Source organism: Hymenobacter tibetensis (assembly GCF_022827545.1).
GTDB classification, from domain to species: Bacteria; Bacteroidota; Bacteroidia; order Cytophagales; family Hymenobacteraceae; genus Hymenobacter; species Hymenobacter tibetensis.
In genome coordinates, this window is record NZ_CP094669.1 from 2,094,114 (window position 1) to 2,209,456 (window position 115,343).

A 115,343-nucleotide genomic window follows, 5' to 3' on the forward strand; every position below is an offset into this window, starting at 1 on the left:
GCGCGTAACCCGGTGGGTGAGTGTGCACGCGGCGGGCCGAATCCTGAACGCCAAAACGGCCCGCAGCCAAATTATCGGTGGCAGCATTTTCGGCATTGGGGCGGCGCTGATGGAAGAAACCTACCGCGACCAGAACTACGCCCGTTACACCAACGCCAGCCTCGGCGAGTACCACATTCCCGTCAACGCCGATATTCCGGAGATGACCGTGGAATTCATTGACGAGCACGACCCCTATATCAATGCGATGGGCGTGAAGGGCATCGGCGAAATATCGATGGTAGGTGTATCGGCAGCAGTAGCAAATGCCGTCTTCCACGCCACGGGTAAGCGAGTCCGCGAGTTGCCTATCACGCCGGATAAGGTGATGGGCGCGTTGGCGGTATAGGCTTGCCTTTTCGCGTATCTGCACCGTTGGCTGCGCTTACCCGCCTGTTTCCTATCGTGGTGTCTGATTCGTTTGGCCGGGGGAGAGGAGGTGCTAAGTATAGCATGACCACCTTTTTGCTTGCTGACCACAACAAGCTGTGCGGTTGCCAACTACCAGATTTTTCTGCGCAACGCAACCTCGAAAGCACCATGCGTTTCATTGCTTCGTATAATCGCTAGAATGCAAGTACGCATTCCTCTTGCCTAGTATGACTGAATTACAGCGTCTTCTTCTTGCGTACGACGAGCACCGTGCCGCCAACCACGCTTGCGCCTTGGCCTCCGTAGTTGATGTGGCCGGTTCGGCATATCGGCGGCCGGGTGCCCGCATGCTGGTCACCGAAGACGGCCAGCTGACCGGCGCCATCAGTGGTGGCTGCCTGGAAGGCGATGCCCGTCAACGTGCCCGGCGCACCATCCGGCAGGGCCGCCCTACTGTGGTTACGTATGATTCCACCGACCCCGACGACGACTTGCAGTTTGGCGCGGCGCTCGGCTGCCAAGGCATCGTGCAGATTCTGCTGGAACCCTTGGATTTCTCTGACCCTGATAATCCATTGGAGCTGCTGCGCCGGTGGGCCGATGGCGTAGAAGCGCCTGCCGTGGTAGCTACCGTGTTTAGTATGACGGGTACGCAAGCCTCGGTGCAGATGGGCGAGCGGCTGCTGTTACTCCACGACGGAACCGTCCAAGGCACGCTTTCAACTGGCTCGGAGTTGCACGCTACCATTCTAGCCGACGCCCGGGCTGCCTTGAACGCCGAGCAACCTGCTACCCGGCAGTATGCCGCTGGGGCTGGGGTAGTGCGGGTAAGCCTAGAGATTCTGCGCCCGCCGGTCAGGTTGTCTATCTACGGCGCTGGCAATGATGTGCAGCCACTGGTACGCTTGGCAGCTAGCCTTGGATGGCGGGTGCAAGTGCTAGATGGTCGGCCTGCGCAGGCGCAAGCCACCCGCTTTCCCGACGCCGAGCAGGTGCGTGTATTGCCACTGGCCGAAGTGGAAGCCGAGCCCCATGATGCGCGTTTTGCGTTGCTCATGACTCACAATTACTACTACGACTTGGCTGTGCTACGCCATTTGTTGCACGCACCCACCAAGTACATTGGGCTGCTAGGCCCGCGCAAGAAATACGAGCGCCTTCTCACCGACCTGCAACAGCAGCAGCCCGATGCAGCCGAGTTGCTGGCTGGGCGGCTGCACAGCCCTATCGGCCTCAATTTAGGCGCCGAGACGCCCGAAGAAATAGCGTTGTCCATCGTGGCCGAAATACAGGCGGTACTGGCTGGTCGTCCGGCCGGTTTCCTGCGCGACTCACCGCATCCTATTCACCCGCCTCTGCACGCCGATGGCCCCCTGATAGCCGAGGGCCGTGTGGATGCTGTCTGTGATTTGTAAGGCTTCAGCCCCAGGATTCTCGGTCAATGAAGCTGATGATGCCGAAATTAGCTGTCTGTCAATAGTATGCGTGTTCGTTTAACCCGCATGCACAGTTCTTGATTCTTCAATACAAGCAGGCACTTCCCAACCAGATACCTATGTCCACTGCTGTTATTGTGCTGGCGGCTGGTTCGTCTTCCCGCTTAGGCCAGCCCAAACAGCTGCTGCCCTATGAGGGACAGACACTGTTGCGCCGCGCCGTTGAAACCGCAGTAGCTGCGGCAGACGGAGGGCCGGTGATTGTCGTGACGGGGGCGTTGCACACTGAATTGCTGCCGGAGTTGGCTGGCTTGCCGGTGCATGCCATATGGTGCCCTACGTGGGCGCTGGGTATGGGGGCTTCCCTCAAAACTGGGCTGGCACTACTGGAAAGTATATGTAGCACCTGGGCCACGGTACTTGTAATGCTCTGCGACCAGCCTCACATAACGCCTGCGCTGCTCCAAGAACTGGTGACAACATATTCGCATACCGGCCAACCTATCGTGGCTACGCAGTACGGCACGATACGCGGTGTGCCCGTCCTGTTTGGAGCCGAAGTGCTGCCGTTGCTCCGGGATATTGCCGATGCGGCGGGTGCCGCCCAACTGCTCAAACACCACCCCCAGCTGGTGGCTTCGGTGCCATTTGCCAATGCGGCTATTGACGTGGACACCCCCCAGCAATACGCTGCTTTGCTACAGGGTAAGCCGATGCCGGAAATAGAGTAGCCCCGTCCGCACACGGAGGTTAAAGGCTTCGTAACAACCACAACCATAGAATCCCGTTATCTTGGCCGGTACCACACTCTCAACTCTGTCTCTATGACAACTGCCTCGGTAACTGCGCCGGATACCGGCTTCAGCGACATTCCCAAGGACGACAAGCGCATCACCCGTGGCTGGACGTTCTACGACTGGGCCAACTCGGTGTATCCATTGGTTATCACCTCCAGTATTTTCCCTATTTATTGGGGGGCTATGGTAAAGCAAATCACGGGTACCGACAGTGGCAAAAGCCCCGTCGAGTTCCTAGGATTTCAGGTGCCGGGGTCGTCTTTGCTTACGTATGCTATTTCGGCGGCTTTTCTGCTGATTGCGCTTATCAGCCCGTTCCTCACCTCCTTGGCCGACTTCTCAGGACGCAAGAAGCTGTTCATGCAGATTTTCTGCTACCTCGGGGCTGCCTCCTGCGCTGCCTTGTTCTTCTTCACCACCGACACACTAACGCTCAGCACGTTCGTGTTCATTTCCGCCACCATCGGTTTCTCGGGTTCCATTGTGTTCTACAACTCCTATCTGCCGCTGATTTCTTCGGAAGAGAAGTTTGATTCGCTGTCGGCGCGCGGTTTTTCGATGGGCTACATCGGGTCGGTGCTGCTGTTGGTTGTTTGCCTGGGGCTGATTATGGGGCACGGCGCACTAGGACTGGAAGAAGGATTTGCCACGCGCTTGGCTTTCCTGCTCACGGGTATATGGTGGGCTGGCTTCGCGCAAATTCCTTTTTTCGCTCTGCCCGCCGACCCTGGCCGGCCTACTACCACAACCCCCGCTGGCACCACCGACTCTGATTCTGGCTGGCTGCTGAACGGCTTCCGGGAACTGGGCAAGGTGTGGGCGCAGCTCGAACACCTACCCAACCTGAAACGGTTTCTGCTGGCGTACTTCACCTACAACATGGGCGTCCAAACCGTCATGTATGTAGCCACCATCTTCGGCGACGAAGAACTGAAGCTGGAAAGCTCCGCGCTGATTCTTACCATTCTGCTGTTGCAGTTGGTGGGCATCTTGGGCGCTTACCTATTTTCCAAGCTATCGGAGCGCATCGGCAACACGCGGGCGTTGAGCTGGTCGGTGGTGATTTGGATGCTTATTTGTGTGGCTGGCTATTTTGTACAGGCCGGCTGGAGCTTCTACGCGCTGGCCTCGGTCATCGGGCTTACCATGGGCGCCGTGCAAAGCTTGTCGCGCAGCACCTATTCCAAGATCATTCCGGAAAATACGCCTAACACCGCCGCGTTCTTCAGCTTTTTCGACGTAACCGAGAAGCTTAGCATTGTCATTGGCACTGCCGTGTTCGGGGTTATTGCGCAGATTACCGGCTCGATGCGCAACAGCATTCTGTCGCTCATCGTGTTCTTCGTACTGGGTTTGGTTTTCTTGCTGCGCCTACGGGGCCGCAAACTGCGCGACGAAGTTCCGAGCACCGAGGACACGCAAGTGGGGCCACCGCCTGCCACTCCCAACGTGGGTATGCCAGCCTCCGTCCGTTAGCCCATTCGGAACCAACCAACAAACGGCACCATTATCCAGCGTAATGGTGCCGTTTCATTGTAAGTAATGGCCCAACCGGACCATTGGAATCTGTACTTACTGCCCACAACAAGTAGCCACTAACCTTTTTTAACACCCATGACCGAAGCTCAACCCACCCTGCAAGCTGCTCTAAGCCAAGAGTTGAAACAAGAGCTGAAACTTACTCGCCGCTTGCTGGAGCGTGTGCCCACCGAGCAATTTGGGTGGCAGCCTCACCCCAAGTCGATGAAGTTGGGTACGTTGGCCTCGCACATGGCCAACTTAGTTGGCTTCCTGCAAATGTCGCTGGCTGGGCCTGAAACCGACCTTGCTACCACGAAAATGCCCGAGTCGCCTACTACTACCGATGAGGTACTGCGCCGGTTTGATGTCAATGGTGAGAACATTCATAAAGCCTTGGAGCAGGTTGATGATGCTACTTTCCACAGCAGCTGGTCGTTGCGCCGGGGCGAGCAAGTGTTTATGACGCTGCCCCGCGCCGCTGTAGCGCGGACCCTGGTACTCAATCACCTCATTCACCACCGCGGCCAGCTCAGCGTGTACCTGCGCCTGCTCGATATTCCGGTACCCGCCATCTACGGCGGCTCCGCCGACGAAGCACCCCAACGCTAATACCACCCATTGAATAGATATGCGGTTATCAGTCAGTATTTTCCTAGCGCTAGTAGGACTGGGGAGCATCCTACAAGCAAGTGCTTGTGAGTGTACTCCACTGTTGTCTCGCGCACAGGAATTCAAGCAAGTAACTGCCGTTTATACGGCAACTGTGGTAGCCATGCCTTCTCGGCGAAATACTCCTACTATTATTCAACTAAAAGTAGACAAAGTGTTTAAAGGCAACAGAAAGGCACTCAGCCGTATACTTGAGGCGGAGAACAACTGCCAATTCAACTTTCAGGTTGGTAAAACCTACCTGATTTATGCTGATAACGAGTATTCCCCAACGGCTCTTTTTGTTAATAAATGCTCCCGAACAAAAGAGCTGATTGCCGCCAAGAAAGAAGAGCTAGCAGAGTTGCAAAAGCTGGCTGCAAAAGCAGGTAGGCAGTAGACGGCCTCTATTTCCCGCCAAACACTTGCTCGCCTGCAATCCAAGTCTGTTGCACCTTGGCGCCGCGTAACTTCTCCTTGGGTCCTTCTATAAGGTCGGTGTCCAATAACACGAAGTCAGCGGCCATGCCCGCACGGATGCTGCCTTTCTGCTTGTCTTCGAAAGCGGCATGGGCGGCCCAGGTGGTCATGCCACGTAGGGCATCAGGACGGCTCAGGGCATTTTCCATCTGGAAGCCCTTGGCAGGATAGTTCTTGGCATCTTGTCGGGCTACGGCCGAGTGAAAGCCATAGAGCGGATTGATATCTTCTACCGGAAAATCGGAGCCGATGGCCACCTGGCCGTATTGCTTGCGCAGGTCGTTGAAGGCGTAGGCAGTCTTGAGGCGTGCGGCCCCGAGCCGCTCACCAGCCCAGTACATATCGGAAGTGGCGTGGGTGGGCTGCACCGAAGGCACGATGCCGAACTGTCCGAACTTCACAACATCGGCCTTGCTCACCACTTGGGCGTGCTCGATGCGCCAGCGTCGGTCGTTCTTGCCACCCAGCACTTCGCCATAAATATCGAGTAGCAGTCGGTTGCTGGAGTCGCCGATGGCGTGGGTGTTCATTTGAAACTTGCTGGCGGCCAGTTCTTTCGCCAAGGTGCGGTAGTCGGCTATCGAGGAGAGCAGGAAGCCGGTTTCTTTGGGCTTATCGGTATACGGATGCAGCAAGCAAGCGCCGCGCGAACCCAAAGCACCGTCGGCGTATACCTTGAAGCTGCACACCGTTAGCCGATCCTGGAATACGGGGCCGTTTTTCAGGTAGAACTCTTTGTTGGCTTTGGTTGGGGTGAGCATGGCGTATATGCGCAGCTTCAGCTTGCCGTCTTGTTGCAGAGCGGCTATTTGGTCGATGTTGGCTTTGTCGAGGCCAGCATCAGCGAGGCTGGTCAGGCCCACGGCCAGGCAGCGCTTCTGGGCTTCCAGAACAGCGGCGTTGGCTTCGGTTGCGGTTGGCTCCGGAATCTTCACACTCACCAAATCCACGGCGTTGTCAACAAGCAAGCCCGTTAGCTTGCCTGCGGCGTTTTTGCTGATGGTGCCGCCGCTGATGGGCGTACTGGCCATGACGCCTGCCAGATCCAAGGCCTTCTGGTTGACGAGAGCCGCGTGTCCATCCACCCGCACGATGAAGACCGGCGTGTTTGGAAACAGGAGGTCAAGCGTGTCTTTGGTAGGGAACTGCTTGGTGGGCCAGTCGTTTTGGTCCCAGCCGCGGCCGGTTAGCCAAGCAGCCTGTGGGTATTGCTGGCGCTGCTGTTGCAGCTTCTCTATCACCTGTGCCCACGAGGTAGTGCCTACCAGTTCGGCATCGCGCAAGCCAAGGGCATAGCGGTAGAAGTGACAATGGGCATCGTAGAAGCCGGGGTACACAAACTGGCCCCGGGCGTCTACGCTTTCCTTGCCCGTAAACCGGCCCCGAATGTCGGCCTCACTGCCCACCGCCACAAACTTACCGTCCTTCACGGCAAACGCCGTAGCCTTAGAAAAGGCGGAATCTACGGTGTACACGGTGGCATTGTATACCACCAAATCAACGGACTGAGTGGACGTACTCTGGCAGCAACTGAAAAAGCCAGCCAACATCAGCAAAACAAACGAGCGTATGGAGTTAGTCATAGCGCGAAAGTAAGAATTGCTGAGGCGAGATGATAGACGCCACGAAACAGAGAAAGGAGGCAGTACAATTCTCTTGGCGCCAAGTGCGCCGTAGAACTGTACTGCCTCCTTTCTCTATCGTAGGGCCTCGGGTTACCGCTCCACCGACCCTTGCTGGAGGCAACGTTCGAGCCAAGCCAGGGCCGGGGCTTCCTCCGTGAAGCGCTGAATCAGGTAGGGCTGGCCCTGTGGGGCGTTGTTGCTGGCAAGGCCGATATTGGAGAGGGCACCAGCAAGGTGGTGGGGCGCCATTAGGAGCGCCATGTAAGTGGTGCTGCCCAGCCGCGGGTGCAGGCGCGGAAAGAAGTCTTCCATCATCCAAAACACGTCCGAGGCGTCCACGCCCGTGCGGCGGCGGATGTCGAGCAGCCAGAAACGACAGTCCTTTTCGGCGGCTATATCCAGAATAGCCGCGTAGCCCTGCTGTAGCTCAAACGGCATAACGCCGCGCTTCCAGCGTCCAATCAGCACTTGTATTTCCTCGTCGTAAGTGACATCCAGATAAGCAGTAGAAAATGCATCCATAGCGTAACAATTCAGGCGCAATACAGCATAAAAGATACATCCTGCGCAGTGGATGTTGAAGCAAGCTCACAAAAAACCCCAGAGCCGGTTGGGCCACTGGGGTTTGCTTGAGGCACCGTTGTGCAAGCTAAGCGAAAGGCGCTGCTTTCACTACTCGAAGCGCATATGCTTCACCGATTCGCCGGAATTCTTCAGCTCCAGCAGCGAGTCGATGCCAATTTGCAGGTGAGCCGTCACGAAATCAGCCGTTACCTTCTTGTCGCTCTCCGACGTTTTCACGCCTTCGGGCGTCATTGGGTTGTCGCTGACCAGCAGCAGGGCACCGTGCGGAATCTCGTTGACAAAGCCCACCGTGAAGATGGTGGCCGTTTCCATGTCCACGGCCATGGCCCGGATCTGGCGCAGGTACTCTTTGAAGTTCTCGTCGTGCTCCCACACGCGGCGGTTGGTGGTGTACACCGTACCGGTCCAATAGTCCTTCTCGTGCTTCTTGATCATCGACGATACGGCCCGCTGCAAGCGGAAGGAGGGGAGAGCAGGAATTTCGGCGGGTAAGTAGTCGTCGGAAGTACCCTCGCCCCGGATGGCGGCAATGGGCAGAATCAGGTCGCCAAGCTTGGTTTTGCTTTTCAGGCCACCGCATTTACCTAGGAACAAGGCTGCCTTGGGCTTCACAGCGGATATCAGGTCCATAACGGTAGCAGCCATGGGGGAGCCCATACCGAAGTTGATGATGGTGATGCCACCAGCTGTAGCGGTCTGCATCGGCTTGTCGAGGCCGTTTACCTCTACGCCGAACTGCTCGGCAAACATATGGACGTAGTTGATAAAGTTGGTAAGCAGGATATACTGCCCAAACTCTTTCAGGGGAACCCCAGTGTAGCGCGGCAGCCAGTTTTCTACAATGTCGGATTTGGTCTTCATGTATGGTCTTGAATTAGTGGGATGTTCGGTCTATTTGCTGGATATACGGGATACTGTAGTGGAGCTTCCTCTACTGAAGAAGTAAAGCATCAGGCAAAAGCCTAGGCCTCCAGCAAGCCCAAACTTTATAAAAAAACCGTCGACCCAGCGAGTGGGCGACGGTACGGGATGAAAAGCGGGAACCAGAACCCAGGGCCGTACCTTTGGAGGTGATGCAAGAGTTGAACCTGCCGCCTTTCGAGTACAAACTTACGCAAAGCGGCGAGACTATATTAATCTGGGACGTGCTGCGTCGGAAGCATGTTGTGCTAACGCCCGAAGAATGGGTACGGCAGCATGTAATTCATTATTTGATAAACCACCGGGGCTACCCGCGTGGCCTGCTGAGTGCGGAGCGCGGCCACCGCTACAACCAGCGCCAAAAACGCACCGACCTCTGGGCCCTCGGGCCCGACGGCAGCCCGCTGCTACTGGTAGAGTGCAAGCGGCCAACCGTGCCCATCACGGCCGCTGTGGCCCAGCAGGCTGCTACCTATAACCAAACCATAGGGGCGCCGCTATTGCTGCTTACCAACGGTTTGCAGCACTTCTGCTGGCGCGTGAATTTCGAGCAGCGCACCAACGAACGGCTGACTGAAGTGCCACTGTACGGTGGATTGACGGGGTAGTACTCATTTATAACAGAACAAAATCTAATAATATTAGATTAGGCTAACTGCAAGAGCTATTGCTACTTTCGTAGCTCGGTTTAACATTATTATACGGAAGCTTATGTTTAGAACAATTACTCATGCTGTGCTGGCCATCCTTGCTAGCGTATTGATATTTCTGCTTGCATGTGGTAAGGTTCGGGCGCAGGCTCCTCTTTGGCAAACTGCAGTAGCGGTATCTGGAGACGAGTCCTCCATCAGCGCGACAGCCACTGATGCAGTAGGCAATGTATATGTAGCTGGCAATTTTCGAGGGGTAGTTCGATTTGGAAATACAGTCTTAACCAGTGCGGGCGACGCCGATATATTTGTGGCCAAATGGCTTCCGTCGACTGGCACTTTCGCGTGGGCACAACGAGCCGGAGGGCCGGGCTCGGACTATGCGCCTACGGTCGCTGTAAGTGGTACCAGCGTGTATGTGGCTGGTCAGTTTGCGGTAACAGCTACTTTCGGCAATCTTAGCCTGACAAGCACTGGTACTGCCGAAGGCTTTGTTGCCAAGCTAATTGATACTGAGAGTAGCGCAAGCTTTGTATGGGCGCAAAGGTTTGGAGGTAGCGGAAGTGATGATGCTACTGCGTTAGCCGTTAGTGGCTCCACCGTATACCTAGCAGGTAGATTTTACAGTACATCAGCTGGGTTTGGCACTTTGTCTCTGACAAATGCATCAACCAACGGATCCTCTGGGGATGGTTTTGTAGCGAAACTTATAGACGCTGGGTCCACAGCGAATTTTGTGTGGGTGCAGCCAGTGGCAAGTTCCGGTGACGACTATGTAAGTGCAATAGCTGCTACGGGTAGCACTGTGTATGTAACGGGCGGATTTTCCAATACGGTTACTTTTGGAAGTACAAGCCTAATGGGTGGGGCATTATCTGCTTTCGTGGCCAAAATCACTGACGGAGGAGCAAGTGCCGGATTTACGTGGGCTATCCAAAACAGCGGAGGAGTTGTCATTCCCAATGCCATAGCAGTCAATGGTACCAACGTGTATGTAGTAGGGCGCTTCCTATTCACCCTCGTTCTAGGGACTACTACCTTTACGAGTACAGGAATCTCTGGCGGTTATGATGTGTTTGTAACCAAGATTACAGATGCTGGCTTGAGCGGAAGCTTCACGTGGGCGTTGCAGGGAGCAGGCCCTAGAAGCGACTATGCTGCCGCAGTGGCAGTGAATGGTTCTGCAGTATATGTGGCAGGAGGATTCTCCGGCACCGTCGGGTTTGGTAGCGCCGACCTTACCAGCGTAGCTGGCAGCGACGATGTATTCATTACGCAGCTACTTGATGCAGGAAGCAGTGGCAGGTTTACATGGGCACAGTCTGCCGGAGGTACCGATTACGAACAGGCAAGATCTGTAGCCATAGGTCCCGGTAATAAGGTGTACGTGGGCGGCAATGTAGTGCCAGTCGCTACTTTTGGAAATCTTGCTATTACCAATTCAAGCACCAATCCTGTTGGCTTCTTGGCTTCCCTCACAGATGCTGTCCTGAGCACAAATGCTTCAACTGCACTGGTTGGTTTGCAAGTATATCCTAACCCTGCCACTACTGCCACCACCGTGTTGTTACCAACTGCGGTGGGTGCTACACATACCACGCTCACACTCACCGACGCTTTAGGGCGAGTCGTGCGCCATCTTTCACCAACTTTCTATCCAGCTAACGAGCGTGGTTTGCGCCAGAAAATAGATGTAGGTGGTCTGCCAGCAGGAATTTACACGTTGCGTGTACAGATAGGGTCTACTTGTACTGCGCGCCAACTTGTGATAACAGATTAACCATAGCATTAGTAGAAGCACTGTGCCGAAATAGTAATTGGCAAACGGCTGTTTGACGCGGAAAGCGAGCCCATTTCCACTCTAAGTTAAAATCGGTTCACTCGCTCAATCGATGGCTTATACACAAGCAAACAGCCGCTTCTGTAGCTACAGAAGCGGCTGTTTGCTTGCTCTGATGTGAGTTTGACGGCGTTACTTGTACAGCGTGTTATCGGCTAGGCCGTTGAGGTAGAACTGCACGCAGGCTTTTAGCTCGTTGCCGTACTGCTGTAGTTTCTGCGGGTCGGGGGCAGCGAGGGGCGTAGCGGGCAAGGCGTGGTTTTGGTAGGGGTACAAGCGCACCTGATTGTCGGCGGTGAGTTCGGTTACGTAGTCGGAGTGCACGAGGAAGTAGCTGCCACCACTCAGAAACAAGGCGCGTCCCGTCGTACCGGCATCGAACACAGAATAGCCAAATGGGAGCAATGGCTGGCCTGGTGCCAAGCCTAGATAGTCGAGCACAGTGGCAGGAATATCGGCTTGCTGGGTGATGCGCTGCACATTGGCCGGCGGCAGCGTGTGGCTGGGGTGGAAGAGTAGCAGAGGCGTCTTGTAGGAGCCAAGCGTATTCTGGTACTCGGGCCGCAACGTCTGGGAAGTGTGGTCGGCTAACACTACAAACAGTGTGTTCTTATACCACGGTTGCCGAGCGGCGGCTTTGAAGAACTGCCGCAATGCAAAATCGGTGTACTGCACGGAGGCATGAATGGGCAACTCGCCCGCCGTAAACTTCCCCTTATACTGCGCAGGCACTGGGAAAGGCTCGTGCGAAGTCAAGGTGAAGACGGTGGAAAAGAACGGCTGTTTCTGCTGCCCCAGCTTCTGCGCAAAATACTGTAGGTACGGCTCATCAAAAATCCCCCAGTGCCCATCAAAATCCGGGCTTTCAGTACCGCCAGGGTACTCGCTCAGGCCATAGTACTGCTGAATACCGGTAATGCCAGCGAAGGTATTGAAGCCCATGGTGCCGTTGGTGGCCCCGTGAAATACCGATGTAGCGTAGCCCTGCCGCCCTAGCAACTCGCCTAGCCCGTGCAACTCGTCGGTTTGGAAGTCGGAGGTGATAAACGAGTTTTCGGTGAGGGCTGGCAACCCCGCCAGCACAGCGGGCAGCGCCTCAATAGACCGGCGGCCGTTGGCGTAGTGCTGCCGGAAAAACAAGCCTTGGGTTGCCAGCGAATCAAAAAAAGGGGTGTATCCCTTGCCACCGTTTTCGATGCCGTTGTACTCGGAAGCAAAGCTTTCAATCAGCAGCACAACCACGTTGTCGCGCGGGGCGCCGGGGCGTGCACCAGGCTGCCGGGCAGCCAAGGCTGGCCGCAACGCCGCTACCGACGGAAAGAAGTTACGCCGTTCCACTGGGTCTGCCCGCAGGCTTTTCAGGAAAGTGAAGGTGCTGTTCAAGGCCACATGGCCCATAACGGGCGGCGTCTGCATGAAAGCGTGGCCGGTGCGCAATGGCTTCAGCTGGAAGCCACCCCGGATACCAAGTACCGCAAAGCCCGCAACCAACAGTACTTCCAACACAGGCCGCACTAGGCGTTTGCCGCGCCGCTGCCCCTGATAATACGCTGCATCGGCAGCAGTAGGCATCGGGTAGAAGTACCAAACCAGCCCAAACAGCACCACGAACGGAATCAGCAGAAACCAATAATGCCCCACCAACTGGCCAGCCTGCCGCTGAATATCATCGGTGATGGTAAACAACTCGTTGCTGGTGCGCCGGCCAATAAACTTGAAATACTGCGTGTCAATCAGGTTTAGGGCAATGCCGCAGGCATTGAGCGTGAGATAAACGCCCCGCACAAAGCCCTGCCAGCGGAAGCTGAAGGCCGGCACCAAGGAAAGCAGCAGAAACGGTAAGTTCAGCAGCAACAGCGCCGACACATCGTAGCGGAAGCCGTGCCAGAACGCCAGCAGCACCTGCCCGGTAGTAGCCTCCCGAAACACGCCGTGGTTGGCCCAGTAAAAGCCCAGCCGTAGCAGCACATACACGCCCATAAGCAGCAGCAACCGGCGCAGCAGCAGACGCAGAAGAGGAGAAATCATGAACAACGGAAAATACGTTACTCGCCAGTAAGACGGATGGTTTGTCCGTCGGGCAAGTCCTTGATTTTTTGGTAGAAACCAGCTAGCCACGCTAGCCGCTCCGAGACGGTAGCCGCCTTCAGCTCAGGCACTTTGCCGTTGTTGATGGCTATGCACAGCGGTGGAAACACGCTCAGTAACTGCCCAGGCTGCAATACGCCACCTTGTTGCTGGAAGCCCCGGAGCGGTTCCATACCCAAGGCATCGAGCGGGTACTTTTCCACGCCAAACAGAAAGTGCTTGAAGTCCACTTCCAAATCAGCCAGTTCGCCGGTTTCGGTGTCGAGCAAGAGCACGGCGTCGCCGCGTAATAGAAACTGGTTGCCTACGCAGTCTTGGGCGAATGGAATGTCGGATTCCAGCACCTCATCGTAGGTGCGCCAGAAAGCAGTAGGGCCTTGCCAGGCCACTTCCAGTGAGTGCCACGCCGGTGTTGTTACGCAACCGCGCAAATGTAACCCACCAAAGTAGGCAACCACGCCGTTTTGCTCCCGCAGAAACGTCTGTAAATAAACAGGGAGGCGGGCGAAGGTCACGACGTCCGTTAGCTCGCCGCCGGTATAAAGAATGCCTTTCATATTCGCTGTAACGCCAAGCTCCAGCTTGGCAGGTCGTTGAACAGTGCCGTTACCGAGGCAGAACTGCCAGTCGCGCAACGGTCCACCAAGCTGGAGCTTGGCGTTACAGAAAAAGCCTTTCCGGCCAGTGGGCCAGAAAGGCTTTTTCGTCGTTTAGCTTTTCACTTAAACGGCTGCTTCTTCCAGCACGTTGTGTACATCAACCAGCGGCAGGTTCCAGGCTTCCGCCACACCTTTGTACACCACTTCGCCATGCACCACGTTCAGGCCGAGGCGCAGGGCCTCGTCGCGGCGGCACGCTTCCTGCCAGCCCAGGTTCGCCAGTTTCACGGCGTAGGGGAGGGTGGCGTTGGTGAGGGCCAGCGTTGAGGTATAAGGCACGGCACCTGGCATGTTGGCCACGCAGTAGTGCACAATGTCGTCGATGATGAAGGTGGGATCTTCGTGCGTGGTGGGGCGGCAGGTTTCGATGCAGCCACCCTGGTCCACGGCCACGTCCACGAGCACGGTACCGGGCTTCATGGTCTTGAGCATATCACGGGTAATGAGGTGCGGAGCCTTCGCGCCCGGAATCAAGACGGCACCAATAATGAGGTCGGCCGTTTTGATGGCTGCGCGAATGTTGTACTCATTGGAATACTGCGTCACCACATTCTTCGGCATGAAGTCGTCCAGTTCCCGCAGACGGTTCAGGCTGATATCCATGATGGTTACTTGAGCGCCCAGGCCAGCTGCAATTTTGGCGGCCTGCGTGCCCACGATGCCCGCACCTAGTACCAGCACCTCGGCTGGCTTCACGCCGGGCACGCCGCCCAGCAGAATGCCGCGGCCTTTCAGGGGCTTCTCCAAGTATTTGGCACCTTCCTGAGGAGCCATCCGGCCTGCTACTTCACTCATCGGAATGAGCAGGGGTAGGGCCCGATTGGAAAGCTCCACGGTTTCGTAGGCTAGGCAAATAGCCTTGCGCTCGATCATGGCGTGGGTTAGCTCCTCGCCCGAGGCAAAGTGGAAGTACGTGAACAGCAGCTGATTCTCCTTGATGAGTGGATACTCCTGAGCAATCGGCTCCTTCACCTTCACAATCATTTCAGCCTTGCCGTACACCTCGTCTATGGAAGAGAGGATAGTGGCGCCAGCTTCCTCGTACTCAGCATCGAGGAAACCACTGCCGAGGCCAGCGGTACTTTGCACGTACAGCTCGTGGCCGTGCTTACGGAGTTCAGCAACGCCAGCAGGGGTCAGGCCTACGCGGTTTTCGTTGTTCTTAATTTCTTTCGGTACGCCGATGATCATGGCAGAGCGGGAAGGTGAAGAAGACAATAATTTGGGGGTGCGCAAAGATAGCGGAACCTGCCGTCATTGCGAGAAACCACAACAGCGCAATCCGGAAGCTAGTGCCCTAGCCAAGGAATTACCCATAAAAAAGCCCCCAACGACACCACGTGCATCAGGGGCTTCTAAGATTTTACTTTCTAGAACAGGGTACCGGAAACCCTATACTAGATGCTGCTAGCGAATAAGGCTATTTGAACGGTACGGTCGCGCTGCTTTCCTTCACCATGCTGCTGCCGGTCAGGTCGCGCACGATGTTGGCCTTCAGTGTCACTTTTACGTCGCCGCTCAAGTCGTTGGAGCTAAGCGTAGCCACATCCGACATCTGGCCAGTTTGGCGCTGGGCGTAGAGCAATTCCACCACGGCACTTTGGCCCGGTTTCACTACCGGTGGCACCGACTTGTAGCCGATGCAGTTGCAAGCCGAGGTTATCATACCCAGTTCTAGGGGTTGCTTGCCCGTGTTTTTCACGGTGAATTTCGCGCTGGGCTGCTGTCCCGACTCTATTTTTCCGAAGTCGTGGGCGGTGCGGTCCAGGGCCAGGCGAGGCGACTGCGCCAACTGGGCTGGCGTCATGGTAGCCTTGGCCTGCTCCTTGTTCACTACGTCGCCCTTAATGGTAAGCACCTTGCTGGGTACAGAGGCGTTGCTTGTTACCGTAACGGTTTTGTTGAACACGCCGGGCCGCCCGGCACTACTGTACATAGCTTTTATAATGCCCGATTTGCCCGGCAGCACCGGCGTTTTGGTCCAGTCAGGGGTAGTGCAACCGCACGAAGCCTGCACATTGGCAATAACGACGGGCTGATTGCCTGTGTTTTTGAACTTGAACTCGTGCGTAGCCATCGTGCCTTCGGGCACACTGCCGAAGTCATGCAGCTCTTTTTCAAAGGTTATGACGCCTTGAGCCTGCGCCCCAAAGGACAGCAGCACGGCGAAAAACAGAGAGGCAAAGTGTTTCATAGAAGTAGGTATGAACTAGAGGTACAGCGCAAGGGAAGCAACATGTGGTTGAATTTTGTTCCACTTGCCAAAGATAAACAAAAAGGCCCCCGGTTGCGTCTCCGTTAAAGCTGCCGGCCAAATCCGTACTTTTGGGCGCCAACTTCCTTGAGCGGGCTTGCTTCGCTTACCCTTGGCATCAACATCCGTCCCCATCCGTTCTATGCCCACGACCGAAACTGCCGACCTGCTGGCCCCTACGGCCACTTCACACAAAGAAGAATTTCTGCGCGACTACCGCCTTGGGTGGGAAAGCCGGCACGCCTCCTTGGCGGGCCGCAAAGAAGTGTTTATGGGCAAAGCCAAGTTCGGCATCTTCGGCGACGGCAAGGAACTGCCCCAGCTGGCCATGGCCCGCGCCTTCCGCGCCGGCGACTGGCGCGCCGGCTACTACCGCGACCAGACGTTTATGCTCGCCATCGGCGAGCTAACCCTGCAGCAGTATTTCGCCCAGCTGTACGCCCACACCGATGTGGAAGCGGAGCCTGCCACGGCCGGCCGCGCTATGAATGGCCACTTCGCCACCCGCATTCTGGACGAAGACGGCAACTTCAAGAATCTGGCGACCAGCAAGAACTCCTCGGCTGATATTTCGCCTACCGCCGGCCAGATGCCTCGCCTTGTAGGTTTGGCGTATGCCTCCAAGCTCTACCGGCAAAACCCAGGGCTGCAGCAGTACAACCAGTTTTCGGTGAACGGCAACGAGGTAGCGTTCGGCACGATTGGCAACGCCAGTACTTCCGAAGGCATGTTCTTCGAGGCCCTCAATGCAGCCGGAGTGCTGCAGATTCCGATGCTGATGAGCGTCTGGGACGACCACTACGGTATTTCGGTGCCCGCTGAGTACCAAACCACCAAACAAAGCATTTCCGCCATTCTGATGGGCTTGCAGCGCGAGGGCGAAGGTGAGCCGGGCTTCGAGATTTTCGTGGTAAAAGGCTGGGACTATGTAGCGCTCCTCGACACCTACCAGCGGGCGGCCGAGGTGTGCCGCACGCAGCATGTACCCGTGCTTATTCACGTTACGGAAGTAACGCAGCCGCAGGGCCACAGCACTAGCGGCTCGCACGAGCGGTACAAATCCAAGGACCGCTTGGTGTGGGAGCAGGAGCACGACTGCCTGGTGAAAATGAAGCAGTGGCTGATGACCGAAGGCCACGCCACTGAAGACGAACTCAACCAAATTGAGAGCGAAGCACGGGAAGCTGTAAAAGTGGCCCGTACCACGGCGTGGGCGGCCTTCTTCAACCCCATCAAAGAGGAGCGCGACGAGGTGGTAGTTCACTTGCGTAAGCTAGTAACTGATGCCAGCAACAATACCGACTTGTCGGAACTGGTGGAACAACTGGCGAACAACCAGACCCCCATCCGAGCTGATTTAGTGCGCACCGTGCGCCAAGCCTTGCGCCAAGTGCGCGGCCTGCGTAGCGGCGCCCGCCGCAACCTGCTCAACTGGCTAGACCAAGCGCTGGCCGATAACGCAGACCGGTACAATTCTTACCTCTTCAGCCAGAGCGAAGAAGCGGTTGGCAATATAGAAGTAGTACCCGCCGCCTATGCCCCCGACGCAACACAAGTTGATGCCCGCGAGGTGTTACAAGCCTGTTTCGACGCCAATTTTCAACGCGACCCGCGCATTTTTGCCATCGGCGAGGATGTCGGCCGCATCGGTGACGTCAATCAGGCCTTTGCGGGCTTGCAAGAGAAGTTCGGCGATTTGCGCGTGACGGACACTGGTATCCGTGAATGCACTATTGTAGGGCAGGGGATTGGTGCCGCCTTGCGCGGCCTACGCCCTATCACTGAAATTCAGTATCTGGACTACCTGCTGTACGCCATCCAGATTCTGTCGGATGATGTGGCCAACCTGCAGTACCGCACCAAAGGTGGGCAGAAGGCGCCGCTCATCGTGCGCACCCGTGGCCACCGTCTGGAAGGTATCTGGCATTCTGGTTCCCCCATCCAGATGATTCTGGGAGCTATTCGTGGTATCCACCTCTGCGTACCCCGTAACATGACCCAGGCCGCTGGTTTCTATAACACGCTGCTACGCTCGGATGAGCCAGCTATCGTGATTGAGCCTCTGAACGGCTACCGCCTCAAAGAGCGAATCCCGAGCAACATAGGCGAGTTCACGTTGCCGCTTGGTGTGCCAGAAGTGCTGCGCGAAGGCACCGACCTAACCATTGTGACCTACGGCTCGATGTGCCGGATTGTGCTGGAAGCCGCCAAGCAACTAGCAGAGGTTGACATTTCAGTGGAAGTGCTGGATGTACAAACGCTGTTGCCCTTTGACCTGGAGCACGTCATTGCTGACAGCATTCAGAAAACCAATCGGGTACTCTTCACTGATGAAGATGTGCCGGGTGGTGCCACCGCGTATATGCTCCAGCAAGTGCTCGACGACCAGGATGCCTACCGCTACCTCGATTCGGCTCCGCGTTGCCTGGCCGCTCAAGCACACCGCCCGCCTTACGGCTCCGATGGGGACTACTTCTCGAAGCCTAACTCCGAAGACGTGTTTGACACCGTGTACGAGATGATGCACGAAGTGGACCCTAAGCGGTTTCCGGCTATATACTAAGCCAGTGGCAACAAGCGCTTGCGCTGGCGTAAACAAACGTGAGGGCGCGCTCAGGTAGGCGCAAAAAAAGGAGGGCACTGTAGCTACATGCCATAGTGCCCTCCTTGCAATTTGTTAGGTGTTGTTACCGACCTTTCACAACGTAGCTGCTTGTCAATACTTCGTTGCTTAGGTTCAAAGCACGGTCTCTGATGCTGACCTTAAAGCGTATCTCATCGCCTGCTTTAAAAGGCGCATTCAGCGTCCATCGCTGTGCCAAACGCAAATCACCTTTGAGTGGGGCTTCCTTACCACTTTCTGGTCCGAGGCGGGGAAAGCGGGCATTATATTCCCCAGCAAAGCTGTTCGAGAAGTCAACAAACTCTCCGGTCACTGGGTCTTTGATCTGCGGCTGGATATAATAGTTGAAGTAGTTCGGATTTAATTGCGTACCGCCGGGACCAGGCACGGAATTGTAGGGCGGATCCAGGTCTTCCGGAGAAAGCCCTAAGTCACCGTCACCATCCTCAAAGGAAATCGTGATGGTATCCGAATCGGCGGGCGCATCGCCAGGAAAGGCCGGAGGCAAGCGTACAACCTCTAGCTCCTTGAACTTGATGGACGGAGTATCGGGAAAGTCAGGAGGGCTGATGCAGGAAGCAACGGCTGTGCAGATTAGCGCAAATAGCAAGCCTAGACGAAGCGTACGAGACATGGCCATAGAAGAGAAAGTACGAGTGAAAAACCTGGTAAACAGTAAGCAAAAGGTACAGTTTATCAACGAAGACTCCCTGCAATTGTTATGTGATTTGCAAACCCCATAGTGCAACAATGAGTTTCCGCGAAGAGCACCTACATCAGTTATCCAACCTGACTGCCACCAACGTGGCAGCAGTGGCCTTACAACTATTTCGGCACCAGGCAGTGCATTGCCCACCTTATAGAGCATATATAGCCGCACTTGGTTGCAACCCATCTGCAATAACCACACCGACGGACATTCCTTTTCTGCCCATCGAATTCTTTAAAACCCACGATGTACGTACTGAGCCGGCTCTTTGGGAACCCCAGGAGTTGTTTCTAAGCAGCGGGACCACCTTGCAGCAGCGCAGCCAGCACCACGTCCGCGACCCTCAGCTGTACCGCCATAACGCGGCTCGCATTTTCGAGCAGTACTACGGCCCGCTTACCACTTGGACATTTCTGGCGCTGTTGCCGTCCTACTTAGAGCAGGGGCATTCCTCGTTGGTGGCGATGGTTGATTATTTCGCCAAGCAATCTGGACAACGCCAGGCGGCGTTTTTTCTACACGACCACACGGCCTTGCTACAGGCTCTGCGTGAAGCAAAGCAAGATGGTAACCGCCGAGTCATGCTGTTTGGCGTGAGCTACGCACTGCTCGACCTCGCGGCCGAGGTAGGGGCGGCTCCAGAACTGCAAGATTTGACGGTGCTGGAAACGGGCGGTATGAAGGGACGCCGCCGCGAAATGATTCGCGAGGAACTGCACCACGAATTGCAGCAGGTATTTGGGCCTGCCGGAATTCACTCTGAATACGGCATGACCGAATTGCTAAGCCAAGCCTACAGCCTCGGTGACGGCCGCTTCCACGCGCCACCGCAACTACACGTGCTGCTCCGCGACCCTGCTGACCCGTTCTCCGTTTCCACCTCCCGTCCTGATGGGGCCATCAACGTCATTGATCTGGCCAATGTGGATAGCTGTGCCTTCATTGAAACCAAAGACCTGGCCCGCATGCACCATGATGGCTCGTTTGAAGTACTAGGCCGCCTAGATAACTCGGATGTGCGTGGGTGCAACCAAATGGTGTAACCTCTTCTTACTCCCCCTCTACATGAAGAGGGAGTAAGAAGAGATGCTATTTGCCCGCAAACGCCTTGGCGTCGGCTTCCGAAATGGTGTCGTCGCTCATGATGACCAAGCGTTCCACCACGTTGCGCAGTTCGCGGATATTGCCGCGCCAGTCGAGGCCTTGCAAGTACTTGAGGGCGGCCGGGTCTATCTTCTTGGGTTTGTTGCCGTAGTCGTTGGCAATATCTTGGAGGAACTTCTGAATCAAGTCCGGAATGTCTTCGCGCCGGTCGTTGAGGGAGGGTACCTGAATCAGGATAACGGAGAGCCGGTGGTACAAGTCCTCGCGGAAATTACGGTCGGCTATTTCCTGGAGCAGATTCTTGTTGGTGGCCGCCAGCACGCGTACGTTTACTGAAATTTCTTTTTCACCTCCCACGCGGGTGATTTTGCTTTCCTGCAATGCCCGCAGCACCTTGGCTTGGGCCGAGAGGCTCATGTCGCCAATTTCATCCAAAAACAAGGTACCGCCATCGGCCTGCTCGAACTTGCCGATACGTTGCTTCACGGCCGACGTGAACGAGCCTTTCTCGTGCCCGAATAGCTCACTCTCAATCAACTCGGAAGGAATGGCGGCGCAGTTCACTTCAATAAGTGGACCGCCAGAGCGGTTGCTTTGCTCGTGCAGTTGGCGGGCTACCATCTCTTTGCCGGCGCCGTTGGGGCCGGTGATGAGCACGCGTGCATCCGTAGGAGCTACTTTCTCAATGGCTTTGCGCACAGCCCCTAATGCGGCCGACGAGCCCACCATTTCCGAGCTTTTGGCCACCTTCTTCTTCAGGGTCTTGGTTTCGGCAACCAGCTTGGTGCGGTCCAGCGCATTGCGGACGGTCACAAGCAGGCGGTTCAGATCTGGTGGCTTTTGCAAGAAATCGTAGGCGCCTTTCTTGGTGGCATCCACCGCCATTTCCACGTTGCCGTGGGCCGAAACCATGATAAAGGCCGAGTCGGGAGCTACAATGCGGGCCCGCTCCAATACCTCGATGCCGTCCATCTTCGGCATTTTAATGTCACAGAGTACTACATCGTATTTGTCGCGAATTAGCATATCGAGGCCGGTGGGGCCGTCCTCGGCTTGGTCTACCTGGTAGCTTTCATATTCGAGAATCTCCTTCAGCGTATTGCGGATGGCTCTTTCGTCGTCGATGATGAGAATGCGGGGCATAGAATGTAAATGGCAAAGAGGAGTAAGGCGAAAGTAACGAAAAGCTATTGTAGCGGTGCTACGTGCCGAAGCCGATAGCGTCAACTTTCAACCACCAACGAGCACAACGCCCATGAGGCCGCCAACGATATACTGGCCGCCAACGAGCAGCACCAATCAGCACACACGCAAAACGGCCGTCGCACCCGAAGCTGCGACGGCCGTTTAAAGACGGGTGATGAGTCTGTAAGCCGGGTTCTGTCCGCTGCCCCGAAAGGCAACGTCTCCACCATTTATCTAGGCCAGTCCTCGCGGAAGGGCTCCATCAACCTACCCACGGACGCCGGACGAGCCGCCCGGTGCCGGCCCGAAGGCCTGCGTATCCGCTTATTTGGTCTTTCAACCCCTGAGGTTTACCCAGCCGGGACGGTTGCCCGCCCGCTGGTGCGCTCTTACCGCACCTTTTCACCCTTACCGGTCCCCCGAAGGCAACGTAGGCGGTAGTTTTCTGTGGCACTGGCTGTCCTGGTTCGCATTATACTTGCCAGTCCTTCCCGTTAGGAAGCAGGGTGCTCTGCGTTGCCCGGACTTTCCTCGTCACCCCGAAAGGCACCGCGGTGGAGCGACTCATCACGTGGGCAAAGGTAGGGCGTAATTCGTTGGCTTACCCTCGCCGTGCTTCAATTAGCTCGTAACCTTCATCAACAAGGAGGCGGCTGCCGGTGGCGCTGCGCACAGCCAATTGGTCGCACCGCTCGTTTTCGGGGTGGCCGTTGTGGCCGCGCACCCACTTAAACGACACCTTGCGCTGGGCGTACACCTTCAGGAAACGGCGCCACAAGTCCTCATTGGCTTTCTTGCCGAAGTCGGCCTTCTTCTCCCAGCCGAATACCCACTTTTTTTCCACCGAATCAACCACGTATTTCGAGTCCGTCACGACGGTGATGGGTAGCTCCGGCCGGTTGATGGCTTCCAAGCCCACAATAATGGCCAGCAGTTCCATGCGGTTGTTGGTGGTTAGGCGGAAGCCTTCGGTTAGCTCTTTCTCGTGCTGACCAAACCGCAGAATAGCCCCGTAGCCGCCCGGGCCCGGATTCCCTCGCGAGGAGCCGTCGGTGAATAAGTAGATCAAAATGTGAGATGTTGATTGCTGAGTTAGTTCTTGCTTGCTAGGGGCAGACCTTCAACCCCTAACAAGCAAGAACTAACTCAGCTAGAAATTCGACTTAAACAGCTTGATGGCAATAGCCAACAGAATCACGCCAAACACCCGGCGCAGAATATCTTCGCCGGCTTTGCCTAGCTTACGCTCTATCCAGGCGCTGCTCTTGAGTACCAAATACACAAATACGAGGTTCAAGCCAATGCCTACCAGTACGTTAGGCAGGGAGTAGGCTGCGCGAAGCGAAAGCAGCGTGGTCATGGTGCCAGCACCCACGATGATGGGAAATGCTAGCGGCACAATGGAGCCGGTAGTAGCTAACGGGTCGTGGCGAAACAGTTGGATGCCGAGTATCATCTCCATGCCGATTAGGAAGATGATGATGGCGCCCGCTAGTGCAAACGATTGGTAGTCAACCCCAAACAAGGATAGAATGCTCTGGCCCAAGAACAAGAATACCACCATAAGCACACCAGCTACCAGGGTGGCTTTTTCGGAGTGAATCTTGCCCTCGCGCTGCCGAATCTGAATGATGATGGGAATGGACCCCAGTACATCAATCACGGCGAAAAGCGTGAGTGTAACCGAGAAGATTTCCTTGAGGCTAAACATAAGGTGAAGTGGTGAACTAGTGAGATGGTGAACTAGTGAGTTGGACATTTTGCTGGTGCCACTTGCGCAGACTACGCAGGTCGAACAGCAAACTCACCACTTCACCACCTCACCATTTCAGCGTTAAGCAAACTCTCTAGCGAAGAACTGCACCAACTGCTCGAACGCCTCGTCGGGGATGGCGGGGAAGTTGGCGATGCGCAAACTGCCTGCTTTCCAGCTACCATAGCCGTTGCCGAGTTGTAGGCCCTGGGCCAATGCCCGGCGCTTCACCTCATCAATGAGGGCAGGGGCTGCTTGCAACCCAATAACAGTGGTCGAGCGGGTTTCGGGGTTGTTGATGAGCGGCGTGAGCTGCGTGGCTTGCTCGAAGTAGTCGTAGAGCTTGGTGGCGCGCTCCTGCAGGTGCTGGTGCACGTTTTTGATGGGCTCCCGATCTTGCAGTACGCGGCTCAGCAAGTAGATGCCTAACACGTTGGGCGTGTGGGTGGTCTGGAAGTTGAGCATCTTCTCGTATTGCGCCGTAAGCGAGTTGTAGTGGCTGCGCTCATTGATTTGCCGGAACCGGTCCACGGCCCGAGGAGACAAAATCATCAGCGACAAGCCCGCTGGCAACCCGAAGCACTTCTGCACCGAGGCGTACCATACATCGGCCTTGATGTACTTCATCTGGATGCCGCCCAACGACGACGTGGCATCAACCGCCAGCAAGGCGTTGCCAATCCGGTTGTAAAGATTCAGAATGAAACCATCGCGCAGCTGGGTGGCATTGCTGGTTTCGTTTTGGGTGATGCACACCAAGTCAATTTCCGAGTCGGGGAGGGGTAGGGCAGTTACGTCGGGTACTTCGTCGGGGCCGAAGGGGAAGCCCATGGTAGCAGGCCGCAGGGCCTTGGCATATTCGTACCACTTCTCGCCGAAAGCCCCGCTATAGAGATGGAAGCTCTTCCGTGGGGTCAGGCTTTGGGTGAGTACTTCCCAGCACTCGGTGGCCGAGTTCATGAAGAACACGGTGTAGTCCTGGGGCACGTTGAGCTTGTTTTTCAGTTCGGCTACGGTTTGCCGCATAAGGCTCGTGAACCGCTCGCCCCGGTGCGGAGCCGACAGCCAGCCCTCATCAAAAGCATCCTGAAGATATTGGCGCACCTGTGGGTACACTTGCGACGGGCCCGGATTGAATGTATACATAGGTAGTGGAGTCTGAGAAAAGCGAGTTGCAAAGGTAGGAACAGCGAATTGGCGAAATAGTGAGACGCTGAAATAGTGGGTTGAATGTTAAGCTTGTGCTGCTCGGAAGCCAAGACAAACAGGTACAAACGCCTCACTGCTTCGCTTGCCTACACTTTGAAGCCCAAGCGCTTCGGCCGAAGGCTATCGAAATATTGCACAGCTAGCCGGTAGCTTTCCAGCTTGAAACCGCTAATGGTACCCACGCAATGCTTCCCAAGCAGGCTTTTCTGGCGGAACTCTTCGCGGGCGTGCAGGTTGCTTAAGTGCACTTCCACCACGGGAGCGTTGATGGCCGCTACTGCGTCGGCAATGGCTACGCTGGTGTGGGTGTAGCCACCGGCATTAAGAACTATGCCATGGTATGTGTACCCCACTTCGTGCAGCTTATCCAGCAACTGCCCTTCGTGGTTGCTTTGGAAATATTCGATGGTAAGGTCCGGAAAAGCCGTGCGTAGCTCGGGCAAGTAGTCTTCGAAGGAGCGGGTACCGTAGATGCCGGGCTCGCGCCGGCCTAATAGGTTGAGGTTGGGGCCGTTGAGGATGAGAAGCTGCATGAAGTGGACTTAGGGAATGAGTGAGTAAATGGCAGGCGAATAGGCTACAGGAAAAGCAAGTAGCTTGCAACACTATGAAAACATTAACGCATTGCCGCCGCCGGATGGATAGTTTGCTCTTGGCGTGCTTGTTATTAGTTGGCAGCACTGCCTGCGATAAGGAAGAAGATATCACCAAGGAGAAAATGCCCGATGCCACACAGGAGGGTAAAGGCACGTTCGGCTGCCTGGTGGATGGCAAGCTCTGGCTGCCTTACAACCCCAAATCAGCCAGCATGTTACCGGCCGACTACACGCTTAAAACATATACTTTCCCAGTTGGGGCGTCTGGGTTGACAGTGGATATCCAAAACTACGGAGCCAATGGAGACAATGCGGGAATTGGCCGTATGAGCCTTTCCTTACGCTCAGCTAGTGCCATTGCGCCGGGCGTGTATACGCTGAGTCAAGGTTTTAGCGCTTCCGCCAACAACAACAACAGCACTACGTCATCGGGGGGACTTGAACTGTACGACACAGCGAACGGCACCGGCTCTGTGACTATCACCAAGATTGAGCCCCGCACAAAAACCGTAAACGGGATTACCACCCGTAGCACCATTGTAGCGGGAACGTTTCAGTTCACGGCTCGTAGCCCAAGCGGTAAAACCATCACTGTCACGGACGGACGCTTCGACTTGTCGCCTTCTCAGTAATCGGTGGGGGAAAGCGCGCGCTGGTTGGGAGCTGTACTTACCTTTGGGCTCTATGACTTGGTCTATCATTATTCGTCAGTTCGAAGGCTACTTGCAGCTGGAAAAGTCGCTCTCAGCTAATTCGGTGGAGGCCTACGTGCGCGACGTGGGCAAACTGCGGTACTTCCTGGAAATACGGCACCTGCCCAACAAACCCAAGGAAGTGACTACGGTGCTGCTGCGCGAGTTTCTGGACTGGCTTGGGGAGTTAGGGATGAGCGCCACGTCGCAGGCGCGCACGCTGTCTGGCATCAAGGCGTTCTACAGCTTCATGATTATGGAGGACCTGTTGGTCATTGACCCCACCGATACGCTGGAAGCCCCCAAAACTGGCCGCAAGCTCCCTGATACGCTCAGCTACGAAGACATTGTGCAGCTACTCGAAGCCGTGGACTTGAGTACGGCCGAGGGCACCCGCAACCGCGCTATTCTGGAGGTGCTCTATAGCTCTGGCCTGCGGGTGAGCGAGCTAACCGAACTGCGCCTTTCCAATTTGTACGTTGATCAGGGGTTTGTACGCGTAACGGGCAAAGGCAACAAGGAGCGCCTCGTTCCCATTGGCCGCGACGCACTGAAGCACGTGGGTTTCTACCTGCAAGGCATCCGCTGCCACCTCGACATCAAACCCGGCAACGAGGATTTCGTGTTCCTAAACCGCCGAGGAGCGAAGCTCTCCCGCATCATGATTTTCAACATCATCAAAGAAGCCGCCGACAAAGCCGGCGTACGCAAGAGCATCAGCCCCCACACCTTCCGACATTCTTTCGCCACGCACCTCATCGAAGGAGGGGCCGACTTACGGGCGGTGCAGGAAATGCTCGGCCACGAGAGCATTACCACCACCGAAATCTACACGCACCTCGACCGCGACTACCTACGCCAAGTTATCACCGCCTTTCATCCCCGTAGTTGAGGATGTGAACTGATGACTAGTGAACTAGTGAGATTGACGTTGGGCTGGCGCGAGTTGCGCAATCAAAATATTAACCTCACTAGTTTGCCCCTCACTGATGGCAGCCGCGCAGCCAATCCTCGGCATCATCCACCGACTCAAAGAGTTGTAGCTCGGTGCCGATACTGCGGGTCCAGCTGGTGTCCAAGTCGCTGACGTTGGCATTGCCGCCGGGCTGCATTACGTGGGCCACGCAAGCGGGCGGCGTTGTATGCGTGCTATCCCAGGCATAGCGCAGCCACGTCAGAGAGTCAAACCAGGGGTTGAGTACCTGGCTGTTATCGTTGAGGAAGAGAGTAACCACTGGATTGCTGAGCACACCAAGCGACGAAACAATGCTTTGTAAGGCGTGTTGCGGATTGATGAAGCCGCGCCACGTAGCACGCAGCCATTTGTTGTGGGCATCATATTCAACTTGGCAGAATGGCTGCTCGGCTGGAATTGAAGAAAGTTGTGACATAGGACAATGCAAGGACAAAGAGAAACCTTAATCGGGCATTGCAATAGGTAGTAGGAAACAGCAGGGCAGTGGTAATTTCGCAGCAAATCTAATCATTGTGCCATCATCTAGGATATCTAATTTGTTGCGAGTTTCGCCTTTGGTGCTGGCTTTAGTGGGCTTGCTTCTGTTTCTGACACCCTTTTTGGTGTTGCAAGAGCAGAGCTACGTGACCATAGACGACAACCTGGAAGCGGAATTCGCTATTCCCTATTTGCTTGTCCAGCAAGGGGTAGCGTTGGATCAGCACCCTGCTGTAGAGTTGCCCGCCGTGATGAACGGCTTGCCTCGCAACGCGGCCCGCTCGGGCCTAAGCGTGACGGTCGGACTGTTCGAGTTGTTGCCACCCTGGGGCGTGTATTTGTTGCAACAAGCCCTAGTGCGGCTACTTGGGCTGCTGGGCATGTACGCGTTGCTGCGGCGGCACTGGCTGTCTGGTCCTCATCACAAGTTCACTGCGGCGGCCCTGGCCTTGTGTTGGGCAACGTTGCCACTATATTCCATGTACGGGGTATCGGTGCTGGGGCAGGCCGGGCTGCTGCTGGCCTTTCTGGAACTGCGCCAGGGCACTAGGCGGTGGTGGCCGTGGCTAATAGTAGCGGCGTTTCCTTTCTGGACCATTTTTGCTTTTGTTGGCCCATTCGTGCTAACGGCGCTGGGCGTGCTGACTCTCTATGATTGGCGCCGGACAGGCAGGCTGCCAGTTCGTTTGGTGGCGGGAGTGCTGCTGCTGCTGGGCGCATACTTGGTGGTGGAGTGGCCGTTGTTTAACTCTATTCTGATTGCCAAGCAGTTCGTGCCCCACCGCCTCGAGTTTGATATGCGGCAAATCACCCCGATGGGGTTGGGGGCGGGGCTACGCAGTGCCGGGCAATTCTTTTTTATGGGGCAATACCACGCCAGCCGCTTTCTGCGCTTGGCAGGGTTGCTGGCAGTGGGCGTGGTGCTACTCCGAACTCCGGCTGGGCAACGCCTAACGCAGTTGTGGCGCTTCGGTTGGTGGCTGTTGGTGCTGCTAGGGCTGGCCGTGTTCAGCGGCTTCTACCCACAGATGGTGGCCGTTGTGCAGCCGAAGTTTCCAGCGTTAGGCGCGTTCAATTTCGGGCGCTTTCACTACTTAACGCCCTTGCTATGGTTTGTGGTGCTGGCGCTGGCTTTGCGCCAATTGCCTGGGCGCTGGCAAGCCGGCCTGCTTGGGGTGCAGTTGCTGGTGGGGGTAAGCATGAACCCCGAATGGCTGAACAACTTGCGCGAGCTAGCCGGTCGGCCAAATCCGCACGAGCCAAACTACGCAGCGTACGTGGCCCAGCCACTATTCAAAGATGTCGAGCAAACCATCCGGCAGCAGACAGGCCTACGGCCAGCGCAGTACCGGGTGGCTTGTTTGGGTTTTCCGCCCGCCGTAGCTCAGCTCAACAATTTCTACACCCTCGACTCCTACCAAAACAACTATCCTTTACCCTACAAGCACGCCTTTCGGCCGCTCATTGCCGGCGAACTAGCCAAGAGCCCCGTGTTACGAACCTACTTCGATGCGTGGGGCAACCGCTGCTTCCTATTTTCCGCCGAATTGGGCAAGGATTTTCGCGTTGGTGCGTTTCAGCACCGCGTAGTGCAGGATTTCACGTTCGATACTAGTACCTTCCGAAAGCTAACCGGACGCTATGTGTTGTCAGCGGCACGGCTTGCGCGGCCTGCTCGTAGCGGCCTCCGTCCGGTTGGTGTGTTCAGTAGGCCAGATGCCTACTGGCGTATCTATCTATACGAGGTGATACAGTAGAAAGAACCACAGGCTAGTTACTACTACAATTCCAAGGTGGAACTGTAAGCTTGCTGGTTCAGTATCTCATCCCCTCACCTAAAAATGCCTAGATTTGGCCCTTTGGAGCGTTAGAATGGCTAAAAATACGTACAAACAAGATCAACCTACGCCAGTTGGCCGGGCCAATGAGCCCCGACAGCCGCGTACTACCGTGCCGCGGCCGGCTCCGGCCGAACCCGCTGCTCCGCGTGAAAACCGTCGGGCTTCTGAAAGCCGCCCGGCTGCTCCCAAAGCGCCTCGTCGTCCCCTGAAGCTACCTTCTTTCAACTTCGGCGGCATGTTTGCCTTTGTGCGCGACCGGCGGTTTCAGCTATTCCTTGGCTTTTTCTTTTTGCTGGGCTCGCTCTATCTAACAATTGCCTTCCTCTCGTTCCTGTTCACGGGCCACGCCGACCAAAGCGTGGTAGCTGGGCTAGACCGGACCACGGTGAAAGATGCCGGCCAGGAAACAGGCAATTGGTTTGGGCTTCTGGGGGCTCTCGTAGCGCAGGTGTTCATTTACAAAGGGTTCGGCGTAGCAGCTTTTGCGCTTATTCCCATCGTATTCTTCCTGGGCTATAAGATTGTGTTCCGGCGAGCAGGCGTGTCGGTGAGCTACGTTCTGGCGCTCTGTACCTTCCTGATGGGGTGGCTCAGTGTGCTGCTCGGATACGTGGTGCTGACCATGCAAACACCCGGAGCCGATCCGGCGCTTGGGCATCGGCTCGATTTTCTGAGCGGTGGTATCGGCTACGAAGTGGCTCTCTGGCTTGACAGCCTGATTGGGTGGGGAACTGTGTTGCTCCTGGCTTTCCTACTGATTTCCTTTGTCGTGTTCTTCTTCAACGTTACCTCGCTCGCTTTACCTCGTTTCGGAACCGAAGCAGGGGAGGAAGACGAGCCAGTAGGCAACCCACACGTTGCCTCTGAGCCGCGTGCGGTAGTAGGGCAGGAGGCATTTGGCCCGGCCGCTATAGAAGAGGAACCGGAACGGGATTTGGGCATAACAGTCCGCTCGTTGCGGCCTACGCCCGTGGTAACTCGCCCTGCTGCCGTTGTCCGCCCCGAAGCCGACGAGGAACCGGATGCTCCTGTTGTTACCTCTGGTTCTATAGCTTCGCCTGCCTTTAGCGTGGCGCCAGCCGCTGGCGCTGCCGCCCTGACGGGAGCCGCCGCTGCGTTGCCCGTTGCTGGTGCTGCATTGCCGCTCACAGTAGCACCAGCTACCGTTGCACTCAATGTTGCTAATGCTGCTGCTACTATGGCATCAGGTGGCGCTGTGGCCCCTGCCAAAGGGCCAAGCTTTTCTATTGAATCGGCCGTTGATCCGGAGCCGGTAGCCGCTATGCCCACGCGGGTGCCCACGCCCCTCTCATTGGCTGATCTGGTTGATAACGATGCCCCCCTGCCAGCGGCAACTTCTCAGCAGCCCGCCTTGCAGATTGCAACCAAGCAGGGCGAGCTGGACCCCGCCGCCGGCGCCGACATGGCCGTTATTGCCGACGAAGACGAGGATGCCGACGCCATGCCGGCCGTCAACTACGACCCGACGCTGGACCTTTCGCGCTACCAGTACCCCACGCTGGAATTGCTCAACGACTATGGGCAAGCCAAAGCTCAGGTATCCAAAGAAGAGCTGGAAGCCAACAAGGACCGCATTGTGGAAACGCTCGGTCACTACGGCATCAACATCGCCAGCATCAAGGCCACCATTGGCCCCACGGTTACGCTCTACGAAATTGTGCCGGATGCCGGGGTGCGTATCTCCAAGATCAAGAGCTTGGAAGACGATATTGCCCTGAGCTTGGCCGCGTTGGGCATCCGGATTATTGCCCCGATTCCCGGCAAAGGCACCATCGGCATCGAGGTGCCAAACACCAAGAAGGAAATGGTCAGCATCCGGTCGGTGTTCAGCACCGAGAAGTTTGCCCACACCGAAATGGATTTGCCCATTGCCTTCGGACGGACCATCACCAACGAAGTGTTTGTGGTGGACTTGGCCAAAATGCCTCACTTGCTGATGGCGGGTGCCACCGGCCAGGGTAAGTCGGTGGGACTGAACGTGATTCTGGCCTCCTTGCTTTACAAGCGCCATCCAGCCCAGCTTAAGTTCGTGCTGGTTGACCCCAAGAAGGTGGAACTAAGCATCTTCAACAAGATAGAGCGCCACTTCCTAGCCAAGCTGCCCGATACCGAGGAGGCCATCATCACCGACACCAAGAAGGTGGTGAACACGCTGAACTCGCTGTGCATGGAAATGGACCGGCGCTACGATTTGCTGAAAGACGCGGGTTGCCGCAACCTCAAGGAATACAACCGCAAGTTCATCGAGCGGCGCTTAAACCCCAAAAAGGGCCACCGTTACTTGCCATTCATCGTGCTGGTAATCGACGAGCTGGCCGACTTGATGATGACGGCTGGCAAGGAAGTGGAAACGCCCATTGCACGCCTAGCGCAGCTGGCGCGTGCTATCGGCATTCACCTCATTGTAGCCACCCAGCGTCCTTCCGTAAACGTTATCACTGGTATTATCAAGGCTAACTTCCCGTGCCGGATTTCCTTCAAGGTGACCTCCAAGATTGACTCGCGCACTATCCTCGATGCTGGCGGCGCCGACCAACTGGTAGGCCAGGGTGACATGCTCATCTCGCAGGGCTCCGACATTATTCGGGTGCAGTGTGCCTTCATCGACACACCCGAGGTGGACCGCCTCTGCGACTACATTGGCGAGCAGCAGGGGTATCCGGATGCTTACTTCTTGCCTGAGGTGGTAGGCGAATCGGGTGGGGGCAACGGCGACATGGAGGACATGGACCCCGCCCAGCGCGACTCGATGTTCGAGGAAGCCGCTCGCGTTATTGTCACGCATCAGCAAGGCAGCACGTCGTTGCTGCAACGCCGTTTGAAGCTGGGGTACAACCGGGCAGGCCGTCTGATCGACCAGTTGGAGCACGCCGGCGTGGTAGGTCCGTTTGAAGGGAGCAAGGCCCGCGAAGTGCTGATTCCTGATGAATATAGTTTGGAACAGTTGTTGAATGCCTTACCGAAATAGGTAGGCAAGCACGATATAGAGCCCGGGAAGGATCATTTTAAACTTCTTTTTGTTAAGTCTTAAACAAAGCCCGGCTACGTACGTCTTTGTACTACTCTCTACTGAACCACTTTTTTGTAATGAAAAAAATTCTCGCCCTGTTTGCGCTTTCAGTGTCCCTCTTCACTACTGCTACCGCGCAGCAGGACCCCAAAGCGGGTAAGATTTTAGACCAGATGAGCGCCAAATATCAGGCAATGAAAGCCTTCAAAGCCTCTTTCACACAAACGCTGGAAAACGATGCAGCGAAGGTGAAAGAGAACATGAGTGGCGACATCACTGTGAGTGGTCAGAAGTTTCGCTTGAAGATGAGCGGCCAGGAAGTCATCAACGACGGCAAAACCATGTACACTTACATGAAAGCCGAAAACGAGGTGAACATCTCTGATTATGAGTCAGATGAGCAAGAGATTTCGCCCGCCCAGATTTATACGCTCTACAAGAAGGGGTACAAGTACTCGTATGTACAGCAAGCTAAAGAAGCCGGTGAATTGGTTGATATTATTGAACTAGCTCCCGAAGACCGCAGCAACCCTATTTTCAAGGTGCGCATGAAAGTGAGCAAGACGGATAACTCGGTAAAAAGCTGGCAGATGTTCAAGAAGAACGGCAACCGCTACACCGTTAAAATCAACAAGTTCACGCCCAACGTGCCTGTTGATGCCACCACTTTCGCATTCGACAAAGCCAAGTACAAAGGTGTAAAGGTTATCGACCTACGCTAAAACCTACTGCTAAATGGTCCGGCCCGCTTCTGCTTAGTGCAGAGGCGGGCCGTTTTGGTTCTGAAAAGGTGGTGTCAAAGGGTCTAATGCATCTTTTGTTGAAGAAAGGCCACTAGTAACGGGTTGCACTAAATGCTACGCTTACCTCTATGTGGAGTAGTAGCGTCAAATGACAACGCGTATATTTCGTGCTATTTATTTGATTGAATTATGCAGGAAGACTTTCTCCATTATGTGTGGCAACACCAATATTTCGATAAAACTGATCTACGTACTACCGATGGCCAACTGATTACCGTTCTCAAACCCGGCTACCGCAACGCCGACGCTGGCCCGGACTTCTTGACGGCCCGGTTGCAGCTAGCCGAAGTGGAGTGGAATGGAGCTGTGGAAATTCATTTGAAAGCCTCCGATTGGCATCGGCATCAGCACCAAACCGATGCCAAATATGACCAGGTAGTGCTGCACGTGGTCTACGAAGCCGACCAGCCGGTCCAGCGCATTGATGGCAGTATCGTGCCCGCCTTAGCACTAGCGTCGCGCATTGCTCCTGACCTGTTACAGGCGTATCAACGGTTGTTGGAGCAGCCCACGGCTGTACTACCCTGCACCACGCAGTTGCCGCTGGTGCCGGAGGTTACGCGCACTAGCATGGTAGAACGAGCCTTGCTGGAGCGGTTGGAGCTGAAAGCGGCCATTGTCTCAGAACTGCACCAACGTGTAGAAGGAGATTGGGAAGCTACGGCATACCACACCTTGGCCACCGCGTTTGGCTTCCAAAAAAATAGCGAGCCGCTGGCCCGGCTTGCCAAGGCGCTGCCGCTGGCTATACTTCGTCGGCACCGCCACGACCCAGTGCAGTTAGAGGCACTCGTATTCGGGCAGGCTGGATTCTTGGAAGAAACCGAAGCAACTGCCGCAGACGAGTACATAGCGAAACTGCGCCGCGAATTTGAATTCTTACGCCACAAATACAGCTTGCATGGTACGGCGCTGGCTGCCCACGAATGGAATTTTTTGCGGCTCCGCCCCGCAAACTTTCCGTCGGTGCGTTTGGCGCAGTTGGTCGCCGTATTGCACGCGCGGCCTGCGCTGTTCGATGCTTTCTTGACTGCCGCCGACCTTCCCACTTTACTGAAGTTCTTCCAAGTGCCTACTGCCGACTATTGGCGAAACCATTATCGGCCTGGTGTAGCCGGCAACGTGCCTAGCCTGGGCAAGAGCAGCATTCACGTGTTGATTACCAACGTGGTAGTGCCTCTGCGTGTAGCGTATGCGCGCCATGTAGGGCAGCCCGAGCTAGTAGAAAGTGTGGTAGCGCTGCTAAGTCTGCTGCCTGCCGAGCACAACCACCTCACCGACGAGTATGCAGCTCTGGGCTTTCAACACCGCAGTTCCGCTGATTCGCAGGGGTTGTTGGCACTCCACCGGACCTACTGTGCTCCGCGGCGTTGCCTGCAATGCGCGGTAGGTAGTCGGATTCTGCAACGCCATCCAGCCAGCCGATGAAGCTAGCGTTGGCAATCCTGCTTAATGCCGCGCTGGCTGCATTATTCTGGAGGTGGCTTCGCACCCAGCTACAGGACCCACAACTAGGACGGTGGCTACTGCCGACGCTGGCACTGAAGCTGCTGGCTTGGGTTGCGGCCTGCTGGAACCTCAGTTCTGATGCCTTGTACATTCAGGTGTTTTCCAATCCCGTTACCCGGCAATTGCGGGAAAGCTTTCCCGCGTGGTTGGAAACGGCTACCAGTGATGCGTTCCACTATCAGGACTGGCATCTGGTGTTTCACGGGTATTCCAATACGTTTTTTATGTGGAAGATCGTATCGGTCCTGAATCTGTTTTCGATGCACAGCCTGTGGCTGAATGCGCTGTATTACACGTTGTTCAGCTTCGTGGCCTGCTGGATGTTGGTGCGGACTATTGCCGATACTTTTCCCGCAACTCCTAAAGGGGCCGCACTGGTTGGGTTTTTAGTCTGGCCAACGGTGGTGTATTGGTCGGCAGGCCTTACCAAGGAGTGTCTGGTGGTTGGGAGTGCGGCAGGACTATTGGCTGTTTTCTTGCAGTGGCTTTATAATAACAAGCCGTTTTCAGCGTGGAGCGTAGTGGTTTTCGTGCTTATGGCTGTGCTGCAGTTCAAGATGCGCTACTTCTTTGCTGCGCTCCTCTTTAGTGCAATGGGGGGGCTTACGGTGGTGTGGGTGGTACAGCAGTTGGGGGGAGCCCGGCGGCGCTGGATAATCGTGGCGGTGTTTGCAGTTACAATAGGTGCGGGGGCGTGGGTAGGGAGTGAAGTAAGCCTGATATTCCGGCAGAATAGAATCACACTCCAGCTGTTGCGCAACTACAATGAATTAAGCCGGCAGTCTGGAACACGACCCCGCATCAAGTTCGATGATTTGCGCCCTACCACTGAGAGCGTAGCGCAGAATGCTCCGCAAGCGGCTTGGGAGGCGCTGAGCCGGCCCTGGTTCTGGGAAGCTGGGGTGCTGTATAAAGTAGTGGGAATGGAAAACGTAGTGCTGCTTGGGGTTCTGGGGGTGGCACTGGTGGCTGCCTGCCAAGGTAGGGGAGGGCGCCTTCCTTTTGCGTTGGTGGTGGCCGTGCTATTCTACTGCGTGGCCATGGCCGTGCTGTTGGGCTTGAGTACGCCCAACCTAGGCACCTTGAACCGCTACCGCGTGGCCTTGTTGCCGTTGTTGCTGTGGCTGGCGCTCCAGAACGAGTACGCAGCCCGTCTGCTTCGGCGAGTTGGCTTGTAAGCACCAGTCGGAATCAAGCAGCTTGAGCGTGGAAGGCTGCGAGCAGTGGCGTATCTTTGTGGTTTGAATTCGGTCGATGCTCTGTCGGCTCCTTCTCGCTACGTATGGAAAACCCCGTTATCATTCTTGGTGCCCAAACCGTGGGTATTGCTGCCCTCGACGCTTTCCTTTCCAACGATGTGGTAGTCTACTGCCTCCTCGACGATGACACCAAGCTCCAAAACACTGAAATATTCGACGTGCCCGTGATGGGTAACACCGACGATAAAGAACTCCTCAAGCTGCTTGGCAAGAAGTGCGAAGTGTTCGTGGCCACAGAAGATACGGCTAGCCGCCGCAGCCTCACCACCATGCTACACGACGAGTACGAAGTGGTACCCGTCAATGCTATTCATCAGCGGGCCAGCGTATCGCCGCACGCCTGGCTCGGTCATGGCAATCAGGTAGGTGCCAATGCTGTGGTGGCCGGCACGGCCAAAGTGGGTAATGGCTGCCTGATTGGGGCCAATGCCGTGGTCGAAGCCAAAGCGGAACTGGGGGATTATTCTCAGTTGAGCCCTGGGGCAATTCTCAACGCCGGCGTGGTAGTGGGCGAGCAAGTATTCATTGGTGCCGGGGTAGTGGTAGTGGCCGGTGTGAAGATTGGCAATAAAGCCCGTATCGGCGCTGGCTCCGTGGTAGTGGCCGATGTACCAGCCAACCAAACCGTGTTTGGCAACCCAGCCGTTAAGGTTTAGTTAGTACTTGAGAAGTAGAGGTTCACAAGTAGGAGACAAGCTTCAAAGAAGCATCCTAGTGTCAATTCTTGATTCTTAATTCTTCCTTAAGAAAATGGATTACCGCGTTTTACTTTACTACTGCTACACGCCGATTGCCGACGCAGAAGCGTTTCGGGAAGAGCACCACCGCCTTTGCTTGCAGCTCAACCTGCGCGGGCGCATCATTGTAGCACCGGAAGGCCTGAACGGAACCGTTTCGGGCCTGACGGCCGATTGTGCGGAATATATGCGGCTGGTGAAAGCCGATCCGCGGTTTGCTGCATTGGAATTCAAAGTAGAAGAAGCAGAAGCCCATACGTTTCAGAAGCTGCACGTGCGCGTGAAGCCGGAAATTGTGCACGTGGGGCTGCCGCATATCAAGCCGTATGAGCGGACCGGCATCCACCTTTCGCCCGAGGAGTTTCGGGACCTGAAAGACCAGGACGACGTAGTTATTGTGGATGTTCGCTCGGATTACGAGTACGAGCTGGGGCGTTTCAAGAATGCCGTAACGTTGGACATCGAGAACTTTCGCGAGTTCCCAGACCGCCTCGAGCGGCTAGAGCAATACAAGGACAAGAAGATTCTCACGTATTGCACCGGCGGCATCAAGTGCGAAAAAGCCAGCGCCTATCTGCTGGAACAAGGCTTCGAGAACGTGTACCAACTGCACGGAGGCATCATCAAATACGGCTTGGAAGCAGGTGGTGAGGATTTCGAGGGCAAATGCTACGTGTTTGACGGCCGTGTGGCCGTTGACGTCAACCACGTCAACCCTACCGTTATCAGTGAGTGCCACCACTGCCACACGCCTTCCGACCGTATGGTAAACTGTGCCAATCCGCACTGCAACGCCCACGTTCCGCTCTGCGAAAGCTGTGGCGAACAAATGCAAGGCGCCTGCTCGCCCGCCTGCCAGGAGCACCCCGACAAGCGCCCTTACGATGGCACCGGCACGTACCCCAAAATCAGCAACCACTACCGCCCCGAGCAAGGCCTGATTTCTTACCGCGCACCCGTTCGCTAGGTTGGCAAGCGGCTGCCTCGCGACGCTAATGCCCGATCTTACTGAGGCGCAAGTCATCATAACGGCTTGTTCTCTCGTAGGAAGGTTCTTCATCGGCATCCGATAACAGACGTTTTGCTTTCCTTCCCCAATCCCTCTCGCCATGCCCATTCCCGAATCTGAGCTGATTTTCAACAAAGACGGCAGCATTTATCATCTCAACCTGCAGCCTGACCACATTTCCGATACGATCATCACGGTGGGGGACCCGGAGCGGGTGGCACTGATAAGTGAACACTTCGACTCCATCGAAACCAAGATGCACAAGCGCGAGTTTGTCTCGCACGTCGGCTATTACAAGGGCAAGCGCTTGACGGTCATTAGCACCGGCATGGGTACCGACAACATTGATATTCTGCTCAATGAGTTGGATGCTTTGGTCAATATTGACTTTATAACCCGCGAAGTGCGGCCCCATGAAGAGCACATTGCGTTGCGCATCGTTCGGGTAGGTACCAGCGGGGCCTTGCAGGCAGATATTCCTGTTGGCTCGCACCTAGTTACCGAGCATGCCGTAGGGCTCGATTCGTTGATGCAGTTCTACCCGTTGGTTGAAACGGGGTTGGAAATAGAAGTGGGCACTGGTGTGCAACAGGCCTTGGCGCTCGACTACCGCCCATACTGCGTACGGGGCACCGATCTGCTGCGCGAGCAGTTGGGAGCCGGCATGGTGGTGGGCAACACCCTCACGTGCCCGGGCTTTTACGGGCCTCAAGGCCGGGTACTGCGCCTCGACTTGCGCCGCCCTGACCTGATCGAGCAATTCCAGAACTTCCGCTACCAAAGCGCCGAAGGCGAGTTCCGGCTCACTAATTTCGAGATGGAAACGGCCGGTTACTACGCACTCGGCCGGCTGTTAGGGCACGAAGTGGTGTCGTTGAATGCTATTGTAGCCAACCGTGCCACCGGCGAGTTTGCTACTAATACCGATGTCGTAATGCACGACCTTATTGCCAAAACGCTGGAGCGAGTATAGCTCACTGCAAGCGCCGTATTAGCTACCACAACAATTTGTGGCTAAGCCATAGCAAAAGGCCGCTCTACTTTTAGAGCGGCCTTTTGGTTTGTAAAGCAGGCGAATGCGAAAACGATACGCCCGACAGTATCAGCCGGGCCTCTGTTGACGTGTTTGCTGCTTATGTTAATTCTGCAAGGAAGGCCATGGTGTCTACTCCATCGGCGTATTCTGATACACCGGGGCACTGGGCCTGCCCGAAAGCCACACTTCCGGCCCATATGCCACTGCCCGAGACAATGCATTGCGTTTGCGCTGCCACATCCGTTAGTTGATCCACCAAGTCCACCTCGTGTGCATACGTGCCGTAATGCAGCACCGAAATAGGAGAAACCAGCAGCGGGCTTTCTAGCAGCAGCAGGAAACCGGTATCCAGGTGGGGTACCCCGTTTACCAGCAGAATGCTTTTGTTGTAGTCGTAGTTGTTGTTGTACTTATGATGGTTGGCTACGTGGTGCCACGGCTGCAAGGAGTCTAGCAGCGGCGAAAAGTTGTAGTTCTTCGGCACGAAGAGCTTGCTCACGTTGCGGCAGCCCAGCCCGTAATAGCGGAAGATATCTTCTCCTAATAGCCCTAATTCGTGGTCGGTTTCGTTGCCGGTTAGTACGGCCAGACTTGTGCGGTTACGGCGGATGATGTGGGGCCGCTTGCCAAAATAGTAGTCGAAATACCGCGCCGTGTTGTCGGAACCCGTGGCAATGAAGGCATCGGCAGCGTTGAGCCGCTCCAGGATCTGCACGCGTTCCTGAAAGCGGGGCTCGATGCGCGTCAGTTCTCCTAAAATCCAGGTCATGAGGATTGCGTCGTCTTTGCTGAGCTTCGCGAGGAGCGTGTGGCCACTTAGTAGCACGCAAAGCGCGTCATGGAAACCCACCAACGGAATATTTCCGGCCATCACAACCCCAACCTGGCGCGGCACAGCCGGCTCAGCGGGGTAGCGGGCTGCCCAGCGCCGCAGAGGCTCCTCAGCCAGCATTTCGCTTATACTATGCACGGCCAGCGTCACGCTAGGCTGGTCGAACCAGGCGTTGCGGTTGCGTGCCTGCGCAGCTAATTGGGCTAAAGTATCGGGGGAGAGTTGGCGCAGGTGCTGGCCTAGGGCAACAAAAGCGGCCAGGCGGTCGGAGTGGATCATGAAAAATCTAAAGGGTGAGGTAACAGATTGGACTCCAAAACAGGAGAGGAAGTTCGGCGTTCAGGCTGCGCGTGGTGCGTAGCAGGATCCACAACCCCGTTACGTTTCCGTTCGAGAGTTCAACGAATAGGAATCCATAAAAAACTCGCAAGGCTACGAGTTAGTTTCTACTTTTACGTGGGCAAGAAACCGCCAAACAAGTTTTTTTCGCGTAAATACACACCAGTACTCACTTCACCTGATTCTACGGCTATGGCCATCATGATAACCGACGAGTGCATCAACTGTGGTGCCTGCGAACCGGAATGCCCCAATACTGCTATCTACGAAGGCGGCGCTGCATGGCGCTGGTCTGATGGTACTGCCTTAAAGGAAGTTACTATTGACGGCGGTAAAACCGTTTCTGGCGTTGCCCCCCAGACTCCCATCTCCGACGAGTATTACTACATCGTATCCGATAAGTGCACCGAGTGCGTGGGTTTCCATGAAGAACCGCAGTGTGCTGCCGTTTGCCCCGTAGACTGCTGCGTAGACGACCCCGACTACCGCGAACCACGGGAAAAACTGACAGCCAAAAAACAGTGGCTGCACGCCGAAGCGTAAGCTTCAGCACTTAAAGTAGCTGGCCCCACAAACAAAAACCCACTCGCAGGAGTGGGTTTTTGTTTGTGGGGCCAGCTACTTGTCTTATTACCTGGTTTTTATAGTTCCAGCTATAAGCGTCGCGCTAGCTTAGTACATGGTATCGATGCCGCTCTTGTCGCCGGCCGACAAGCCGGTGCGCTGGATGTTGAAGGTTGAGCCGTCTTTCTTGACGATAGTGGGCTGGCCGTTCGAGGAGAAAGAATAGGACCCATACATCATGATAGACCCGAAATCCAAGGGGCCAAAGTCGGTGCCCGTATAGCCAAGGGCCGTGTACTTCGCAAAGTTGTTTTCGTACCCGCTTTCGATGTTTCCAGTGTTGATGGTCACGAAATTGTCGCGGTCAGTGCGGGTTTGCTCGTGAAACAAGCCCAGGGCGTGCCCAATTTCGTGGATGGTATTGCCAGTGGAGCAGCCGGAGGCGAGGTTGATGTACTGCACTCTCCCCAGCCGGCCAATGTTGGACGAGCAGCCAGAGCCCACCCGGAACGTAACGTAAGCCGTTTGGGTGGTGCGCTGCACAAACCGAATAGTGGTATTCGCCTCCCAATGGGCAATGGCGTCCGTCACGCGGTTTTTGCTAGGCAAAGCACCGTCAATGGTGTAGTAGATGATGCCGCTCGGCCAAAGCCCGCTGTTGCGGCCGGCACTTTCCGGATGGGCCACCCGATCATTCACTTGCTCCGAGGTAAGTAGAATATCGCCTTCGTATACGTTTTCTCCGTTTACTTCCTGGTAAGCTATCGGCTGCCCCGACAGATAGCCAGTACGGATAGCCCCTGTCTGGCCAGGATAGGCCTCTTCGGCTTTAGCATCCTGGGTGGCCGCGCTGGTTGGATTGCTGTCTGGAGAAACTTCTTTATCACTGGCGCAGCCAGCCAACAACGATAAGGCGCCCAAGCCAGCCGACAAGGTGAGCATGGGTAAAAAGGTTTTCTTCATGGGAGGGTTGGTTTTGGGGTTGGAACAGAACTCGTTTCTTGAATAGAAGGATATTACCCCACATAACCTAGCAATGAATTAATTATGTACTATTCAATTAATTATATATAGACTCAATAAGAGGCAATAGCATTGCGTAAGAAGCGGGCCAAACCCTTAGCGATGCGAGTCTAAAGCGTACCAAAATTGCCGCTCTGTCGTGGCTGAAGCTAGTATGGGAAGGCGGGTGTCCTTGAAACACAAACCTTACAGGCCATCCTACCAGCAGGTAATAGGTATCTATAATAGAAACGGGGCGCAAACTGTACACCACAGCCCGCGCCCCGCTCATACAATGAAATACTAGACTTATTAAGTACCGCAGTTGAAGTACTTATCGTAAGCAGATTCCGGGATCAGATTCAGCTGGCTAAGGATTTTGATAGGCCAACGGAGCTTCCGGATCAGGGAGTAATTGTTAGGGTAGTCGCGGAAGGTTTTGGGTGGAGTTTTTACAATCTCCTCAAATTCCGCACGCGTCAAGCCCAAACGCTTGATGCACAGATTGATTACCCGCTCATCTTCGATGCCGTTGATGTGCTTTATGCGCTCCAAAGCCACCTCCCGGCTCATCTGGTCTGAGCGAACCATGGCGGAATAGTTGAACAGGCGCCGGTCGATGTTGAACTTGGTCCGGTTGAGGTAGTAGATGACGCTTTGATAGAGGTCATCGAAGTAGTGCGCACCAGGGTTCACCCAATCCAGTTCCCGGGTCAGCAATTCATCTACATCAGCCCGGACGTAGTCTACGTGGTAGAGCAGCGTTACGGTCTTGATACGGCGGATGAAAGCGTAGTAGAACATCTGCTCCAAATCCAAGTGAAAACCAGGATCATTGGGCTTCCAAGGGCGCAGCGGGACAGTACCAAATCGTTTGTGTACCGCCTTCAGATATTTGCCATCCAGGTAGTTCCAAGTAAGCGGCGCAATGCCTTCCGTTCGGAACGACTGCCCGATTACCACCCGCTGGATGCCTTCTTTGGCTGCCACGCCATACAGTGCCGTGGCAATGCCTACGTCGGTGCCCTCTTCCATATCCGGCGTAGAAGCCTTTAGGAAGGCAATCTTCAGGTCTTTCGATTCGCGCCAGTCCGAGGTAATGGTACGCATTTCCACCCCAAGCTTGTGGCAGGCTTTTACCATGTTCTCGCCGGCTACAGGGTTGCCGAAGCCGTCGTTGAAGTGTACGGCTAACGGGCGCAACCCTAGCTTCACCACGCAATACCAAAGGGTAAACGACGAGTCGCGGCCACCACTGACGCCTAACACGCAGTCGTATTTTTTACCTCGGCCTAATTTCTTCAGGTCGGCGGCAATTTCCTGCACTTTGCGCTGTCCGGCTTCACCTAGAGGGAAAGCTCGGTCCATATGGTCGTGTACCTCACAGAAATTACATTCTCCCTTAGGATTGAAGGTGATGCCAGGAACCGTAGTATCCATGATACAACGCGTACAGCGCTGGTACCCTTGAGCAGTATGGGAGTGGGATACGGTACCTTCGCGAGTACGAGTCTCCATATTGTATGGTGAAAAGGGGAAGAGCAGGTTGGTGTTGTAGCCTTGCAGAATGCAAGACGGAGCAGGAAGTGAAGCAGAACAGAAAGGGTCGGAACTCGATGAATTCCAGGTAGTACGGAATTAAGACGGCAAGGTATCAAACTTAAAGCCCTTACGCAGCAACATCTCTCCAATTTGCGTGCCCTTTTCCCCTCTGTTGGGGCGAGGTATATCAACCACCACTAAATCGCCGGCAAACTCATTGAATTTTCCTTGGGCACGTACACCGGCCGCATCAACGGCCAACGAGCAGCCAATGCTTTTCTTGCCTTCATAAGGGCCACCTACAATGTAGCCTACAGAAGTAGTGCCTACCACAGCCACGTTGTAGAGGCGCGCCAGAATGGAATACGGCTTCACCCATTTCTCACGGTAGGGGTCTTGCTCTTCTGTGATAGAATAGTCGACGGTCCAGGAGGAAGGTGAGAGAATAAACTCGGCACCCATGCGGGCTAGCGTGTGCCCAATGGATAACCCGTCGATAAAGTTGTCGGCGCAGATGTTGACGCCAATTTTACCGAGCGGAGTATCCACTACATTGAGCGTTTGGCCTACGGCGTAATAGGGCTGTTCTACCGTAAGCAAGTTGATTTTGTGGTACTTAGTAAGTATTTCTCCTTCGGGGTTGATCAGCAGTGCCGCATTGTACACTTGGCCATTAGGAGCCAGCTCGGTGAGACCCGCACAGATGTAGATGTTGTGCCGAACAGCTTCTTGGCACAGCAGGTCGGAGTAGGTACCCGGAATGGGTTGTGCTTCCGTAAGGGCGCTTGGGTGCGTCCAGGCGAAGTCCAGCGTTTCGGGTAGCAAAATGACGTTGCAGCCGCGAGAGGCGGCTTCGGCTATCATGAGGGCCGCTCGTGCCAAGTTGCGGTCTGGTTCGCCACCTTCCACCAGCAATTGGCCCATTCCAATCCGAATGGTATCTGTGGCGGATGGCGTACTGGGTGTTGTTACCTCGGGTGCTGCTGGAGCAGGAGAAACCACTGGCTGTGGAGCAGGAGTTCTACGAAATTTAAACAAAGCGGCCATGCTGCGAATCCAAAAAAAAGCCAGTGTTAAGGTGATTTATGCCATACATCTACCTTGTAAGATGTACAATAAGATCACCCTTTTTTCAACAAAGCAACCCAAATATAGGCTTAATCATTGATTTTACTGCCTTTAATTGTGATTAACGACAGAATAAAAACAAGACATCAACGATAGACAAGGGGGCTCAAGTAAGGCATGCGCGTAAAACCCTACTTTTGGGGCTAATATAAACTGACTTTTTCCTATTGTCGATGTCCATCGCCAAAACGTACACTCCCGCTGAGGTTGAAGCCAAATGGTACCAACGCTGGCAGGAACAGGGCTTTTTCAAAGCCAAGGCTAATCCGCAGAAACTTCCTTACTCGGTGGTAATTCCGCCGCCCAACGTGACGGGGGTTCTGCACATGGGCCACATGCTCAACAACACCATTCAGGATGTGCTGGTGCGCCGCGCCCGTATGCAGGGCAAAGAAGCCTGCTGGGTGCCCGGTACTGACCACGCTTCCATTGCCACTGAAGCCAAAGTAGTGGCCTCCCTTAAAGAGAAAGGCATCGAGAAGAAAGACCTGACCCGGGAGCAGTTTCTGGAGCATGCCTGGGAGTGGAAAGAAAAATACGGTGGTATTATTCTGGAGCAGCTCAAGAAGCTAGGCGCTTCCTGTGACTGGGACCGGACTCGTTTCACGATGGAGCCCGAACTGACCGAAGCCGTTTTGCGCGTGTTCGTGGACCTCTACCAAAAGGGCCTGATCTACCGCGGCATCCGGATGGTGAACTGGGACCCCCAGGGCGGCACCGCCGTGTCCGATGAAGAGGTTATTGCCAAGGACACCATGGCCAAGATGTACCACCTGCGATACGAGGTAGTGGGTGGCCAGAACGATACAAATGGTCAGCCATCGGCCACTGGTAACTCTATCACCGTGGCTACCTCTCGCCCCGAAACTATCATGGCGGACGTGGCGGTAGCGGTGAACCCCAACGACCCCCGCTACACGCATCTGCACGGCGCCAAAGTTCGGATTCCGCTGCTCGGTCGTGAAATTCCAATTATTCTGGACGAGTACGTTGCTATTGATTTCGGGACGGGCGCGCTGAAAGTAACGCCTGCGCACGACCTGAACGACTATGAGCTGGGCTTGAAGCACAACCTGCCCGTTATCGACATTCTCAACAACGACGGCTCACTCAATGAGAAAGCCGAACTGTATGTTGGGCAAGACCGGTTTGCGGCGCGCCGTAACATTGTGAAAGACTTGGAAGCTGCTGGCTTGCTCGATAAGGTAGAGGAATACGCCAGCGTATTGCAGACCTCTGAGCGCACCGGTGCGGTAATCGAGCCCAAGCTGAGCTTGCAGTGGTTTCTGAAAATGGACCACTTGGCCAAGCCGGCGCTTGCTGCCGTCGAGAACGACGAAATCAAGCTGCATCCGCCCAAGTTCAAGAACATGTACCGGGCGTGGATGGAGAACGTGCACGATTGGTGCATCTCGCGTCAGCTGTGGTGGGGCCAGCGCATCCCGGCTTACTACCTGCCCGACGGCAGCTTTGTGGTGGCCCTCACACCAGAAGAAGCCCTGAAGCTGGCCCGTGAAAAGAGCAGCAACGAACAGCTACAGCTCACGGACTTGCGCCAGGACGATGATGTACTGGACACCTGGTTTTCGTCGTGGCTGTGGCCGATTTCGGTGTTTGATGGCTTTAAAGACCCCGACAACGCCGACGTCAACTATTTCTACCCAACCAATGATTTGGTGACGGCCCCCGAAATCCTGTTTTTCTGGGTGGCCCGCATGATTATGGCCGGGCTAGAGTACCGCCGCGAAGTACCGTTCCGCAACGTTTACCTCACCGGTATCGTGCGCGACGACCAGGGCCGCAAGATGAGCAAGCAGCTCGGCAACTCGCCCGATCCGCTTGACTTGATTGCGCAGTACGGTGCCGATGGCGTGCGGACGGGCATGCTATTCTCGTCGCCAGCCGGCAACGACTTGTTGTTTGATATCAAGTTGGTAGAGCAGGGCCGCAACTTCACTAACAAGCTCTGGAACGCCTTCCGCCTCACGCAGGGGTGGGAAGTGGATGCCTCCTTGCCGTTTGCGAATGCCAAAGCCGTAGAGTGGTTCTCGGCCAAGCTGCACACCACGCTCACCGACCTGAACGAGCACTTCGACAAGTTCCGGATGAGTGATGCGCTGATGACGGTGTACAAGCTGGTATGGGACGACTTCTGCTCGTACTACCTGGAAATGGTGAAACCGGCTTATCAGGCCCCCATCGACCCCGAAACCCTGCGCCATACTACTGGCTTCCTGGAAACCTTGCTGAAGCTGCTGCACCCGTTCATGCCCTTTATCACCGAGGAAATTTGGCACGAACTGGCCGAGCGGGGAGCAAAGGACTACGTGTGCGTGGCCGCGTGGCCTAAGGTGCAGGCCGTATCAGGTGCTCCGGAGCTACTGGCCCGTATGGAGCGGGCGCTGGAAATTGTAGCCGGCGTACGTACCATTCGGAACCAGAAAGGCCTAGGACCCAACAAGCCGTTGACGCTGGCTGCTAAAACCGACGATGCCGCGCTACTGCACGAGTACGATGGCGTTATCAGGAAGCTGGCGGCCTTAAGCGAAATCAGTTTGGTGGATGCCGCACCGGCGGCTTCCGTCAGCTTTGTGTCGGGCGGCGCCGAATTCTTTGTGCCGTTGGAAGGGCAGATCGACTTGGGCGCAGAAAAAGCACGCCTCGAAAAAGAGCTGGAATACGCCCAAGGGTTCCGCGACTCTGTGTTGAAAAAACTGTCCAACGAGAAATTTGTGCAGAACGCCAAGCCCGACGTATTGGAGCGGGAGCGGCAGAAACTAGCCGACGCCGAAACCAAGATTACAACCCTGCAGCAAAGCTTGAATAGTCTTTAATGTTGCTTCAACGGACTAACAGGTAGAGACCTGCCTACAATAAGGCCCTCAGCAGGACAGCCGAGGGTCTTGCTGGCAACAACACGCTGGCCGTTTTCTGGAGCCTTGCTATGGTTCAGGAGGCGGCCAGCTTTCGTTGGAAGTACTGGCCGCGCATTTCAACTTTTCCAGCAGCCCGTACTTTCTTCTTTAAGCGGCTTCCAAACTACTGACAGTAGGTGGCCGTACCCTTGGTCAAACAGAACTGTATTTCATGCGCACTCCCCCCATTGCCACGCCCAAACCCAAGCAGATCACCTCGCCTCACGGCACTCGCACCGACAACTATTATTGGCTAAATGAGCGCGAGAACCCAGAGGTAATCGACTATTTGAGCGCTGAGAATGCCTATTTCGAGCAGGAAATGGCCCCGGTGAAAGAGCTACAGGCTGAGCTGTTCACGGAAATCAAGAGCCGCATCAAGGAACAGGACGAGTCGGTACCGTACCACGACAACGGCTACTACTACTATGTGCGCTACGAAGCTGGCGGCGAGTACCCTATTTATTGCCGGAAAAAAGGCAGCTTAGAGGCTCCCGAAGAAGTATTGCTCGATGCCAACGAAATGGGGCAGGGCCAAGCCTACTTCCAGATTGGCGGGTTCCAGGTAAGCAACGACAACCAACTCCTAGCTTTCAGTGTGGATACGGTGGGCCGCCGCATGTACACGCTGCGCCTCAAGAACCTGGCAACGGGCGAACTGTACCCCGAGCAAATACTTAATACCGGGGGGGAAGCCGTGTGGGCCGCTGATAATCAAACCGTGTTCTACTCCAAGCAAGACGAAAACACGCTCCTGACCTACCAGATTTACCGCCACCAACTCGGCACCGATCCGGCTGCCGATGTGCTGGTGTACGAGGAAGAAGACAACACCTTCCATATCGGGGTGGGGCGCTCGAAGTCACGGCAATACATTTTCGTGCAGATGGGGAGCACCATGTCGTCGGAGATGCGCTACCTGGAGGCCACCAACCCAGCGGGCGAGTTCCAGGTGTTCTTGTCCCGGGAAGCCGACCATCTGTATGAAATCGAGCACTTCGAGGATAGCTTCTACGTGCTGTCCAATGCGGACGCGCCTAATTTTCGGCTGCTCAAAACGCCGGTTTCAAACACCAGCAAGGCAGCCTGGCAGGAGATAATCCCGCACCGTCCTGATGTGTTTCTGGAAAACATGGAGCTGTTCCACGACTATCTGGTGCTAGGTGAGCGGCAAGAGGGCTTGCTGCAATTGCGCGTGATACAGTGGAAAGACAAGCAGGAGCACTACCTCAACTTCGGTGAGCCCACGTACACGGCGGCCATCAGCATCAACCCGGAGTTCGACACGCACGTGCTGCGCTATGGGTATTCGTCACTCACTACACCAACGAGCACCTACGACTACAACATGCGTACCCGCACCAAAACCTTGCTGAAAGAGCAGGCCGTGTTGGGTGAGTTCAAGAAGGAAAATTACGTGACCGAGCGGCTATACGCCACCGCGCAAGACGGCACCCGTATTCCGATGTCCATCGTGTACAAGAAAGGCTTCCAGAAGGATGGCACCGCCCCTGTGCTGCAATACGCCTACGGTTCCTATGGTATTTCCATCGACCCAAGTTTCAGCGCGGCCCGGTTGAGCTTGCTGGATCGGGGCTTTGCCTACGTTATCTGCCACATCCGGGGCGGGCAGGAACTAGGTCGGCAGTGGTACGAAAACGGCAAAAAGCTAAACAAGAAAAACACCTTCACTGATTTCACTGATTGCTCGGCTTTCCTGATTAAGGAGCAGTACACGTCACCGACTACGCTGTTTGCAGCGGGCGGCTCCGCGGGCGGCTTGCTAATGGGCGCAGTCATAAATATGCACCCCGAGTACTACAAAGGCGTAGTAGCGGCCGTACCCTTCGTGGACGTAGTAACTACCATGCTAGACGATACGATTCCGTTGACCACCGGCGAGTATGATGAATGGGGCAACCCCAACCAGCGAGAGTACTACGACTATATGCTTTCGTATTCGCCTTATGACCAGGTCAAAGCTCAGGCCTACCCTAACCTGCTCGTCACCACGGGCCTGCATGATTCGCAGGTGCAGTACTTCGAGCCCGCTAAGTGGGTGGCCAAGCTACGCGCCACCAAAACCGACAACAACCTCGTGCTTCTCCACACCGACATGGAAGCGGGCCACGGCGGGGCCTCCGGCCGCTTCAAATCCATTCATGACGCTGCGCGGCAATTCTCTTTCATGCTGCTGTTGTTGAAATAAAAACACTAAACGCGTCTTGCCAACTCGGCTACCCATAGCTCCTTGAGTTGACGAAACGCCAACTAAAACGTGCCCCGTGCAGCGCCCTACATCACTGGTAGGTGAGCTACACGGGGCACGTTTTAGTTGGCGTTTCGTCAACTCAATTAAATGTCAAAGTGTGGGTTGCGCTTAGAACTACGTATTAGCCAACGAAAGTATTTGCTTGGCCACTAAACCCAGCCGGAGTTTTCAAGTCTTTCAACTGAAGAAGACGTATTCCTACCAAAACGCCACAAGAAACCTATGTATTCCTGTAAGATAATGTAAATGTCGCTATACCAGATGAATAGCTGCGCCAATCCGGTAACAATTGGGGGTTGCTTGTTCTTATGGCTAGTAGGAAGTGTACGAAAGGCAAGAGCAAGTACAGGCACTTGAGCAACCCGTCTATATAGATAAGCAACAGTCATGAATTATTAATAAGGGGTAGGGGAGCCACTAATTAGCAGAAACTGTGTCTGTGGGTGCGGCTACCCAGCAGGAGGCTTCTTGTAAGCAAGCAAAATGGGTGTATTAGAAAGCAGGGTTTCGTGCAAGCGAGGACTACTGACCATAAACTGAATCCAACAAAGACCCGAGCGGGAATGCAGGGCAATTGCTGTAGTTGATTGTATGAAAAAAATTTCCTTTCTGTTAGTATTCCTTGGTAGTGGTTATCTGGCGCTGGCCCAAGAGCCTGCCGGAACGGGCCGCCCAGCGGGTGGGCCGCCGGCGGGCGGTCAGCGTTCTGCTTTAGGCGGGGCCCCTCAGCCACAACAGGGAAGTGGTCGTATCACGGGTACCGTCACGGATGCCGGCACTAAGCAGCCCGTGCCCTATGCGACGGTGGTAGTGCTTGATCCCTCGACCGGGAAACCCGTAGATGGCGCCGCCGCTGACGAAACCGGAAAGTTCACGGTTAGCAAAGTGGCCGCTGGTACCTATACCGTTCAAATCACGTTCCTCGGGTATAAGTCGATTGACAAGCCCGGCATCGTTATTACGGACGCAGGCAACACGGTAGCCCTCGGCACAATTGCGCTGGCTTCCACGGCTCAGGCGTTGAAAGAAGTGGTGGTAGAAGGCCAACGGGCGCTGGTGGAAGAGAAGGTAGACCGCACTGTGTACAACGCCGAAAGAGACGAAACCACCCGCGGCGGCGACGCTACCGACGTACTCCGGCGCGTACCCGCGCTGAGCGTAGACCTTGATGGCAACGTAACCTTGCGGGGTAGCTCCAACATCCGGGTGCTCATCAACAACCGGCCTTCTACCATTGCGGCTAGTAGCATTGCCGATGCCCTCCGCCAGATTCCGGCCGAGCAGATCAAGAGCGTGGAAGTGATTACCTCACCCTCCGCCAAGTACGATGCCGAAGGCTCCGGTGGTATCATCAACATCGTGACCAAGCAGAACAATTTGCAAGGCTTCTCGGTGGATGGGCGCGGTAGTGTGGGTTTGCGGAGTGCCGACTTAGGACTGAACGGCAGCTACCGCGTCGGGAAGATGGGCTTCTCGATGGGTGGCAACGGCCGGGCGCAGTACAACACGCCGGGACGCTTCTCCAACATTCAGAACACCTTCGATACGGATGGGGACCGCACCTTTCTGGGGCAAACCACCCAGTCGGCCAAGACCACCAATAACCGCCTGAACGGGCGCTATTCGCTGGGCTGGGATTACGACATCAACAAGTTCAACTTTCTCTCGGCCTCGGTGCAGTTTGGGGTGGGCAACTCCAGAGTCCAGCAAAACGGTTTGCTAAGCGAGTCGTACCGCCTTGACCCTACCACTGGCGACTATCCGCTGACCAGCCGCACGCTCCGTGATGCGTTGACCAAGGATAACTCCAACAACGTGGACGTAAACCTGAACTACACGCACACCTTCGAGACGCCCCAGCGGGAGTTGAGCGTTTTGGGTCTTTACAGCCGTAACAATCGTACCAACAACTTCACCAATAACATCCTCGAAAGCCTCGACCCGAGAGCCGCCAGTCAGATTCTAAACGAGAACGACAGCTACAACGAGGAAGTCACCGCGCAACTCGATTACCAGACGCCCGTTGGCAAAAACCAGTTGCTGGAAATGGGGGCCAAGGACATCATGCGTACTGTGAACAGCCAATACAGCACCTTCACGGATGGCGTGGAAACTGTAGGTGGCAACCTGTCCAACACCTTCACCTACGACCAGAACATTGCCGCCGCCTACGCTTCCTATACCCTAGGCTTTCTTAAGAACTATACGCTCAAGGCCGGGGCACGCTATGAGTACACCACCATCGAAGCCAAGTTCCAGGACTCTGACAATGAGGTTTCTATCCCATCCTATGGGGTGCTGGTGCCGAGCGTGAACCTGTCGCGCAAGTTAGCTAGCGGCAACACCCTGAAAGCTGCTTACAACTACCGAATTCAGCGGCCTTCGCTGCAATTCCTGAACCCTAACCGGCAGGCTTCCAACCCGCTTAACGTCACGATTGGCAACCCCAACCTGGAGCCTGAGTACACCAACAACTACGAACTGGGCTACAATACCTTCATCCAGAAAACCTCGCTTAACTTCTCGGTTTTCGCCCGCAACACCACTGGCTCCATCCAGCCAATACGCACCCCTCGCCTCGATACGATTATCACCACGTACGACAACATAGGGCAGGAAAATGCCTACGGTGGGAGCGTATTTGCCAACGTCAACCTGAACAACAAGTTCACGCTCGGTGGCGGCTTGGATGCCTATTATGCCATGCTCGACAACAAACTAGCCGACCCCATTTTCCGGGCCAAGAATGAAGGCTGGGTGATGAGCGGCCGGGCACAAGCAGGCTACGCGCTCAGCAAAGGCTGGGGCCTGCAATTCTTCACCTTCTACCGGGGCCGTCAGGTGCAACTGCAGGGCTACCAGGGCGGATTCGGTATCTACAGCCTTAGCTTGAGAAAGGAGTTCAACGAGAAGAAAGGTAGCATCGGTTTCGGCGCCGATAACTTCTTCACACCTACCAACAAGATTCGCTCGGAAATCAACTCATACACACTGGCGCAGCAGAGTGAAAACGTGCTCTACCGTACCGGCTTCCGCGTAAACATGAGCTACCGCATTGGTAAGCTGACCACTACGCCATCGAGGCGCAAACGCTCCGTCACCAACGACGACCAGAAAGAAGATGGCGACGGTGGTAATGGCGCCGGTGGCACACCGCAAAGCGGCGGTAGCGGCGGCCGGCCATAAAGCGAAACGGCGAAACAATAAACGGGTGAGTTTATGGCTCTGACAGTGCACTTGGCACAGTCGGGACGTAAACTCACCCGTTTGCTTTATAGCTGAGTGAGGCTTATTTTTTATTGTAATAAGCCTAAATTGACTTCTTCTTCTGAACCCTTCTTTTCAACTTATGAAAGCAATTCAACTCTGGTTAGCTGGCTTGTGTGCAGTAGTTTGTGGCCCAGTGATGGCGCAAACTTCGGCAAGCACGGCTATGGCAAAACCGCCGGTGGCCACTAGCAAACCCAAGCAGCTGGTATCACCTTTTGGCACCCGCACCGACAACTATTATTGGCTGAATGAGCGCGAGAACCCGGAGGTGCTGAGCTACCTGAACGCCGAAAACGCGTATTTCGAGCAGCAGATGGCGCCGGTAAAAGGTTTGCAAGAAAAACTGTTCACCGAAATCAAGGGCCGCATCAAAGAGCAGGACGAGTCGGTGCCGTACCGCGACAATGGCTACTACTATTACACGCGCTACGAGAAAGGCGGCGAGTATCCTATTTATTGTCGCAAAAAGGGTAGCCTGAGTGCTCCGGAAGAAGTGCTGCTGGACGGCAACAGCATGGGCAAAGGCCGGTCGTACTTCCAGATCGGCGGCTACGAGGTAAGCGACGACAACCAGGTGCTGGCCTACTCAGCCGATACGGTGAGCCGCCGCCTCTACACGCTCCGTTTTCGCAACCTGAAAACCGGCAAGCTCTTCCCCGAAAAAATTGCCAATACCAGCGGCAACGCTGTGTGGTCCACCGACAACAAAACGGTGTTCTATACCAAGAAGGACGTAACCACGCTGCTGCCGTACCAAGTGTATCGCCACCAGCTCGGCACCGACCCCAAACAAGATGCCTTGGTATATGAGGAGAAGGATAACACCTTCGGCACCTACATCAACCGCTCGAAGTCCAAGAAATACGTCTTCGTGCACATGGGAAGTACGATGTCGTCGGAAATCCGCTTTTTGGAGGCTGCGAAGCCCACCGCCGCTTTGCAGGTATTCCTGCCCCGTGAAGCCGACCACCTGTACGACATCGAGCATTTCGGTAACGACTTCTATGTGCGCTCCAATGCTGGCGCGCCCAACTATCGGTTGCTGAAAACGCCTGTAACCAACACCGCCAAAACGGCGTGGCAGGAAGTAATTGCGCACCGCCCGAATGTGTTCCTCGAAAACATGGAGCTGTTCAAAGACTATCTGGTGCTTGGCGAAAGAAAAGAAGGCCTGTTGCAGCTCCGCGTGATACAGTGGAAAGACAAGCAGGAACACTACCTCAATTTCGGTGAACCTACGTACACCGCCGGCGTGAGCGTCAACCCCGAATTTGATACGCCGGTGCTGCGCTACAGCTATACCTCACTTACCACGCCAGCTTCCACCTACGACTATAACATGACCACGCGCAGCAAAAAGCTGCTCAAAGAGCAGGCCGTGCTGGGTGGGTTCAAGAAGGAAGACTACGTAACCGAGCGTGCCTACGCCACTGCGACCGACGGGACAAAAATCCCGCTTTCCATCGTCTACAAGAAAGGCTTCCAGAAGGATGGTACCGCGCCTGTGCTGCAATACGCCTACGGTTCCTACGGTAATTCCACCAATGCCACGTTCAGCGCGGCCCGGTTGAGCTTGCTGGATCGGGGCTTTGCCTACGTTATCTGCCACATCCGGGGCGGGCAGGAACTAGGCCGGCAGTGGTACGAAAACGGCAAGAAGCTAAACAAGAAAAATACCTTCACCGATTTCACCGACTGTTCCAAGTACCTGATAGACCAAAAGTTTACATCAGCTGAGAAGCTATTCGCCCAAGGCGGTTCAGCGGGCGGCTTGCTGATGGGCGCAGTCGTGAACATGCACCCCGAGTACTACAAAGGCGTGGTGGCGGCCGTGCCCTTCGTGGACGTGGTGACCACCATGCTCGATGCCAGCATCCCCCTCACCACTGGCGAGTACGACGAGTGGGGCAACCCCAATCAGAAAGAGTACTACGACTATATGCTTTCGTATTCGCCTTATGACCAGGTCAAAGCCCAGGCCTACCCCAACCTGCTCGTCACCACGGGCCTGCACGACTCGCAGGTGCAGTACTTCGAGCCCGCCAAATGGGTAGCCAAACTGCGCACTATGAAGACCGACAAGAATTTGCTGCTCCTCCACACCGACATGGCCGCTGGACACGGTGGGGCCTCCGGCCGCTTCAAATCCATTAACGATGTGGCCCGGCAGTATGCCTTCATGCTGATGCTGTTGGGCGTTAAAGCGTAGAGCACAGGGTCACATGAGTGCAAAAAGCCCCGCTATGATTTTCATAGCGGGGCTTTGTATTTTGCTGAATAGGGAAAAGAACCAAATTCAACACTTAATCACGCACCTTCAAACTATCTGGCACGGGGCCGCGGGTGGCAGCCACCAATTGATTTTGAAGCTGAAAGTTAACCAGCTCACAATCGGAAAAGCGCCGCTCTGACTGTTTCAGGGCTTCTTCCATCTTATTCAGACGAAGGTACAGGAAGATGATGAGGCCCAGGGCAATGAGAAGAGCAGCGAGAGGCAACGCTTTATTCATGAGGTGAGTGCTTGACTGCTTGGGAAGTGAACGGTTGGCTGCTGCTTGTTCTGTTCATTGGTAGAACACGTAGCTGCTAACACAACAAGCAACCCGCAAGAATCATCAATTAAATGACTGTATTCGAATCAAATTGCTCTAAATAATCGGCCACTCTACGCACAAACATGCCACCCAGCGAGCCATCCACCACACGGTGGTCGTAGGAGTGCGAGAGGAACATGAAGTGCCGCACGCCGATCAGGTCACCTTGTGGGGTCTCGATAACGGCCGGCTTCTTCTTGATAGCGCCCACAGCCATGATGGCTACTTGTGGCTGCATGATGATAGGGGTACCCATCACATTACCGAACGAGCCTACATTGGAAACCGTGTAAGTGCCACCTTCCAAGTCAGCAGGCGTCAGCTTGTTGATGCGGGCACGGTTGGCTAGGTCGTTGACCTTTTTGCTGAGGCCATTGAGGTTGAGCTGATCGGCGTTGTGAATCACCGGGACAATGAGGTTGCCGGAAGGCAACGCCACCGCGACTCCAATGTTGATGTCGCGCTTCTTGATGATGTAGTCCCCATCCACCGATACGTTGATGTTCGGGAAATCCTGGATGGCGCGGGCAATGGCCTGAATGAAGATAGGCGTGAAGGTCAGGTTCTCGCCTTCGCGCTTCTTATAGGCGTCTTTGTTGGCATTGCGCCAGTGCACGAGGTCTGTTACATCTGCTTCCACGAACGATGTAACGTGCGGCGCAATCCGTTTGGAGTCTACCATGCGTTGCGCAATCATCTTGCGCATCCGGTCCATTTCAATCAGTTCCTGCCCACCGCTGACAGACGGTACGGCTTTGGTGGCCTGCGGAGCACTAACAGCTGGTTGCGCCGCTTGGGGCTGGCTGGCGGCTGGTTGCGGAGCTGGTTCCATTGGTTGTGGCGCGGGGGCTGCTGCTGGCGCAGGTGCAGGTGCCTCCGCTACGGTAGCGGCCGGAGCCGCCGCTTGCGGCGTCAGCGGCTTCTTGCCGGCGGCCACATAATCAAGAATGTCTTTCTTGGTAACCCGGTTTTCGCTGCCGGTACCGGGCAAGTACTCTAAGTCGGCCATCGAAATGCCTTCCTCGCGGGCAATACTGAGCACAAGCGGGGAGTAGAAGCGGCCAGTCTGGGGCTTCGCTTCCGATTGGGGCGTAGAGGCTGCTGGCGTAGTGGCCTCGGGTACGTAAGGCAGTTCAGTTACGCCGTTGTCGGTAGCAGCGGCTACTGGCTCTGGAGCTGGCTCTTGTGCCGAGGTGGGAGCGGCGGTGTCGGGCGCAGCTGCGCCAGCGCTGGCTGGCTCGGTTTCCACAATAGCAATGGGGGCACCTACTGCTACCACCTGGCCTTCCTGCACTAAAATCTCCTGCAACACACCGGCATGAATGGCGGGTACTTCGGTATCTACTTTATCGGTTGCCACTTCCAGCACTGATTCGTCCTGCTCAATTGCGTCGCCGACTTGCTTGAGCCATTTCAGGACGGTGCCTTCCATAATGCTTTCGCCCATTTTGGGCATCACCATTTCCACTCGTGCCATGCGGTAGGGATAGGGGTTGTGTTATTGTTATTGGGTGGGGAGTTTTCGTGCTCAAAGGTAACCGAAAACCCGAACGCGAAGGATGTCTATACGAGGACAGCCTATTGGACAGCGGCGAACCGAGCATTTCGGGCATTGGCGCCACCGTGGCATTTGCTGGAGTACTAGCAAGAAGTTGCAGCCCAACGACCGGCAACACTTGCCTCAGCTGGCGGGCAAGTTCTGCCGCAACAGGTTCAGGGCCATGGTCACGGTGTATTCCACGTTGAGCTGGCGGCCTCGGTTGAAAGTGAACAAGCGGCTGACCGTCTGATGGGCATCGGCATACGCCAAACAGATAGTGCCAACTGACTTGGTCTCGGTGCCACCGTCGGGCCCAGCAATGCCACTGGTAGCCAATGCCACATCCACCCCCAGCCGCTGGCGGGCGCCCTCCGCCATTTCGCGCACGGTAGCCTCACTCACGGCGCCATGTGCGGCCAGGGTTTCGGCCTGCACGCCCAGTTCCTGCATCTTGATGTCGTTGTGGTAGGCCACAATGCTGCCACGGAAATAAGCGGAGCTACCGGGTACACTCGTGATTTTATGCGCCAGCAGGCCACCGGTGCAGCTTTCGGCAGTTCCCACCGTCAGGCCCCGTGCTTGCAGCAACTGCCCAATGGCTGCTTCCAGCTTCACTTCGCCCTCCGCAAAAATATATTCCCCAATCAGTGTGTGCAGCTCTGGTAGCAAGTCCTTCATGCGCTGCCGCAGGTTCGGCTGTCCGTCGTCGTGGCCAGTTAGGCGCAACCGGACGCCGCCCAGGTAGGGGAGGTAGGCCAGCTTGATGTTGGAAGGAAGTGCTGTTTCCCAGTCCGCAATTTTTTCAGCCAAAAACGACTCTCCCAGCCCGATGGTCTGCACCACCACGTGCTCGATGGGCGGTACCTGAAAGCGGCTTTGTAGCTTGGGCAGGGCCTGCTCGGTCATCAGGTATTTCATTTCGTGCGGCACGCCGGGCATACTCACAAACACGGTACCGGCATCCTCGAACCACATGCCGGGGGCGGTGCCTACAGCATTAAACAGCACTTCGCAGTTGGCCGGAACCATGGCCTGTTGCCGGTTCACTTCAAGCATCGGGCGGTTGAAGCGTTTAAAAATATCTTCTACGTGCGTCAGAGTAGGCTGATGCAACACTAATTCGCTGTTGAAATAGCGGGCCAGTACGTGCTTAGTTAAGTCGTCTTTGGTAGGGCCCAGGCCGCCCGTAATCAAGACCACTTGGGCGCGTTGGCGGGCAAGGTCGAGGGCCGCTACTATCTCGTCGGCACGGTCGGAAACGCTGGAAATCTGCCGGACGCGCAGCCCGATTTTAGCCAACTCCTGGCCCATAAAGGCCGAGTTGGTGTCGATGACCTGCCCGTAAAGCAGTTCGTCGCCAATGGTCATGATTTCAACGTCGGGAAGCAGGGGCATATAGAGGAGGTGTAGGATGGCAAGAGGAAATGGCGCAATTTGGGGCCACGACGCGTAAGACCACCACGAGGGCGGTCTGGTTTTCGTCTTTTATGTATATGGCATCTTTTCGTACTCTCACTTTAGCTTTAACGTTGGGCGTAATTACTCCGCTGGCTGCGCAGGCCCAAACAACAACCAAGAAAACAACTACCGCTAAAACAACAACTACAACCAAAAAACCGGCCGCTAAAACAACTACGGCCAAAACAACCACTACCGCCAAAACGACGGTTGTGAAGCCAGCACCAGTTGTGAAGCTGCCCCTTACCGATGCTGAGGCAAATTCCGGCTTGAAAGAAGCCCTCACGCAAAGCATTACCCGTAGCATCGAGCAGGCTTCCGCAGCCGACGGTTTCAATGCTAACACCGACATCCGGATTCCATTCCCGCCCGAAGCCGAGCTGGTAGCGGCCACCATGCGCAAACTGCGCTTGGGTGCTTTAGTTGATAACTTTGAAGTGGCATTGAACCGCAGTGCCGAAGCGGCGGCCAAAGAAGCAGGACCCATTTTTCTGGGGGCCGTGCAGAACATAAGCTTCCAGGATGCCTTAGGGCTGGCCACCAGCAAAGAAGAGGATGCCGCCACCACGTTTCTCTACGGAAAAACCGCGGAGCAGCTCAAAACCTCGTTCCAGCCAATCATTCAGCAGTCGTTGGACCAAACGGGGGCAACTAAGCTCTACGCCGAGATGGTAGGCCGCTACAACAAGATTCCGTTGGTTACGAAACTAGAGCCGCAGCTAACGCCCTACGCTTCGCAGAAAACGGTGGACGGGCTGTTTACCCTAGTTGCTGCAGAAGAAGCCAAAATCAGGGCCAACCCCACGGCCCGGGGCAGTGAGCTGCTGAAGCGCGTATTTGGAAAATAAGAAGGCCACTCAAGATGCTAGCTTCAGTATAGCGTTGTTTTGGTCCGGTTTCTGCAAAAGGCGAGGTACAGATTGTACCTCGCCTTTTATAGTTATGAACTACCGCCGTTTTCTTGTTTTGCCGCTTGTGTTGGTAGGGTTGCAGCTTAGCGCTTCTGCCCAGATATTTAGTCTCCCCAAAATCGGGCAACTCAAGCTGCCCACCCCGAGAAGCACTGCCAGTTCCAGCCAAAGCCGTGGTGGCCTTACCAATACAGAAGCCGCCAACGGCCTCAAGGAAGCTTTGGTGCAAGGCATCAGCAAAGGAGCCGACCAAGCCTCTAAAACCGACGGGTTCAACCTCAACAAGCTCATTCGTATCCCGTTTCCGCCTGATGCGCAGCGCGTGGCCAACACATTACGCACTATAGGGTTGGGTAGCCAGGTCGATAGGTTTGAGTTGTCGTTGAACCGGGGGGCTGAGGATGCTGCGAAAAGCGCCAAGCCAATTTTCCTGGCTGCTATCAAAAGTCTCACCTTCACCGACGTGTGGAATATCCTGACGGGCGAAAAGAACGCAGCTACCCAGTACTTACAACGCACTACCACCACCCAGCTTACCACTGCCTTCAAGCCCATCATTCAGCAAAGCCTCGACAAAGTAGGCGCTACCCGCTACTACACCGACCTCTCTACCCGCTACAACCGGATTCCCCTGGTCACGCCCGTACAAACCGACCTAAACCAGTATGCCACGGGCAAGGCTATTGATGGCCTCTTCACTCTCATTGCGCAGGAAGAAGTGAATATCAGGGAGAACCCCGTGGCCCGCACTACCGAATTGCTTAAGCGCGTATTCGGGAGCAAAAGCTAGTTTGTGCTACGCTGGCTATCTGCCCACAACAAAACAGCCCGTGCTACATGCACGGGCTGTTTTGTTGTGGGGTTGCTTACCGATTTGGCTGGAGCCTGAAAGGAAAAAGCGGCAAGACTAAAAATCGTCGTCGTCGAAGCTGCTACGGCCGCGGCGGCTGGAGCCAGTTAAGTCATCGTCGTCATCGTCGTCGAAATCATCATCGTCGATGCTGCTGAACCCGCTGCTACCGTCAGGATCTTCGGCGGCTTCAGCGGTGGTATATTCTTCTTCAGTCATGCTGGCTAGGTCCAGTGCCTCGTCGTGAGAGGAGCCTGTATCACGCCACATCAGATAGTCGGCATACTTGGCCGAAAGCTGATCTTCGGAGGAGCCACGGGTTTTGCTGCCGCCAGTTTTAGCGAAGCTATCCAGGTCGTCGTCATCCAGGTCGTCGTCGTCGAGGTCGTCGTATTGTCTCATGGCCTTGTCAGGGGCTTGGGAAGTTGATAATAATTTAGGCTCGCACTCAAGGGTTACAGCTGCGAAGATACGTGACGGAAGGTTTTGGGTTTGTAGTTGAGGTTGGAAAAAGAGCAACCAAGGCCGAATAATCTAATGACCACCAACCCAGCAACCCACCCATTAGGTAAGCCATAGCTCAATAAAACAGCAGGTTATTCAGTGTGGGCGTAGTGGCACACGCTCTAGTACCCAATAAAGTATGGGAAGTAATACTTCAGGCCGAGAAGGTGATTTTGCGGTGAATTCCTGTTAGCGGTAGCTCTAAGCGCAAGGCCGGCAGCGGAACAGCATCAGCGCCCTTGTATTCCTGAAACAGCCAGCTACTGTTCGTGTCTCTGGTGTACACGCCTACGAGCGGACGGTGGCTTTCCACTACCACATAGTGTTGCAAGCTGGCAATACGCTTGTAAATCAAAAACTGGTCGGCCCGGTCGTACTTACCTGTCCTCGCTGAAACCACTTCCGGCAACACCAACGGATTACGCAGCGTGTCCAGATAAGTTTCTTCCAAATGCTGCCCCTCGCTGCATACCACCGATACATCCGGATAGGTGTACAGACCGTTAGCTGGCACATGAACCCGCATGTCGGGTCGCTCGGGAAAACGCTGCAAGTGTCGCCCAACCGATTGTTGAAACTGGCAACCAGATTGGAAACTACAAGATTGTGCGCCCGACTGGCCCCGGACATATCATGTAGTTCTCCATCGAAGTACTGGCTCTTGAAATCAAACTCGTGCTCCGCAGTAAGGTCAGCCTCCGGGATGATGAATGGTTTGCGCTACGTAGCCATGATGGAAAAGCTTTGCTTTAAACTACGCAGCTTGCTGCAAACAAAGGTTTACCGGGCGCCTCGTGCCCCAAAATCTGTAACGTTTAGCTGATTGGAGCAGAAGTCGTATTCCTCCGGCACGTTGCTGGATACGAGTACGGTACGGTTAGCCAGCGTAGCGTGCACATGCTCCAGATACCAGGCCACTCCCGCGCGGTCGAGGTTGGTGGTAGGCTCGTCGAGGAGCAGCAGAGGGGTGTCAGCGTAGAGCGCCAGGGCCAGCTTGAGGCGCTGCTTCATCCCCGACGAGAAGTCGCGTACCAGCTTGTGGCGCGACGTGGAGAGGTACATCAGCTCAATAAGCTGTTGCTGCGTGATACCCGGCCGCAGGGGCTTGAAACGGGTGTGAAAGTGCAGCAGTTCGGTCAACGTCAGCTCCTCGATAAGCTCTAGATAAGGTGCGGCGTAGGACAGCAGGGGCGGAACTTCCTCCACTGGTACTATCTGGCCTTGGTGCTCATACACCAGCGTGCCGTCCGTGGACAGTAATTGGCCGGAAATGGTGTTCAGCAACGTGCTTTTGCCCGAACCGTTTGGGCCTAGAATGGCCGTAGCCGAACCAGCTTGGAACGTATGCGTTAGGCCCCGGAAAATCCATTCACGAGCGTAGCGCTTGCCGAGCCCGTTTGCTTCAATCTGCACCGTTGCCGTTGCGCGAATAGCCCTTTATTACCCCACGGCCGGAGTTGCGCACGAAATTCACCACTTCGTCGCGCTCCGGGGAAGGGGCTAATTCCAACTCAATCTTGTCGAGGGCGTCGTTGTTGTTCATGCCACCCAAAAACAGCAACCGATATAGCTGCTGAATCTCTGAAATCTTCTGGTCGGCGTAGCCGCGGCGGCGTAGCCCGATGCTGTTGATGCCTGCATACGTCAGCGGCTCCCGCCCCGCCTTCACGAAGGGCGGCACGTCTTTGCGCACCAACGACCCACCCGAAACCATGGCGTGTTGCCCTACTTTCACAAACTGATGCACCGCAGAAGTACCTCCGATGATAGCATGGTCGCCAATTTCTACGTGGCCCGCTAGCTGCACGCCGTTGGCCAGCACGCAATGATTGCCGATGATGCAGTCGTGGGCTACGTGGACGTAGGCCATGAGCAGGCAATTGGTGCCCACCACGGTTTTCATCCGGTCTACGGTGCCGCGGTTTACCGTCACACACTCCCGGATAACCGTATAGTCACCGATGTGCACTGTAGTTTTTTCGCCGGCAAACTTCAGGTCCTGCGGCATAGCGGCAATTACGGCACCAGGAAAAATCTTGCAGTTTTTACCGATGCGTGCGCCCGCCATAATGGTCACGTTCGGACCAATCCAGGTGCCTTCCCCAATCTCCACATCCTTGTCAATGGTTGTGAAAGGTTCCACAACCACGTTTTGCGCGATTTTGGCTTCAGGATGGATGTAGGCGAGCGGCTGGTTCATTCTTTGGGAATTAATAATTAAGAATTAGCAACTAGGAATTCACTTAACTGGCAGTAAAACGTGTGAGAAGCCCGCCAATTATTCATTCCTAAGTATTAATTACTAATTAAAAGTTATGCGTCTTTACGTACGATGGCAGCACTCATTTCGGCCTCCATTACCACTTTGCCATTCACGAAAGCCTGTCCTTTCATTTTTGCGATGCCGCGCTTGACCGGAGCCAGCAGCCAGCAACGGAATATAATCGTGTCGCCGGGCTTCACCATGCGGCGGAAGCGGCAGTTTTCGATGCCCACAAAGTACGGAGTATAATTCTCAGGGTCGGGCACCGTGTTCAGCACCAAGATGCCGCCCGTCTGGGCCATGGCTTCCACCTGCAATACACCCGGGAAAACGGGGTTGCCAGGGTAGTGACCCGTGAAGAATGGCTCGTTGATGGTGACGTTCTTGATGCTCGCCACCGACGTGTCGTCGAGATGAATCACCTTGTCGATCAGCAGGAACGGATACCGATGCGGCAGCACCTGCATGATTTGGTTGATGTCCATGACCGGCTCCCGAGCGGGGTCGTAGTGCGGCACGGGGGAGGAGTTGGCCTCCATCATCTTCTTCTTGATCTTCTTGGCGAAGGCCACATTGGCGGCGTGGCCGGGGCGGGCCGCTAGTATCTGGCCTTTCAGCGGCCGACCTACCAACGCTAGGTCGCCTACCAGGTCGAGGAGCTTGTGCCGGGCTGGCTCGTTTTTGTAGCGCAGGTCTACGTTGTTGAGGATGCCTTCCTTCTTGACGGCCACTTTGGGCTTGCCTAGCATGGTGGCCAGCTCGCTCAACTCATCTTCGCTCACTACCCGGTCCACGACCACAATGGCGTTGCTTAAGTCACCGCCTTTGATGAGGTTTTGCTTATAGAGCGCCTCCAACTCGTGCAGGAAGCAGAACGTGCGCGAGCTAGAAATGTCGTTTTTAAACAAGCTAATATCCGTCAGCGAGGCATGCTGCGAGCCGAGCACGGGGGAGTTGTAATCCACCATTACCGTCAGGCGGTAATCGTTGAGGGGCAATGCGGCCAACTCCACGGCGCGCCCGTTGTCTACGAACCGAATTTCCTCGGGTATCTCGTAGAAGTTGCGGAGGGCGTTTTGTTCCTCCAGGCCCGCATCTTCTAGCGCCTGGATGAACTGGTAGCTGGAACCGTCCATGATGGGCGGCTCCGGGCCATCCAACTTGATGAGTACGTTGTCGATTTGCAAGCCAACCAGCGCTGCCAACGTGTGTTCCACGGTGTTTACGCGGGCCCCGTTCTGCTCGATGGTTGTTCCCCGGGAGAGGTCCACCACGTTGTCTACGTCAGCCACCACAATGGGCTGATCCGGCAAATCCATGCGCTGAAACTGGTATCCATGGCCGACCGGAGCCGGGCAAAACGTCATGGTGGCCTGAACGCCCGTGTGCAGCCCGATGCCGCTCACGGTGACGGGGCTCTTAATAGTATGTTGCTTGTCGTTCATTTATTAGCTGTAGCTGCTAGCTATTGGCTATTGGCTGACGTACTGGAGGAAAATCGAACTGAAAATACTGCGAAAGAAAAAAGCCGCGGGCCAACAGCTTACAGCTATCAGCCAGCAGCTTTTCGAGAGGCAAAGCTAGGACTTTTCTGGCGGGTTCGTGCGGCGCTCTAGTTGAGTGAGTCGGCGCTCCAATTCGGGCAAGTGCCGGAAAATAGCATTAGCCCGTAAACTGTCACGAAGGTTGAAGGCTGGCGCGCCCTGCAAGAACTGCCCTTCTTCCTTGATGGACTTGCCCACGCCGGATTGCGCCGTAACGGTAGTGCGGTTGGCCAAGGTGAGGTGGCCGGCCAACCCAACCTGGCCCGCCAGCACGCAGAAGTCGCCGATTTTGGTGGAGCCGGAGATGCCGCTTTGCGAGGCTACCACGGTGTGCCGTCCAATCTCGACGTTGTGCGCAATCTGGACCAGGTTGTCGATTTTAGCGCCTTCCCGGATGATGGTCGAGCCCATGGTAGCGCAGTCGATGGTGGCGTTGGCCCCGATGCTGACGTTGTCTTCCAGCACCACGTTGCCAATCTGCGGGATGGTACGGTACGAGCCGTCTGGCTGCGGAGCGAAGCCGAAGCCATCAGAGCCAACAACGGCTCCTGCATGAATGGTGCACCGCTCGCCAATGACAGTTTCAGCGTAGATTTTGGCGCCGGCGTACAAGATGGTGCCGTTCCCAATTTTGCACCGGTCGCCGATGAACACGTGCGGAAAAATCACCACGTCGTCGCCGATCTGGCAATTCTCCCCGATGTAGGAGAAAGCCCCCCGGTAATGGTTCTGGCCGATGGTGGAGTTTGCTCCCAAGAAGCTCGGCTCCTCTACCCCGCGTCGCCCAGTGCGAGTGGCTTGCTGGTAGAACTCCAACAGCGTGGTGAAGCTGGAATATGGGTCGTCGACGCGGATAAGAGCCGTCTGGACCGGGTGGCGCAACTCCAGGTTGCGGCTCACGATGACGGCCGAAGCACCCGTAGTGTAAAGATGGGGTTCATACTTAAGATTGGCGAGAAAAGAGAGGGAGCCTGCTTGGGCTTCTTCGATTTTCGCCAGCCGGTTTATTTGCTGGTTTGCGTCGCCTTCCACTGCGCCGCGCAGCACTTCTGCTATCTGGCCTACCGTAAATTCCATCGGGCAAAAGTAGAGAAATATTCAGTTGTCAGATGATAGTTGCGAGTTGCCAGTGAATGACAAAGCACCTAGAATGCCTGACTGGCGACTTACAAGTGTCGGTTGACAACGGCTAACACACAACTCAGAGGATCTCTTTAGGGTAGCAGATGTAGTGCTTTTCCACACGCTGCCCCAGGGCTTTGATGTTGGGCAAGTCGGAGGCTTCGGCTACGTTCACCACCCGGCCGCGCTTAGTGAGTACATCAATGGTGTCTTGGCCGTCGGCGTCGTAGGCGTTGTTGCTGATGCGGCCGGCAATCATGAGTTGGGCGGCATCATTGGGAGCAAGGCCGAAGCGTTCGGCAATCAACTCCACAATGCCAAGCTGAAAATCGTCGTCAAACGCTTCGGTTTGGAGGCTGATTTTAAACAGATGACGGTCAAGGATGCTTTGGGCTAAGTAGCTGAGCACCTTGTCGGGGTGGTCAGCCCAGAGCTTAACGGCGCTCCACACGTCGGTGTCGTCGAGGCGGGTGAAGCGGCGTAGGATGGCATCGTCGGCTTCAAACTCCGCTTGCGTTACCACTTTGGCCAAGAAGAAATGCAACGCGGGCGAAGCGGGTACTTTGTGGCCGGCCCGGGTCAGGTCCTGAGCACGCTGCATAATGCGGATAATCATCTGCTCGGCACTCGTAACCGTCTTGTGCAGATACACTTGCCAGTACATCAGGCGGCGGCTTACCAGGAAATTCTCGATGCTGTACACGGCCTTTTCCTCGAGCACTAGCCGCTCGTTTACCACGGTCAGCATTTTGATGAGGCGGTCGGCGCCGGGGCGGCCTTCCTGCACGCCAGTGTAGAAGGAGTCGCGGTTCAGGTAATCGAGCCGGTCCATGTCAAGCTGGCTGCTAACCAACTGGTGGAAAAACGGCCGGTGGTAAGTGCCCTGGAAAATATCGATGGCCAAATCCAGGGCGCCGTCAAACTCGGCATTCAGCTTGCGCATCAAGTGCAGGCTGATTTGCTCGTGGTTGACATCGTGAAAAATACTGCGCTCCAAGGCGTGGGAGAGAGGGCCGTGGCCGATGTCGTGGAGCAGAATGGCAGCCATAGCGGCTTCACCTTCCTTGGCCGAAATTTTGATGCCTTTGTCTTTGAGGGTACGCAAGGCCAGCGTCATGAGGTGCATGGCGCCTAGGGCGTGGTGAAAGCGCGTGTGCAACGCGCCGGGGTACACGAACATGGTCAGGCCAAGTTGCTGAATCCGGCGGAGGCGCTGAAAGTAAGAATGCTCAATCAGGTCGAACAACAACTCGGTGGGGATAGTAACAAAGCCATACACCGGGTCGTTGAAGATTTTCTTTTTGTTCATAAGGAGTGGCGCGAAGCTCCAGCTTCGGGCGTCGTAGCAAGGCTCTTAACGAGGCTTGACCAACTGGTTTCGTGCAACCAAACGCGACTCTGGAGCTTCGCGCTACCCTTCATAGGGAACCTAAATCAAGTATTTTCCACTTCTTTACAGCGGAGTTCGAGGGAAATATCTGTTGGCTGTAATTTTTTAAACCAAAAATCCAGGATTGGGAGTAAAGCTACTTACGAAACTTCAGTTGCAACCCTTTTAAGCCGAACAGGTTCTATAGAGTCTGAAACGGCTGCGAGTGTTGCCACTACGCACAGAAGCTCGTTCAATGAGGTGCGGAGCTTTCGCTTCGCGCCATACCCTAGACCCCAACCCCCTTATGCAACGTTACAGCATACTCTGGGCCGATGACGAAATCGACCTTCTCAAGCCGCACATTCTCTTCCTACAGGAAAAAGGCTACGACGTAACCGGTGTCAACTCCGGTGCCGACGCCATCGAGCAAGTGCAGGAGCAGACGTACGACATCGTATTCCTCGACGAAAATATGCCGGGCCTCACCGGCCTCGAAACGCTCACCGAAATCAAAGCGGCTCGCCCTACGGTGCCGGTAATCATGATTACCAAGAGCGAGGAAGAGCACATTATGGAAGAGGCCATCGGCTCGAAGATTGCCGATTACCTCATTAAGCCCGTTAACCCGAGCCAGATTCTGCTTTCCGTGAAAAAGGTGCTCGACAACAAGCGCCTCGTTTCCGAAAAAACCAACTCCGGCTATCAGCGCGATTTCCGCCAGCTCGGCATGCAGCTCTCCGACCGGCTTACCCCCAGTGAGTGGGCCGACGTGTACAAGAAGCTAGTATACTGGGAGCTGGAAATCAACGAGACGGAAGGCAAGAGCATGGCCGACGTCTTCAACATGCAGAAAGACGAGGCCAATACCTACTTCGGCCGCTTCATCACCGAGGACTACGAAGATTGGGTGAACGACGACGACAAAGACGCCCCGCTCATGTCGCACCAGCTATTCAAGGAGCGGGTGTTTCCGCTTATGAAAGCCACCGGCGACACGCCCGTCTACTTCGTGCTCATCGACAACCTGCGCTACGACCAGTGGAAGATTCTGGAGCCGATCATCGCCGAGTTGTTCACCGTGGACCAGGAAGAAATGTATTACTCTATCCTGCCTACCACCACGGCCTACGCCCGCAACGCCATTTTCGCGGGCATGATGCCCGGTGACATCCAAAAGAAATATCCCAACCTGTGGGTGTGGGACGACGACGACGAAGGCAAAAACCTGCACGAAGCCGAGTTGGTGGAAATCAACTTCCAGAAGGCTGGCCAGAAGCAGAAGTTCAGCTACAACAAGGTAACCAACCTGCAAGCCGGCAAGGATTTGCTGGGCAAAATGGCCAACCTGCACAACAACAACAAACTGAACATCATCGTCTACAACTTCGTGGACATGCTCAGCCACGCCCGCACCGACATGGCCATGATTCGGGAGCTAGCCGCCGACGAATCAGCGTACCGCAGCATCACCCGCTCGTGGTTTCTGCACTCGCCGCTCTACGAAATGCTCCAACAGATTGCCGAGCGTAAAGGCAAGCTCATCATCACCACCGACCACGGTACCATTCGTGTGAAGCGTCCTTATAAGATTGTGGGCGACCGGAACACCAACACCAACCTGCGTTACAAGCACGGCAAGAACCTCGGCTTCGACGACAGCAAGGACGTGTACACCGTGCGCAAGCCAGAGCGCATCTTCCTGCCCCGCGAAAACGTGAGCACCGCCTACGTCTTTACGGTTGGTGACTACTTCTTCGCCTACCCCAACAACTACAACTACTACGTGAACTACTACAAGGACACGTTTCAGCACGGCGGCATCTCCTTGGAGGAATGCATCATCCCGTATATCACGCTCACGCCGAAAGGGTAGAAATTTAAAGACCAAACAAAAAGCCCACTCTGTACAGAGTGGGCTTTTTGTTTGGTAGAGAGTGTAAATTATTTGTTGTATTTCTTGGCAACGTGAAGTTGTTATGCTCGTGGTAGCTACAAAATGGCTAGCCAGCTCGGCGTTTCTCATCTTCGGCGCCGCCTTGGCGGCGGCGGGTAGGTGCTACTTTCTCGTTGCCGAAGCGGTAAGAGAAAGAGAAGGTAGCCACGCGAGAATCTCCACGCTGGTAGAAACGCTCAACGTAGTTGTTATAATTGGACGTAGCGCGCGTCACGCCGGTGTAGAAAATGTCGGTAACGTTGAGCTTGAAGGTACCTTTCCGGTCCCACACCGACTTCTGAATGCCCGCGGTTACCTGCCCCTGCGGACGCAGCCGGAAGAACCCGTACACCTCCGGCGACTGGTAGCTGCCCGTCAGGTCAATCGTCCAGCCTTTGCCGAGGGGAAACGTGCTGGTGGAGTTTACGTTATAGGCGGCCTTGCCGGCATTCAAGTCGGTGCCGGCTAGGCTGCCGGTGAAGTGGTTGTAGTAGAGCACTACGTTGTTGTTCATGGTCCACCACTTCGCAATTTCCAGCGGAGCGTTCAGCGTAAGAGCCACGTACTGCTGCTTGCCTAGGTTCTGGCTGGTTGATACCACGGCGCGGGTGCTGTCGTCGGCGGGCTGCACCGTGCCGATGATGGGGTCGGAGGTGACGCTGTAACTCAGGCCCAAGCTGTATTTCTGCTTGTAGGTGTGTGTTAGCTCGAAGTTGTAGCTGGTTTGCGGGCGTAAGTTGGGGTTGCCCGCGCCGTACGTGGTGGCATCAATATAGGAGCGGAAGGGGTTCAGTTGCCCATAAGAAGGCCGGTCAATCCGCCGGCTCAACGACAGCGAAGTCTCATGGTTGTCTGAGAACTTACGTTTGGCGGCCGCGCTGGGGAAGAACTGAAAGTAGTTGCGGTAGAAGCCCTCGTCGGGGTTTTCGGGGCGGCCGGTTACGTTGGTTTGCTCGCCGCGCAGGCCCCCTTGCAGCGTCCAGCCTGGTAAGGTGTAGTTCAGGTTGACGTAGCCCGCGTTAATGTTTTCGTCATAGATGAAGATGTTGGAACGGCGTGAGTCGCGTATCAGCGCACTACCATCGGTGCCCGGAATCCGAAACAGCACGTCATTGTCGGAGTGTACCCAGCTTGCTTTGCCGCCTGCTTCCAAGCGCAGTTGCTTGCTGAACGGGTGCGTGTAGTCGGCCTTCACCGATTGGATGGTAAGCGTGCCCTGCTGATTACCATCAAGTATGTCTACGGAGTCTTTGGGAAGGAAATATAGTGTGTTAAGCTGTTGCAGGCGCTTCCGTTCGTAGCGGGCATAGTCAGCGTCGGCCGTTAGCTCCCGGGCACCTGCCGAGTCAGTAGCAAAGGTGTGGCGGAAGTTGAGGTTGCCCGCCACATTGGACGTACGGAAGAGCTGGTCGTTGGTGGAGCGGTAGAGGCTCTGGGGGCTGCTGGCCGCATCCAACTGTTCGGAATCGTTGGTGCCGTCCATCACGGTTGTGTATTGCTGGCCGTTGACGGTGCCACCTACCACGGTATTCTCGCCCAGGTTGTAGTCGAGGCCAGCTTTCCAGGTGTGCGAGCGGCCGAGGCTGTGGCTGAAGTTCTCTTGTAGCGTGCTGCCTTCAAACTGTTTCTGCTCATTAGGATAGCTGAAGAAGTTGCGGTTGATGGTCAGGGCCCCAAAGTTCTCCCGGTCGGCATAGGAGTAGCTCCCGAACGTATTCACCTGCTTCTGGCGGTGGTTGACTGAAAAGCCAGTGATGTATTTGCCATTGCCATATTTGCCGAGGCCATAGCTCGCGTTGATGGTGCCATTGGTGCCCTGGCGCTGGTCTTTTTTGAGGTTGATGGCAATGATGCCCGCACTGCCTTGCGCCTCGTACTTGGCGGGCGGATTGGTTATCAGCTCGATGCTTTTCACTTGGTCGGCGGGCAGGGCGCGCAGGTAGTCGGCTAGCTCAGAGCCGGTCATGGGTTGGCGTTTGCCGTCAATAAGCACCATGACGCCCTGCCGGCCTTTCAGAGCTAGATTATCGTTGCCATCCACGGTTACGCCTGGTGAGCGGCCCAGCACTTCCAGCGAGCTGGCACCGGCTGCCAAGGTGCTGCCTTCTACGTTCACAATTGTGCGGTCAGCGAGACGCTCGAACATCGGCTTCTGGCCTACCACGGTCACTTCCTTTAGGTTGGTAGCGCCGCTGGCCTGTAGCGTGAGCGTAGGAAGCTGCACGGCGGTGGTAGCTACTTCAAACGGCGCGCTCCAGCGACGCACAAACCCTACCTGCGAAGCGAGAACCAAGTACCGGCCGGCAGCCACGGGAGCCAACCGAAACCCGCCATTATCGTCGCTGAAGTCGGACTTCACAACCACTGAATCAGAGGCGCGGTGCAGGGTGAGGGTAGCGAATGCAACGGGTTTGCCGGATGCTTCTTGCACAGTGCCGCTTACCGCAGCCGGGGTTTGCGCAGCAGCCATAGACGGGAAAAGCAGCGTCGTGGAAGCGAAAAAAACGACACAAGAGGGCAGCCGTAGCCGCATGAAGGATTTAGCTTTCATGGGTAACAGAGAGGCAATGAGGTTAGGAAAAGGAGAGGGTTATATCTGAGTCGAAGTCAGCGGAGGCTACTAAGTGGCAGCTGAATGAGCCGGTAGGATGGAAGCAGTGAAACGAGTTCGGTCGTGCGCAGCTATGGCTGCTCCCGGAAGTGGGAAAGGCTTCGGTAATCGTCTACGAATTATTTCGTACAAATGAATACGAAATAATTCGTAGATGCAATAGGTTCTATATAATTTTTATTGAATAGCGTAAACTGGTGTGTTGGTGCTACTGGGGTAGTTCTAGGGGCGCCGCTGGTGTAGCGGCGCTAGTGGGTTGAGAGGCGACCAGACAGTTGTTGTAAATCCGTTCAAGCATGGGGCGCAACACCGCCAGATCTTCTTCGGTAAGGCCCTCTAGCGCGAGCTGCCGATTATTGAGCACCACGGGCTGCACGGCATCCAGCGTGCGCAAGCCAGCCTCGGACACTCGAAGCCGGGACCGGCGGCCATCGTGGGGGAGTGGCTCGGCGGCCAGCAAACCAGCTTTCAGCAAGAGACTAATCATGCGCGCTACGGAGGCTTGGTCTTTGAAAACCCGCTCGGCTATGTCGGTTTGGGTGAGGTCGTCGTGCTCCTGAATCACGCGCAGCACCAGCCACTGATCGATGGTAATAGCAATGCCCGCCCGGTCGATGTTGGCCTGCGCCAGCTTACGGTATTGGCGGATTGCTTTATCAAGCGAATAGAAGATGATAGAGGAGAGCATGGGATAAGTAGGTTAGTACAACATAGATGTATGATATGTCATAGAAGTTGCCCTAACCCGAAAATATTTTTCACTTATTTACCAGTCAGCCCTGTGCACAACCTGAAAACAGGAGATGCACAGGGCTGAAACACGAGAGCAACCTGTTTGCCGAGCTGGTTATTTTCCTTCCCAGCTGTTGTCTGCTTTGTGCTTGTCGGGTACGTAGGTGCTGCCTAGTGCAACTTTCCGGATGGCCTGCTTGGTGGCAACGGGTACCGTTACGGAGGTATTGCCGGCTTGCCAAACCGCAATTGTGCGATGAATCTTTTCTGTTTTGCCGTCAGCAAACGTCACGGTCAAATCAACGGGTACTGGTTTGCTGCCTTTAGCGGTTACCACCACATCATAGCCAGCGCTGGCTTTCGTGACGCTGGTTATGGCTAAGTCGGGGTAGCCGTCCTCGAAAAACCAGCGCTGCCAGAACCAGTTCAGATTTTGACCGGCCCCCGTATTCATGGAATTAAAGAAGTCGAAAGGCATGGGGTGCTTGCCGTGCCAGTTCTGAATGTAGGTGTGGAGCGCTTTCGTGAACAGCTCTTCCCCGAGCAAATCCTTCACGTAGAGGTAACCGAGCGCCGGTTTGGGGTAGGAGTTCAGGAAAAAGGCGGTGCCGCTTTGCAGCGTGCTGAGCGTGGTGATGGGCACATCAAACTCTTGTGCCGCGCCACGAGCGTAAGGTTCAACGCCATACTCGTCTACGAAGCCGGGCTGAATCAAGGGCGAAATTAGCCACTCCCCAATGGTCGCCCATCCTTCATCCATCCAGCCGTACTTGGTTTCGTTGGTACCCATGTAGAACGGAAACATGGTATGAAACACCTCGTGGTCGGTGAGGGTAATGGCATCGTCCCGCGTTTCCACGGGGTTATCGTTCACCATCATGGGGTATTCCATCTGGTCGAGGCCATCGAAAACGGTTTCGTGGGAGTAGGGGAAGGGCCACTTCGGGAACGTATAACTCATGGCCTCCACGGTTTTGCGGTTGAATGCCACCACCTCCTCGAAGTCTTTGTGTTTGGGATTGTAGACCGCATCCACGCGGGTACGGCGCTTGGTGGCGGCATCTACCACCACGCTGCTGGCCTGCCACACGTAATGGTCGGCGGTGGCAAACACAAAATCCGTTACATCATGAGCTTCGAAGCGCCAGGTGTTTTGCGGGTTTGCTGTGGTAACGTCTTGGCGCTTCAGGTCATCGGAGCCGATGATAGAGGTGATGCCATCTTGCTGCTCGGCAGTTTGGAGGCGCTTCACAAATTTTGGCGCTAGTACCTGGTTGGCATTTTTCAGGTCGCCAGTGGCCCATACCACAAAGTTGCGGGGCACCGTAATGGCGGCTCGGAAGGTGCAGAAGTCGTTGTAGAACTCCTGCGAGCCGTTGTATTCAATGGTATTCCAGCCATCAATATCATCATACACCGCAACGCGCGGAAAGAAATAGGCCACGAAATCGGCGCCGGGCTCCACTTCGCCGGTGCGCATGTGAGAGCCTTTGTTGAGAATGTACGAGTAAGCCACGCGCACCTTTAGGCTGCCACCGGGCGCCAGTGCTTTCGGGAGCTTCACGGGCATGTTGGTGGCCTGAATGGTAAGCTTACGCACGTCCTGCGCTTGGCCAGCCAAACTCAAGGCCTCGATCTGTACGCCCTCACCAATGTCTTCGGGGCTCATGCGGCTGGCCCGCGGTGCGCCTTTCTGGTACAGGTTCGGGTAGAGCTTGAACTGCAGCTGCCGAAGCGAGTCGGGGCTGGCATTCTGATACGCAATATCCACGGTGCCGGCCACCTTGCGCGTAGCAGGGTCGAAGCTGACGTTGATGTCGTACTCGGCGGAATTTTGCCAGTATTTCGGCCCCGGTGCGCCAGTGGCGGCGCGGGTGCCTTTGGCGTAGGTGGCTTGGAGGTTAAGCGGAATCGGAAGCTGTTGGCCGAAGCTGCGCAGCGCAGCAGCCAGTATCAGCACTCCCGTTAGGGTGACAGGTGGTTTCATGAATGCAGAATATTTCCGCAAAGTAACTGGAGTTTCCGCCGGGCTGCATGGCCCGTCGTGTTGTGCCGCCACTCAAGGAATCCGAAGCAAAGTATGCAGCAAGTACACCCCACTTCCTCTGCAGCGCAACAACACCGGAGTATAGGTTGCCGTGGCTGCCCGCAACTTGCTATCCTGCATGCTGCTATCTGAACTCGTTACGCACTGAACAGCCCAGCGGCGGTCAGCTCCTGCTCACCATTCCACCGGTAAGCTACCAGCTCGCCGCCTTTTGCGACGCTGTAGTCGAGGCAGACGGCGTGAACGTTTAGAATCTGGGGCGTGCCGCGTAGCCAGTAGTGACCGAAGAATACCGGTATGTCGTCCTGGTAATGCCAAACATCGGTCAAAGCAGTTTGGTCAACGGGCAGCGAGTTGAGGGCTTCAATAGGCTCCAAGAAATACTCTTGGTAGGTGCTGCCTTGCGGGTTGCGCCACCAGCGGGTGCGCATCTTGGTACGAGCGTTGCCGTCTTTGTCGTGGAAGGACGTGCCAACCGGTAAGTCCACTTCTTTGCCTTTGAGGGTATCTTCGACTGCGCGGTACTCGGGCGTACCGCGTTGGGTGCTCCGCAGCAGAAAGTCGTCGGTGAGGCGGGCATCCGGGAGTTGTTTGCGCAGGTATTGAATGTGGCGCGGGTCCCAGCAGGCATGTACTACGCGCAGGCCCGGCAACTCCAAAAACAGCGGCAGCGTCTTAAACCACCGGATGTAGTCTTGCCATTGCTCCCAGCCTTCCCGACTGTTGAACTCTTCCAGCGTGCGCAGATGCTGAAAGATATTGCGCGGAATGTGGGGCCTCAAATGCCCACCCTGCGGGTGGTGTTCGTGAAAGCAGATGGCGTTGTATTCGTGATTGCCCATTACTGCCAAGGCCGTACCGCCATCCACCATGCCGCGCACCAAGTGCAGGGTTTCCCGGATATGTGGCCCCCGGTCCACAAAATCCCCGACAAAGATTACCTGCCGTGTCGGATGCCGGTATATGCCCTGTTGTAGCGTGTAGCCAAGTTTCGTAAGCAGTTGTTGCAATTCCGAAGCGTGGCCATGAATGTCGCCAATGATGTCGTACATGACTGCGTGTGTAGGTATCCGATGCCGAATTACTAACGCTACGGGTGAAGCGCCGGCACCTTGTCTTGCCGAGGTTGCGCAAGGGTAGCCTGTAGCCGATGGGCCACCTTCGCTGCTGATGCAAGATCGGTCTTCCTGCAAAAAAAGTCCTGACTAACGTAGTTGAAGCTCCAACCAGAAGGCATGAGCTTTTATACAGCGTATCAGCACAAAGCTGGATAATCAATCGAGTAGCGGAGAGGAGTGTTGGGCCGTAGATCTAGCTCCAAGCCTTTCAGCGAGTAACGAGTAGAGGACATACCAGCTAACCGCTCCGCATGCCGCCAAAAAGACAACGACTGATACGGGGCTACCCCATATCAGCCGCTGTTTTCACGCAAGTACTCGCCGGTCTTTCGTGAAGCTTTGCTTTTGCAAGTCAGACAAGAGCCGCTACTTCAGCCGAACCAACGTGGCCCCATAGCCGAACTTCTCCTTGCGGGAGTCTTCGAAGAACTTGATGTCCTTATTGCGGCTCAGCAGCTTATGGATTTCCTTACGAAGCGTGCCGCTGCCGGACCCGTGAATAAAGACGATTTCGTGCATGTTGGTAGCCAAGGCCCGGCTCAGGGTGTCCTCGAAGGCTTCCAACTGCATCTTTAGGATAGCCGTGTTGGAAAGCTCGTGGGCTCCTTCTGGCTGCAAGGCTTCCAAGTGCAGATCAACTTCGTGAGGAGGAGGCACAATGGCTTTGGCTGGTTCAGGGGCAGGGGCTACTGCGGCTGGCTTAGCGGGGGCGTTGCCGGTAAGCTGGGCTTTCAGCGTGTCCGCTAGCTTGTCGGGCGCAATGGCTACCGGGGCAGCAGGCTTTTCATCGAGCTGAAAGAGATAGGCATCCTGCTTGAGTACGGGGGCCTCCCGGCGGCTGGTATAGAAGCTGCTAGCTCGGAACTGCGTGCGCTTGGTAATCAGCTCGTAGGCAGCGGTGCCGTTCACCTGGTGGGGCAACAACTGCACAACCAACGCGGGCCACTGGTCGAAGTCTTTGAGGTGAAAATGTCCTAGGGCGGCACTCACGGTTTTGGGCGCTAGCTTGTCCGACGTTAAGCCGCGGTACTGCTCACGACGTTCTTCGCCGTAGGTGAACAGCACGTCGGTGTCGGTGTTGTTGATGACGTGCACCGACAGCAATTCTGGCGACTGGTGGCTCAGCGCCAGGTACAGGCCTTTAGGGGCAGGCTGTGGTACAATGGCCTTAGGTGGGGCAGGTTGTTCGGCAGTGCTGCCCGTCGGGGCAGTAACGGGGCGCTGCACGGCTGGCTGAGCGGCTTTGGCCGATTTAGCAGCCTTTGCCGCTTTTGCTACGTCGCGCGGAGCAACCGGACCTTGGGAGGAAGTGCCGAAAGCTTTCTGCTCGTCTGCTGCTATTACCACTACCTCGCGGCGCAGCACAGGAATGGTAAAGTCATTGTCAATGGCCACTTCTACTAGGTCGTCACTGAGCAGGCGGGTGATAATGCCTTGCTCGCGGCCGGTGAGCAGGCGTACTCGGTCTCCTACATTCATATGGGTAAGGGCGATGGGTGCGAATTAAAACAAAGAGCAAAAGTAGCGCACAGCTAGGTGGTTTTGCTTTGAGCTCAGGTGTGAGGTCCGTTTACGGAAAGAAGCGGTTCTCCGCACGATGCAGGAGAACAAAATGCCACGATTCTTTCAATCTCTTACCGATAAGTAAAGCCCAGTGGCACGGACAGATGAGTGGTTGTAGCACAGCTGCACCCAACCAAGCGGCTACCAGACCAAGAGCAGGGGGCTTGCTGAAAGAATCAGGTGGGCCAGCTGACGGCAGCCTTATATATGTTAAAAAGAGTAACCCCCAACTATCAAGTACCTAAGCGGGGGAGGAGAAGGGTAAGACTGCTTCTCTCATTCTATGATGAGGGATACGTCACGTGATACGCACTCCTAGAAAGAATGCGTAACCCCAAGCCAGGTGGCTGGATGCGCTCAGCATCTTGTAACCAGATGTAAATAATGAAACATCTCTGCTGGTCCACTGAAACTGGGTGGAGGCTGCTCGCAAATTTTTGCATATCTGCAAATTGGTATGCTAGCTATAGCTGGTCATCGAGTGTAGATACTATGTGGGTTGTTGGCTCCTGTAGCCTAAATGCCGTGCAAGTAGCTGATTCCGCGCTGCACTTTGTTTTTGCTAACTAGGATCCTGGTTTATGTATTGACAGTGAGATAGTTAACCCTGTTTAGTGCTTGCAAAAATATAATTTCTATACTATTCTGATAACCATATTTTTACTTTTTATTATATAATATAAATTTTTGATGAAAATTACAAGTATATGTAACTTTTTTTTTGACGCTTTTTGGAGCTCCCAAACCATGTTTATACAGCGTTTCATTCTATAGTTAAATACCATTATAAGTAGCTAAATCGCCCAATAAGCCCAACTATTACGATTGCACAAGCTATAGCAAGTGACCAAAAGCATATAGGTGCTAGATGCTATTACCTATACTTGACGCCTGTGAGTTTTGCTTTATATTAAGGTTGGCAGGTATAAGGGAGCGTTTAGTTATCACTGGTAATTCATAACTTGTGCTCAGAATAGAGGGGGTCAATATCACTTTTTCGTTGTGGTTGCCTGCCCTGGGCTTTGTGTAGTTGGTGATAGTATCTGCCTACTACTAATAGAAGGTAGAATAGTTGCTTGAAACAAAAAGAGAGTTTAGACTCTCGAGAGTGTAATACATTTAGCTGGATACCAAGCTATTATGTATAAGCAAAGCTGCCAGTGACGTCGTTCTTACACCAAGATGGGGAGTGCCACTTTTCAAATCACCTTGCGCAAGCAATAAGTCCGAATCCCTCGCTACGTGAGGGTTTCATTAAAACGGCCTTAAAGAATTTGAAAAATACAAAAAAATAAAAAAGCCAAAAAACAAAAAAGTGCTAATGCAATTGCGCTTTCAATTCAACACTTTTCTTTTGTAATGGTCAAATCCACAGCCCGTGCGTTAAAACGCTACACCCGAAACTTTATTGCTCTTGGTTCACAACAACATTGCGTGAGCCCACTAAATAATTTAGAGCAAGTAGACCTTATTTCCGCAAATCAGATGTCCTGGCGGCCCGCCAGCAACTACGAAGAACGCAAGGCCAACAAAGGGGAGAGCCAAAGAATAGCGCCAGGCAAATATAATTTTTTCTGCTATTTAGCACTTTCGGTGCTGGCGAGCGGTACTGCTCTTGGGCAAGGTGCCAGCCCTTTTGTAACAGGCAAGACGTTGGGCACGGCCAAAAACACGTTGCCAGGCAGCCCGACTGTAGATGCTGACACGTATCAGCGGCTAGCTCAGAATTATTCGCTTGCATCCGGCATGGAGTACCGTTACGGTAGCCCCAGCAACTTGTCTAACGACGGTTTTCCGACCCAGTACAAACCAGCAGACCGCCGTATCGATAACCACGGTGCTCCTGGTTGGGATTATCAAATCGGCACCCAGGACCCTTCTAAGCACGACTACTTTTCCAACCAAGCGCAGTTCCTTTTTGTACCTGACTTACCCATTCATCCGGGCCTGACGGTACTGCAGACGATGGTAATGGGCGAGGGTACCCTGAGCGAAAAGCCAGATTTGCCTTGGGTGTATTATGGAGGTGGAAGCCCGGACGTGGACATTGCACGTCCCAACTATATCCTTACCAACGGCGGTCCGTTGCGCCAGCCTACTGCTGTAGCTCACTCCTATGGTTTCAGTACGTGGTCGGCTAACAGCTTGGTAGCATTTCAGTCGGGGCTTATTGCTGCATTTGGCACCAACACCAGCCGGGGTGAAGTGGCCGTGAAGCTGGCGCCAGGCAAAGTGCCTACCGCCATTGCCATGACCAGCAACAACGAATTTGCTCTCGTAACTGTGTGGGATACCAACCAGCGGAAAGGGCAGGTTGCAGTACTGGCCATGGGTACCGGCAACAGCTTCTGGGGTGACTGGTCGAGAGTGTTTCCAGGTCTGCGTAACAGAGGTCTGTTTACGTTCCTAAAAATACTGGGCTACATAGATCTGCCCGGAATGACACAACCCACCGAGATATCAGCTTCAGCTGATTATGCAACTAGCCTCGATGATAATGAGGGCTGGATGGTGTCGCCCGACGGAAGCAACCGCCGCTACCAGGAAATGCAGCTTGACTTAAACAACGAAACCAACCGTCAGAGCTTTATTTCGGGCGACAACCAGAGACGGTATGCCCGGGGTGGCTTTGCTACCATCATCAGCAAAGCCGAGAAGAAAGTGGCTTTCTTGGACCTGAAGCCTTTGTTCGAGCAAATGCATAACATGTATTTCACCTCGCGCAGCAATTTCCAACTCACCCAGAATGTTGGCCAGCAGCCCAACCAGTGGCCCTTCACGTTCGATGCAGCGCCAGGTTCAGCACCGACTGTAGCTAAAGTAGTAACCTTGACTCAGGCGCCGACAGCAGTACGCACCAGCTTGGTGCCTGGCTACAACCAAGCGTATGTGGCGACCCAAGACGGCACGTTGCACTTGTTTAGTGTAGGTGGCTACGGCTCTTTCGTTGGTGGGTCACCAAACCAGATTACGGAAGTAGGTACTGTGGCTGTAGGTAGTAACCCAACCAGCATTGCCTATTCTAAGAGCAAAGGATTCATCAACAACTCGGATAACAGCAATCCAGGTGAGGTGCTCATGGTAGTATCGCGCGGAGAGCGGGCTATTAAGTGGGTGCGGTTGACCGGCAACACGGGGCGCATAACCAAAACTTTGCGCGACACTCGTTTGAAAGATCCGGTGTGGGTGGAAGACAACGACAACCACGGCACTGAAGCCCCTGTCGTTACGATAGCTGACTTTGCGGGCAAGCAAATCATCAACTACCGCTACGGCCCCGTTATTTTCCATACCAACGGTGGCAATCAGTTCGGCGTGGGTGCAAACGGCCAGAGTGAATTTGAATGCGGTGGCTTCTACCCAGTGTTGGGGCAGCCATTCCAGGTATCGGGCGCCAACGTGCCTTAGCCTAGCCTGCAAGCAGTGGTGGTTTGTTGACTACTGCTTACAGCAACAAGCTGCTCCCTGCAAATGACCTGATTATCAAGGTTCTAAAGCAGGTGCCACGGCAGCATCTTGACGAGGTAACAAACCAGTCTGGCAACATTTCCAGAAGCTATAGGCACGCATGTGCTACGTAGCAACGCGCTTAGCCAAATAGGTAGCGCGGACTGGTTGCCTCCCAAAAGAATTCAATTTCTAACTGCTTTACGAGCAAGTGGTAGCAATACACTACTCACAAAACAGAATTTACATGAAACAAAATCATACCGCGCACAGCTCTCTTCGCCGGATTTCAAATCTTATCTTCTCTAAAGCACGTGGGTTCAAACTGCTGCTTTTACTGACGGCCCTCTCCGCAACTCCTGCTTACAGCCAAAACATGTGGTTGGGTATGGAGTTCACCGTAGGAAACAGCCCGATGCAGGTAACAGAGCTGGGCAGAATTTATGTGCAAGGAAACAGCAGACCCCATACGCTGAAACTGGTAGAAGCCAACAGCGGTAACGATGTAGCTTCAGGCTCGGTTGTCATCAACATGGCAGGGGGAGCAAACGAGCAGTTTAGATACGCAGCTCTCCCCAATCCGGTTACGCTTGCTGCCAACACCAAGTACTATTTAGTAAGCGAGGAAACCAATGGCGGCGACTATTGGCACGATTCCAACACTACCATCGGAACCGCTGCTGCTGCTACGTGCAACGGTCCCGTTTCGGGTATTGGCCGGGATTTCAACACCGAGTCTGGCAAACCAAACTACAGCTACGCACCCCTGGATTTCAAGTACACCGGTGGCTCCACAACGGCCCTGCGCGATGCTGATAACCCAGTGAATGCCATACCTGGACTGGCTTACTCTTACTACGAAGGTATGTGGGACCGGGTGCCTAACTTCGGCTCCATCAACGCCGTGAAGACTGGCTACGTGCCGTCATTTGCACTCACGCCGCGCAACCGCTACGACCATTTCGCTTTCCGTTACACTGGCTTCGTTTACGTGCCTGCCGACGGTATGTACACCTTCTCTACTACCTCCGACGACGGCTCTGTGCTGATGATCGGCGACAGAATGGTAGTCAACAACGATGGTGCGCACGGCCGCATCGAGGTGTCGGGTACCATTGGCTTGAAAGCCGGTAACCACGCCATTACGGTTGGCTACTTCGATGGCACCGGACAGGACGTACTGGATGTAACCTACGCGGGTCCTGGCTTGGTGAAGCAGATTATTCCTGCTACTGCTTTGTATTGGGCCGCCAGCTCTACATCTACCCAACCAGTTGTGACTCTGCGCAACGCCGACAACCCCTCCAACGTCACGAACGGCGTAAACTACGCGTACTACGAAGGCAACTGGAACAACGTTCCTACCTTCAGCTCGCTGAACGCCGTGAAAACCGGTTCTGTCCCATCTTTTGTGGTTAGCCCCCGCAACCGCAACGACGAATTTGGTTTCCGCTACACTGGCTACATCGACGTGCCCACCGATGGTACCTACACCTTCTACACCTCTTCCGACGACGGTTCGATGCTTATGATCGGCGAGACAGTAGTGGTTGACAACAACGGAATACACGGAGAGCGGGAGAACTCTGGTTCCATCGGCTTGAAAGCAGGCAAACACGCCATTACGGTTGACTACTTCGACCGCGGCGGCCAGGAACTCTTGAATGTGAGCTACAACGGCCCCGGCATAGGCAAGCAAGTTATTCCTACTTCCGCTCTGTACCGGTCTGCAACCATGGGATTGGCAGGCCTGCGTGATGCCGACAACCCAACGAATGTAGTGAGCGGACTAGACTATGCCTACTACGAGGGTGCTTGGAGCAATGTGCCTGATTTCAACTCGCTGAGCGCCGTGAAAACCGGTACTATCTCGGCCTTCGCCGTTACGCCACGTAACCGCAACGACGATTTTGCCTTCAAGTACACCGGCTACATTGACGTACCCGCCGACGGTACCTACACCTTCTACACCACCTCCGACGATGGCTCCGTGCTCATAATTGGCGACAGAGTAGTGGTTAACAACGACGGCCTGCACTCTGAGGCAGAGCAGTCAGGCTCCATTGGCTTGAAAGCAGGTAAGCACGCTATTTCGGTTGGCTTCTTTGAAAGAACCGGTCAGCAGGTGTTGAACGTGAGCTACACTGGCCCCGGCCTCGGCAAGCAGGTTGTTCCGGCCTCGGCTCTGTACCGCTCCACTTCCGGCAACCGGACTGCAACAGCCACCGCTACTGCTGCTCCAACGGCTTTGCCTCTCTCGGCTTACCCCAACCCAAGCGTAGATGGCCGTCCTACCATCACGTGGCAGGCCAAGCAGGCGCAAGACGTGACATTGCGCATCTTCAACAAGCAGGGTACGCTGGTGAGCTTGCTCAGCCAGTCAGTGCCAGCAGGAGAGTCTACCTTCAAGCTGCCGACTACCCTCACCACCGGTACGTACTATCTGCGGGCTACCGTTGATGGCGAACCACAAAACTTCACCCTGGTGGTAGAGTAAGCGGCAGAGGAAACTCTTCGCGTAGTATCATACTAAATAAGCGGCAGCGCCTGCACAGAAAGCTAGAAATAGCACTGTGCAGGCGCTACTTGCTTTTAGTTGCTATCAGCAGCAACTACTAGCGGCGCGTGGGCTAGTAATAAAGCCCACGCACAACAAACCCCTGGCGCTTGTTCCATTCCAGCGCAGGCGCGGGCAAATGGAAAATACTGGCCACGTAGAACACCCGGCGCAGTAGTTTGCTGCGGGTTGGAATGCGCCGCAAGTCTATATCCCAGCTCAAGTAGTACTGGCGATACGCCTGCAGCCCCGCCGCGGCATTGGCAGCGGGGTCATTGAACACCATTTGCTGGGCTCCGTAGCCAATTGCTGGCTGCAACCAACGGGGCCAGCGCGAGGTGGCCGGCAACCAGGCGCCCACGTCGGCGCAGAGCCAATAGGTCTGGCCGTTGTAGTCTTTGAGGTGCTGCTCTGCTAGGCTTCTGCCCAACACATTAGGACGACGGGCGGCATAGGGGGTTGTATGAAACGAGTACTTGGGCATGATGCGCACCTCGTTCCAAGCCAGCTGCTGCCCAATCAGGCCAACTGAGCCCAGGAAGTTGGCGGCTAGGTCGGTGGCGGATGCACCGTAGGCGGGGTCCTGGCCGTCGAGCAGCTCGATGGGGCTTTGCAGCAAGAATCCTACGAACCCACCGTACCAGAGGGCCCGCCGGTCGGGCACGCCGGCCCAACGCAGCATGTCTACGGCGCCTCGGCTCTCGTGGAAGGCGCCCCAGAAATGCCCTACTTTGTCGAGTTGCTTCCATTCGGGCAGGTCATTGAACCAGTGGAAGCTGGTTTTTTCGCCCGTGTACCACCCTTCACTTAGCGCGTAGGCAAGGCCCGCGTAAGAAACAGCCAGCCCACCCGCTAGCAGGGGCAGGCGCCGGTTTAGCTGCGACGTAGAATCAGGGGGCGGAGCAGTGGCAAGTGGTGGGCCAGTAGGCCGAACGGTTGCTGCGGTGTCGGGGTGTTGGGCAAGGCCCGGAAACGCCAGTAGTACGCCAAGCAGCCCCACACCTACGCCGCGCTGCGTACGCAGACGGGTAGGAAAGGCACAACGTAATAGCAAAGAGTGGAAGGACACGAGCAAGCCAGAATAAGCCAGTAAATCTACGAACAAAAGGCCCTGCTGGCTTACCTATGGGATTAGGTGGAGTTGACTACCTTTGGCCCGATTTAGTGCTGTTTTTTCGCGGCTGAGTCCCCATTCAGCCCATTTCCGTCCTCTTCTTTCCTTATGAAAACACTTCGACTATTCGGTAGCCTGTGGCTGCTCCTATGCAGCTCTTGGGTTGTACAAGCACAGGTGGTGACATCACAACCAACCTTCTTTCAAGACAACACACCGGTTACGCTCACCTTTGATGCTACCAAGGGCAATGGGGGCTTGGCCAACTTCACGCAGCCAGTCTACATCTACACAGGGGTTGTCACCAACCTCAGCACCTCGCCCTCTGACTGGAAATATGTGAAGAGCCCTGCTTTTAATATGGCCGACCCAGCGGCTCTGATGACGCGGGATGCCACCAACCCCAACCTCTACCGCATCACGTTCACGCCGCGCACGTTTTACGGCGTACCGGCCGCCGAGCAAATGCTACGGCTCGGCATGATTTTCAAAAATGCCGACGGTACTGTGGTCGGCCGGGCGGCAAATGGCGGCGACATCTTTGTGGATGTGTTCCAGGGTGGCCTGGGCGCACGCATTACGGCACCCGTAACCGGAGGCAATGCGCAGTTTGTGGCGGCCGGTACCACGGTCAGTGTAACCGGCGAAGCATCCTCGGCGGCGCAGCTTACGTTCCGGCTGAACGGTGCACAAGTAGCGCAGCAGCCCGCGGCCAGCACGCTCACCACCGGCGTTACCGTCACGCAGACGGGGCGCAACGTGATTCGCTTCACTGCCACTAGCGGTATCACCACGGCTTCGGATTCGCTGATTGTGGTGGTGCGGCCATCCGTAAACGTGGCGGCGTTGCCAGCTGGCGCCAAGAAAGATGGTATCACGTACCTCAATGGCGGTGCATCTGTGATTCTAAGTTTGACGGCGCCCAACAAAGAGTTTGTGTACGTGCTCGGCGAGTTCAACAATTGGCAGCAAAACAACGCGGGCTTTATGAACCGCACGCCCGCTACCGATGCTGAAAACGCCCGTTGGTGGGTTCAACTCAACGGCCTCACGCCCGGTCAGGAATACGCATACCAATACGAAGTAGATGGCGCCCTGCGAGTGGCCGACCCTTACTGCGAGAAAGTATTGGACCCCAACAACGACCAGTACATTCCGGCCATCACGTACCCCAACCTGAAAGCTTACCCTACGGGCCAAACGACGGGTATTGTGTCGGTGCTGCAAAGCAACCAAACGCCTTACCAGTGGCAGACAACTAATTTCCAGAAGCCCAAGCGGACCGACTTGGTGGTGTACGAGCTCCACCTGCGTGACTTTGTGGCCCGCCACGACTACCAAACCCTGCGCGACACGTTGGGCTACTTGCAGCGCCTCGGGGTGAACTGTATTGAGCTGATGCCCGTCAACGAGTTTGAGGGCAACGATTCCTGGGGCTACAATCCGTCGTTCTACTTCGCCCCCGACAAGTACTACGGCACCAAGAACGCCCTGAAAAGCTTCATCGATGAAGCGCACCGCCGCGGCATTGCCGTAGTGCTCGACATGGTGCTCAACCACAGTTGCGGGCAAAGCCCCATGGTGCAGCTATACTTCGACGGCGGCAATCCAGCCACCAACTCGCCCTGGTACAACCGCACCGCTACGCACCCCTTCAACGTGTGCTACGACTTCAATCACGAAAGTGCTTTCACCAAGTACTTTAGTAAGCGCGTCATGGAGTTCTGGCTGCAGGAGTACCACGTAGATGGCTACCGTTTCGACCTCAGCAAAGGCTTCACGCAAGTCAACTCGGGCTCTAATGAGGACCAGTGGGGCGCCTATGATCAGTCGCGCATCAACATCTGGCTGGACTACCACAACTTCCTGAAGACTATTGACCCTACCGTGTATCCTATTCTGGAGCACTTTGCTGACAACAGCGAGGAAAAAGTGCTGGCGGATGCGGGCTTGATGCTGTGGGGCAACATGACGGGCGCCTACAACGAGGCCACCATGGGCTACACCACCAATTCCAACTTCAGCGGTGGCTATTTTGGCAGCCGCAACTGGGTGTCGCCGCACTTGGTTACGTACATGGAAAGCCACGACGAAGAGCGGATGATGTATAAGAATATCACCTTCGGCAACCAAGCCAGCGCGCCAACCTACGATGTTCGTAACCAGACCACAGCCTTGGCCCGCCAGGAAGCTGCTGCTGCATTTTTCTTCACTGTGCCCGGCCCCAAAATGGTGTGGCAGTTCGGGGAAGTAGGCTATGATGTAAACATCGACTTCAACGGCCGCACTGGCCCAAAGCCCATCCGCTGGAACTACTACCAAGAGGCCACCCGCCGCAAGCTCTTCAACGTGTTCCGGGAACTGATTGCCTTGCGCAAAACCGAGCCGGTGTTTGAAACCGGAACGTTCACGCAGGAGGTGGCCGGGGCTGCCAAGTCCTTGCACCTCACCGCTCCTAGCTTGAGTGTTACGGTAATCGGCAATTTCGATGTGGTGGCGCAGCCCATCAACCCGCAGTTTCAGCGGACCGGTAGGTGGTACAACTACCTCACCGGCGACAGTATCACGGTGGCTAATGCTACGGCCAACATCACGCTGCAGCCCGGGGAATACGCCGTGTACACGTCGCGACTGATCAAGAAAAGCACCGTGCTCAGTACCAAAGCCCGCGCTACCAATGCACTGCGCCTAACGGCCGCACCGAACCCTAGTGCCACCAGTGCGCTGTTGCGCTACGAGTTGCCAGCAGCAGCTCCGGTTACGGTAACCGTGCAAAACTTGCTCGGCAGCACCCTGCGCACCATCCAGATAAAGGCGCGCCAAGTTAGTGGCCAACACGAACTGAATCTGCCGGTGCAGGACTTGGCCAACGGCGTGTACCTCGTGCGCCTCAGCACGGGCCAACTCACGCAAACCACTCGGTTGGTGGTACAGCACTAATCCAGCAGTCCTTGGGGCATCCCAGCTACAAGTGCTCTTAGCAAAGCCCAACAAGCAGAAAGGGTCGGTTCCGAATGGAACCGACCCTTTCTGCTTGTGCAAACGTGCTATAACCGGGCGCGCTAGGCGTTAATCTTGCTTTCGTGGTACGAAACCAGGTCATCGATAGGGGAGCGGATTATCTTGCCGACTTCCATATTGTGGCTTTTGGCTACCTGCGCCAGCGCGTCGCGGAAGTTGTAGCCTACTGAGCCAATGCAGTTGAAGGTGTACTTCTGATAATCGGGGTAGTGCGCTACTATGTTCTGAAAGAAGGTTTCAAAGCCTTGCAGCACAATCTCGCGGCAGTAGCTGATGTTGTTGTGGTCGTAGGTGAACTTGCCGAAGCTGGCCAGAAAGCGGTTGGGCAGCGGCTGGTTGTAGAGCCGGTCCAGCACTTCCTCACGGGTGAGCTTGAACTCCTGCTGGAATATTTCCTGCAAGCCATCGGGCAGCAAGCCCCGTAGGTAGTCGCGGAGCAGGCGCTTGCCGATGAAGGAGCCGCTGCCCTCGTCGCCGAGGAAGTAGCCGAGCGAATCCACGTTGTAAATGATTTTCTCGCCGTCGTAGAGGCAGGAGTTGGTACCGGTGCCAAGGATGGCGGCAAACCCTGGCTTGTCGCCGAGCAAGGCATGCGCGGCCGCCAGCAAATCTTCGGCAACTTTGGCTTTGCAGTTCGGAAAAATCTGGCGCATAGCCGCCGCAACCCGTTCGGCCTTCTCGGCATTCGACACCCCGGCGCCATAGTAATACACTTCCGTTATCTCCTGGCGGGGCAGCGTCCCGGGCAGGCTTTTATCGAGGGAGGCGGCAATGGCCTCGGTGCTCATGAAGTCAGGATTGTATCCTTCGGTGTTGAAAAACACCCGGTTTCCAGTACCATCCAGCTGGCACCAGTTGCTCTTGGTCGAGCCTCCGTCGGCAATAAGAATCATATGTGAAGAAAGGTTGGGGAGAAAGTAAGCTGCCCGTGGAACTATGTTTCAGGTGATGGGGACGCACGAAAGTACAGCAATCAAATGCTTGCGCAATTTCAAACGGCTAAGCTACAGTCAAATTTTGCAGTTTGTTGCCACTCCATACGCTAATAGCACGATGATACCGGTTTTGCCAAGTAGCAGTTGCAGATTGGTTCGCCTGAATGGCTAGAACCTTGTCGGCTAGCTTATTACAAATTGACGCGCCACGATGAGACCCAAGTAGGCCAGCAGCGTGTAGAGAAGCTGTTGGCAGGTTGGCGTTTTCTACTGCTCACTTCAACCTGCTGTATGTGTGCTTCCTTTTGGCCGGCTTAAAACTGTGCATACAGGAACACAAAAAAGGCTCGCCGAATGGGCGAGCCTTTTGCTTACTTGACAAGTACGTTTACTTCTTGGTGAAGCTATAAGTGTAAGCATTAGGAGTGTTGAGGTCGAGCACTACGTCATATTCTCCTGGACCGGGTCCTGGAATATTGTCAGGGCTGTCATACACCAATTTTCCTGCTGCATTAGTGCCAAAATTGATTGCCCAGTTATCGTTGGCTCGGAATTTTAATTCGCCCGCTACTAGGGTTACTTTGCCTTTCCACTTCTTATCAGCTGGATCAAAAGTAAGCATAGTAGGCTTGTCCCAGCCATTAGGCGTAGCCGAGCCAATTACCCCCCATACCACTTTGGTGGCTGTATAAGAGCTATTGACCAAGTTCACTTGCATCCGATATTGTCCGGGGCCCGGTAGCGAAATGTCGCCGCCATTCAGCGCGAAGCTGTTGGTTGCTCCTGCTGCCGCTGTACCACTGCCGTAAACGGTACCCGACGAGGTATTGGTATTGGACAGCTTGAATGTGTTGGTAGCAGCGGGCATATACAGATAGCCGTCGTATTCCTGCGGATTGCCGTCGGTTATTTGAATGAAAGGAGCCTTGGTGACATCAGCCATACCCTGGAAGCTACCAAAGGCATACAACTCGCGCGAGTAGGGGCTAGCCGAAAGAGTGGTAGCTGTGCTATACAGCGGCTCTTGGTTGGCCGAGTAGTTTGCCCGCAGCCGCACGTCCACTTGGCTTGCTCGGTCGGGGGTGAGCCCGGCCCGAATCAGTGCGTTGTTGACGTCGCCGACGGTAAGGGCTTTAGAAGCGCCAGTACCGGCATCAACTGCTGTGGCGTTGGCAAAGGCGGTACCGGTGCGCGCGAATTCCAGGGTGTACGTTACCGTAGTGCCCACTTTGGTGGCCGAAGGCACGTCAAAGGTTAGGGGCGTCCAGGAATAGGTAACTGCGTTGTTGGCCGCATTGCCGGCTTGCAATACACCCGCATTGGTGGTGCTGGCGGTCAGCGTTGGCGTGGAGGCAGGAGCCAGCGTCACTTGCGTTTCATCCTTTTCGCAGGAGGTCAGCAGAACAGCCACCAGCGCCAGAAAGCCAGTTGCCGTTTGAGTAATCCAGTTTTTCATATACTAAAGTGGAAAATGGGGGAGGTGAACCCAGCTAGACCGGCTCCGCTTCTTGGAAGGGAACCGGTCCGCTCAGCGGTTCGCTAGTATCTATCGTTCTGTTTCAGATTCTGGTTGGCCGATATGTCGGAGGCCGGAATGGGGAATATGTTCCGCCACGGATCAGCAGCCCGACCAGCAGCAGCACCCGCTTTCCAAGGCCAGAGGTACGAGCCTTCCACAAAACGCTTGTACCGGACAAGGTCGGTGCGGCGGTGAGCTTCCCAGTATAGCTCCCGGCCCCGCTCGTCGAGAATGAACTCGGGGGTGAGCTGAGCGGCCGTGATGGCGCTGCCGGGCTGGTTATTGAAGGCCCGTGCCCGGATTTGGTTTACGTAGTTGAGCGCGACTGCCCGGTCGCCGGCACCACGGGTGGCGGCTTCGGCGTAGGTGAGCATCACTTCAGCCAACCGGATCATGGGGAAGTCAACACTTGAGAAGTTTTGGGCGCCACCCTGGCCAACACCTGCCGAGTTGATGTTGCGGAATTTCACCACGCCGTAGCCCTGCTCGAAATCATAGAGGTCGGTGATTTCAAGGGAACGATTCGAGTTGTCGGCTTTCTTGGTCCAGAAACGGCCGCGGGTATCACGGGCAGTGTCCGGAAACAAGTTGAACAGGTTCTGCGTCGTGCGCAAGCCTGTCCAACCCGTGGACTGGCCTACACGGGCCTGCCACGCGGCGGAAGAGCCGGTAGCGCCGTTCACCAAGAACGTGGTGCCGCCGTAGCTCTGGGTGTTGTTCACGTCGAAGGCAATCGGCCAAATGATTTCGGCACGCGCCGGAGCGGTGTTGTTGTCGGCCAGGAAAAGCCGACCGTACGCCGACGATACATTGCCAGCGGGCGTGGTTACCAGGGAGTAGCCGCCGGTATCAATCACCTTTTTGGCTTGCGTGGCGGCATCAGCGTAGCGCGCCGTGCCGGTGTACACCTCGGCATTCAGGTACAGGCGGGAAAGCATAGCCCAAGCAGCAGCTTTGTCAACGCGGGCGTACTCATTGGTGCGGGGCTCGGCGAAATCCGGGTCGGTAGCCAAGGCGGTCAGCTCCTGCTCCACAAAAGCGAAGAACTGCGGACGCGTGTAGTACTGCGGGCTAGTGAACCCAACCTGGTCGGCCTCTGTCACAAACGGACCGTTGCCAAACAGGTCCATGGCGTGCATGTAGGCTACCGCCCGCAGAAACCGCGCTTCAGCCCGGTACTGCTTCACGGCTGCCACATCGGTAGCTTGCAGGCGCGCGGCCAGCTTGTCGTCGGACGACTCACGGATGAACTCGTTGCACGCCGCAATTTCAAAGTAGATGCGGCTGTACAAGCCGCGGAGCAGCGGGTTGCTGGAATCCCAGTTCATGTTGTGCCAATCCCGGATGCCCAGGTCGTTCCAGTTCACTACCGCTTCATCGGTAGTGAGTTCCTGCGCGCTCCAGTACTGGCGGATGTAGTCGGAGGTGCCCTCGTCGATGCCCCCAATGTCACCGGCGCCGTTCGGGCCGGTCTGGCCGGTTAGGGCGAAGCCGCCGTAGAGCTTGGCCAGCACCGAGCGGTAGCCGTTGAGGTCAACGTATACTTTGTCGGGGGTGGTTTCGAATTTGGGTTGCTGGTCGAGTTCGTCGGTACAAGAGGTAGTACCAGTTGCCAGCGCTAAACCAGTCGCCACAGCAACCAGTCCACGAAATATGTTCTTATGCATGGTGGGAATGTTAGAAGCCAACGTTGAAACCAAAGGTGAACGTGCGGGCGCGGGGATAGAAGTTGTTGTCGATACCCGCCTCAAACCGATTGTCGATGGTGTTGAAGTTGGTGATTTCCGGGTCGAGGCCCGTGTATTCGGTGATGACGAATGCGTTCTGCACTGCTGCTGTCAGGCGCAGCGTTGCTTTGTCGTTCAGGAACTTACCTACGTTGTACCCGAGCGTGATATTCTCGCAGCGGAGAAACGAGCCGTTCTCGATGTAATAGTCAGAGAAAAGCTGCTGCGACCTAAAGCCGGTGTTCCGAATGTCGGTTGGCAGGTTGAGCAGGAAGCCCGACGAGCTTTGGGCATTCGAGAGGTTGCCGATGTTGGCAGACACCGAGTTGTACACGTAGTTGCCCACGTTGCCGCGCAGCAGGAACGATAGGTTCAGCTTCTTGTACGACACGTTGGACGAGAAGCCCAGCACGGCAAGCGGCGCAGGCTGCTTGTAGCGGTAGTTGTCGCGCTCATTCAAGGCATTGTCGTCGTTCTGGTTCACGTACACTCCTTCAATCGGCCGGCCGTTGGGGTCATATACCTGCTGCCGCACGAAAAACGAGTTGGAGGGGAAGCCCACCGAGTTGATTTGGATGGTACTGCCCGTGCCGCCGGGAATGCCACCGGTCAGGTAGCCAGCAAAGCCTTCTTGCTGCGGGCCTAGCTCGGTGATTTTGTTTTTGTTGTACGCGACGTTGAAGTTCACATCCCAGTTCCAGTCCTCGGAACGGACAGGAACTACGTTGATATTGAATTCGATACCCCGGTTGCGCAACGAGCCAATGTTGGCGTTGAGCTGGTTGGTTAGGTTGGCACCAGCGGGCACGTTGATCAGCGAGAGCAAATCATCGGAAGTACGCTCATACACGTCGATGGCACCCGAAACCCGATCATCAAAGAAGCCATAGTCGATACCAGCGTTCCAGGTCGTGGTGGTTTCCCAGGTCAAGCCGCGGTTGTAGCCCGAGGGGCGCTGCGTGGTAACGAAGCCGTTGCCTAGCTGGTATTGAGCCGCACCGTTGCCGGTTACGTAGCGGGGTAGGTAGTCATACACACCTCCAATGTCCTGCTGGCCCGTGCGGCCCCAGCCACCACGCAGTTTCAGTTCCGAAATAATCGTGTTGTCTTGCAGGAACTCTTCTCCCTTCAAGCGCCAGCCCAACCCCACTGCCGGGAAAATGCCGCTGCGGTTGCCATCAAGGAAGCGCGACGTGTTGTCGTTCCGGACAGTGGCCGTGAGTAGGTACCGGTCCTTCACATTCAGCGTGGTCCGGCCGAAGTAGGAGAGCAGCGCCAGCTTGGAGTAGCCGCCTGGTACGGTCAATACCGCCGTTGGATTAACCAGGGTCGTACGGTCGAAACGGTAGTCAAGGAAGTTGTCGTTTTTCGTTACGAAATCCTGGTAGGAGTAGCCCCCCTGGATATCGAATTTGGTGCCGCCAAACTGCTTGCTGTACGCTAAGTAGGTTTCCAGCAGGCGCATGTCCTTTTTCTGGTTGTACTGGGTGTAGCGGCCTTGGTTGAGGTAGTTGCCAAAGTCGGCGAGGTTGGTGACGGTTGAGCCGTCGCCGCGCGAAATGTCGGTACCCAGGTTCAAATTGGCCCGCAGCCCTTCCACACCGTGGATTTTGTAGTCGAACTGCACGTTGCCAATCAGGCGTTTCACGTCGCTGGTGTTGTTGACGTTGTTGAGTGCCGCCACTGGGTTGCCAATGGCCTGCCCGAGCGGATTGCCGTTTGATTGCAAGAACTGGAAATAGCCGCCGTAGGGAGCGTAGCGGGTTTCGTCGGTGCCACGCACCGGCTGGGTCGGATCGTAGAGAACGGCGTTGCCTACCTGCGCATTGTCGATAAAGCGGTTGTCAACTAACGTGCCTTTGGCGTTGATGTCGATGCGGAGGCGGTCATCTAGCAGGAGAGGGGTCAGGCTGATAGAACCCGTGTTCCGCTTCAGCTTGTTGGTGATGACAATACCTTCCTGGTTGAGGTTGCCGTACGAAACCCGGAAAGGCACCTTCTTGAAGCTGCCTGTTAAGCTCACGTTGTTGTCGTAGGTAGCGGCCGTCCGGAAGATTTCTTTCTGCCAGTCGGTGTTGGCCGTGCCTAGGGTGGCAACTTGTGACGCGAGGCCATTGGCGCGAATAAGGTCGCTGAACTCCTGCGCGCCCAATACGTCGTACTCGTTGGCGCGCCGCGAAATAGACGTTTGCGACGACAGGTTAACCGTTAGTTTCTCTCCTTGCAGGCCTCGCTTGGTCGTAACCAAGATAACCCCGTTGGAAGCCCGGTTGCCATAGATAGCCGTAGCCGAAGCGTCTTTCAGCACCGTAACGCTCTCAATGTCATTGGGGTTGATGAGGGTGAGCGGGTTGGAAGCGCCCGAAATACCACCTTTATCCACGGGCACGCCGTCAATTACGTACAGCGGGTCGTTGTTGGCATTCAGGGAAGAGTTGCCACGGATACGAACCGAGGTAGGCGCGCCCGGGGCACCACCGCCCGTTGTGATGCTAACGCCGGCTACTTTGCCTTGTACCAACTGCTCAGGGTTGGTTACTTGCCCCTGCACGAAATCTTTGGCCTGCACGGTAGCTACTGCGCCCGTTACGTCCTGCCGACGCTGGGTGCCATAGCCTACTACCACTGCTTCGTTAAGCAAGGTGGTGTTTTCGTTGAGGGTGAGGTTGCCGAGCGCTGCATTTTGGCCGCTCGCCACTGTGAAAGCTTTCCGGGTAGAGGTAAAGCCAACGTAAGAGATAACGAGGGTGTGTGGGCCGGCCGGAATGCTCTGAATAGAGAACGTTCCGTCGGAGTTGGTAGAGTTGCCGAACGTGGTGCCTTCTACAAGGGCGGTTACGCCAGGCAAGCCTTCGCCTTTTTCGTCTACGACGCGGCCACTCACAGAACCCGTCTGGGCGAATGCACCGGTGAAACCGGCGCACACAAACAGCAGCAAAAACAAGAGTTTTGCCAGGTAGGGGTGTTTCATTGGGAATTAGTTAGGGTGTTGGAATGGACTTTTCCGGTTTTCCGGAGCGGTGAGTTAGACAAGTGCTTGCTGGTGAGCTAGCGGGGTGCAGAACCCGCTGTACTCTTTGCCCGGCAACATTTTTTACTGTCCACTCATTTATAAAGTGCGCAAGTTAAAGCTTTGTTGTCTACATCGAAAACGTTTGCGGTGACTGCCTAAGAATAGCAATAATTCCATTTGCGGGTAATAGCTACCTTCGATTACCTAATTGTTAACTCGGCAAGCTTCACTGTACTACGCAGCGGTTTAATACCACCAAGCGAACTACATGATCCATACAACAAGCCCCTGCGGACGCGCGTGCCAGCACCACTGCACTCGGCTGGCTCGCGTAACTAGCTGTGAAGTATGATGTATGTAGGGACACGAAAAAGCACGGGTTTGCCAACGAAACCGTAGACTTAATCGATTTGGCATGATTGTGAACAAGGGGGTGCCCACCTTAAATCATACTCCTTTATTGGAAATGACTCCTCTGCATGCCCCCGAATTATGAAACGGCGCACAACACAACGGCCACGGATTGATAGCCCTAATCTGCGGTTTTACGTGTGTCAGCCGTTGTTTTTATTGGTTGCACACCCTGATTTAAGAGAACTATGTAGAGCAAACAGCACAATGCAGCCACTAAAATAAGAGGCAAAACAGCTTAGTGTGTCTACCGCATTTATGTTGGTTGGCGTCGGTTGCCTTCAAACAGCAACCCTATAAATAGCAGCAGAAGCAGTACTGCTTTATATGAAAAATGCAATTATTATTTTTCCGCCACTATTTGTTGTGCTTCCTAGACAAGGTGGAAAGACGCACACAGACTCGCCGCTGCTCTTTCAGGCGGAAGGTTCTTTTGAAGCGAAAACCAGCGCAACCACCGAAGTACGCCCTTTGTACTCTGGTGGCTAGCTTCCTAAGCAGGTTATGCTTGCTTGACGCAGAGTGGTAGAAAGCTATTTGGTGTTGATTTTCAGTGCATTGCTGCTTAAGCCAGTGGCGGCAGCGCTGACCTGCACAACCCCTGGGGTAACACCTGCCTTCACCAAGATGGTGGCAATACCGGCTTCCGCCTGCACTGGGTTGTCGCCAACTAGCTCGGCGCCCTGCACGCTAAAGCGGACCGACGTGGTGGCATCCGGTACGGTCGTGCCATTCGCATCAACTACGGTGGCATACACGAACACGGCATCGTTTTGGCCCGCTGTCAGGTCTTTGCCGAGGCGGGCATAGCTAAGTTGCAAGCTCTTAGCCGAACCGGGCGTGCGTCGTTCGGTTTGGGCAGCGGCTTTGCCATTGCGGTAGGCAATGGCGCGTAGCGTACCGGGCGTGTAGGTAGGCACTGCAAACGTGAAGGGAGGATGCGCGAGCTTATTGGCGAAAACGTTCTGGTCGGGGCGCTGCCGGGCTATGGTGTGGCCGTTGAGCTGGAGTTCCACTTCGTCGCAGTTGCTGTACACAACCACCTGCTTGGAAGAGGCTGGTTGCCAGTAAGTAGCCAAGTAAACCATCGGTTTGCCGAAGCCGTTGCGGTCCTCTGCGGGGCCATATTGGCTTTGGTAGAAGGAGTAGGCAAACTTGGGTAAGCGAAAAATATCGGCCACCCCCGACGATTCAATGTCGGGCGCATAGCCGCGCTTGTAGTCGAACATGAGCCAGTTAGCATCGCCGACGGCTGGGCTGCGGAAGTTGTCGTTGTGGGCTTCCTGGAAGTTGAGGGCTTGTTGCGTGAGGGCCCGTTCACCTTGGCCGCGCAGCTGGCGGGAAGTACGCTCCGATTCTTTGAGGCCGGCGTAAGCGGTTTGGTTGAAGCCCGCGTTTTGGGCGTAGTATTCCCAGTCGCCATACTCGCAGAGCAGCAAAGGTTTCTTGCCGGTATACTTGCTCCAGTAGTAAGGGGCTTTGCTGTGCTGGCGCGCCGGAATGAACACGTCATAGGCATAATCCAGCCAGCCGCAAGTGTACACGCCTTCCTTCCAGGGTAGTTCCTGATGCACCGCCTGGTAGGTTTGTTCCATGTACGGCTTGCTCATACCCGTCTCGTTCAACGACGACTCCCACAGTATTACGCTGGGGTGGTTCCGGTCGCGGCGCACCATGTCGTGCACATTCTGCAAACTGTTTTTTTGAAACTCGGTGCCGCCAAAGAATTGCCAGCCCGGAATCGAGTTCATCACCAGAATTCCCAGTTCATCGCACGCTTCCAAGAAAGCTGGCGAAGGAGGATAGTGAGAGCAGCGCACAAAGTTGAAGCCGGCCGCTTTGATGTGCCAGGCGTCGCGGTACTGCGCATTATCCGACAGCGCGTAGCCGAGGTAAGGATATTCCTGGTGCCGATTGGTGCCCCGCAGGCGCGTTTTCTGGCCGTTGAGGTAGAACCCGTCGGTGGCAAAGCGGACGGTCCGAACGCCGGTTTGCAGTTCCTGCCGGTCTATCACCTGCCCCGCTCGCAGCACTTCCACCACCACGCGGTACCGGTATGGCTGCTCCGGCGACCAGAGCTTGGGGTTGGCAATAGACAGTTGCTGGTCGACCCGTTCGAAAGCGCCTGGCGCAATACCAGCTGCTTCGTTTTGCGTGCGGCCTACTTCCTCGCCCTTCTCGTTGAGCAGCGTAGTGCGGACTTGTACGGTTTGCGCCTGGGCAGCATCGTTCTGTATTTCCGTTTGCAACCGCAGCGTGGCCGATTGGGGGCTTACGTCTTCGTAGTGCAGCAGAATACCACCCCCAGCCGTGTGGCCGGCTTCTACGGGGTCGGAGATGTACACCTTGTCTTGTACCAGCAACTGCACGGAGCGGTAGAGGCCACTGTAGAAGTTGAAATCCAAGTCCTTGAGGGGCTTGCCGGGTGGCACCGCCGGATTGTCTTGGTTGTTGAGCTTTACCAGCAGGCAGTTGGGCTGCCCATACTTGAGCTGCCGGGAAATATCCACTGTGAACGGCAAATACCCTCCTTGGTGCCGTTCCAGCTTCTTGCCGTTCAAATACACGTCGGCGGTATGCATGGCCGCTTGGAAGTGAACAGCCACTCGTTTGCTGGAATCGGTGGCGGGCACCTGAAAAAACTTGCGGTAGAAGCAGGTGCCTTGCCACTGTTTCTTGTCGGTCACAACGGGCTCTAGCTGCGCGGTATGCGGCAACGACACGGCCACCCACTGCACAGCGGTGTCGGTGGTTTCGGTGAAGAACTGCGCCGTTACGGCGGTGTCGATGTCTTTTACGAATTGCCAGTCTTGGTTGAAGTCTACGGCGGGCGCTAGGCGAGCAGGCGGACTGGTGCATTCACTCACGGCCATGGCCAGCAGCAAGCCACTGCCAACCCGTAGAAAAACCTGCGTAAGCGACGAGAAACGGGGCATATAGCTTATTGAAGAGAAACAGATTCGAGGTCAACGTGTAGCTCGCCGGTGGTTGGGGCGGCCGCATCCAGCACTACTTGCAGCACTTCGGCCTCTCCAATTTTCAAGGTCGACGGCGTTGTAGGCTGGTAGCTTAGCGGCAAGAAGCCAGGGTAGGGGCGCGGGAAAAGCAGCAGCGCCTCGGAACGGAAAGTGGAAAGCGGAATCCGGAATTCCTGCATGTTGGTGCCAAGCTGCACGGAGGCGGAATAGGCCACAGCGTCTTTGTTGGTCAGCACCACTTTCAGCGGCGTAGCAGCGTGGCTGGCCCGTGCTTTCACCACCAGTTCCTTGAATCCAGCAACTTCAGTGGCTCGGCCCGCTAGCCTGTCGCCGAAATACGCCCGTACCGCCGCGGCTGGTTCAGTGAGTGCAGCGGATGGGGTCTGCCCCGGCCGGGGCGCTCCAAGCACGAAACGCAGCGCGACGGCGCCCGCCGGAGTGGTTACGTAGTCAACCCAGGCAGTGCTGGCCAGGTTGCGGGCTTCCACTTGCTGCTGGTCGTGGCTGGCTTGGAAGAGGGGAAGAGGAGTACCAACTGCTACTATGGGCACCTCGAAATGCTCGGGGTGATAGTAGTCCCAGTCGCGGGGTTGGCCGGCAAATCCGCCCGGAAAGGTTAGGGTTTGGTCTTTTTTGCGCAGCACTATCCAGTAGCGGAGCAAGCCCGAATACGCCAGCTCTGCCGGTACGGTAGCTTCCACGGTGGCATAGCTGGTGGTAGCCATGGGCAAGGTGCGCGTGCGCCCGTAGAAGTGTTGCGCCACCAGAAACACGCTGTCCTGGGGCTCGATGCCGGTAAGCCGGGCCACAAGGCGCACCGGCTGCCCTGCCGAGACCTGTGTAGGTGGAGTGTGTAGTACCTGGGGGCCCATGGGGGTAGCTGCCGGCGCCGCAAATTCTCCTAGCTTGATATGGTTGAACACCGACTGCCCAGTGAACTGCGTGGTTGACTTGCCGGCGGCGGCTACCAAATACACGCCGGGCCGGACCACGGTGCTGCCATTGGTGGCCTGCGCTTGCAGGGTGTTGCCTTCGTTGAGCGCGCGCACCGTGAAGTTGCTGCCTAGTTCGGGCAGGGAAAGCTGTAGCGGCTGCGCGTTCCACAGAATCTGGGTAACGGGTTTGTTAAGCGACGCTTTTTCGAAAGGGTCTCGAATCGGTACCGCATCGGGCAGCACTTCCAGGCGCCACACGCCCGCCGCTACCCGGTCCAGGAAGTAGGCTCCCGTTCCGCCGTAGCGCACTACGGGCGAAGAGCCCACGCCGGCCAGGTGCTGCAAACTCGCCGCCCGTTTCGGCTGAGTGGCCGTGGAGGTGGTGTAGTAGAATTCTTCTGGGGTGTTCATCTCACTCAGTGCTTGCCGGTAACTCACCCGGAATGCATCAAACACCGAGTCCTGCGGATAGCGGCCAAAAGACTGCCCGCGCCCCACCCGGTGGAACACTTTGGAGGCAATCAGCAAGCTCAGGGCCTTGGCCGGCGTGTAGGCCAGGTTCAGGTAGTGGGTTTGGTATTCGGTGTTGGCGAAGGCCATGGCCATCGGGTCGTAGGCAAACTGCGTGGCCCACTGGAACCCGGCCTCCCGGAAGCTGCGTGCCATAAACGGGTACATCACCGGCTGAATGATGTCGGCCGATTCGAACTCGTAGATCATGCGGGCTTTGCTGGTAAAGCGCTTGTCCTGCCGAAACGGAATCGGGTACTGATCGACGTACGGCAGGAAGTTGCCCCGTAGCGCGTGTCCGCTCACCAAGCCCTGTGGATACCACTGAAACGTGAGGCCGTCCACCTTGGCGTTCAAGATGGCCTCGTATACCACCGGATTTTCTGATACGTTGTAGAACACGGGCTTGCGGCAACCAGTGGCCCGGATGGCCTGCGCCATGCGGTTGGCAAAAGCCGTGACGGGTGCTTCGGGCTTGCCATAACGGGGTTCGTTGCACACCTCGTAGGCAATAATGTCCGGCTCGTCGCGGTTGAGTTGCTTGGTGTAGGGGTTGCGGTGGTTGAGAAACTGCGTGAGGTAGGTTGACTGTGCCAGAACAGCTCGCGGGTTGGTGTAGGCCTGCGTTTTCGAGAAGATGCTGGAAAAACCGGTGCCCGTATCTTGCTCCGGATAGCCGTTGTTCCAGTAGGCAATGGGGGTCAGGATGATTTTGATGCCGCGCTGCTTGAGCTGAGCCACCAGAAAATCAAGCAGCTTCAGATGCTCGTTTTCCAGCAGATTCCCCACCGTATCCGTTATTTCCACATCCCATACGTGCACCCGGAACGCATCAACGCCCAGCCTCGATAGGTGGTACACATCTTGGGCAATGGCTTGCTCATGCGCCACGCCGAGCTTTTGGTGCGCTCGGTAGGCGTGGGCAAACGGCGTGGTATAATTGACACCGAACAGGGCCACTTCCTTTTTGTCTTTCTGCCAACGCAACACGCCTTGTTTGTCTACAAATACGTCACCCTCGGGCGCGTGTGGTTTTTTTTGCGCCGTAGCTGGTAGCACTGAAACAGCGTTCCAGAGAGCAAGAAACAACCAAAAAGCACGTAATCGGTGGGGCATTGTACAAGGAACTGGGTGGAAATAGCTTGCTGCATGGAGCATGCGGCCCGAAAAGTAGATAGGTTTGTTGGGTTCTCGTTTATCGGTGGCGAATAGGCTACACCTGTACTTGCGCTTCACGCACAGGTGTATCGTACAGGCAGCCGTTACGGTGTAGTTCATGGTGCGAGTTGCGGAAAAGAGCTTCGCCACGCACAACGTACGCCGGATTCATGCGTATTCCTTGCCTTGTACTAGGTCTGTTGATGTGGGCCGGTACCACATCCACACAAGCCACGTTTCGCCTGACTTGCGCGCCTGCCTCAACGCCTGCTACGGCCGTGGTAGGTAGGATAGGCTCCTTCAATAACGAGAATCCAGCCAGCCCCGCACTCGCCTTCCCCGCCACCCCAACGGCACTCACCAATTGGTACTGCCAGCCGCAGTGAAGAACCCAGTTGCATGCACATGCACATGCGGAGTCTGGACTCCAGGAGACACCGACGCGCCCCACAACGACATCGACAACCGTCGTATCACCCTTGGTAACTCCCTTACTACCGTGACTCTGCAAGTACTGAATCGGAAAGACTCTGGTGGTGGGGCGGCGCCCTGCCAAAGCACGGCCTTGCAACCCAACGTGCACATAATTAGCACCTCATTCGAGATGCCGCAGCTCAAGCGGACCCGCCGCGTCTGGATCTATCTGCCCAACGACTACGCCACTAACCCCACCAAGCGCTACCCCGTGCTCTACCTGCACGACGGCCAAAACGTGTTTGATACCTGCACCAGCTTTGCCGGCGAGTGGGGCGTTGATGAGACACTGAGCGAGTTGCAACAGCAGGGCCTCGATGCCACCGGCTCCATTGCGGTGGCCATCGACCACGGTGGCACCGACCGGCTCAATGAACTCTCTCCCTGGCGCAACCTCAAACTCGGCGGTGGGCAAGGCGACCAGTACGTGGATTTTCTGGTGGAAACTCTGAAGCCGTACATCGATGCGCACTACCGTACCCTCACAGGCCGTGAGTTTACGGGCATTGTGGGCAGCAGCATGGGTGGCCTCATATCCACCTACGCCGCCCTGAAGTACCCGAACGTGTACAGCAAAGTGGGCGTGTTCTCGCCAGCCTTCTGGTTTGCTCAGCAGTCGCTTTTTCAATACGTCCGCCAGCACCCCGCCCACCCCGATACGCGTTTCTATTTTGTGTGCGGTACCACCGAAGGGCAGAACATGGTGCCGCTCATGCGGGCCATGCACGACGCATTAGTTCGTGGCGGCGTACCTGCTGCCAATCTAAGCTTCAACCCTCAAACAGACGGACAACATTCCGAGTGGTTTTGGCGGCGAGAATTTCCAGCCGCTTACCAGTGGCTAAGCGCGCCACCAAGCACCCAGGAAGCAGCAGCACCACTGCCCTTCAGTGCCTACGCAACTGCCACGAAAGAAGAAGTGCTCGTGGAATTACCCGCCGGGTTGCAACAAGCACAGCTAACAGTAACAGACAAAGCCGGTCAGGTCATGTTTGAAGCCGAAGTGGGGTCCGGCGACGCAGTGAAGCTAAGTGGTTTACCCCGTGGCATCTATATGCTCCGGGTGTCAGCAGGAAAGTACACAGGCGTTCAAATGCTAGTTACGTAGTGCGTTAGCTAAGAAGCATATGGACAGCGAATAGTTTCCCTCCTCAGCTGAGGAGGGGCTAGGGGTGGTCGACCACTCGTTGGACGTCTTACAAGTCCGTCACGCTTTGGCAATCTCAGCATGACGGGCTTATCGATTACAAACAGTCCTTGGTACTGCATCAACTCAAGTTTATGAGCAGATTGTCTCTACTTCTATTGAAACAAACGACCATGCAGGCAGTATCTTAACAGTATCGTAACTATCGAGCCGTATTCTTGCCATTATTTCATCATAAAACTTGAATTTTGCTTGCGTACTAAGAAAGCTGCTTTACCTTTGTGCCACTCAACGCCCTAACTCAACTTTGGCAATGACCGTTTCAACAACTCAGCAAGCGTGGTGGTGGCCTTTCGGAAATTCCGGACGGGACATCCTGTGCGTGCGTTAAGGGTAGTGAAACTCCTCTTCGTAACGACTCTACAGAAAGCCCGGCCGCCCCGCCGGGCTTTTTTAATACCCGGCGCTCAGCTTCTCCCGAAACGCCAGACATGAAACAGTTCCAGCTCCATACCCGCCACCTCCGCGTACTAGCCGACACCGTCACGCCCGTAGGCCTCTATCTCCGCCTGCGCGACCGGTACCCCAACTGCCTGCTCCTCGAAAGCTCCGACTACCACGGCCAACAAAACGCGTTCAGCTACCTGGCGTTCGACCCGCTGGCCCGTTTCGAGCTGAGCGGCCAGGAGCTGAAGCTGACGTTTCCGGATGATACCACCGAAACCGAAACTCTAGCCGAGCCCCGCCTGGCCCTCACGCGCCTCCAGGAATTTGCTGGCTGCTTCCAAACCGAGCCTACCGAGTACGATTTCATCACCGGCGGCTTGTTTGGCTACATCGGGTACGAGGGCGTGCAGTACTTCGAGGATCTGGAGCTGAACACCGAAAAACAGGCCGCCGGGCAGATTCCGAGCATCCTGTACGGCACCTATCGGTACGTCATTGCCGTCAACCACTTCCGCAACGAGCTGTATGTGTTCGAGCACACGCTGGCCGGCGAGGAAACCGACCCGGATGGCTTGACGCGCCTCGTGAACCTGGTGCGCAACCCGTCATTGCCCGATTACAAGTTCTCGGTGGTAGGGGAGGAATCCACCAACCAGACCGACGAAGAGTTTCTGAAAGTACTGGCGGCTGGTCAGCAGCATTGCCACCAGGGCAACGTGTTCCAGATTGTATTGTCGCGCCGCTTTCAGCAGGGCTTCACCGGCGACGAGTTCAACGTGTACCGGGCCCTGCGCTCCATCAATCCGTCGCCGTACTTGTTCTACTTCGATTACGGCAACTTTAAAATCTTCGGCTCTTCGCCCGAAACCCAACTCCTTATTAAGGGCCGCGAAGCCAGCCTGTTCCCCATTGCAGGCACCTTCCGCCGCACCGGCCACGACGCCGAAGACGCTGCCCTGGCCCAAAAGCTAGCCGACGACCCCAAGGAAAACGCCGAGCACACCATGCTCGTGGACCTGGCCCGCAACGACCTGGCCCGCCACGGCGACAATGTGCGGGTGAAAACCTTCCGTGAAATTCAGTTCTACTCGCACGTCATTCACCTCGTGAGTGAAGTAAATGCCACCCTGAGCCCAGCCGCCAGCCCCCTACAAGTGGTGGCCGATACCTTCCCGGCTGGTACACTCTCGGGCGCCCCCAAGCACCGCGCCATGCAAATCATCGACGGCTTAGAGCCTACTGCCCGCGGCTACTACGGCGGTGCCATCGGCTACCGCGGCTTCAACGGCGACTTCAACCACGCCATCATGATTCGCTCGTTTCTGAGCACGGCGGGCCAGCTCTACTTCCAGGCAGGTGCTGGCGTGGTAGCTGCCTCTGACATTAATTCCGAACTCAACGAAGTACATCACAAACTAGCAGCCCTCCGCAAGGCGTTGAAAGAAGCCGAGGCCGTCTAGCTCCACCAGAAGCGTAGGCTTGCAGGTTGTTCCGATGAAACACACCATCTGCCTGCAACCTCTCTGGGAAAACGAAGACCCTAGATTCCCTCTCGCCTTACCCACTATCCCACCTTACCTGCATCATGAAAATCCTCGTCCTCGATAACTACGACTCCTTCACCTACAACCTCGTGCAGGTGCTGCGGGAACTCGGTCACACCGAAAATGTCACGGTAATCCGCAACGACAAACTCTCCGTAGACGACGTGGAGGATTACGACGCCGTGCTGCTCTCGCCCGGTCCTGGGTTGCCTTCGGAGGCCGGCCTCATGCCCGAAATCATCCGGCGCTACGCACCCACCAAGCGCATTCTGGGGGTGTGCCTTGGCCACCAGGGGCTGGCAGAAAGCTTCGGCGGCGAGCTATATAATATGCCCGATGTGCTGCACGGCATTGCCACGCAAGCTGAGGTTACCGCCGAAGACCGAATATTCGACGGCCTGCCCACCCAGTTCCGTGTGGGCCGCTACCACTCCTGGAGCGTGCGCCCCGAGTCGGTGCCCGCCGAACTGGAAGTAACCGCTCTTGACGCCAACGGCCAGGTGCTGGCTTTCCGGCACCGCGAGTATGATGTGCGCGGTGTCCAGTTTCACCCCGAATCCATTCTGACGGAGCACGGCCACCAGATGATGCGCAACTGGCTGCAATAGCACCAATGGCGGGTTGGCGCACCGTGGGTGCTGCCACCAAGGTTTCTTTTTCCGTTGTTCACCGATTCGCCAAGTACGCGCTTGGCGTCACACAATGAAACACCTTCTCAACATCCTTTTCGACCAGCAGTTATTGTCGCACGCCGAGGCGCGGCAGGCCATGCTGCACATCGGACAGGGCGAGGCGAACCCGGCAGAAATGGCGGCCTTCATGGCTGTGTACCGGATGCGGCCCATCTCAGTACCCGAACTGGCTGGCTTCCGTGAAGCGCTGCTGAGCCTCAGCCGCGACCCGGAGTTAGGTACCCACGACACCGTAGATATAGTAGGCACCGGCGGCGACGGCAAAGACACGCTCAACATCAGCACGTTGGCTTGCTTTGTGGTGGCAGGCGCGGGCTACAAAGTCACCAAGCACGGCAACATTGGCGTCTCGTCGGTGTGCGGCTCGTCGGATGTGCTGGCGCAGTTAGGGGTTGATTTTGCGGTCAGCAACGATGTGCTGAAGCGCCAAGTGGAGCAAGCCAATATCTGCTTCCTGCACGCGCCCTCGTTTCATCCGGCCATGCGCCACGCCGGTCCCGTACGGCGGGAGCTAGGCGTCCGGACGTTCTTTAATATTCTAGGCCCACTCGTGAATCCGGCCCGGCCGCGGTTCCAAGTAGCTGGCACCTTCAGCTTGGAGCTGTTGCGCCTCTACCACTATTTGCTTCAGCAAACCGACTCCTGCTACACCGTCGTGCACGCCCTTGATGGGTATGATGAACTGTCGTTGACGAGCTCGGCCAAGCTGGCCACCACCGACGGCGAGCAGGTGGTATCGGCGGCCGACTTCGGCTTAACGGCCACCACGCCTGCCGAACTAGCGGGCGGGCGCAACGCGGCCGAGTCGGCGCAGCTGTTTTTGAACGTGCTGGAAGGCCACGCCACCCGCGCGCAGCGCGACGTGGTAACGGCCAACGCCGCGTTGGCCATCCGCTGCTTAGAGCCAACCTTTAGTTTCACGGACGCCCTGGCTGCCGCGCAGGAATCGTTGGATTCCGGCCGGGCCCGGACGGCGCTGCGGAAGCTATTAGCCGCCACGCACAGCAATGTAATGGCGGTGTAGCTGCCAAGGACTGTTGTTCCGATGAAAGAGGAATCTGGGTAAAGTTGTTGCACGAATCAACTCAGATTCCTCCTGCGTCGGAATGACAACCAACGAATACCCTTTTAACGACTCACCAAGCTCGTACTTGGTGGTACACCCAGACTGAAATGCCCACTATCCTCGATAAAATCATCACCTACAAGCGCCAGGAAGTACAAGACCGGCAGGCGCTGGTGCCCGTGAAACTGTTGGAAAAGAGCCTGTATATGGACTCGCAGCCGCTCAGCTTGCGCCATTACCTGCTCCGCGACGATTTGAGCGGCATCATTGCCGAGTTCAAGCGTAAGTCGCCGAGCAAGGGCGTTATCAATGCGCACGCACCGGTGGAGCGGACCACGCTAGGCTACATGCAGGCCGGGGCCTCGGCGCTGTCGGTGCTGACCGATACCGAGTTTTTCGGCGGCAAAAACGAGGACCTGACTACGGCTCGGCGCTACAACTTCTGCCCAATTCTGCGCAAAGATTTTGTGGTTGATGAATACCAGATTCTGGAAGCCAAAAGCATTGGCGCCGATGCCGTGCTGCTCATTGCAGCTGTGCTAACGGGGGAGGAAGTGCTGCGCCTGGGCCGCTTCGCCAAAAGCCTTGGCTTGGAAGTGCTGCTTGAAATCCACAACGCCGAAGAGCTCGACAAAACACTGCACCCCGATGCCGTGAGCGTGGTTGGCGTCAACAACCGTAACCTCCACGACTTCTCCGTGAGCCTCGACACTTCTGGCGACCTAGCCCAGCGCATCCCCAACGACTACGTGAAGGTGACCGAAAGCGGCCTCAGCTCCGCTGCCGACATTGAAGCGTTGCGCGCCGTCGGCTACCGCGGCTTTCTGATCGGTGAAACCTTCATGCGCCACAGCCGCCCCGAAAAAGCCTGCGCCGCACTGGTACAGCAGCTTCGCGCTACCGAAGCCGTGACTCTACTTTAAGAGTAGCACGGAACGGATTGCCGCGCTACACTTCTTCTGTCTCATCATGACGTCCACGATTCCCTACTTGAAAGTATGCGGCATGCGGCAGCCAGAAAATCTGGCGGCGGTTGCCGCGCTACGGCCGGACTTTTTGGGTTTCATCTTCTACCCAAAGTCCAGTCGGTACGTGGGCACACAGTTGAGCCAAAAGGAACTAGCGGCGCTGCCCGCCGGAATCCGCAAGGTGGGGGTGTTCGTGGATGAAAACACGGAGGCTGTATTGGCGCGGGTGGCGGAACTGGGGCTGGACTTGGTGCAGTTGCACGGCCACGAAACACCCGCGCAGTGCGCCACCATCCAAGCGGCTGGCGTACCCGTCATCAAGGCGTTTTCGGTGGGAGAGGAGTTCGACTTCGAGCAACTGAAGCCTTATGTAGGTTCCGCCGACTACTTTCTCTTTGATACAAAAGGCGCGCAACCCGGTGGCAATGGTACAGCCTTCGACTGGAATCTACTGAGCAGCTACAACCTGCCAGTGCCCTATTTTTTGGCTGGCGGCCTCAGCATAGAGCAGGCAGATACTCTGCGGAACTTGCAGCTGCCCGGCTTGTTTGCACTGGACCTGAATAGCCGTTTTGAAACCGAGCCCGGTGTAAAAGACGCTGAACTGCTGCGGCAACTATTTATCGAACTACGATCCTGACCAAGCGGCATGCACTGATTCAAGATGGAATGCCGCAATGTTTTGGGCACCCCCTTGAACGACTCTGCCGCCTCCTGCGTCACCCACAGCGAAACCCTACGAGCCATGACTCCTACAACCTATAAAGAACCCACTGCCCGCGGCTATTACGGCCAATTCGGGGGCGCCTTCATCCCCGAAATGCTGTATCCCAACGTGGAAGAGCTGCGCGACAACTACCTCACCATCCTCGCCGACCCCGAGTTTCAGCGTGAGTACCAGCAACTCTTGCGCGACTTCGTCGGCCGGCCCACGCCGCTGTTCGAGGCCAAGCGCCTGTCCAAGAAGTACAACACGCGCATTTTCCTGAAGCGGGAAGACCTATGCCACACCGGCGCCCATAAGGTCAACAACACGGTGGGGCAGATTTTGCTGGCGCAACGGCTTGGCAAAACACGCATCATTGCCGAAACTGGCGCGGGTCAGCACGGGGTGGCCACGGCTACCGTGTGCGCCCTGATGGGGATGGAGTGCATTGTGTACATGGGTTCGGTGGACATGGAACGGCAGCGCCCCAACGTGGAGCGTATGCGCCTGCTCGGGGCCGAAGTTCGCCCCGCCACCAGCGGCAGCCAGACCTTGAAAGATGCCACCAACGAGGCCATTCGGGACTGGATTTCCAACCCCGTTGACACGCACTACATCATTGGCTCAGTGGTAGGCCCGCACCCGTACCCGGATTTGGTGGCGCGGTTGCAGGCCATTATCAGCGAGGAAATGCGCAAGCAGTTGCTGGAGAAAACGGGTTCAGAGCTGCCGCAATACGTGGTAGCTTGCGTGGGCGGTGGCTCCAACGCGGCCGGCGCGTTCTACCACTTCCTCGACGAGCCTTCCGTGAAATTGGTAGCCGTGGAAGCAGCTGGGCACGGTATCACCTCGGGCCACTCAGCCGCGACGTCGGTGCTCGGCAAACCCGGTATCATTCACGGTTCGCGTACGCTGCTCATGCAGGACGAGGACGGGCAAATCACCGAGCCGTATTCGTTGTCGGCCGGTCTGGATTATCCGGGTATCGGGCCGTTGCACGCGTATCTGGCGGCGGAAGGCCGGGCGCAGTTCATTTCCATCGAAGATGAAGCGGCCTTGCGGGCGGTAGCAGAGTGCAGCCGCTTGGAAGGCATCATTCCGGCCCTGGAAACTGCACACGCGCTGGCGGCTCTTGGGCAATTAGGCGCTGGCCCTAACGACGTGGTGGTTATCAACCTCTCGGGCCGCGGCGACAAAGACCTGGAAACGTACATGAAATACGCGGATTCTATCAAGTAAAGACCAGCCAGCAGAGGATTCGGAAAGTTGCGCAGACCATGCAGAACCCGTTTCTGCCGCGCAATTCTCTGCGTCCGCTGCGGCACATGCCCTATGAACAACCGAATCCAACAAGCCTTCCAAAACAAAGGCAAGAAGCTGCTCAACGTCTACTTCACGGCGGGCTACCCGCGCCTGCAAGACACCGTGCCGGTGCTCAAAGCCCTAACCGCCGCCGGCGCTGACCTTATTGAAATCGGCATGCCGTTTTCTGATCCGCTGGCCGATGGCCCCGTGATTCAGCAGAGCAGCACGGTGGCGCTGCAAAACGGCATGAACATGCGCGTGCTTTTCACGCAGCTCAAAGACATTCGCACCGAAGTGCCCGAAACGCCTATTCTGCTGATGGGCTACCTCAACCCGGTGATGCAGTTTGGGGTGGAGAATTTCTGCCGCGAAGCCGCCGCCGCCGGGGTTGATGGGGTTATCCTGCCCGACTTGCCGCTTGATGATTACGTGGACGAGTACCAGGAAATCTTCCGGCGCTACAACCTGAAACCCGTGTTCCTGATTACCCCCCAAACGGCTCCTTCCCGTATCCGCCGCATCGACGAGCTGACAGATTCGTTTCTGTACCTCGTTTCCGGGCCGGGTACCACGGGCGGCGCCAACACCCAGGCCGCCGGCGTGCAGGATGCCTATTTCCAGCGCATTGAAGACATGCAGCTGCGCAACCCCCGCCTCATCGGCTTTGGTATTGCCGACAAAGCGTCTTTCCAACATGCCTGCCAATACGCGGAAGGCGCCATCATTGGGTCGGCCTTTATTAAGGCGCTGGAAAACACCGAGGATGCTCCCGCCGCAGCGAAGCAGTTTGTACAATCAGTTCTTAATTAGAAAAGGGCGTCCTGCGGCGCTTGCCAAAGCTGGACGCTTTTTGAACGCATAGCGTAATGATAATTCAACTCGACCCCCACATCACGGAAGCTGCGAAGGCAGATATTTTAGCGCACATCAAGGCCGTGAAGTACAAAGCCACGGACGTAACCACGCAACGGGCGCACTACCTTGTGGCTATTGGTAAGGCTGATTTCGACTTGCGCACCATCGGCCAATTGCCCGGCATCCTGGATATTCATCGGGTATCCGACGACTACAAGCTGGTGAGCCGCAAGTGGCGCGTGCGCCCCACCGTGCTGGACCTCGGCGACGGGGTGCGCATTGGGGAAGGTAGCCTGACGCTGGCGGCCGGTCCGTGCAGCATCGAAAGCGAGCCGCAGATGGAGCTGATGATGCAGCACCTGCTTGACAACGATGTGCGTATCATGCGTGGGGGCGTGTTCAAGCCGCGTTCGTCGCCGTACTCGTTTCGGGGCTTGGGTATGGACGGGCTGAAGCTGTTTCATCAAATGGCTCGGGCGCGCGGCATCAAAATCATTACCGAGGTGATGCAGGTGTCGCAGGTAGAGCAGATGCACGACTACGTGGATGTGTTTCAGGTGGGCGCACGCAACACCCAGAACTTCAACCTGCTCGACGCGTTGGGCGGCGTGGACAAGCCCGTGATGATCAAGCGCGGTATTTCGGGCACGCTGGAAGAGTTGCTATCGTCGGCGGAATACGTGTTTTCGGGCGGCAACGAAAAGCTGATTTTGTGTGAGCGGGGTATTCGCACCTTCGAAACCGCCAGCCGCAACACCCTCGATTTGAACGCGGTGCCTATTCTAAAAGAGAAAACCCACCTGCCCGTCATCGTCGACCCTTCGCACGGTATCGGCATTCGGGAATATGTGCCGCAAATGGCCCTAGCTGGCGTAATGGCGGGCGCTGACGGTATTATCTACGAAGCCCACGAAAAACCTGAGGAAGCCGCTTCCGACGGGGCCCAGACCTTGAACTTCCAAGAATCAGCACGCCTGATTCGAAACTTGCGCAAGGTGTACGCGCTCCGCGAAGAACTGGAATAACCAACAACGCCTCTCCCGAAACGGAGGGGCGTTGCTTTGTCAAATCCTGCGAGCTAGGTGCGCCCAGGATAGGGTGTGAGCAGTGAATGAAAAGACGATCAGGCAGTGCGTTGCCGAAGTGGTAGAGACACTTTGGCAACGCACTGCCTGACCGTCTTTGTTGAGCGAAACATCCGCTTCGGCTCCTGGCTCATACAACCTACTTGCTGCGTGAGAGCTAAATAGAGGGTGTTTCGTAGATTAGGCCCTATGACCTTCACCTTTAGCGCCTATAGTGGTTTGCTGCTGCCTTTCTTTCTGCAAGGAGTGGTGGTGAGCGTGGTGCTGCTGACGCGCGGCCGACGGCATGGTACGGCCTCGGATGGGTGGCTGGCACTGCTGCTGTTGCTGCACACCGTGCGGCTGGCGCAATGGATGCTCGGGTTTGGCGGTTGGTACGATGCGCACAACGCCTTGTCGACCTTTATGTTCTACTTCCCCTTCGGGAATTCACTGGCGATAGGGCCAACGCTCTACTTTTATTTCCGCAGCCTCACCAACCAGGAGTTTCGGTTTGGGCGGCGCGAAATGCTCCATTTCCTACCGGCGCTCTTGTATCTGGGGTGGCGGGCGGTGGCCTTCGGCGTGGACGTGGGCTGGACACACGGGGTGCGCGGTATACCTTTTCCGTATCATTTCGGCACCAAGGGCCTGCTGGCAGCCATGCAAGAGGGCGTGAGCTTCTGGGTGGAGGCACTGGGCTACGTATCGGTGGCGTGGTATGCCTGGCTGACACTGCGCGAGTACCAACAGTACCGCCGCTACATCAACGACTATTTCTCCGACACCGAGCAGATTCGGTTTATATGGCTACGTAATTTGCTGGTGGCCATGCTGCTGGGCGTGAGCGTCACCTTTCTGTTCTCGGTGGTGAATGTGAGCGTGATGCAACTCAATTATTACCAGGCTTGGTATGAGTTTCTGGCTACCGGCATCCTGATTTACTTTCTGAGTATTGCCGGCCTGCTGACGCATGACCGGCTGGCCGCTCCCCTGCATTTTCGCCTTGCTACGGTAGCAACAGAGAGCTTGCCTGCACACGTGTCATCGGGCTTGTTACCCAGGCAACAGCCGGAAACGCTGCTTGCTTCTGAGCAGGCAATTAGTGCAACTTCCTCGCGTCCGCTAGTGGCCCATGACGCAGAACACGCGTCTGTTGTGCTTTTCGCAGAGCCTGCCACGGAGGTACTGCCTGCTGCGCCGATAGCGCCGCCCAACGAAGCCACCGACCCGGAACTGGCCCGGTGGGCAGTTCGCCTCACCGACCTCATGGCTACCGACCAACCCTACCTGGCACCCAACCTGACGCTGCCGGAACTGGCAACTCGGCTAGGCACGAATACCTCGGTGCTGTCCCGGGTTATTAATACCGGTTTCAACCAGAACTTCAACGACTATGTGAACGAGTACCGGGTGTGCGAAGCCGAGCGGCGTCTGCGCGACCCACGCTTCCAGCATTATACGCTGCTGGCCGTGGCGCTGGAATCGGGCTTCAATTCCAAGTCCACTTTCAACAGGGTGTTTAAAAAGCTGCGTGGGTCAACACCGAGCGAGGTGGCAGCAGGGCTCAATTCATAAGATGGGACGTCCCGTAAGGTAATCTGGGGCGTTTGGAGGTAGGAGAGGGCGTTGCTTTGGAACATCATTCCACGAATTCTACCTCGCTATGCGTACCCTGCTCTTCTCGTATCAGTCCCCGTTAGCCGTGCTGGTTGGCTGGCTTTCACTCACTAGCGCGTGCTGGGGCAGCGTGCATTCCGATTTATTTATCGAGCCCGGCAAGCAGTTTGTGCTGGGCGGCAACCAACGCGGTGCCTTCAAAGTAGCAGCCCGCAATGTGGGCAAAGCCGCCGTAGAGGTGAAGGAACGACCCGCCAGTGGCGCCTTGCTCAGCAAAGGCACCCTGAAAACCCGGCCAGCAAGCGACGTTGCGTTTCGCGGCTGGTTCGGCTGCCGTACTCGTCAATCCCACCGCCACCAAGGCCAACTTGAGTCTGCGCATCGTTGGCGAGTCTGGCTTGAGCATGAGCAGTGAGGGCACTGGCCGATAAGGCCGCAAAGTCCCTGCATGTATTCTATCCTTTTGCTTGACTCGTCCGATGAAAAAGCTACTGTTCAACGCGCACCCCTTCTCATCCCGCTTCGCTGATATCACTTGGTTGCTATTTCGCTTACACCTTGGGCTGTCCATTGCCGTAGGGGCAGGCTGGTCTAAACTTGTTCACCTCACCACCACGCACGAAGCCGCCAAGCTAGCTGTCGGCACCGCGCCCTTGGCGCCGCCCGACTGGTTTGTGCAGCAAGTTGCCAACCTGGGCTTCACGTACCCCTCGCCGTACAGTTGGGCTTGGCTGGCGGCGTGGGGCGAATGTGTAGGTGGCCTCCTGGTTGCGGTGGGGCTGCTCACCCGTTGGAACGGACTACAGCTAGCTTTTCAGTTTCTCATCATTGCCTTCCTCTGGTACAAGGAGCCCGAACTCCTTGTGGGTATGTATTATCAGCAGTTGCTGTTTTGGGCCTTCGCACTTACCGCAGCGGTAGGTGGCGGGCGGTATTCCTTGGATTACTGGATGTTGCAGAAAAGGGGTAGCCTTTTGCCCGATACTCGGCTAGTCAGTACAGTGCAAGCTCGCATGGCAACGGTACTTCTGCTTTTGGTGGCTGGCTCGGTGGCAGCTCACTCTTTGGCGGCTCCTGCCACCGTAACTATGCAGGAACTTAAAGCCATTGCTCAACAGTGGAATGGCTCTTTAACCTACCTTGATTACAAGAGCCAACGGGCCGTCACGCTGGTCACGGTTCTGAACGGAATGCAGTCTGCGCCGCAAGAACTGGTGCTCAATTTCGTCTACCAAGAGCCTAACGGCAAGCAAGTCAAAGGCTACGACAAGGTGCAACTGTCAACCGACGGCACCCAACTCGTTTGGGACGGAGTTCCGCTACAGGTCAGCAACAAAACCCGCCTACCTGATAAAACACTGCAACTCGTGCTGGAAGGCCGGGGCGAGGACAACCAAAAAAGCTGCTTAATTAAGCGGACTCTTTCATTAAATGACCATCAGTTTTCAGTGGTGAAGGAAGTGAAATGCGACAACGCGCCCGGCTTTATCACCCGCAACAAGTACCAGTTTCAGCGTTAATACCACAAAACCTAACGCATTCAAAAAAAGGTATGCTTCCGCGACAAGTTCAAAGATTATGTAAAACGACCTTATGTGTTAAGGGGGTGTTATCTAAAAGTTATGTAAAAGCGTGAAATGCACCTTCGAAAAAAGGGTGTTATTTGGAAAATGTATACAAGTTTTTGGCATCCGCTGAAAAAATACAAGCTCGACGCATACAAGTTATTTGCAGCATACTCTATATTTGTTGACATGATGTCGCACCAGCTAGTGAAACAGTTTTGCCTAACCAATATTCGTCCCGCGCGGGACGGAATCGGGCTGCTCTGCCGGTACGGAAGCTAGAAGCGAATCATGACGCTTAACCTCTGAAACCTTATCCAGCCCGACTCCTAACCCAAGGAGCCGGGCTTTTTTCTGCTTTATAGTTTTATACCCATGTTACAGCAACACTACGACCGGTACACTGCCCAAGACCAATTGGTTTGGAAAGTATTGTTCGACCGCCAAACGGCTCTGCTGCACAAACGCGCTTGCCACGCCTTTTCTGAGGGCCTACAACGCATTGGGTTTCACCGCAACGCTATTCCCAACTTCGAGGAAACCAGCGAGCGGCTGCAGAAAGCCACCGGTTGGCAGCTAGAGCCCGTGCAGGGCATGCTCAACGACGCCGAGTTCTTCGGGTTGCTGGCGCAGCGCAAGTTCCCGGCTACCGTTTGGATCCGGTCTATGGCGCAGTTCGACTTCATCGAGGAGCCCGATTTGTTTCACGGAGTATTCGGGCACGTACCGTTGCTGATGAACCAAGCCTTTGCCGACTTCTTGCACGTGCTCGGTCATGTGGCGGCGCAGCACCTGCATGATGCCGCCGCCTTAGAGCGGCTAGACCGGCTCTACGGCTTCACAGTGCAGTTTGGGCTGGTAGAGGAGGAGGGTGTTACCCGCATGTACGGGGCTGGTTTGCTGTCTTCATCGGGCGAGATTCACCATTGCATTGCCGACGACAGCAACCGCCGGCCGTTCGACCTAGCTACGGTATTGCACACGCCCTACAGCGAAGCGCATTTGCAAGACCTGTATTTCGTGCTGCCTAATTGGGAGCATCTCACGGGCAGCGTAGCCGAGTTAGCAGCCCTTCTGGCGTCCGATTGGCAACTGAAACCCGTGGAATAAAAGAGCCCGTTCAAAATACAACAAGCAATAGTGTAGAAGCCTGTTCAACTACTTTTCGGGATGTAGAACGGCGGTGGTACGAGGGGGGATACTATTATCTCCGCTGCTTCTGACTCTGGTAGACCTTTACCGGGTAAACGGGTTTCTGCTCTATTGGCTTGTTGCTTTGGCGGAATAATTAACTGTAGGTTCCGTAACACAACAGGCCCGTCGTCAGATGGGCCTGTTGTGTTACGGGAGTATGGGAGTGGTGCGCAATACGGCACAAGCCACCGGATTGCGGCTAGCTTTTTAGCTTGAAGCTCTTCTTTAAATACGCTACGGACAGCGCATGAGCATCGTCGCCGTAGGCTTTGTTGTACTTCGGGTTGGAGGGGTTAGCGAAGGCGTGGTCGGCATCGTAACTCTTGATGGTGACCTTCTTTTTAGCGGCGGCCATATCCTTCTGAAATTGCGCAGCTACTTCGGGGCTGATCCACTTGTCCTGGCTGGCAAAGATACCTAGCACGTCGGTGTTCAGGGTCTTGAGCTTAGCTACATCCTTCTCGGGCATGCCGTAGTACATCACGCAACCCACAGCTTTGGGGCCCGCTAGCAAGGCAGTTTGCAAGCTCCAGCCACCCCCGAAGCACCAGCCCACACTCGCTACTTTGGCGTTGGCACCAGCATATTGCATAGCTCCTTTGATAATAGCCTGCGCCCGGTCGGTTTTCACCGTTTGCATGTACTTGCCGGCCTCTTCGGGGGTAGTGGCTACCTGGCCGTCATAGAGGTCGAGGGCAATGATGTTGACGCCGGGAAGGTCTTGGGCGTACTTCGCAGCTTCCTGTTTGATGTAGTCGTTGAGGCCCCACCACTCATGAATCACGAAGAGGTACTTGTTGGAAGTAGTGGCGCTCTTGATTTCGAAGCCTTTGCCAGTTTGGCCGTCGGGCGTTTTGAACTCAATAGCTTGGCCAGTGCCT

The 115,343-nt window shown here is 55.7% G+C and carries 87 protein-coding genes and 1 other RNA gene (2 of these 88 cut by a window edge); 46 read left to right on the plus strand and 42 right to left on the minus strand.

Going from position 1 to position 115,343, the window contains the following annotated elements; all coding sequences use genetic code 11:
• From MTX78_RS08305 to MTX78_RS08330, 6 genes are all read left to right on the plus strand, one after another.
• Window positions 1-388 carry the end of a xanthine dehydrogenase family protein molybdopterin-binding subunit gene (locus MTX78_RS08305; protein WP_243801624.1) on the plus strand. 1,949 nt of this gene lie to the left of the window's left edge, so the window shows 388 of its 2,337 coding nt (coding positions 1,950-2,337); the start codon falls outside the window, past its left edge; its stop codon occupies window positions 386-388.
• Between the two features lie 250 nt (window positions 389-638).
• Window positions 639-1,826, plus strand: coding sequence for an XdhC family protein (locus tag MTX78_RS08310; RefSeq protein WP_243801626.1), 1,188 nt, complete (start codon window positions 639-641; stop codon window positions 1,824-1,826).
• Window positions 1,827-1,966: 140 nt separating this feature from the next.
• Entirely contained in the window at window positions 1,967-2,578 is a 612-nt protein-coding gene (locus MTX78_RS08315) for a nucleotidyltransferase family protein (RefSeq protein WP_243801628.1), read from the plus strand.
• Between the two features lie 93 nt (window positions 2,579-2,671).
• On the plus strand, window positions 2,672-4,120 hold the full coding sequence (locus MTX78_RS08320; RefSeq protein WP_243801630.1) for an MFS transporter: 1,449 nt from the start codon (window positions 2,672-2,674) through the stop codon (window positions 4,118-4,120).
• A 138-nt stretch (window positions 4,121-4,258) separates the two neighbouring features.
• On the plus strand, window positions 4,259-4,774 hold the full coding sequence (locus MTX78_RS08325; RefSeq protein ID WP_243801632.1) for a DinB family protein: 516 nt from the start codon (window positions 4,259-4,261) through the stop codon (window positions 4,772-4,774).
• A gap of 19 nt (window positions 4,775-4,793) precedes the next feature.
• Window positions 4,794-5,213 (plus strand): hypothetical protein, encoded by a 420-nt coding sequence (locus MTX78_RS08330; protein WP_243801634.1) that lies wholly within the window; start codon window positions 4,794-4,796, stop codon window positions 5,211-5,213.
• 7 nt (window positions 5,214-5,220) lie between these two features.
• Here MTX78_RS08330 and MTX78_RS08335 read toward each other — a convergent pair whose 3' ends face one another.
• The 3 genes from MTX78_RS08335 to MTX78_RS08345 form a co-directional block, all read right to left on the minus strand.
• On the minus strand, window positions 5,221-6,876 hold the full coding sequence (locus MTX78_RS08335) for an amidohydrolase (protein WP_243801636.1): 1,656 nt from the start codon (window positions 6,874-6,876) through the stop codon (window positions 5,221-5,223).
• A gap of 132 nt (window positions 6,877-7,008) precedes the next feature.
• Entirely contained in the window at window positions 7,009-7,440 is a 432-nt protein-coding gene (locus tag MTX78_RS08340; protein ID WP_243801637.1) for a hypothetical protein, read from the minus strand.
• 150 nt (window positions 7,441-7,590) lie between these two features.
• A complete protein-coding gene (locus MTX78_RS08345; protein WP_243801639.1) occupies window positions 7,591-8,364 on the minus strand; it encodes an AMP nucleosidase in 774 nt (257 codons plus the stop codon).
• Between the two features lie 212 nt (window positions 8,365-8,576).
• Between MTX78_RS08345 and MTX78_RS08350 the strand changes: the two genes are divergently transcribed.
• Window positions 8,577-9,032, plus strand: coding sequence for a type I restriction enzyme HsdR N-terminal domain-containing protein (locus MTX78_RS08350; protein ID WP_243801641.1), 456 nt, complete (start codon window positions 8,577-8,579; stop codon window positions 9,030-9,032).
• Window positions 9,033-9,957: 925 nt separating this feature from the next.
• The gene (locus tag MTX78_RS08355) at window positions 9,958-10,854 is read left to right on the plus strand and encodes a T9SS type A sorting domain-containing protein (protein WP_243801643.1); all 897 of its coding nucleotides are present in this window, start codon (window positions 9,958-9,960) and stop codon (window positions 10,852-10,854) included.
• A gap of 192 nt (window positions 10,855-11,046) precedes the next feature.
• Here the strand turns inward: MTX78_RS08355 and MTX78_RS08360 are convergent, their stop codons facing one another.
• The 4 genes from MTX78_RS08360 to MTX78_RS08375 form a co-directional block, all read right to left on the minus strand.
• Window positions 11,047-12,942, minus strand: a complete 1,896-nt coding sequence (locus MTX78_RS08360) for an LTA synthase family protein (RefSeq protein ID WP_243801645.1) — start codon at window positions 12,940-12,942, stop codon at window positions 11,047-11,049.
• A 17-nt stretch (window positions 12,943-12,959) separates the two neighbouring features.
• Window positions 12,960-13,559 carry an SMI1/KNR4 family protein gene (locus tag MTX78_RS08365; protein WP_243801647.1) on the minus strand — a complete coding sequence of 200 codons (600 nt, stop codon included), beginning with the start codon at window positions 13,557-13,559 and terminating at the stop codon, window positions 12,960-12,962.
• A gap of 165 nt (window positions 13,560-13,724) precedes the next feature.
• Window positions 13,725-14,852: an alanine dehydrogenase gene (gene ald, locus MTX78_RS08370; protein WP_243801649.1), complete on the minus strand. Its 1,128-nt coding sequence runs from the start codon at window positions 14,850-14,852 to the stop codon at window positions 13,725-13,727.
• A gap of 229 nt (window positions 14,853-15,081) precedes the next feature.
• Entirely contained in the window at window positions 15,082-15,855 is a 774-nt protein-coding gene (locus MTX78_RS08375) for a DUF1573 domain-containing protein (protein ID WP_243801652.1), read from the minus strand.
• A gap of 202 nt (window positions 15,856-16,057) precedes the next feature.
• Between MTX78_RS08375 and MTX78_RS08380 the strand changes: the two genes are divergently transcribed.
• Window positions 16,058-18,478, plus strand: a complete 2,421-nt coding sequence (locus tag MTX78_RS08380; RefSeq protein WP_243801653.1) for an alpha-ketoacid dehydrogenase subunit alpha/beta — start codon at window positions 16,058-16,060, stop codon at window positions 18,476-18,478.
• A gap of 124 nt (window positions 18,479-18,602) precedes the next feature.
• Here the strand turns inward: MTX78_RS08380 and MTX78_RS08385 are convergent, their stop codons facing one another.
• Window positions 18,603-19,172, minus strand: coding sequence for a hypothetical protein (locus MTX78_RS08385; RefSeq protein WP_243801655.1), 570 nt, complete (start codon window positions 19,170-19,172; stop codon window positions 18,603-18,605).
• A 116-nt stretch (window positions 19,173-19,288) separates the two neighbouring features.
• On the opposite strand from MTX78_RS08385, the gene MTX78_RS08390 reads away from it, so the two are divergent.
• On the plus strand, window positions 19,289-20,290 hold the full coding sequence (locus MTX78_RS08390) for a long-chain-fatty-acid--protein ligase (RefSeq protein ID WP_243801656.1): 1,002 nt from the start codon (window positions 19,289-19,291) through the stop codon (window positions 20,288-20,290).
• A gap of 46 nt (window positions 20,291-20,336) precedes the next feature.
• Here MTX78_RS08390 and MTX78_RS08395 read toward each other — a convergent pair whose 3' ends face one another.
• From MTX78_RS08395 to aroQ, 6 genes are all read right to left on the minus strand, one after another.
• Window positions 20,337-21,494 (minus strand): sigma-54-dependent transcriptional regulator, encoded by a 1,158-nt coding sequence (locus tag MTX78_RS08395; protein ID WP_243801658.1) that lies wholly within the window; start codon window positions 21,492-21,494, stop codon window positions 20,337-20,339.
• A gap of 210 nt (window positions 21,495-21,704) precedes the next feature.
• Window positions 21,705-22,107: RNase P RNA component class A (gene rnpB / locus MTX78_RS08400), an RNA gene on the minus strand.
• Window positions 22,108-22,137: 30 nt separating this feature from the next.
• Window positions 22,138-22,605, minus strand: a complete 468-nt coding sequence (rnhA, locus tag MTX78_RS08405) for a ribonuclease HI (RefSeq protein WP_243801660.1) — start codon at window positions 22,603-22,605, stop codon at window positions 22,138-22,140.
• Between the two features lie 81 nt (window positions 22,606-22,686).
• Window positions 22,687-23,247: a MarC family protein gene (locus tag MTX78_RS08410; protein WP_243801662.1), complete on the minus strand. Its 561-nt coding sequence runs from the start codon at window positions 23,245-23,247 to the stop codon at window positions 22,687-22,689.
• Window positions 23,248-23,370: 123 nt separating this feature from the next.
• Window positions 23,371-24,435, minus strand: a complete 1,065-nt coding sequence (locus MTX78_RS08415) for an aminotransferase class V-fold PLP-dependent enzyme (protein ID WP_243801663.1) — start codon at window positions 24,433-24,435, stop codon at window positions 23,371-23,373.
• 149 nt (window positions 24,436-24,584) lie between these two features.
• The gene (gene aroQ, locus MTX78_RS08420; protein ID WP_243801665.1) at window positions 24,585-25,031 is read right to left on the minus strand and encodes a type II 3-dehydroquinate dehydratase; all 447 of its coding nucleotides are present in this window, start codon (window positions 25,029-25,031) and stop codon (window positions 24,585-24,587) included.
• A 74-nt stretch (window positions 25,032-25,105) separates the two neighbouring features.
• Here aroQ and MTX78_RS08425 point away from each other — a divergent pair, with 74 nt between their 5' ends.
• A complete protein-coding gene (locus MTX78_RS08425; protein ID WP_243801667.1) occupies window positions 25,106-25,726 on the plus strand; it encodes a hypothetical protein in 621 nt (206 codons plus the stop codon).
• 52 nt (window positions 25,727-25,778) lie between these two features.
• Window positions 25,779-26,678: a site-specific tyrosine recombinase XerD gene (xerD, locus tag MTX78_RS08430; RefSeq protein ID WP_243801669.1), complete on the plus strand. Its 900-nt coding sequence runs from the start codon at window positions 25,779-25,781 to the stop codon at window positions 26,676-26,678.
• Between the two features lie 91 nt (window positions 26,679-26,769).
• Here xerD and MTX78_RS08435 read toward each other — a convergent pair whose 3' ends face one another.
• Entirely contained in the window at window positions 26,770-27,177 is a 408-nt protein-coding gene (locus MTX78_RS08435; RefSeq protein WP_243801671.1) for a hypothetical protein, read from the minus strand.
• Between the two features lie 124 nt (window positions 27,178-27,301).
• Here MTX78_RS08435 and MTX78_RS08440 point away from each other — a divergent pair, with 124 nt between their 5' ends.
• The 8 genes from MTX78_RS08440 (at window position 27,302) to MTX78_RS08475 (ending at window position 38,401) form a co-directional block, all read left to right on the plus strand.
• Entirely contained in the window at window positions 27,302-28,996 is a 1,695-nt protein-coding gene (locus tag MTX78_RS08440; protein ID WP_243801673.1) for a DUF6044 family protein, read from the plus strand.
• A gap of 115 nt (window positions 28,997-29,111) precedes the next feature.
• Window positions 29,112-32,069, plus strand: a complete 2,958-nt coding sequence (locus MTX78_RS08445) for a DNA translocase FtsK (RefSeq protein ID WP_243801675.1) — start codon at window positions 29,112-29,114, stop codon at window positions 32,067-32,069.
• Between the two features lie 119 nt (window positions 32,070-32,188).
• Window positions 32,189-32,833 carry a LolA family protein gene (locus tag MTX78_RS08450; RefSeq protein WP_243801676.1) on the plus strand — a complete coding sequence of 215 codons (645 nt, stop codon included), beginning with the start codon at window positions 32,189-32,191 and terminating at the stop codon, window positions 32,831-32,833.
• A gap of 210 nt (window positions 32,834-33,043) precedes the next feature.
• Window positions 33,044-34,342 carry a DUF2851 family protein gene (locus MTX78_RS08455; RefSeq protein WP_243801678.1) on the plus strand — a complete coding sequence of 433 codons (1,299 nt, stop codon included), beginning with the start codon at window positions 33,044-33,046 and terminating at the stop codon, window positions 34,340-34,342.
• Window positions 34,339-35,601, plus strand: a complete 1,263-nt coding sequence (locus tag MTX78_RS08460) for a hypothetical protein (RefSeq protein ID WP_243801679.1) — start codon at window positions 34,339-34,341, stop codon at window positions 35,599-35,601. Before MTX78_RS08455 ends, MTX78_RS08460 begins: the two co-directional genes overlap by 4 nt.
• A gap of 104 nt (window positions 35,602-35,705) precedes the next feature.
• Window positions 35,706-36,338 (plus strand): NeuD/PglB/VioB family sugar acetyltransferase, encoded by a 633-nt coding sequence (locus MTX78_RS08465; RefSeq protein WP_243801681.1) that lies wholly within the window; start codon window positions 35,706-35,708, stop codon window positions 36,336-36,338.
• Window positions 36,339-36,432: 94 nt separating this feature from the next.
• On the plus strand, window positions 36,433-37,386 hold the full coding sequence (gene trhO / locus MTX78_RS08470) for an oxygen-dependent tRNA uridine(34) hydroxylase TrhO (RefSeq protein ID WP_243801683.1): 954 nt from the start codon (window positions 36,433-36,435) through the stop codon (window positions 37,384-37,386).
• Between the two features lie 142 nt (window positions 37,387-37,528).
• Window positions 37,529-38,401, plus strand: coding sequence for a nucleoside phosphorylase (locus tag MTX78_RS08475; RefSeq protein WP_243801685.1), 873 nt, complete (start codon window positions 37,529-37,531; stop codon window positions 38,399-38,401).
• A 160-nt stretch (window positions 38,402-38,561) separates the two neighbouring features.
• On the opposite strand, the gene MTX78_RS08480 is transcribed toward MTX78_RS08475, so the two are convergent.
• Window positions 38,562-39,575, minus strand: coding sequence for an acyl-CoA reductase (locus MTX78_RS08480; protein WP_243801687.1), 1,014 nt, complete (start codon window positions 39,573-39,575; stop codon window positions 38,562-38,564).
• Window positions 39,576-39,827: 252 nt separating this feature from the next.
• On the opposite strand from MTX78_RS08480, the gene MTX78_RS08485 reads away from it, so the two are divergent.
• Window positions 39,828-40,178, plus strand: coding sequence for a 4Fe-4S dicluster domain-containing protein (locus MTX78_RS08485; RefSeq protein ID WP_243801689.1), 351 nt, complete (start codon window positions 39,828-39,830; stop codon window positions 40,176-40,178).
• A 129-nt stretch (window positions 40,179-40,307) separates the two neighbouring features.
• On the opposite strand, the gene MTX78_RS08490 is transcribed toward MTX78_RS08485, so the two are convergent.
• The 3 genes from MTX78_RS08490 to MTX78_RS08500 form a co-directional block, all read right to left on the minus strand.
• Window positions 40,308-41,162: a M12 family metallopeptidase gene (locus tag MTX78_RS08490; RefSeq protein ID WP_243801691.1), complete on the minus strand. Its 855-nt coding sequence runs from the start codon at window positions 41,160-41,162 to the stop codon at window positions 40,308-40,310.
• Between the two features lie 351 nt (window positions 41,163-41,513).
• Window positions 41,514-42,641 carry an adenine nucleotide alpha hydrolase family protein gene (locus MTX78_RS08495; RefSeq protein WP_243801693.1) on the minus strand — a complete coding sequence of 376 codons (1,128 nt, stop codon included), beginning with the start codon at window positions 42,639-42,641 and terminating at the stop codon, window positions 41,514-41,516.
• Window positions 42,642-42,839: 198 nt separating this feature from the next.
• A complete protein-coding gene (locus MTX78_RS08500) occupies window positions 42,840-43,667 on the minus strand; it encodes a carbon-nitrogen hydrolase family protein (RefSeq protein ID WP_243801695.1) in 828 nt (275 codons plus the stop codon).
• A 377-nt stretch (window positions 43,668-44,044) separates the two neighbouring features.
• Between MTX78_RS08500 and MTX78_RS08505 the strand changes: the two genes are divergently transcribed.
• The 4 genes from MTX78_RS08505 to MTX78_RS08520 all read left to right on the plus strand — a co-directional run bounded on the left by MTX78_RS08505 (window position 44,045) and on the right by MTX78_RS08520 (window position 54,537).
• Window positions 44,045-46,705 (plus strand): valine--tRNA ligase, encoded by a 2,661-nt coding sequence (locus MTX78_RS08505; RefSeq protein WP_243801697.1) that lies wholly within the window; start codon window positions 44,045-44,047, stop codon window positions 46,703-46,705.
• A gap of 253 nt (window positions 46,706-46,958) precedes the next feature.
• Window positions 46,959-48,995 (plus strand): S9 family peptidase, encoded by a 2,037-nt coding sequence (locus MTX78_RS08510; RefSeq protein WP_243801699.1) that lies wholly within the window; start codon window positions 46,959-46,961, stop codon window positions 48,993-48,995.
• Window positions 48,996-49,649: 654 nt separating this feature from the next.
• Window positions 49,650-52,244, plus strand: coding sequence for a TonB-dependent receptor domain-containing protein (locus tag MTX78_RS08515; RefSeq protein WP_243801700.1), 2,595 nt, complete (start codon window positions 49,650-49,652; stop codon window positions 52,242-52,244).
• 247 nt (window positions 52,245-52,491) lie between these two features.
• Window positions 52,492-54,537 carry a S9 family peptidase gene (locus tag MTX78_RS08520; RefSeq protein WP_243801702.1) on the plus strand — a complete coding sequence of 682 codons (2,046 nt, stop codon included), beginning with the start codon at window positions 52,492-52,494 and terminating at the stop codon, window positions 54,535-54,537.
• 94 nt (window positions 54,538-54,631) lie between these two features.
• On the opposite strand, the gene MTX78_RS08525 is transcribed toward MTX78_RS08520, so the two are convergent.
• From MTX78_RS08525 to MTX78_RS08535, 3 genes are all read right to left on the minus strand, one after another.
• Window positions 54,632-54,838, minus strand: coding sequence for a hypothetical protein (locus tag MTX78_RS08525; RefSeq protein WP_243801703.1), 207 nt, complete (start codon window positions 54,836-54,838; stop codon window positions 54,632-54,634).
• 109 nt (window positions 54,839-54,947) lie between these two features.
• Complete coding sequence (locus MTX78_RS08530) at window positions 54,948-56,399, minus strand: dihydrolipoamide acetyltransferase family protein (protein ID WP_243801705.1); 1,452 nt, start codon at window positions 56,397-56,399, stop codon at window positions 54,948-54,950.
• A 204-nt stretch (window positions 56,400-56,603) separates the two neighbouring features.
• Window positions 56,604-57,857 carry a competence/damage-inducible protein A gene (locus MTX78_RS08535; RefSeq protein WP_243801707.1) on the minus strand — a complete coding sequence of 418 codons (1,254 nt, stop codon included), beginning with the start codon at window positions 57,855-57,857 and terminating at the stop codon, window positions 56,604-56,606.
• Between the two features lie 98 nt (window positions 57,858-57,955).
• Between MTX78_RS08535 and MTX78_RS08540 the strand changes: the two genes are divergently transcribed.
• Together MTX78_RS08540 and MTX78_RS08545 are read left to right on the plus strand one after the other, a co-directional pair.
• Window positions 57,956-58,768: a DUF4197 domain-containing protein gene (locus MTX78_RS08540; protein ID WP_243801708.1), complete on the plus strand. Its 813-nt coding sequence runs from the start codon at window positions 57,956-57,958 to the stop codon at window positions 58,766-58,768.
• Between the two features lie 94 nt (window positions 58,769-58,862).
• Window positions 58,863-59,621, plus strand: coding sequence for a DUF4197 domain-containing protein (locus tag MTX78_RS08545; RefSeq protein WP_243801710.1), 759 nt, complete (start codon window positions 58,863-58,865; stop codon window positions 59,619-59,621).
• A gap of 117 nt (window positions 59,622-59,738) precedes the next feature.
• Here the strand turns inward: MTX78_RS08545 and MTX78_RS08550 are convergent, their stop codons facing one another.
• The 7 genes from MTX78_RS08550 to MTX78_RS08580 all read right to left on the minus strand — a co-directional run bounded on the left by MTX78_RS08550 (window position 59,739) and on the right by MTX78_RS08580 (window position 66,423).
• A complete protein-coding gene (locus tag MTX78_RS08550) occupies window positions 59,739-60,083 on the minus strand; it encodes a hypothetical protein (RefSeq protein WP_243801712.1) in 345 nt (114 codons plus the stop codon).
• 256 nt (window positions 60,084-60,339) lie between these two features.
• Window positions 60,340-60,738 carry a Uma2 family endonuclease gene (locus MTX78_RS08555; protein ID WP_243801714.1) on the minus strand — a complete coding sequence of 133 codons (399 nt, stop codon included), beginning with the start codon at window positions 60,736-60,738 and terminating at the stop codon, window positions 60,340-60,342.
• 227 nt (window positions 60,739-60,965) lie between these two features.
• Complete coding sequence (locus tag MTX78_RS08560) at window positions 60,966-61,598, minus strand: ABC transporter ATP-binding protein (protein WP_243801716.1); 633 nt, start codon at window positions 61,596-61,598, stop codon at window positions 60,966-60,968.
• Window positions 61,588-62,385 carry an acyl-ACP--UDP-N-acetylglucosamine O-acyltransferase gene (lpxA, locus tag MTX78_RS08565; protein ID WP_243801718.1) on the minus strand — a complete coding sequence of 266 codons (798 nt, stop codon included), beginning with the start codon at window positions 62,383-62,385 and terminating at the stop codon, window positions 61,588-61,590. Before lpxA ends, MTX78_RS08560 begins: the two co-directional genes overlap by 11 nt.
• Window positions 62,386-62,498: 113 nt before the next feature.
• On the minus strand, window positions 62,499-63,893 hold the full coding sequence (locus MTX78_RS08570; protein WP_243801720.1) for a bifunctional UDP-3-O-[3-hydroxymyristoyl] N-acetylglucosamine deacetylase/3-hydroxyacyl-ACP dehydratase: 1,395 nt from the start codon (window positions 63,891-63,893) through the stop codon (window positions 62,499-62,501).
• 135 nt (window positions 63,894-64,028) lie between these two features.
• The gene (gene lpxD / locus MTX78_RS08575; protein ID WP_243801722.1) at window positions 64,029-65,069 is read right to left on the minus strand and encodes a UDP-3-O-(3-hydroxymyristoyl)glucosamine N-acyltransferase; all 1,041 of its coding nucleotides are present in this window, start codon (window positions 65,067-65,069) and stop codon (window positions 64,029-64,031) included.
• A gap of 124 nt (window positions 65,070-65,193) precedes the next feature.
• Complete coding sequence (locus tag MTX78_RS08580) at window positions 65,194-66,423, minus strand: HD domain-containing protein (RefSeq protein WP_243801723.1); 1,230 nt, start codon at window positions 66,421-66,423, stop codon at window positions 65,194-65,196.
• 367 nt (window positions 66,424-66,790) lie between these two features.
• On the opposite strand from MTX78_RS08580, the gene porX reads away from it, so the two are divergent.
• Window positions 66,791-68,359 (plus strand): T9SS response regulator signal transducer PorX, encoded by a 1,569-nt coding sequence (gene porX, locus MTX78_RS08585; protein WP_243801725.1) that lies wholly within the window; start codon window positions 66,791-66,793, stop codon window positions 68,357-68,359.
• 127 nt (window positions 68,360-68,486) lie between these two features.
• On the opposite strand, the gene MTX78_RS08590 is transcribed toward porX, so the two are convergent.
• The 5 genes from MTX78_RS08590 to MTX78_RS08610 form a co-directional block, all read right to left on the minus strand.
• Window positions 68,487-70,970, minus strand: coding sequence for a TonB-dependent receptor (locus MTX78_RS08590; RefSeq protein WP_243801727.1), 2,484 nt, complete (start codon window positions 70,968-70,970; stop codon window positions 68,487-68,489).
• 268 nt (window positions 70,971-71,238) lie between these two features.
• Entirely contained in the window at window positions 71,239-71,718 is a 480-nt protein-coding gene (locus MTX78_RS08595; protein ID WP_243801729.1) for a MarR family winged helix-turn-helix transcriptional regulator, read from the minus strand.
• 159 nt (window positions 71,719-71,877) lie between these two features.
• Window positions 71,878-73,749: a M1 family metallopeptidase gene (locus MTX78_RS08600; protein WP_243801732.1), complete on the minus strand. Its 1,872-nt coding sequence runs from the start codon at window positions 73,747-73,749 to the stop codon at window positions 71,878-71,880.
• A gap of 197 nt (window positions 73,750-73,946) precedes the next feature.
• A complete protein-coding gene (locus MTX78_RS08605; protein WP_243801734.1) occupies window positions 73,947-74,861 on the minus strand; it encodes a metallophosphoesterase in 915 nt (304 codons plus the stop codon).
• A gap of 432 nt (window positions 74,862-75,293) precedes the next feature.
• Window positions 75,294-76,406: a Smr/MutS family protein gene (locus tag MTX78_RS08610; protein ID WP_243801736.1), complete on the minus strand. Its 1,113-nt coding sequence runs from the start codon at window positions 76,404-76,406 to the stop codon at window positions 75,294-75,296.
• 1,569 nt (window positions 76,407-77,975) lie between these two features.
• On the opposite strand from MTX78_RS08610, the gene MTX78_RS08615 reads away from it, so the two are divergent.
• Together MTX78_RS08615 and MTX78_RS08620 are read left to right on the plus strand one after the other, a co-directional pair.
• Window positions 77,976-79,898 (plus strand): hypothetical protein, encoded by a 1,923-nt coding sequence (locus tag MTX78_RS08615; RefSeq protein ID WP_243801737.1) that lies wholly within the window; start codon window positions 77,976-77,978, stop codon window positions 79,896-79,898.
• Window positions 79,899-80,184: 286 nt separating this feature from the next.
• On the plus strand, window positions 80,185-82,434 hold the full coding sequence (locus tag MTX78_RS08620) for a PA14 domain-containing protein (protein WP_243801739.1): 2,250 nt from the start codon (window positions 80,185-80,187) through the stop codon (window positions 82,432-82,434).
• 133 nt (window positions 82,435-82,567) lie between these two features.
• Here MTX78_RS08620 and MTX78_RS08625 read toward each other — a convergent pair whose 3' ends face one another.
• Window positions 82,568-83,563: a YfiM family protein gene (locus MTX78_RS08625; RefSeq protein WP_243801741.1), complete on the minus strand. Its 996-nt coding sequence runs from the start codon at window positions 83,561-83,563 to the stop codon at window positions 82,568-82,570.
• 153 nt (window positions 83,564-83,716) lie between these two features.
• On the opposite strand from MTX78_RS08625, the gene MTX78_RS08630 reads away from it, so the two are divergent.
• Window positions 83,717-86,548 carry a DUF4961 domain-containing protein gene (locus MTX78_RS08630; RefSeq protein WP_243801743.1) on the plus strand — a complete coding sequence of 944 codons (2,832 nt, stop codon included), beginning with the start codon at window positions 83,717-83,719 and terminating at the stop codon, window positions 86,546-86,548.
• 122 nt (window positions 86,549-86,670) lie between these two features.
• Here MTX78_RS08630 and MTX78_RS08635 read toward each other — a convergent pair whose 3' ends face one another.
• The 4 genes from MTX78_RS08635 to MTX78_RS08650 all read right to left on the minus strand — a co-directional run bounded on the left by MTX78_RS08635 (window position 86,671) and on the right by MTX78_RS08650 (window position 93,781).
• Window positions 86,671-87,522: an N-acetylglucosamine kinase gene (locus tag MTX78_RS08635; RefSeq protein WP_243801745.1), complete on the minus strand. Its 852-nt coding sequence runs from the start codon at window positions 87,520-87,522 to the stop codon at window positions 86,671-86,673.
• 430 nt (window positions 87,523-87,952) lie between these two features.
• Window positions 87,953-89,020: a SusE domain-containing protein gene (locus MTX78_RS08640; protein ID WP_243801747.1), complete on the minus strand. Its 1,068-nt coding sequence runs from the start codon at window positions 89,018-89,020 to the stop codon at window positions 87,953-87,955.
• 83 nt (window positions 89,021-89,103) lie between these two features.
• Window positions 89,104-90,750, minus strand: coding sequence for a RagB/SusD family nutrient uptake outer membrane protein (locus MTX78_RS08645; RefSeq protein WP_243801749.1), 1,647 nt, complete (start codon window positions 90,748-90,750; stop codon window positions 89,104-89,106).
• A gap of 10 nt (window positions 90,751-90,760) precedes the next feature.
• Window positions 90,761-93,781 carry a SusC/RagA family TonB-linked outer membrane protein gene (locus MTX78_RS08650; RefSeq protein WP_243801751.1) on the minus strand — a complete coding sequence of 1,007 codons (3,021 nt, stop codon included), beginning with the start codon at window positions 93,779-93,781 and terminating at the stop codon, window positions 90,761-90,763.
• A 780-nt stretch (window positions 93,782-94,561) separates the two neighbouring features.
• Here MTX78_RS08650 and MTX78_RS08655 point away from each other — a divergent pair.
• The gene (locus MTX78_RS08655; RefSeq protein ID WP_243801753.1) at window positions 94,562-94,723 is read left to right on the plus strand and encodes a hypothetical protein; all 162 of its coding nucleotides are present in this window, start codon (window positions 94,562-94,564) and stop codon (window positions 94,721-94,723) included.
• A 44-nt stretch (window positions 94,724-94,767) separates the two neighbouring features.
• Here the strand turns inward: MTX78_RS08655 and MTX78_RS08660 are convergent, their stop codons facing one another.
• Window positions 94,768-97,170: a glycoside hydrolase family 2 protein gene (locus tag MTX78_RS08660; protein WP_243801755.1), complete on the minus strand. Its 2,403-nt coding sequence runs from the start codon at window positions 97,168-97,170 to the stop codon at window positions 94,768-94,770.
• A gap of 5 nt (window positions 97,171-97,175) precedes the next feature.
• The gene (locus tag MTX78_RS08665; RefSeq protein ID WP_243801756.1) at window positions 97,176-99,773 is read right to left on the minus strand and encodes a cellulase family glycosylhydrolase; all 2,598 of its coding nucleotides are present in this window, start codon (window positions 99,771-99,773) and stop codon (window positions 97,176-97,178) included.
• A gap of 212 nt (window positions 99,774-99,985) precedes the next feature.
• Between MTX78_RS08665 and MTX78_RS08670 the strand changes: the two genes are divergently transcribed.
• The 14 genes from MTX78_RS08670 (at window position 99,986) to MTX78_RS08735 (ending at window position 114,378) form a co-directional block, all read left to right on the plus strand.
• Window positions 99,986-100,201 carry a hypothetical protein gene (locus tag MTX78_RS08670; protein ID WP_243801757.1) on the plus strand — a complete coding sequence of 72 codons (216 nt, stop codon included), beginning with the start codon at window positions 99,986-99,988 and terminating at the stop codon, window positions 100,199-100,201.
• On the plus strand, window positions 100,198-101,397 hold the full coding sequence (locus MTX78_RS08675; protein WP_243801759.1) for an alpha/beta hydrolase-fold protein: 1,200 nt from the start codon (window positions 100,198-100,200) through the stop codon (window positions 101,395-101,397). Before MTX78_RS08670 ends, MTX78_RS08675 begins: the two co-directional genes overlap by 4 nt.
• Before the next feature lie 530 nt (window positions 101,398-101,927).
• Window positions 101,928-103,343, plus strand: a complete 1,416-nt coding sequence (locus tag MTX78_RS08680) for an anthranilate synthase component I family protein (RefSeq protein ID WP_243801761.1) — start codon at window positions 101,928-101,930, stop codon at window positions 103,341-103,343.
• Between the two features lie 125 nt (window positions 103,344-103,468).
• Window positions 103,469-104,035, plus strand: coding sequence for an anthranilate synthase component II (locus MTX78_RS08685; RefSeq protein ID WP_243801763.1), 567 nt, complete (start codon window positions 103,469-103,471; stop codon window positions 104,033-104,035).
• Window positions 104,036-104,129: 94 nt separating this feature from the next.
• Entirely contained in the window at window positions 104,130-105,143 is a 1,014-nt protein-coding gene (gene trpD, locus MTX78_RS08690; RefSeq protein ID WP_243801765.1) for an anthranilate phosphoribosyltransferase, read from the plus strand.
• A gap of 149 nt (window positions 105,144-105,292) precedes the next feature.
• Window positions 105,293-106,108: an indole-3-glycerol phosphate synthase TrpC gene (gene trpC, locus MTX78_RS08695; protein ID WP_243801767.1), complete on the plus strand. Its 816-nt coding sequence runs from the start codon at window positions 105,293-105,295 to the stop codon at window positions 106,106-106,108.
• A gap of 46 nt (window positions 106,109-106,154) precedes the next feature.
• The gene (locus MTX78_RS08700) at window positions 106,155-106,793 is read left to right on the plus strand and encodes a phosphoribosylanthranilate isomerase (RefSeq protein ID WP_243801769.1); all 639 of its coding nucleotides are present in this window, start codon (window positions 106,155-106,157) and stop codon (window positions 106,791-106,793) included.
• Between the two features lie 105 nt (window positions 106,794-106,898).
• The gene (gene trpB, locus MTX78_RS08705) at window positions 106,899-108,098 is read left to right on the plus strand and encodes a tryptophan synthase subunit beta (protein ID WP_243801771.1); all 1,200 of its coding nucleotides are present in this window, start codon (window positions 106,899-106,901) and stop codon (window positions 108,096-108,098) included.
• A 93-nt stretch (window positions 108,099-108,191) separates the two neighbouring features.
• Entirely contained in the window at window positions 108,192-108,974 is a 783-nt protein-coding gene (gene trpA, locus MTX78_RS08710) for a tryptophan synthase subunit alpha (RefSeq protein WP_243801773.1), read from the plus strand.
• Between the two features lie 56 nt (window positions 108,975-109,030).
• A complete protein-coding gene (gene aroF / locus MTX78_RS08715) occupies window positions 109,031-110,044 on the plus strand; it encodes a 3-deoxy-7-phosphoheptulonate synthase (protein ID WP_243801775.1) in 1,014 nt (337 codons plus the stop codon).
• Between the two features lie 249 nt (window positions 110,045-110,293).
• Entirely contained in the window at window positions 110,294-111,661 is a 1,368-nt protein-coding gene (locus MTX78_RS08720; protein ID WP_243801777.1) for a helix-turn-helix domain-containing protein, read from the plus strand.
• Between the two features lie 88 nt (window positions 111,662-111,749).
• The gene (locus MTX78_RS08725; RefSeq protein WP_243801778.1) at window positions 111,750-112,118 is read left to right on the plus strand and encodes a hypothetical protein; all 369 of its coding nucleotides are present in this window, start codon (window positions 111,750-111,752) and stop codon (window positions 112,116-112,118) included.
• A 64-nt stretch (window positions 112,119-112,182) separates the two neighbouring features.
• Window positions 112,183-113,223, plus strand: coding sequence for a DoxX family protein (locus MTX78_RS08730; protein ID WP_243801780.1), 1,041 nt, complete (start codon window positions 112,183-112,185; stop codon window positions 113,221-113,223).
• A gap of 420 nt (window positions 113,224-113,643) precedes the next feature.
• Window positions 113,644-114,378 carry a phenylalanine 4-monooxygenase gene (locus MTX78_RS08735; RefSeq protein ID WP_243801782.1) on the plus strand — a complete coding sequence of 245 codons (735 nt, stop codon included), beginning with the start codon at window positions 113,644-113,646 and terminating at the stop codon, window positions 114,376-114,378.
• A 283-nt stretch (window positions 114,379-114,661) separates the two neighbouring features.
• Here the strand turns inward: MTX78_RS08735 and MTX78_RS08740 are convergent, their stop codons facing one another.
• Window positions 114,662-115,343, minus strand: the 3' portion of a protein-coding gene (locus MTX78_RS08740) for a dienelactone hydrolase family protein (protein WP_243801784.1). It continues 182 nt past the right edge of the window; the window shows 682 of its 864 coding nt (coding positions 183-864); its start codon lies beyond the right edge, outside the window; the stop codon is at window positions 114,662-114,664.

What these genes read in the sequence shown, in the direction of transcription:
- MTX78_RS08515 (WP_243801700.1), top strand. Translation starts at nt 49,650, where the DNA reads ATGAAAAAAATTTCCTTTCTGTTAGTATTCCTTGGTAGTGGTTATCTG.
- MTX78_RS08310 (WP_243801626.1), top strand. Translation starts at nt 639, where the DNA reads ATGACTGAATTACAGCGTCTTCTTCTTGCGTACGACGAGCACCGTGCC.
- MTX78_RS08680 (WP_243801761.1), top strand. Translation starts at nt 101,928, where the DNA reads ATGAAACAGTTCCAGCTCCATACCCGCCACCTCCGCGTACTAGCCGAC.
- trpD (WP_243801765.1), top strand. Translation starts at nt 104,130, where the DNA reads ATGAAACACCTTCTCAACATCCTTTTCGACCAGCAGTTATTGTCGCAC.
- MTX78_RS08350 (WP_243801641.1), top strand. Translation starts at nt 8,577, where the DNA reads ATGCAAGAGTTGAACCTGCCGCCTTTCGAGTACAAACTTACGCAAAGC.
- MTX78_RS08485 (WP_243801689.1), top strand. Translation starts at nt 39,828, where the DNA reads ATGGCCATCATGATAACCGACGAGTGCATCAACTGTGGTGCCTGCGAA.
- MTX78_RS08730 (WP_243801780.1), top strand. Translation starts at nt 112,183, where the DNA reads ATGAAAAAGCTACTGTTCAACGCGCACCCCTTCTCATCCCGCTTCGCT.
- MTX78_RS08425 (WP_243801667.1), top strand. Translation starts at nt 25,106, where the DNA reads ATGAAAACATTAACGCATTGCCGCCGCCGGATGGATAGTTTGCTCTTG.
- MTX78_RS08365 (WP_243801647.1), bottom strand. Translation starts at nt 13,559, where the DNA reads ATGAAAGGCATTCTTTATACCGGCGGCGAGCTAACGGACGTCGTGACC.
- MTX78_RS08385 (WP_243801655.1), bottom strand. Translation starts at nt 19,172, where the DNA reads ATGTCTCGTACGCTTCGTCTAGGCTTGCTATTTGCGCTAATCTGCACA.
- ald (WP_243801649.1), bottom strand. Translation starts at nt 14,852, where the DNA reads ATGATCATCGGCGTACCGAAAGAAATTAAGAACAACGAAAACCGCGTA.
- MTX78_RS08475 (WP_243801685.1), top strand. Translation starts at nt 37,529, where the DNA reads ATGCCCATTCCCGAATCTGAGCTGATTTTCAACAAAGACGGCAGCATT.
- MTX78_RS08660 (WP_243801755.1), bottom strand. Translation starts at nt 97,170, where the DNA reads ATGCCCCGTTTCTCGTCGCTTACGCAGGTTTTTCTACGGGTTGGCAGT.
- MTX78_RS08570 (WP_243801720.1), bottom strand. Translation starts at nt 63,893, where the DNA reads ATGAACGACAAGCAACATACTATTAAGAGCCCCGTCACCGTGAGCGGC.
- MTX78_RS08700 (WP_243801769.1), top strand. Translation starts at nt 106,155, where the DNA reads ATGACGTCCACGATTCCCTACTTGAAAGTATGCGGCATGCGGCAGCCA.
- MTX78_RS08550 (WP_243801712.1), bottom strand. Translation starts at nt 60,083, where the DNA reads ATGAGACAATACGACGACCTCGACGACGACGACCTGGATGACGACGAC.
- MTX78_RS08330 (WP_243801634.1), top strand. Translation starts at nt 4,794, where the DNA reads ATGCGGTTATCAGTCAGTATTTTCCTAGCGCTAGTAGGACTGGGGAGC.
- MTX78_RS08435 (WP_243801671.1), bottom strand. Translation starts at nt 27,177, where the DNA reads ATGTCACAACTTTCTTCAATTCCAGCCGAGCAGCCATTCTGCCAAGTT.
- aroQ (WP_243801665.1), bottom strand. Translation starts at nt 25,031, where the DNA reads ATGCAGCTTCTCATCCTCAACGGCCCCAACCTCAACCTATTAGGCCGG.
- MTX78_RS08465 (WP_243801681.1), top strand. Translation starts at nt 35,706, where the DNA reads ATGGAAAACCCCGTTATCATTCTTGGTGCCCAAACCGTGGGTATTGCT.
- MTX78_RS08685 (WP_243801763.1), top strand. Translation starts at nt 103,469, where the DNA reads ATGAAAATCCTCGTCCTCGATAACTACGACTCCTTCACCTACAACCTC.
- MTX78_RS08340 (WP_243801637.1), bottom strand. Translation starts at nt 7,440, where the DNA reads ATGGATGCATTTTCTACTGCTTATCTGGATGTCACTTACGACGAGGAA.
- MTX78_RS08650 (WP_243801751.1), bottom strand. Translation starts at nt 93,781, where the DNA reads ATGAAACACCCCTACCTGGCAAAACTCTTGTTTTTGCTGCTGTTTGTG.
- MTX78_RS08450 (WP_243801676.1), top strand. Translation starts at nt 32,189, where the DNA reads ATGAAAAAAATTCTCGCCCTGTTTGCGCTTTCAGTGTCCCTCTTCACT.
- xerD (WP_243801669.1), top strand. Translation starts at nt 25,779, where the DNA reads ATGACTTGGTCTATCATTATTCGTCAGTTCGAAGGCTACTTGCAGCTG.
- MTX78_RS08315 (WP_243801628.1), top strand. Translation starts at nt 1,967, where the DNA reads ATGTCCACTGCTGTTATTGTGCTGGCGGCTGGTTCGTCTTCCCGCTTA.
- MTX78_RS08665 (WP_243801756.1), bottom strand. Translation starts at nt 99,773, where the DNA reads ATGCCCCACCGATTACGTGCTTTTTGGTTGTTTCTTGCTCTCTGGAAC.
- aroF (WP_243801775.1), top strand. Translation starts at nt 109,031, where the DNA reads ATGATAATTCAACTCGACCCCCACATCACGGAAGCTGCGAAGGCAGAT.
- MTX78_RS08395 (WP_243801658.1), bottom strand. Translation starts at nt 21,494, where the DNA reads ATGCCCCGCATTCTCATCATCGACGACGAAAGAGCCATCCGCAATACG.
- MTX78_RS08615 (WP_243801737.1), top strand. Translation starts at nt 77,976, where the DNA reads ATGTCCTGGCGGCCCGCCAGCAACTACGAAGAACGCAAGGCCAACAAA.
- MTX78_RS08375 (WP_243801652.1), bottom strand. Translation starts at nt 15,855, where the DNA reads ATGAAACACTTTGCCTCTCTGTTTTTCGCCGTGCTGCTGTCCTTTGGG.
- MTX78_RS08600 (WP_243801732.1), bottom strand. Translation starts at nt 73,749, where the DNA reads ATGAAACCACCTGTCACCCTAACGGGAGTGCTGATACTGGCTGCTGCG.
- MTX78_RS08610 (WP_243801736.1), bottom strand. Translation starts at nt 76,406, where the DNA reads ATGAATGTAGGAGACCGAGTACGCCTGCTCACCGGCCGCGAGCAAGGC.
- MTX78_RS08410 (WP_243801662.1), bottom strand. Translation starts at nt 23,247, where the DNA reads ATGTTTAGCCTCAAGGAAATCTTCTCGGTTACACTCACGCTTTTCGCC.
- MTX78_RS08670 (WP_243801757.1), top strand. Translation starts at nt 99,986, where the DNA reads ATGCGTATTCCTTGCCTTGTACTAGGTCTGTTGATGTGGGCCGGTACC.
- MTX78_RS08720 (WP_243801777.1), top strand. Translation starts at nt 110,294, where the DNA reads ATGACCTTCACCTTTAGCGCCTATAGTGGTTTGCTGCTGCCTTTCTTT.
- MTX78_RS08320 (WP_243801630.1), top strand. Translation starts at nt 2,672, where the DNA reads ATGACAACTGCCTCGGTAACTGCGCCGGATACCGGCTTCAGCGACATT.
- lpxD (WP_243801722.1), bottom strand. Translation starts at nt 65,069, where the DNA reads ATGGAATTTACGGTAGGCCAGATAGCAGAAGTGCTGCGCGGCGCAGTG.
- MTX78_RS08530 (WP_243801705.1), bottom strand. Translation starts at nt 56,399, where the DNA reads ATGGCACGAGTGGAAATGGTGATGCCCAAAATGGGCGAAAGCATTATG.
- MTX78_RS08325 (WP_243801632.1), top strand. Translation starts at nt 4,259, where the DNA reads ATGACCGAAGCTCAACCCACCCTGCAAGCTGCTCTAAGCCAAGAGTTG.
- MTX78_RS08415 (WP_243801663.1), bottom strand. Translation starts at nt 24,435, where the DNA reads ATGTATACATTCAATCCGGGCCCGTCGCAAGTGTACCCACAGGTGCGC.
- MTX78_RS08345 (WP_243801639.1), bottom strand. Translation starts at nt 8,364, where the DNA reads ATGAAGACCAAATCCGACATTGTAGAAAACTGGCTGCCGCGCTACACT.
- MTX78_RS08380 (WP_243801653.1), top strand. Translation starts at nt 16,058, where the DNA reads ATGCCCACGACCGAAACTGCCGACCTGCTGGCCCCTACGGCCACTTCA.
- MTX78_RS08655 (WP_243801753.1), top strand. Translation starts at nt 94,562, where the DNA reads ATGAAAAATGCAATTATTATTTTTCCGCCACTATTTGTTGTGCTTCCT.
- MTX78_RS08545 (WP_243801710.1), top strand. Translation starts at nt 58,863, where the DNA reads ATGAACTACCGCCGTTTTCTTGTTTTGCCGCTTGTGTTGGTAGGGTTG.
- MTX78_RS08455 (WP_243801678.1), top strand. Translation starts at nt 33,044, where the DNA reads ATGCAGGAAGACTTTCTCCATTATGTGTGGCAACACCAATATTTCGAT.
- MTX78_RS08605 (WP_243801734.1), bottom strand. Translation starts at nt 74,861, where the DNA reads ATGTACGACATCATTGGCGACATTCATGGCCACGCTTCGGAATTGCAA.
- MTX78_RS08505 (WP_243801697.1), top strand. Translation starts at nt 44,045, where the DNA reads ATGTCCATCGCCAAAACGTACACTCCCGCTGAGGTTGAAGCCAAATGG.
- MTX78_RS08735 (WP_243801782.1), top strand. Translation starts at nt 113,644, where the DNA reads ATGTTACAGCAACACTACGACCGGTACACTGCCCAAGACCAATTGGTT.
- MTX78_RS08445 (WP_243801675.1), top strand. Translation starts at nt 29,112, where the DNA reads ATGGCTAAAAATACGTACAAACAAGATCAACCTACGCCAGTTGGCCGG.
- MTX78_RS08460 (WP_243801679.1), top strand. Translation starts at nt 34,339, where the DNA reads ATGAAGCTAGCGTTGGCAATCCTGCTTAATGCCGCGCTGGCTGCATTA.
- MTX78_RS08525 (WP_243801703.1), bottom strand. Translation starts at nt 54,838, where the DNA reads ATGAATAAAGCGTTGCCTCTCGCTGCTCTTCTCATTGCCCTGGGCCTC.
- trpB (WP_243801771.1), top strand. Translation starts at nt 106,899, where the DNA reads ATGACTCCTACAACCTATAAAGAACCCACTGCCCGCGGCTATTACGGC.
- MTX78_RS08390 (WP_243801656.1), top strand. Translation starts at nt 19,289, where the DNA reads ATGAGTTTCCGCGAAGAGCACCTACATCAGTTATCCAACCTGACTGCC.
- MTX78_RS08595 (WP_243801729.1), bottom strand. Translation starts at nt 71,718, where the DNA reads ATGCTCTCCTCTATCATCTTCTATTCGCTTGATAAAGCAATCCGCCAA.
- MTX78_RS08645 (WP_243801749.1), bottom strand. Translation starts at nt 90,750, where the DNA reads ATGCATAAGAACATATTTCGTGGACTGGTTGCTGTGGCGACTGGTTTA.
- MTX78_RS08535 (WP_243801707.1), bottom strand. Translation starts at nt 57,857, where the DNA reads ATGCCCCTGCTTCCCGACGTTGAAATCATGACCATTGGCGACGAACTG.
- trpA (WP_243801773.1), top strand. Translation starts at nt 108,192, where the DNA reads ATGAACAACCGAATCCAACAAGCCTTCCAAAACAAAGGCAAGAAGCTG.
- MTX78_RS08520 (WP_243801702.1), top strand. Translation starts at nt 52,492, where the DNA reads ATGGCAAAACCGCCGGTGGCCACTAGCAAACCCAAGCAGCTGGTATCA.
- MTX78_RS08590 (WP_243801727.1), bottom strand. Translation starts at nt 70,970, where the DNA reads ATGAAAGCTAAATCCTTCATGCGGCTACGGCTGCCCTCTTGTGTCGTT.
- lpxA (WP_243801718.1), bottom strand. Translation starts at nt 62,385, where the DNA reads ATGAACCAGCCGCTCGCCTACATCCATCCTGAAGCCAAAATCGCGCAA.
- MTX78_RS08500 (WP_243801695.1), bottom strand. Translation starts at nt 43,667, where the DNA reads ATGGGCCAATTGCTGGTGGAAGGTGGCGAACCAGACCGCAACTTGGCA.
- MTX78_RS08490 (WP_243801691.1), bottom strand. Translation starts at nt 41,162, where the DNA reads ATGAAGAAAACCTTTTTACCCATGCTCACCTTGTCGGCTGGCTTGGGC.
- MTX78_RS08510 (WP_243801699.1), top strand. Translation starts at nt 46,959, where the DNA reads ATGCGCACTCCCCCCATTGCCACGCCCAAACCCAAGCAGATCACCTCG.
- MTX78_RS08725 (WP_243801778.1), top strand. Translation starts at nt 111,750, where the DNA reads ATGCGTACCCTGCTCTTCTCGTATCAGTCCCCGTTAGCCGTGCTGGTT.
- MTX78_RS08360 (WP_243801645.1), bottom strand. Translation starts at nt 12,942, where the DNA reads ATGATTTCTCCTCTTCTGCGTCTGCTGCTGCGCCGGTTGCTGCTGCTT.
- trpC (WP_243801767.1), top strand. Translation starts at nt 105,293, where the DNA reads ATGCCCACTATCCTCGATAAAATCATCACCTACAAGCGCCAGGAAGTA.
- MTX78_RS08495 (WP_243801693.1), bottom strand. Translation starts at nt 42,641, where the DNA reads ATGGATACTACGGTTCCTGGCATCACCTTCAATCCTAAGGGAGAATGT.
- MTX78_RS08540 (WP_243801708.1), top strand. Translation starts at nt 57,956, where the DNA reads ATGGCATCTTTTCGTACTCTCACTTTAGCTTTAACGTTGGGCGTAATT.
- porX (WP_243801725.1), top strand. Translation starts at nt 66,791, where the DNA reads ATGCAACGTTACAGCATACTCTGGGCCGATGACGAAATCGACCTTCTC.
- MTX78_RS08635 (WP_243801745.1), bottom strand. Translation starts at nt 87,522, where the DNA reads ATGATTCTTATTGCCGACGGAGGCTCGACCAAGAGCAACTGGTGCCAG.
- MTX78_RS08580 (WP_243801723.1), bottom strand. Translation starts at nt 66,423, where the DNA reads ATGAACAAAAAGAAAATCTTCAACGACCCGGTGTATGGCTTTGTTACT.
- MTX78_RS08620 (WP_243801739.1), top strand. Translation starts at nt 80,185, where the DNA reads ATGAAACAAAATCATACCGCGCACAGCTCTCTTCGCCGGATTTCAAAT.
- MTX78_RS08640 (WP_243801747.1), bottom strand. Translation starts at nt 89,020, where the DNA reads ATGAAAAACTGGATTACTCAAACGGCAACTGGCTTTCTGGCGCTGGTG.
- MTX78_RS08335 (WP_243801636.1), bottom strand. Translation starts at nt 6,876, where the DNA reads ATGACTAACTCCATACGCTCGTTTGTTTTGCTGATGTTGGCTGGCTTT.
- MTX78_RS08480 (WP_243801687.1), bottom strand. Translation starts at nt 39,575, where the DNA reads ATGATCCACTCCGACCGCCTGGCCGCTTTTGTTGCCCTAGGCCAGCAC.
- trhO (WP_243801683.1), top strand. Translation starts at nt 36,433, where the DNA reads ATGGATTACCGCGTTTTACTTTACTACTGCTACACGCCGATTGCCGAC.
- MTX78_RS08630 (WP_243801743.1), top strand. Translation starts at nt 83,717, where the DNA reads ATGAAAACACTTCGACTATTCGGTAGCCTGTGGCTGCTCCTATGCAGC.